Annotated in this window: 99 protein-coding genes, 1 tRNA gene and 1 pseudogene; 32 read left to right on the top strand and 69 right to left on the bottom strand. The window is 72.3% G+C overall.

Features of this window, described 5'->3' with window-relative positions; genetic code table 11:
• Positions 1-138: 138 nt before the first annotated feature.
• Together ACGF0D_RS20600 and ACGF0D_RS20595 are read right to left on the bottom strand one after the other, a co-directional pair.
• Positions 139-507, bottom strand: coding sequence for an NUDIX domain-containing protein (locus tag ACGF0D_RS20600; RefSeq protein ID WP_392918173.1), 369 nt, complete (start codon positions 505-507; stop codon positions 139-141).
• Between the two features lie 115 nt (positions 508-622).
• On the bottom strand, positions 623-1,240 hold the full coding sequence (locus ACGF0D_RS20595) for a hypothetical protein (RefSeq protein ID WP_392918171.1): 618 nt from the start codon (positions 1,238-1,240) through the stop codon (positions 623-625).
• Positions 1,241-1,548: 308 nt separating this feature from the next.
• Between ACGF0D_RS20595 and ACGF0D_RS20590 the strand changes: the two genes are divergently transcribed.
• From ACGF0D_RS20590 to ACGF0D_RS20575, 4 genes are all read left to right on the top strand, one after another.
• Positions 1,549-1,977, top strand: coding sequence for a WXG100 family type VII secretion target (locus tag ACGF0D_RS20590; protein WP_392869193.1), 429 nt, complete (start codon positions 1,549-1,551; stop codon positions 1,975-1,977).
• A gap of 5 nt (positions 1,978-1,982) precedes the next feature.
• Positions 1,983-3,614, top strand: a complete 1,632-nt coding sequence (locus ACGF0D_RS20585; protein WP_392870038.1) for an alpha/beta hydrolase — start codon at positions 1,983-1,985, stop codon at positions 3,612-3,614.
• Positions 3,611-4,129, top strand: coding sequence for a hypothetical protein (locus ACGF0D_RS20580; protein WP_392918168.1), 519 nt, complete (start codon positions 3,611-3,613; stop codon positions 4,127-4,129). Before ACGF0D_RS20585 ends, ACGF0D_RS20580 begins: the two co-directional genes overlap by 4 nt.
• Positions 4,130-4,466: 337 nt before the next feature.
• Positions 4,467-4,922, top strand: coding sequence for a hypothetical protein (locus ACGF0D_RS20575; protein WP_392918166.1), 456 nt, complete (start codon positions 4,467-4,469; stop codon positions 4,920-4,922).
• Between the two features lie 24 nt (positions 4,923-4,946).
• On the opposite strand, the gene polA is transcribed toward ACGF0D_RS20575, so the two are convergent.
• Positions 4,947-7,685, bottom strand: coding sequence for a DNA polymerase I (polA, locus tag ACGF0D_RS20570; protein ID WP_392918192.1), 2,739 nt, complete (start codon positions 7,683-7,685; stop codon positions 4,947-4,949).
• Between the two features lie 278 nt (positions 7,686-7,963).
• Between polA and ACGF0D_RS20565 the strand changes: the two genes are divergently transcribed.
• From ACGF0D_RS20565 to ACGF0D_RS20540, 6 genes are all read left to right on the top strand, one after another.
• A complete protein-coding gene (locus tag ACGF0D_RS20565) occupies positions 7,964-8,428 on the top strand; it encodes a PaaI family thioesterase (RefSeq protein WP_392918163.1) in 465 nt (154 codons plus the stop codon).
• 608 nt (positions 8,429-9,036) lie between these two features.
• Positions 9,037-10,257, top strand: coding sequence for an ABC transporter substrate-binding protein (locus ACGF0D_RS20560; RefSeq protein WP_392918162.1), 1,221 nt, complete (start codon positions 9,037-9,039; stop codon positions 10,255-10,257).
• A 171-nt stretch (positions 10,258-10,428) separates the two neighbouring features.
• Positions 10,429-11,358, top strand: a complete 930-nt coding sequence (locus ACGF0D_RS20555) for a branched-chain amino acid ABC transporter permease (protein WP_359819021.1) — start codon at positions 10,429-10,431, stop codon at positions 11,356-11,358.
• A gap of 5 nt (positions 11,359-11,363) precedes the next feature.
• Entirely contained in the window at positions 11,364-13,295 is a 1,932-nt protein-coding gene (locus tag ACGF0D_RS20550; protein WP_392918189.1) for a branched-chain amino acid ABC transporter permease, read from the top strand.
• A gap of 8 nt (positions 13,296-13,303) precedes the next feature.
• Complete coding sequence (locus ACGF0D_RS20545; protein ID WP_392918186.1) at positions 13,304-14,152, top strand: ABC transporter ATP-binding protein; 849 nt, start codon at positions 13,304-13,306, stop codon at positions 14,150-14,152.
• Positions 14,149-14,865: an ABC transporter ATP-binding protein gene (locus ACGF0D_RS20540; RefSeq protein WP_392869202.1), complete on the top strand. Its 717-nt coding sequence runs from the start codon at positions 14,149-14,151 to the stop codon at positions 14,863-14,865. The genes ACGF0D_RS20545 and ACGF0D_RS20540 overlap by 4 nt, the downstream gene beginning before the upstream one ends.
• A gap of 58 nt (positions 14,866-14,923) precedes the next feature.
• On the opposite strand, the gene ACGF0D_RS20535 is transcribed toward ACGF0D_RS20540, so the two are convergent.
• Positions 14,924-15,610 (bottom strand): ANTAR domain-containing response regulator, encoded by a 687-nt coding sequence (locus tag ACGF0D_RS20535; RefSeq protein ID WP_392918159.1) that lies wholly within the window; start codon positions 15,608-15,610, stop codon positions 14,924-14,926.
• Between the two features lie 70 nt (positions 15,611-15,680).
• Here ACGF0D_RS20535 and ACGF0D_RS20530 point away from each other — a divergent pair.
• Together ACGF0D_RS20530 and ACGF0D_RS20525 are read left to right on the top strand one after the other, a co-directional pair.
• Positions 15,681-15,753 (top strand) — tRNA-Leu (locus ACGF0D_RS20530).
• A 119-nt stretch (positions 15,754-15,872) separates the two neighbouring features.
• On the top strand, positions 15,873-16,646 hold the full coding sequence (locus tag ACGF0D_RS20525; RefSeq protein ID WP_392918184.1) for a transcriptional regulator: 774 nt from the start codon (positions 15,873-15,875) through the stop codon (positions 16,644-16,646).
• Positions 16,647-16,650: 4 nt separating this feature from the next.
• Here ACGF0D_RS20525 and ACGF0D_RS20520 read toward each other — a convergent pair whose 3' ends face one another.
• Positions 16,651-16,794 carry a hypothetical protein gene (locus tag ACGF0D_RS20520; protein WP_392869204.1) on the bottom strand — a complete coding sequence of 48 codons (144 nt, stop codon included), beginning with the start codon at positions 16,792-16,794 and terminating at the stop codon, positions 16,651-16,653.
• Positions 16,795-16,878: 84 nt separating this feature from the next.
• Complete coding sequence (pyk, locus tag ACGF0D_RS20515; RefSeq protein ID WP_392869206.1) at positions 16,879-18,309, bottom strand: pyruvate kinase; 1,431 nt, start codon at positions 18,307-18,309, stop codon at positions 16,879-16,881.
• Between the two features lie 324 nt (positions 18,310-18,633).
• On the opposite strand from pyk, the gene ACGF0D_RS20510 reads away from it, so the two are divergent.
• From ACGF0D_RS20510 to ACGF0D_RS20490, 5 genes are all read left to right on the top strand, one after another.
• On the top strand, positions 18,634-19,725 hold the full coding sequence (locus ACGF0D_RS20510) for a hypothetical protein (protein ID WP_392869208.1): 1,092 nt from the start codon (positions 18,634-18,636) through the stop codon (positions 19,723-19,725).
• A complete protein-coding gene (locus tag ACGF0D_RS20505) occupies positions 19,722-21,380 on the top strand; it encodes a VWA domain-containing protein (protein ID WP_392918156.1) in 1,659 nt (552 codons plus the stop codon). Before ACGF0D_RS20510 ends, ACGF0D_RS20505 begins: the two co-directional genes overlap by 4 nt.
• Complete coding sequence (locus tag ACGF0D_RS20500; protein WP_392869212.1) at positions 21,367-21,939, top strand: hypothetical protein; 573 nt, start codon at positions 21,367-21,369, stop codon at positions 21,937-21,939. The genes ACGF0D_RS20505 and ACGF0D_RS20500 overlap by 14 nt, the downstream gene beginning before the upstream one ends.
• Positions 21,940-22,304: 365 nt before the next feature.
• Positions 22,305-24,137, top strand: a complete 1,833-nt coding sequence (locus ACGF0D_RS20495; protein ID WP_392869214.1) for a bifunctional metallophosphatase/5'-nucleotidase — start codon at positions 22,305-22,307, stop codon at positions 24,135-24,137.
• Between the two features lie 74 nt (positions 24,138-24,211).
• Entirely contained in the window at positions 24,212-24,781 is a 570-nt protein-coding gene (locus ACGF0D_RS20490; protein WP_392869216.1) for a Uma2 family endonuclease, read from the top strand.
• Positions 24,782-24,848: 67 nt separating this feature from the next.
• On the opposite strand, the gene ACGF0D_RS20485 is transcribed toward ACGF0D_RS20490, so the two are convergent.
• The 20 genes from ACGF0D_RS20485 to ACGF0D_RS20390 all read right to left on the bottom strand — a co-directional run bounded on the left by ACGF0D_RS20485 (position 24,849) and on the right by ACGF0D_RS20390 (position 46,256).
• The gene (locus ACGF0D_RS20485; protein ID WP_392918181.1) at positions 24,849-26,306 is read right to left on the bottom strand and encodes an aldehyde dehydrogenase family protein; all 1,458 of its coding nucleotides are present in this window, start codon (positions 26,304-26,306) and stop codon (positions 24,849-24,851) included.
• 49 nt (positions 26,307-26,355) lie between these two features.
• A complete protein-coding gene (locus tag ACGF0D_RS20480) occupies positions 26,356-27,222 on the bottom strand; it encodes a helix-turn-helix domain-containing protein (protein WP_392918154.1) in 867 nt (288 codons plus the stop codon).
• 336 nt (positions 27,223-27,558) lie between these two features.
• Positions 27,559-29,037 carry a glutamate synthase subunit beta gene (locus tag ACGF0D_RS20475; RefSeq protein WP_392918151.1) on the bottom strand — a complete coding sequence of 493 codons (1,479 nt, stop codon included), beginning with the start codon at positions 29,035-29,037 and terminating at the stop codon, positions 27,559-27,561.
• Positions 29,030-33,631 carry a glutamate synthase large subunit gene (gene gltB / locus ACGF0D_RS20470; RefSeq protein ID WP_392918178.1) on the bottom strand — a complete coding sequence of 1,534 codons (4,602 nt, stop codon included), beginning with the start codon at positions 33,629-33,631 and terminating at the stop codon, positions 29,030-29,032. The genes ACGF0D_RS20475 and gltB overlap by 8 nt, the downstream gene beginning before the upstream one ends.
• 418 nt (positions 33,632-34,049) lie before the next feature.
• On the bottom strand, positions 34,050-34,787 hold the full coding sequence (locus ACGF0D_RS20465) for a VIT1/CCC1 transporter family protein (RefSeq protein ID WP_392869223.1): 738 nt from the start codon (positions 34,785-34,787) through the stop codon (positions 34,050-34,052).
• Positions 34,788-34,935: 148 nt separating this feature from the next.
• Entirely contained in the window at positions 34,936-35,943 is a 1,008-nt protein-coding gene (gene lgt, locus ACGF0D_RS20460; protein ID WP_392918149.1) for a prolipoprotein diacylglyceryl transferase, read from the bottom strand.
• A gap of 119 nt (positions 35,944-36,062) precedes the next feature.
• Positions 36,063-36,926, bottom strand: coding sequence for a DsbA family protein (locus ACGF0D_RS20455; RefSeq protein WP_392869226.1), 864 nt, complete (start codon positions 36,924-36,926; stop codon positions 36,063-36,065).
• 75 nt (positions 36,927-37,001) lie between these two features.
• Complete coding sequence (locus ACGF0D_RS20450; protein WP_392869228.1) at positions 37,002-37,511, bottom strand: MauE/DoxX family redox-associated membrane protein; 510 nt, start codon at positions 37,509-37,511, stop codon at positions 37,002-37,004.
• A 128-nt stretch (positions 37,512-37,639) separates the two neighbouring features.
• A complete protein-coding gene (locus tag ACGF0D_RS20445; protein WP_392869230.1) occupies positions 37,640-37,843 on the bottom strand; it encodes a hypothetical protein in 204 nt (67 codons plus the stop codon).
• A 254-nt stretch (positions 37,844-38,097) separates the two neighbouring features.
• Positions 38,098-38,922 carry a tryptophan synthase subunit alpha gene (gene trpA, locus ACGF0D_RS20440; protein ID WP_392869232.1) on the bottom strand — a complete coding sequence of 275 codons (825 nt, stop codon included), beginning with the start codon at positions 38,920-38,922 and terminating at the stop codon, positions 38,098-38,100.
• Positions 38,923-38,924: 2 nt separating this feature from the next.
• Positions 38,925-40,187, bottom strand: a complete 1,263-nt coding sequence (trpB, locus tag ACGF0D_RS20435; protein ID WP_392869234.1) for a tryptophan synthase subunit beta — start codon at positions 40,185-40,187, stop codon at positions 38,925-38,927.
• 67 nt (positions 40,188-40,254) lie between these two features.
• Entirely contained in the window at positions 40,255-40,404 is a 150-nt protein-coding gene (gene trpM / locus ACGF0D_RS20430; protein WP_188296911.1) for a tryptophan biosynthesis modulator TrpM, read from the bottom strand.
• 9 nt (positions 40,405-40,413) lie between these two features.
• Positions 40,414-41,220, bottom strand: coding sequence for an indole-3-glycerol phosphate synthase TrpC (gene trpC / locus ACGF0D_RS20425; RefSeq protein WP_392918146.1), 807 nt, complete (start codon positions 41,218-41,220; stop codon positions 40,414-40,416).
• A 283-nt stretch (positions 41,221-41,503) separates the two neighbouring features.
• Positions 41,504-41,944, bottom strand: a complete 441-nt coding sequence (locus ACGF0D_RS20420) for a DUF2752 domain-containing protein (RefSeq protein WP_392869237.1) — start codon at positions 41,942-41,944, stop codon at positions 41,504-41,506.
• Positions 41,945-42,046: 102 nt separating this feature from the next.
• Positions 42,047-42,310 carry an HGxxPAAW family protein gene (locus ACGF0D_RS20415; RefSeq protein WP_392869239.1) on the bottom strand — a complete coding sequence of 88 codons (264 nt, stop codon included), beginning with the start codon at positions 42,308-42,310 and terminating at the stop codon, positions 42,047-42,049.
• Between the two features lie 136 nt (positions 42,311-42,446).
• On the bottom strand, positions 42,447-43,034 hold the full coding sequence (locus tag ACGF0D_RS20410; protein ID WP_392918144.1) for a TIGR02234 family membrane protein: 588 nt from the start codon (positions 43,032-43,034) through the stop codon (positions 42,447-42,449).
• Entirely contained in the window at positions 43,031-43,618 is a 588-nt protein-coding gene (locus ACGF0D_RS20405) for a Uma2 family endonuclease (RefSeq protein WP_392918141.1), read from the bottom strand. The genes ACGF0D_RS20410 and ACGF0D_RS20405 overlap by 4 nt, the downstream gene beginning before the upstream one ends.
• A 20-nt stretch (positions 43,619-43,638) precedes the next feature.
• Entirely contained in the window at positions 43,639-45,162 is a 1,524-nt protein-coding gene (locus ACGF0D_RS20400) for an anthranilate synthase component I (RefSeq protein WP_392918138.1), read from the bottom strand.
• 38 nt (positions 45,163-45,200) lie between these two features.
• Positions 45,201-45,572 (bottom strand): phosphoribosyl-AMP cyclohydrolase, encoded by a 372-nt coding sequence (hisI, locus tag ACGF0D_RS20395; protein WP_392869245.1) that lies wholly within the window; start codon positions 45,570-45,572, stop codon positions 45,201-45,203.
• A 105-nt stretch (positions 45,573-45,677) separates the two neighbouring features.
• Complete coding sequence (locus tag ACGF0D_RS20390) at positions 45,678-46,256, bottom strand: hypothetical protein (RefSeq protein ID WP_392918135.1); 579 nt, start codon at positions 46,254-46,256, stop codon at positions 45,678-45,680.
• A gap of 145 nt (positions 46,257-46,401) precedes the next feature.
• Between ACGF0D_RS20390 and ACGF0D_RS20385 the strand changes: the two are divergent.
• Positions 46,402-46,716, top strand: a pseudogene (locus ACGF0D_RS20385) (hypothetical protein); the annotation flags it as partial.
• Here ACGF0D_RS20385 and ACGF0D_RS20380 read toward each other — a convergent pair.
• Positions 46,671-46,817 carry a hypothetical protein gene (locus ACGF0D_RS20380; RefSeq protein ID WP_392918195.1) on the bottom strand — a complete coding sequence of 49 codons (147 nt, stop codon included), beginning with the start codon at positions 46,815-46,817 and terminating at the stop codon, positions 46,671-46,673. The pseudogene ACGF0D_RS20385 and the gene ACGF0D_RS20380 sit on opposite strands and share 46 nt — an antisense overlap.
• 108 nt (positions 46,818-46,925) lie before the next feature.
• On the opposite strand from ACGF0D_RS20380, the gene ACGF0D_RS20375 reads away from it, so the two are divergent.
• Positions 46,926-47,570: a TIGR03085 family metal-binding protein gene (locus ACGF0D_RS20375; RefSeq protein WP_392918133.1), complete on the top strand. Its 645-nt coding sequence runs from the start codon at positions 46,926-46,928 to the stop codon at positions 47,568-47,570.
• A gap of 139 nt (positions 47,571-47,709) precedes the next feature.
• Positions 47,710-48,489 (top strand): VOC family protein, encoded by a 780-nt coding sequence (locus ACGF0D_RS20370; protein WP_392918130.1) that lies wholly within the window; start codon positions 47,710-47,712, stop codon positions 48,487-48,489.
• 87 nt (positions 48,490-48,576) lie between these two features.
• On the opposite strand, the gene hisF is transcribed toward ACGF0D_RS20370, so the two are convergent.
• The 8 genes from hisF to hisD are packed head-to-tail and all read right to left on the bottom strand — an operon-like array spanning position 48,577 to position 54,396.
• Positions 48,577-49,347, bottom strand: coding sequence for an imidazole glycerol phosphate synthase subunit HisF (hisF, locus tag ACGF0D_RS20365; protein WP_392869253.1), 771 nt, complete (start codon positions 49,345-49,347; stop codon positions 48,577-48,579).
• Positions 49,344-49,820 carry a RidA family protein gene (locus ACGF0D_RS20360; RefSeq protein ID WP_392869255.1) on the bottom strand — a complete coding sequence of 159 codons (477 nt, stop codon included), beginning with the start codon at positions 49,818-49,820 and terminating at the stop codon, positions 49,344-49,346. Before ACGF0D_RS20360 ends, hisF begins: the two co-directional genes overlap by 4 nt.
• Positions 49,817-50,539 (bottom strand): bifunctional 1-(5-phosphoribosyl)-5-((5-phosphoribosylamino)methylideneamino)imidazole-4-carboxamide isomerase/phosphoribosylanthranilate isomerase PriA, encoded by a 723-nt coding sequence (gene priA, locus ACGF0D_RS20355; protein ID WP_392869257.1) that lies wholly within the window; start codon positions 50,537-50,539, stop codon positions 49,817-49,819. The genes ACGF0D_RS20360 and priA overlap by 4 nt, the downstream gene beginning before the upstream one ends.
• 22 nt (positions 50,540-50,561) lie before the next feature.
• A complete protein-coding gene (hisH, locus tag ACGF0D_RS20350) occupies positions 50,562-51,197 on the bottom strand; it encodes an imidazole glycerol phosphate synthase subunit HisH (RefSeq protein WP_392869259.1) in 636 nt (211 codons plus the stop codon).
• A gap of 37 nt (positions 51,198-51,234) precedes the next feature.
• A complete protein-coding gene (locus ACGF0D_RS20345; protein ID WP_392870133.1) occupies positions 51,235-51,387 on the bottom strand; it encodes a hypothetical protein in 153 nt (50 codons plus the stop codon).
• Complete coding sequence (hisB, locus tag ACGF0D_RS20340; RefSeq protein ID WP_049650368.1) at positions 51,384-51,977, bottom strand: imidazoleglycerol-phosphate dehydratase HisB; 594 nt, start codon at positions 51,975-51,977, stop codon at positions 51,384-51,386. The genes ACGF0D_RS20345 and hisB overlap by 4 nt, the downstream gene beginning before the upstream one ends.
• A 5-nt stretch (positions 51,978-51,982) precedes the next feature.
• Positions 51,983-53,083, bottom strand: a complete 1,101-nt coding sequence (locus ACGF0D_RS20335) for a histidinol-phosphate transaminase (protein WP_392869261.1) — start codon at positions 53,081-53,083, stop codon at positions 51,983-51,985.
• Between the two features lie 5 nt (positions 53,084-53,088).
• Entirely contained in the window at positions 53,089-54,396 is a 1,308-nt protein-coding gene (gene hisD / locus ACGF0D_RS20330; RefSeq protein ID WP_392918127.1) for a histidinol dehydrogenase, read from the bottom strand.
• Positions 54,397-54,486: 90 nt separating this feature from the next.
• Between hisD and ACGF0D_RS20325 the strand changes: the two genes are divergently transcribed.
• From ACGF0D_RS20325 to ybaK, 3 genes are all read left to right on the top strand, one after another.
• On the top strand, positions 54,487-56,067 hold the full coding sequence (locus ACGF0D_RS20325; protein ID WP_392869265.1) for an oxidoreductase: 1,581 nt from the start codon (positions 54,487-54,489) through the stop codon (positions 56,065-56,067).
• Positions 56,068-56,151: 84 nt separating this feature from the next.
• On the top strand, positions 56,152-56,880 hold the full coding sequence (locus ACGF0D_RS20320) for an LON peptidase substrate-binding domain-containing protein (protein ID WP_392869267.1): 729 nt from the start codon (positions 56,152-56,154) through the stop codon (positions 56,878-56,880).
• Positions 56,881-56,902: 22 nt separating this feature from the next.
• A complete protein-coding gene (gene ybaK / locus ACGF0D_RS20315; protein ID WP_392918124.1) occupies positions 56,903-57,397 on the top strand; it encodes a Cys-tRNA(Pro) deacylase in 495 nt (164 codons plus the stop codon).
• A gap of 30 nt (positions 57,398-57,427) precedes the next feature.
• Here ybaK and ACGF0D_RS20310 read toward each other — a convergent pair whose 3' ends face one another.
• The 6 genes from ACGF0D_RS20310 to ACGF0D_RS20285 all read right to left on the bottom strand — a co-directional run bounded on the left by ACGF0D_RS20310 (position 57,428) and on the right by ACGF0D_RS20285 (position 63,770).
• Positions 57,428-58,192: a hypothetical protein gene (locus ACGF0D_RS20310; RefSeq protein WP_392918121.1), complete on the bottom strand. Its 765-nt coding sequence runs from the start codon at positions 58,190-58,192 to the stop codon at positions 57,428-57,430.
• A gap of 82 nt (positions 58,193-58,274) precedes the next feature.
• Positions 58,275-59,084: an ABC transporter permease gene (locus ACGF0D_RS20305; protein WP_392869273.1), complete on the bottom strand. Its 810-nt coding sequence runs from the start codon at positions 59,082-59,084 to the stop codon at positions 58,275-58,277.
• Positions 59,081-60,079 (bottom strand): ABC transporter ATP-binding protein, encoded by a 999-nt coding sequence (locus tag ACGF0D_RS20300; protein ID WP_392869275.1) that lies wholly within the window; start codon positions 60,077-60,079, stop codon positions 59,081-59,083. The genes ACGF0D_RS20305 and ACGF0D_RS20300 overlap by 4 nt, the downstream gene beginning before the upstream one ends.
• 66 nt (positions 60,080-60,145) lie before the next feature.
• Positions 60,146-61,429 (bottom strand): NYN domain-containing protein, encoded by a 1,284-nt coding sequence (locus ACGF0D_RS20295; protein ID WP_392918118.1) that lies wholly within the window; start codon positions 61,427-61,429, stop codon positions 60,146-60,148.
• Between the two features lie 310 nt (positions 61,430-61,739).
• The gene (locus ACGF0D_RS20290) at positions 61,740-62,768 is read right to left on the bottom strand and encodes an aspartate-semialdehyde dehydrogenase (RefSeq protein WP_392918115.1); all 1,029 of its coding nucleotides are present in this window, start codon (positions 62,766-62,768) and stop codon (positions 61,740-61,742) included.
• A gap of 114 nt (positions 62,769-62,882) precedes the next feature.
• Positions 62,883-63,770, bottom strand: a complete 888-nt coding sequence (locus ACGF0D_RS20285) for a dihydrodipicolinate synthase family protein (RefSeq protein WP_392918112.1) — start codon at positions 63,768-63,770, stop codon at positions 62,883-62,885.
• Positions 63,771-63,886: 116 nt separating this feature from the next.
• Between ACGF0D_RS20285 and ACGF0D_RS20280 the strand changes: the two genes are divergently transcribed.
• Positions 63,887-64,774 carry a LysR family transcriptional regulator gene (locus ACGF0D_RS20280; RefSeq protein ID WP_392869282.1) on the top strand — a complete coding sequence of 296 codons (888 nt, stop codon included), beginning with the start codon at positions 63,887-63,889 and terminating at the stop codon, positions 64,772-64,774.
• Positions 64,775-64,986: 212 nt separating this feature from the next.
• Here ACGF0D_RS20280 and dnaE read toward each other — a convergent pair whose 3' ends face one another.
• Both dnaE and ACGF0D_RS20270 read right to left on the bottom strand, forming a co-directional pair.
• Positions 64,987-68,520, bottom strand: a complete 3,534-nt coding sequence (gene dnaE, locus ACGF0D_RS20275; protein WP_392918109.1) for a DNA polymerase III subunit alpha — start codon at positions 68,518-68,520, stop codon at positions 64,987-64,989.
• Between the two features lie 124 nt (positions 68,521-68,644).
• Positions 68,645-69,490, bottom strand: coding sequence for a hypothetical protein (locus tag ACGF0D_RS20270; protein ID WP_392918106.1), 846 nt, complete (start codon positions 69,488-69,490; stop codon positions 68,645-68,647).
• Positions 69,491-69,684: 194 nt separating this feature from the next.
• Between ACGF0D_RS20270 and ACGF0D_RS20265 the strand changes: the two genes are divergently transcribed.
• Both ACGF0D_RS20265 and ACGF0D_RS20260 read left to right on the top strand, forming a co-directional pair.
• Complete coding sequence (locus tag ACGF0D_RS20265) at positions 69,685-70,104, top strand: I66 family serine proteinase inhibitor (RefSeq protein ID WP_392869287.1); 420 nt, start codon at positions 69,685-69,687, stop codon at positions 70,102-70,104.
• Positions 70,105-70,303: 199 nt separating this feature from the next.
• The gene (locus ACGF0D_RS20260; protein WP_392869289.1) at positions 70,304-71,089 is read left to right on the top strand and encodes a VOC family protein; all 786 of its coding nucleotides are present in this window, start codon (positions 70,304-70,306) and stop codon (positions 71,087-71,089) included.
• Positions 71,090-71,120: 31 nt separating this feature from the next.
• Here ACGF0D_RS20260 and ACGF0D_RS20255 read toward each other — a convergent pair whose 3' ends face one another.
• The 6 genes from ACGF0D_RS20255 to ACGF0D_RS20230 form a co-directional block, all read right to left on the bottom strand.
• Complete coding sequence (locus ACGF0D_RS20255) at positions 71,121-72,248, bottom strand: MFS transporter (protein ID WP_392918103.1); 1,128 nt, start codon at positions 72,246-72,248, stop codon at positions 71,121-71,123.
• 100 nt (positions 72,249-72,348) lie between these two features.
• A complete protein-coding gene (locus ACGF0D_RS20250) occupies positions 72,349-73,074 on the bottom strand; it encodes an HAD family hydrolase (protein WP_392918101.1) in 726 nt (241 codons plus the stop codon).
• A gap of 145 nt (positions 73,075-73,219) precedes the next feature.
• On the bottom strand, positions 73,220-74,947 hold the full coding sequence (locus tag ACGF0D_RS20245; RefSeq protein ID WP_392918098.1) for a carbamoyltransferase: 1,728 nt from the start codon (positions 74,945-74,947) through the stop codon (positions 73,220-73,222).
• A 460-nt stretch (positions 74,948-75,407) separates the two neighbouring features.
• Positions 75,408-75,986: a dienelactone hydrolase family protein gene (locus ACGF0D_RS20240; RefSeq protein ID WP_392869297.1), complete on the bottom strand. Its 579-nt coding sequence runs from the start codon at positions 75,984-75,986 to the stop codon at positions 75,408-75,410.
• A 99-nt stretch (positions 75,987-76,085) separates the two neighbouring features.
• Positions 76,086-76,943 (bottom strand): ABC transporter permease, encoded by an 858-nt coding sequence (locus ACGF0D_RS20235; protein WP_392870060.1) that lies wholly within the window; start codon positions 76,941-76,943, stop codon positions 76,086-76,088.
• Positions 76,944-76,990: 47 nt separating this feature from the next.
• Positions 76,991-79,768 carry an alpha/beta fold hydrolase gene (locus tag ACGF0D_RS20230; RefSeq protein WP_392918095.1) on the bottom strand — a complete coding sequence of 926 codons (2,778 nt, stop codon included), beginning with the start codon at positions 79,766-79,768 and terminating at the stop codon, positions 76,991-76,993.
• Between the two features lie 97 nt (positions 79,769-79,865).
• On the opposite strand from ACGF0D_RS20230, the gene ACGF0D_RS20225 reads away from it, so the two are divergent.
• Positions 79,866-80,885, top strand: coding sequence for a mechanosensitive ion channel family protein (locus ACGF0D_RS20225; RefSeq protein ID WP_392918092.1), 1,020 nt, complete (start codon positions 79,866-79,868; stop codon positions 80,883-80,885).
• 156 nt (positions 80,886-81,041) lie between these two features.
• Here ACGF0D_RS20225 and ACGF0D_RS20220 read toward each other — a convergent pair whose 3' ends face one another.
• The 4 genes from ACGF0D_RS20220 to ACGF0D_RS20205 all read right to left on the bottom strand — a co-directional run bounded on the left by ACGF0D_RS20220 (position 81,042) and on the right by ACGF0D_RS20205 (position 83,792).
• On the bottom strand, positions 81,042-81,506 hold the full coding sequence (locus ACGF0D_RS20220) for a GNAT family N-acetyltransferase (RefSeq protein WP_392918089.1): 465 nt from the start codon (positions 81,504-81,506) through the stop codon (positions 81,042-81,044).
• A gap of 1 nt (position 81,507) precedes the next feature.
• On the bottom strand, positions 81,508-82,446 hold the full coding sequence (locus tag ACGF0D_RS20215) for an RluA family pseudouridine synthase (protein WP_392869305.1): 939 nt from the start codon (positions 82,444-82,446) through the stop codon (positions 81,508-81,510).
• 64 nt (positions 82,447-82,510) lie between these two features.
• Positions 82,511-83,086 carry a signal peptidase II gene (gene lspA, locus ACGF0D_RS20210; RefSeq protein ID WP_392869307.1) on the bottom strand — a complete coding sequence of 192 codons (576 nt, stop codon included), beginning with the start codon at positions 83,084-83,086 and terminating at the stop codon, positions 82,511-82,513.
• 241 nt (positions 83,087-83,327) lie between these two features.
• Positions 83,328-83,792: a TraR/DksA family transcriptional regulator gene (locus tag ACGF0D_RS20205; RefSeq protein WP_392869309.1), complete on the bottom strand. Its 465-nt coding sequence runs from the start codon at positions 83,790-83,792 to the stop codon at positions 83,328-83,330.
• 685 nt (positions 83,793-84,477) lie between these two features.
• Here ACGF0D_RS20205 and ileS point away from each other — a divergent pair.
• Positions 84,478-87,606, top strand: a complete 3,129-nt coding sequence (ileS, locus tag ACGF0D_RS20200) for an isoleucine--tRNA ligase (protein ID WP_392918087.1) — start codon at positions 84,478-84,480, stop codon at positions 87,604-87,606.
• Positions 87,607-87,816: 210 nt separating this feature from the next.
• On the opposite strand, the gene ACGF0D_RS20195 is transcribed toward ileS, so the two are convergent.
• From ACGF0D_RS20195 to rsmH, 16 genes are all read right to left on the bottom strand, one after another.
• Entirely contained in the window at positions 87,817-89,175 is a 1,359-nt protein-coding gene (locus tag ACGF0D_RS20195) for a DivIVA domain-containing protein (protein WP_392869313.1), read from the bottom strand.
• A gap of 59 nt (positions 89,176-89,234) precedes the next feature.
• Positions 89,235-89,516 (bottom strand): YggT family protein, encoded by a 282-nt coding sequence (locus tag ACGF0D_RS20190; protein ID WP_030060143.1) that lies wholly within the window; start codon positions 89,514-89,516, stop codon positions 89,235-89,237.
• A 99-nt stretch (positions 89,517-89,615) separates the two neighbouring features.
• Positions 89,616-90,233: a cell division protein SepF gene (locus ACGF0D_RS20185; RefSeq protein ID WP_224276937.1), complete on the bottom strand. Its 618-nt coding sequence runs from the start codon at positions 90,231-90,233 to the stop codon at positions 89,616-89,618.
• Positions 90,234-90,543: 310 nt separating this feature from the next.
• Entirely contained in the window at positions 90,544-91,278 is a 735-nt protein-coding gene (locus ACGF0D_RS20180) for a YggS family pyridoxal phosphate-dependent enzyme (protein ID WP_392918175.1), read from the bottom strand.
• A gap of 53 nt (positions 91,279-91,331) precedes the next feature.
• Positions 91,332-92,063 (bottom strand): peptidoglycan editing factor PgeF, encoded by a 732-nt coding sequence (gene pgeF / locus ACGF0D_RS20175; RefSeq protein WP_392869317.1) that lies wholly within the window; start codon positions 92,061-92,063, stop codon positions 91,332-91,334.
• Positions 92,060-93,292 (bottom strand): cell division protein FtsZ, encoded by a 1,233-nt coding sequence (gene ftsZ / locus ACGF0D_RS20170; RefSeq protein ID WP_392918085.1) that lies wholly within the window; start codon positions 93,290-93,292, stop codon positions 92,060-92,062. The genes pgeF and ftsZ overlap by 4 nt, the downstream gene beginning before the upstream one ends.
• A 364-nt stretch (positions 93,293-93,656) precedes the next feature.
• On the bottom strand, positions 93,657-94,433 hold the full coding sequence (locus tag ACGF0D_RS20165; RefSeq protein ID WP_392869321.1) for a cell division protein FtsQ/DivIB: 777 nt from the start codon (positions 94,431-94,433) through the stop codon (positions 93,657-93,659).
• Entirely contained in the window at positions 94,426-95,532 is a 1,107-nt protein-coding gene (gene murG, locus ACGF0D_RS20160) for an undecaprenyldiphospho-muramoylpentapeptide beta-N-acetylglucosaminyltransferase (RefSeq protein WP_392869323.1), read from the bottom strand. The genes ACGF0D_RS20165 and murG overlap by 8 nt, the downstream gene beginning before the upstream one ends.
• 6 nt (positions 95,533-95,538) lie before the next feature.
• Entirely contained in the window at positions 95,539-96,852 is a 1,314-nt protein-coding gene (ftsW, locus tag ACGF0D_RS20155; RefSeq protein WP_392869325.1) for a putative lipid II flippase FtsW, read from the bottom strand.
• 102 nt (positions 96,853-96,954) lie between these two features.
• The gene (murD, locus tag ACGF0D_RS20150; protein WP_392869327.1) at positions 96,955-98,388 is read right to left on the bottom strand and encodes a UDP-N-acetylmuramoyl-L-alanine--D-glutamate ligase; all 1,434 of its coding nucleotides are present in this window, start codon (positions 98,386-98,388) and stop codon (positions 96,955-96,957) included.
• The gene (mraY, locus tag ACGF0D_RS20145) at positions 98,385-99,446 is read right to left on the bottom strand and encodes a phospho-N-acetylmuramoyl-pentapeptide-transferase (protein WP_359827635.1); all 1,062 of its coding nucleotides are present in this window, start codon (positions 99,444-99,446) and stop codon (positions 98,385-98,387) included. The genes murD and mraY overlap by 4 nt, the downstream gene beginning before the upstream one ends.
• Positions 99,446-100,849, bottom strand: coding sequence for a UDP-N-acetylmuramoyl-tripeptide--D-alanyl-D-alanine ligase (gene murF / locus ACGF0D_RS20140; protein WP_392869329.1), 1,404 nt, complete (start codon positions 100,847-100,849; stop codon positions 99,446-99,448). The genes mraY and murF overlap by 1 nt, the downstream gene beginning before the upstream one ends.
• The gene (locus ACGF0D_RS20135) at positions 100,846-102,411 is read right to left on the bottom strand and encodes a UDP-N-acetylmuramoyl-L-alanyl-D-glutamate--2,6-diaminopimelate ligase (protein ID WP_392918082.1); all 1,566 of its coding nucleotides are present in this window, start codon (positions 102,409-102,411) and stop codon (positions 100,846-100,848) included. Before ACGF0D_RS20135 ends, murF begins: the two co-directional genes overlap by 4 nt.
• Positions 102,412-102,505: 94 nt before the next feature.
• Positions 102,506-104,725: a penicillin-binding transpeptidase domain-containing protein gene (locus ACGF0D_RS20130; RefSeq protein WP_392918079.1), complete on the bottom strand. Its 2,220-nt coding sequence runs from the start codon at positions 104,723-104,725 to the stop codon at positions 102,506-102,508.
• Positions 104,722-105,243 (bottom strand): hypothetical protein, encoded by a 522-nt coding sequence (locus ACGF0D_RS20125; protein ID WP_392918076.1) that lies wholly within the window; start codon positions 105,241-105,243, stop codon positions 104,722-104,724. The genes ACGF0D_RS20130 and ACGF0D_RS20125 overlap by 4 nt, the downstream gene beginning before the upstream one ends.
• Before the next feature lie 157 nt (positions 105,244-105,400).
• Positions 105,401-106,375: a 16S rRNA (cytosine(1402)-N(4))-methyltransferase RsmH gene (rsmH, locus tag ACGF0D_RS20120; protein ID WP_392869337.1), complete on the bottom strand. Its 975-nt coding sequence runs from the start codon at positions 106,373-106,375 to the stop codon at positions 105,401-105,403.
• Positions 106,376-106,913: 538 nt separating this feature from the next.
• Between rsmH and ACGF0D_RS20115 the strand changes: the two genes are divergently transcribed.
• The 4 genes from ACGF0D_RS20115 (at position 106,914) to ACGF0D_RS20100 (ending at position 112,519) form a co-directional block, all read left to right on the top strand.
• Complete coding sequence (locus tag ACGF0D_RS20115) at positions 106,914-107,456, top strand: beta-class carbonic anhydrase (RefSeq protein ID WP_392869339.1); 543 nt, start codon at positions 106,914-106,916, stop codon at positions 107,454-107,456.
• Positions 107,457-107,854: 398 nt separating this feature from the next.
• Complete coding sequence (locus ACGF0D_RS20110; RefSeq protein WP_392870063.1) at positions 107,855-108,769, top strand: AAA family ATPase; 915 nt, start codon at positions 107,855-107,857, stop codon at positions 108,767-108,769.
• A 1-nt stretch (position 108,770) separates the two neighbouring features.
• Positions 108,771-110,093, top strand: coding sequence for a DUF58 domain-containing protein (locus ACGF0D_RS20105; protein ID WP_392918073.1), 1,323 nt, complete (start codon positions 108,771-108,773; stop codon positions 110,091-110,093).
• A complete protein-coding gene (locus ACGF0D_RS20100; RefSeq protein ID WP_392918070.1) occupies positions 110,090-112,519 on the top strand; it encodes a DUF3488 and DUF4129 domain-containing transglutaminase family protein in 2,430 nt (809 codons plus the stop codon). Before ACGF0D_RS20105 ends, ACGF0D_RS20100 begins: the two co-directional genes overlap by 4 nt.
• Positions 112,520-112,683: the final 164 nt, after the last annotated feature.

The raw sequence follows: 112,683 nt of genomic DNA, 5'->3' as shown, positions 1-112,683 counted from the left end.
AGACCGCCACCCCACCCGCATCCACACACTCTGCACCCAACACGCCATCGCAGCAGCGGCCTGACCCAGATCAAATACTTCGCCAGCAGAGTCGCCCCTCCGACTTCCTGCGCGACGCGCCCCCGGCCTGACGTCAACTCAGCACCGCACCGCATGCAGGTGGTCGAAGATGATCCGGTCGACGGGGGACGTACGATGCCGGTCGCCGTACGTGAGCCGGACCGCCTCCTCGATCTCGCCACTCGCCTCCGGGCGCCCCTCGAACTCCGCGGTGTAACAGGTCATCCGGACGACGACGAAGCCGTCCGGGTGACCGTGGGCCTGGGCCTCGAACACGCCCAGGAGGGTCCCCGACTCCGGTGCGATGGCGGCCCTGAGCTCCTCGCCGATCTCCCGTACCAGGGTGTCGATGCCGCTCTCCCCGAGCTCCCGCTTGCCACCCGGCAGGTAGCAGGTGCCCTTGCCTCGCGACCGCGCACTCAGCGCCCTCCCGCCCTCGGTGTGCATCCAGGCCACTTTGTCGATGACGGCTGCCACGCCTCTGCCGCACTCTCCGACTGGTCCGCCTGGGCTCAACCCCGGGAACACGCTACGGACTTCGCACGCCCGGGTCGCACCCGCGTCAGTGGGTGTGGTCGGGCCAGCCGGGTGTGGGGGTGGAGAGCGTCTGGCCCGGGCGCGGGATCGGGGTGCCGATCTGAACGGGGCTGCAGGTGAGGATCCGGCCGGCCGCGTCGTGGATGCACGTGTGCTGCGGGTCGGGTTCCTGCGGGTTGGTGTGGCAGTCGGCGCAGGCCGTCGGCGGCAGGTTGTGCGGGTCCTCCGCCGCCGGGGCCTTGGGCTTCCCGGTGGACGCGCCTTGAGGCTTGGCGGCAGGGGTGGGCTCGGCCTTCCCGGTTGGCTTCCGGGCGACGGACGGGGCGCCGCTCCCGGGCTCATCAGCGTCGAACTCGGGCTCGCGCTCGGGCTCGGGCTCGACAGAAGCGGAGGCGGAGGCCGGGGCGGGCTCCGGCACCGCGGACGGGCTCGGCGAGGGCTGCGCCTGCGCTGCCGCCGGCGGCGTCACCGACGGCTCGGCGGTCGCCGTCGCACCCGAGCCGGCCGAAGCCGTCGACCCGCCGCCGCCGGACACTGCCCAGACCGACCCGCCCACCAGCACCAGCGCCGCCAGTGCGGCCGGGATCACCAGCCGGGGCCGCAGGAGTCTCCGCTGCCTGGCCGCGCCCTCGTCCGTTTCCACCGTCGCCGCTCCCCCAATCCGCACCGCGCCCACTGCGCGGCGGACCGGCAGGATCGTAGCGACGGGCCCGGACTCCACGCAGCCGGGCCCACTCGAAGATCACCACGCCAGTACGGGGCAGCGGCCTCCCGGTTCCCCTTTTCGCGGCGGCGACCGGTGCAGGCGCCCGAAGGGCGACGCCTTCCCCGCAGGGTGGCACCGAGGCCGACCGGCACGATGTCACTCTCCGTGTCTGCAATGAAATTATCTGACGATAGCTCTTATGCTGACGAGCGCCAAGGACCGCACTTCGAGACACGGGGGGAACCGTGCCGAGTCCCTATTCGTCATCCGCTGTCGCCGTCAACCCGTCGGTGCTGGAGGGCTGCGGACAAACCGCCCAGCACCTGGGCGGCCAGATCCCACCCGAGACGGCGAAGATCGCCGAGCCCAACGACCAAGCCGCATCGACTCTCCAGGGCTGGCTGACCGGGCCCGCGATCCACAACTGTGCCGCCAACTGGAAGACACTGCTGGACAAGCTCGCCGGCGACATGGGCAGCGCCGGCGCCAAGCTCACGACCACTGCCACCGCCTACCGGCAGAACGAGCAGAACGTGTCGGTGTCCATGAGTGGGAACACCGACAACGGCACCCATCGGCCTTCGGTGAAGGACCCGTTCAACACCGTCCTCACCAGCGACCTGTCCCCGGCCGCCGAAGCCCGCCGAGCTGCCGGCGCAGGAAAGGCCCAGTGACACCGATGGACATCGCCACCCTCAAGAACGCCAACATCAACAACATCACCACGGCGAAGAACTCCTACGACATCCTCATCACCGCGTTCGGACAGCACGCCGAGTCCTGGCAGCACGAGGTCGTCGACCGGCTCGGCTCCTCCCAGTGGACCGGAACCAGCGCCGACAACGCCACGGCCGAGATCAAGTCGCTCGCCACCAAGCTCCAGAACGCCAAGCAGGAACTCTCCTTCGTCAGCCGTGCCCTCGCCGAAGCCGCCGAAGGCTTCGCCGCCGCCCAGGCGCACCTGATCGGTGCCCTGGACGACGCCAAGGCGGGGAAGTTCACGGTCGCCGCGGACGGCGCCCTCACCTGGGACAACGAGCCCACCTCGGCGAACTACGCCGGCGACAAGGCCGAGGCGACCGCCAAGGAACTCAGTCGACGGATCACGGCCGCCCTCAACGAGGCAGCCCACGCCGACTCGGAGATCGAACAGCGGCTCAGCCATCTCGCCTACAACGCGAGCAGCGGCACCGGGCTGGACGCGGCCACCGTCAAGAAGGACCAGGAGGCGGTCGCCGCCCGCGACGTGGTACCCCCGGCCGGAACCGACACCGATACCGTCAAGCGCTGGTGGGACAGCCTCACCGAAGCCCAGCAGCAGCGCTTCATCCTCAACCACCCCGACCAGGTCGGAAACCTCGACGGCATCCCGGTCGTGGCCCGCGACCAGGCCAACCGGATCAACCTGGCGCGGAGCAAGCAGGACCTCCAACTCCAGCTCGACCACCTGGGCCCCGAGCCCAAGCAGTTCAGCGGATGGGTCAGGGGAGAGCCGATCCCGAACCCCGACTACGACGAATGGCACCGCAAGCAGAAGGACCTGCGGGAAAAACTCGCGTCGATCAACGACATCGAAAGCCGGCTGACGGGCGACAAGCTGAAGTCGCGCGGTGCGCCTGCCTTCCTGATGGGCTTCGACACAAAGGGCAAGGGCCGGGCGATCATCTCCGTCAACAACCCCGACACCGCCGACAACGTCGTGACCTTCGTCCCCGGCACCACCTCCCGGTTCGGTGTGGCCAGCGGCGACGTGGACAAGGCGGACGAGATGGTGAGGGCTGCCAAGGACTCGGACCCGGGCAGCCCCAAAACAACGGCCGCCATCGCCTGGGTCGGCTACGACGCTCCGCAGAACCTCGCCGAGGCCTCGACGAACTCGTACGCCGACAACGCCGAGAAGGACCTGGCACGGTTCCAGACCGGCCTGCGCACGACCCACGAGGGCAATCCCTCGCACAACACCCTCATGGGCCACAGTTACGGAACCGTCGTCGTCGGCTTCACCATGCGCGACCACACACTTCCCGTGGACGACGTGATCCTGGTCGGCAGTCCCGGCGTCGGCGTCGACCACGCCAAGGATCTGAACATCGACCCGTCCCACGTCTACGTCGCCCGGGGCAGTGAAGACACGATGATCAAACATGTAGCGGGCACCAGTCTGCTCTTCGGGCTGGACCCAGTGGACAACGGCTTCGGGGCCCAGCACCTGCCGGCCGGTAGTACCGACCACTCGCACTACTGGCAGCCGGGCAGTACGTCCGTCAAGGCGTTCGGTGCCGTGATCGCGGGCAACGGGATCGGCCGGTGAGGCGACACCGGGCGATCACGGCAGCGGTGGCCGCCGGACTGCTGTTGACGGTGGCAGCGTGCAGCAAGGAGTCCGATACCCCGACCATGACGCAGGCGCAGGCGAAGCAGCAGACCGTGGACTACATGGGTCAGGCCCTCGCCGAGCTGCCCCAGCCGGTCACCACGGCCAGCGAGCGGGAGGACGGCACCAACTGCTTCAAGAACGACGCCCCCTCCGAGTACGACGGCCGGGTCGTGGAGGTCACGGAGAAGCGACTCTCCGGCATCCCGGTGGACCGTCAGGCCGAATACGTCGAACACCTCCGGAGCCGGATCGAGTCCATGGGATTCCAGCGGGACGACTCCGGCGCCCTGCGAACCTCCGCCCACTTCACGAACCCGACCAACAAGTTCGCCGGCTCCATCGACGGGATCGGCAGCTCGTACGGGACGCTCGTGATCGGCTTCTTCTCCCCCTGCGTGTGGCCCAACGGCACCAAGCCTCCACAGCCGGCCGCTTCTGAGCGGCGATGAACTCCGCGGTGTCTTGTCGATGCCGGCTGCCACGCCTCTGCCCCGCTCTCCGACCGATCGCCGGCGGACGGCTCCAGACCCGACCAGGCTTCGAATCCAACTCCGTTCCGATGCACGGCTGTTGCCGTTCGTGAACGCTACCCGGCCGCCGCGATGGGAAGAACGAGGGAAACGGCACGGGGGGAGAGGCACGGTGGGACGAAGAGCGTGGGCGGCAGCGGCAGCGGCAGCGGTACTGGTGCTGGGGACCGCGGCCTGCACGGAGCGGTGGGGTGGTGACGGCGGGGCGATCCAGCCCGTCGTCACCGCGAGACCGGCATCGGCCGGGAGCGGGTACGTGCTGTCCCAGGCGGCTCCGGCGTCGGCGCAGTGGATCGTGGATGCTCTGACCAGTCCGGGCGCGAGCCTGGACATGTGTCCGGCGCTCTCCCGGCAGAACATGATCGTGCTCGACGCCGGAGGCGTATTCGGCCCCGCGGTCGTGGCATGGCCGGGCGACGACAAGGTGATCTGCCTGGGTGGGCTCATGAGGGATCGCCAGCCCGGCATGGCCGTCCTCGCCAGCCCTTCGATCGACTACCTGGCGGACCAGGCCAGGCCGATGGCCTTCGGGAACGGGAGGTTCCTCGCCTGGTTCGCCGTCTTCCCCGGCGCCGTGTGGAAGGTTGCGATCAGGGACGACGCCCACGCGTTCGGGCCGCTGCACCAGCGAACGGTGGACTTCGGCGCTGGCCGGGAGTTCACGATCGTCGAGTACATCGACCTCAAGCTGGGCTCGGGCTCCGCCCCTTAGCGCCCCGAGCCCAGCCGAGGAACGTCAGTGCGCCGCGGCCTCCCAGTTGGGGCCGACGCCGACGGAGACGTCCAGCGGGGCGCGCAGCGGGTAGGCGCCCGCCATCTGCTCGCGGACGACGGCCTCGACCTGCTCGCGCTCGCCGGGGGCCAGCTCCAGCACGATTTCGTCGTGCACCTGGAGCAGCATCCGGGAGGTGAGGCCGGCGGCGCGCAGCGCCTCGTCCACCCGGAGCATGGCGATCTTGACGATGTCGGCGGCCGAGCCCTGGATCGGGGCGTTGAGGGCCATCCGCTCGGCCATCTCGCGGCGCTGGCGGTTGTCGCTGTTGAGGTCGGGCAGGTAACGGCGGCGGCCGAGCAGGGTCTCGGTGTAGCCGGTGGCCCGGGCCTCGTCGACGACCCGGCGCAGGTAGTCCCGCACGCCGCCGAAGCGCTCGAAGTAGGTGTCCATCAGGCCCTGGGCCTCGGCCGGCTTGATGCCGAGCTGCTGGGAGAGCCCGTACGCGGACAGCCCGTACGCCAGGCCGTAGGACATCGCCTTGATCTTGCGGCGCATCTCGGCGTCCACCGCAGCGCGCGGCACCTCGAAGACCTGGGAGGCGACGGTGTTGTGGAGGTCCTCGCCGGAGGCGAAGGCCTCGATCAGCGCCTCGTCCTCGGACAGGTGCGCCATGATCCGCAGTTCGATCTGCGAGTAGTCGGCGGTGAGCAGCGACTCGTAGCCCTGGCCGACGACGAAGGCGCGGCGGATCGCCCGGCCCTCCTCGGTGCGGACGGGGATGTTCTGCAGGTTCGGGTCCTGCGAGGAGAGTCGGCCGGTGGCGGCAACCATCTGGTTGAAGGTGGTGTGGATCCGGCCCTTGGGCGAGACGGTCTTGAGCAGGCCCTCGACGGTGGTGCGCAGCTTGGCCTGGTCGCGGTGGCGCAGCAGGATGACCGGCAGCTCGTTGTCGGTCTGGGTGGCCAGCCAGGTGAGCGCGTCGGCGTCGGTGGTGTAGCCGGTCTTGATCTTCTTGGTCTTGGGGAGCGCGAGCTCGCCGAAGAGGATCTCCTGGAGCTGCTTGGGCGAGCCGAGGTTGAACTCGCGCCCGGCGGCGGCGTGCGCCTCCTCCACCACGCGCTGGATCTCGGCGGCGAACTGGGCCTCCAGGCCGGTGAGCCACTCGCGGTCGGCGGCGATGCCGTAGCGCTCCATGCGGGCGAGCAGGGCGGCGATGGGCAGTTCCATGTCGTGCATCAGCCCGGCGGCGCCGACCTCGGCGAGGCGGGTGTCGAAGAGCGCGGCGAGGTCGAGCACGGCGCGGGCCTGGAGCATCAGCGACTGGGCGTGCGCGGTCGGGTCCTCCTCCGGTGCGTCGAAGGCGAGTTGGCCGCTCTCGGTGGCGGGCGCCGGGGTGAGCGAGCGGGCCAGGTACTCCTCGGCGAGCACCTCCAGGGTGAAGGTGCGGCGGCCGGGCTTCTCCAGGTAGGCGGCGAGCGCGGTGTCGGCGACGACGCCCTCGATCGTCCAGCCGCGCTCGGCGAAGGCGCGCATGACCTGCTTGGCGATGTGCAGGGCCTTGGGGGCGGTGGCGTCGGCGAGCCAGGCGGCGAAGGCCCGCTCGTCCTCCTCGGCGAGCAGCGCCGGGTCGAACCAGGCGGCCGACTCGCCCTCCCGTCGCCCACCACCGCCCTTGTCCGAGGCGCTTTGCGCCGCCCCTACTGTTGCGAGGGCGACTTCGGTGACCTCGCCGGCGCCGAGCGCCCACTGGTAGACGGCGGTGAGCGCGACGGTGGTCTTGCCGTCGGCGGCGTGCTCGGCGAGCCAGGCGGCGAGGGTGCCCGGGTCGGTGAGGAGTTCGCCGTCGACCTCGACGCCGGGGGCGAGTTCGGCTTCCGCCGAGTCCTCGCCGGCGGACGGGTCGATGCCGTAGACGCGGTCGCGGAAGTTGGCGTTGCGGAACTCCAGCGACTCCATCAGGGTGCCGACGGCGTCCCGGTCGAACGGCTTGCGGTCCAGCTCGGCGACGCCGAGCTGGAGTTCGACGTCGCGGACCAGCTCGGTGAGCACCCGGTTGCGCTTGACCGAGTCGAGGTGGTCGCGCAGCTTCTCGCCGATCTTGCCCTTCACCTCGTCGGCGCGGGTGACGAGTTCGTCGAAGGAGCCGAACTGGTTGACCCACTTGGCGGCGGTCTTCTCGCCGACGCCGGGGATGCCGGGCAGGTTGTCGGACGGGTCTCCGCGCAGCGCGGCGAGGTCCGGGTACTGGCGCGGGGTGACGCCGTACTTCTCGGTGACCTTCTCCGGGGTGAAGCGGGTGAGCTCGGAGACGCCCTTGGTCGGGTAGAGCACGGTGACGTGGTCGGTGACCAGCTGCAGCGAGTCGCGGTCGCCGGTGACGATGTCGACGTCGAAGCCGGCCGCCTCGGCGGCGGTGGCCAGGGTGGCGATGATGTCGTCGGCCTCGAAGCCCTCGGCCGTCAGCCGGGGGATGTTCATGGCGTCGAGCAGTTCGCCGATCAGGCCGACCTGGCTGCGGAACTCGTCCGGCGTCTTGGCGCGGTTGGCCTTGTAGTCGGGGAACTCGACGGAGCGGAAGGTCTGCCGGGAGACGTCGAAGGCGACGGCGAGGTGGGTGGGCTGTTCGTCGCGGACGGTGTTGGCGAGCATCGAGGCGAAGCCGTAGACCGCGTTGGTGGGCTGGCCGGTGGAGGTGTTGAAGTTCTCCACGGGCAGGGCGTAGAAGGCCCGGTAGGCCATCGAGTGCCCGTCGAGCAGCATCAGCCGGGGCCGCGGGCCGGCCCCGCCGCCACCCGTCGCGCCCTTGTCCGTACTCTGCGTAGCCACGTCAACGTCCGTTCCTGCCGATTCCACTACCGGCCACCGATCCTATGGCCCGGCACCGACAAAAAGGGCGCCGCGCCGGCCCGGCCGCAGCTGTTACCTACGAGTAGGACGGTCGTACGATCACAGGCAGCACACCCCCGAACAACCCCCCGAGCAACCCCCGAACATCGCCCGAGCGACACCCGGCGTCCCCCAGCGGCAGGAGCACCCCCATGACCGACGCGGCCCCCGACACCGAGCCCGTCCTGAACGTCCCGCAGGACGTGCTGGACCACTTCGCCAAGCTCGGCGTGAGCCCGCAGACCTTCTCCGGCGGCCACCTCGGCGAGAAGATGGGCATCCGGATCGTCGAGGCCTCCGCCGACCGCGTGGTCGGCACCATGCCGGTGGAGGGCAACCAGCAGCCGTACGGGCTGCTGCACGGCGGCGCGTCGGCGGCGCTGGCCGAGACGCTGGGCTCGATCGGGGCGATGCTGCACGCCGGCCCCGGCCGGTACGCGGTCGGCGTGGACCTCAACGCCACCCACCACCGCTCGGCCACCTCCGGACTGGTGACCGGGGTGGCGACCGCCGTGTTCAAGGGCCGCACCGCCGCCACGTACGAGATCGCGATCACCGACGACACCGGCCGGCGGATCACCAGCTGCCGGCTGACCTGCATGCTGCGCGACCTCTGACCGGCCGCACCCCGAAAGCTCCCGACAACGTCCCTACGGCGTCGGTGAGTTCACTCCGGACAACATCAAGTCCCTTTTCCGCCCCCTTGTTTGACCATCCGCCGGCCTGGGCAGGCGTTGATCTGGACAAGGGGGCGTTCGCATGTCCGGGCGCGGCGGGCACGAATCCCGCGCTTGTAACGCTGCGTAACAAGTAGGAAATCCGATCAATTGCCGGTTCCGAGGCCTTCAGGCGCCCCGGAGCGACTCGGCCGCGCCCTCCCTGTCCGCAATACGGACGCTCACGGCCGGAACCAGGGCATCGGACACAGGTGTCCGATAATCGACGCTGCCAGCTGCAACCCCCATTTCTGGGCCTTACATCGCCCTACCAGCGCGTAAACGCCCGTCATCGCGGGATCGATCGAGCCGGAACGACCACATCGTGAGACATATACTCCGTGTGCTCATAACAAGAGAATCACAGCCTGCTCGCAGCACTGCCCGAGTCGCCCAACGGCATCTAGAGTCACGGCCAGTCACCGCGCCATTCGATTGGGCCAGGCCCTCCGCGCACTCCGGCTCCCGCCACTCCGGCGCGGGCGCCTCCCGAACCGAAGGGGACCCTCGTGCGTCATCGTTCAGCAGTTGTCGTGAGCATTGCCGTGATCGGCGCCCTCAGCCTCAGCGCCTGCGGCTCCCGCGGAGAGAAGAACAGCGGCAACGGCGGCGGCGACTCCGCCTCCACCACCGTCGTCATCGGGGTCGACGCCCCGCTCACCGGCGACCTCTCCGCCCTCGGCCTCGGCATCCGCAACTCCGTCGACCTCGCGATCAAGAAGGCCAACGAGACCAACGAGGTCCCCGGCGTCAAGTTCGAGATCAAGGCGCTGGACGACACCGGCAAGCCCGCCCCCGGCCAGCAGAACGCCACCCAGCTGGTCGGCGACTCCAAGGTCCTCGGCGTCGTCGGCCCGCTCAACTCCAGTGTGGCGCAGTCGATGCAGCAGATCTTCGACGACAAGAACCTGGTCGAGGTCTCCCCCGCCAACACCGGCGTCGCCCTCAGCCAGGGCGAGAAGTGGGCCAGCGGCGAGAAGAAGCGCCCCTTCAAGTCCTACTTCCGCACCGCCACCACCGACGCCGTCCAGGGCCCGTTCGCCGCCCAGTTCCTCTACAACGACGCCAAGAAGACCAAGGTCTTCCTCATCGACGACCAGAAGACCTACGGTGCCGGCCTGGCCGGCACCTTCAAGGGCGAGTTCACCAAGCTCGGCGGCACCCTCGTCGGCGAGGAGCACGTCAACCCCGACGACCGCGACTTCGCCGCCATCGCCACCAAGGTCAAGAGCTCCGGCGCCGAAGCCGTCTACTACGGCGGCGAGTACCCCGCGGCCGGCCCGCTCTCCCTCCAGCTCAAGGAGGCCGGCGCCACCATCCCGCTGATGGGCGGCGACGGCATCCAGAGCGGCGACTTCATCAAGCTCAACCCCAAGAGCCAGGGCGACTACGCCACCGCCGTCGGCCTGCCCGTCGAAAGCCTCGACACCGCCAAGAAGTTCATCGCCGACTACAAGACCGCCGGCTACAAGGACGCCTACGAGACCTACGGCGGCTACTCCTACGACAGCGCCTGGGCCGTCATCCAGGGCGTCAAGGCCGTGAAGGCCAGCGGCAAGCCCCTCACCCGCGAGGCCGTCCGCGACGCCGTCCAGAACGTCTCCTTCGACGGCGTCACCGGCAAGGTCTCCTTCGACGAGTTCGGCGACACCACCAACAAGCAGCTCACCGTCTACACCGTCAAGGACGGCAAGTGGGCCGTGGAGAAGTCCGGCACCTTCAAGGGCTGACACGGGCCCACGCGGGCCGCGCAGGCCCAAGCAGCCTGACGCCCTGTCACCACCCGCACCACCAGCGCCACTTCACCACCACCGCGCGCGGGGGCTCCACCAGTGCCCCCGCGCGCACCCACATCCACCACCCACGCGGACAACCCCCGAACGCACTACGGAGGCCCAGCGGTGCACGACCTACCGCAGCAGCTGGCCAACGGCCTGATCCTCGGCGCCCTCTACGGGCTCGTCGCGATCGGCTACACGATGGTCTACGGCATCGTCCAGCTCATCAACTTCGCCCACGGCGAGATCGTCATGGTCGGCGGCTTCGGCGCCCTGACCGCCTACCTCGCCCTCCCCGGCGGCACCACCCTGTGGCTGGCCCTGCCGCTCATGCTGATCGCCGGCATCCTGGTCTCCACCCTCACCGCCGTCGCCGCCGAGCGCTTCGCCTACCGCCCCCTGCGCAACGCCCCCCGGCTCGCCCCGCTGATCACCGCGATCGGGCTGTCCATCTTCCTCCAGCAACTCGTCTTCTCCTTCTACCCGGACGCCAAGAAGGCCCGCGTCTTCCCCAAGCTCCCCGGCGACCCCTTCAGCCTCGGCTCCGTCACCATCCAGCGCAGCGACCTCTTCCTGATCATCGCCGCCCCGCTGTGCATGCTCGCCCTCGGCTGGTTCGTCACCCGCACCCGCTCCGGACGCGCCATGCAGGCCACCAGCCAGGACCCGGACACCGCCAAGCTGATGGGCATCGACACCGACCGCATCATCGTCATGGCCTTCGCCATCGGCGCCGCGTTCGCCGCCGTCGCCGCCGTCGCCTACGGACTGCGCAGCGGCCAGGTCGACTTCCGGATGGGCTTCATCCTCGGCCTCAAGGCCTTCACCGCCGCCGTCCTCGGCGGCATCGGCAACATCTACGGCGCCATGCTCGGCGGCCTCGCCCTCGGCCTCGCCGAAGCCCTCGCCACCGGCTACATCCAGCACCTGCCCGGCATGCACCTCTTCGGAGGCGGCGCCTGGAAGGACGTCTGGGCGTTCGTTCTCCTCATCCTCGTGCTCCTGATCCGGCCCCAAGGCCTGCTCGGCGAGCGCGTCGCGGACAGGGCGTGACCACCATGACCACCACCCACACCGAAACCACCCCGGTCATCCCGCTGCCCGCCCGCGCCGCCGCGGCCACCACCGGACTCGGCGCCCTCGCCACCACGGCCTCCGCCGCCATGTCCTGGACCTGGACCCCCGACTTCCCCGGCGACCTCACCTACTACGGCTCCCCCGCCGGACTCCAGTGGCTCGCCCTCGCCGCCGGCCTGCTCACCCTCGTCCTGCTGCTCGCCTGCCAGGGCCTCCCCGGCCTGCGCTGGGCCGCCCCCACCCGCAGCAACAACGCCGTCCTGTACGCCGCCACCGGCGCCCTCGCCATCGCCGTCTACGCGGTGTCCGCCATCTCCGCCGAACTCGGCGGCCTCGCCAACCTCGAACCCGGCGGCTGGGTACTCGCCGCGGGCGGCCTGATCGGCGTCCTCGGCGCCCTCGGCCTGCCCCTCGACCGCCGCACCGCCGTCCCGCTGCGGATCCTCGACAAGCGCCTCTTCCTGCTCGTCCCGATCGCCCCCGCCGCCTGGTTCGGCGCCCACGCAGTCCCCACGGACCAGCCCGTCGCCCCCGTCCTCACCGCCCTGGCCGGCGGCCTCGCCATCGCGGCCGGCGTCGTCCTGCTGCTCCAGCTCGGCCACCTCGCCAACAGCGGACTGCGCCTCGGCCGGGCCGACCGCCCCCTGGCCGCGCCGCGCGCCCTCCCCTCCTGGATCGAGGTGCTGCTGATCGTCCTCGCCTTCGGGCTCGGACTGTTCGCCATCACCTTCGGCATCGACACCGAGTACGGCGAACTCTTCACCGGCTACCTGCTGTTCGTCGCCCTCGCCGTCCCCGCCCTCACCAGGTCCGGCCTGATCGCCCGGCTGCGCGCGCTGACCGTCAAGCACCGCCCCGTCACCACCGGCGCCGCCTTCGCCGCCGCCGCCAGCTTCCCGTTCACCCAGACCAGCGACCAGTACACCTCCGTCGCCACCAACATCCTGATCTTCGCCACCGTCGCCCTCGGCCTCAACATCGTCGTCGGCCTGGCCGGCCTGCTCGACCTCGGGTACGTCGCCTTCCTCGGCGTCGGCGCCTACGCCGCCGCCCTGGTCTCCGGCTCCCCCGCCTCGCCCATCCACGTCCAGTTCCCGTTCTGGGCCGCGATGCTCACCGGCGCCGTCGTCTCCATGGTCTTCGGCGTCCTCATCGGCGCCCCCACCCTGCGACTGCGCGGCGACTACCTCGCCATCGTCACCCTCGGGTTCGGCGAGATCTTCCGCATCACCATGCTCAACCTCAACGGCACCACCGGCCCCAAGATCACCAACGGCTCCAACGGCATCCCCCGCATCCCGGACCTGGAGATCCTCGGCTTCGACCTCGGCAAACCGCACACCGTCGCCGGCATCGAACTCGGCCGCTTCTCCAACTACTACCTGCTGATGCTGCTGGTCACCGCCCTCGTCGTGCTGGTCTTCGCCCGCGTCGGCAACTCCCGCATCGGCCGCGCCTGGGTCGCCATCCGCGAGGACGAGACCGCCGCCGAGGCCATGGGCATCAACGGCTTCCGCCTCAAACTGCTCGCCTTCGCCCTCGGCGCCCTGCTCGCCGGCCTGGCCGGCACCGTCCAGGCCCACGTCAGCTACACCGTCACCCCCGACCAGTACACCTTCGCCGAAGCCCTCCCCCCGAACTCCGCCTTCCTGCTCGCCGCCGTCATCCTCGGCGGCATGGGCACCATCAGCGGCCCGCTGGCCGGCGCCACCCTGCTCTTCCTCATCCCGAAGAAGCTCGAATTCCTCGCCGACTACCAGCTCCTCGCCTTCGGCGCCGCCCTCATCGTCCTGATGCGGGTCCGCCCCGAAGGCCTCATCCCCAACCGGCGCCGCCAGCTGGAGTTCCACGAGACCGCCCTCCCGGCCCAGACCGCCGGCGAACCGACCGCACTCACCAAGGCAGGGGCGTGACCGACCCGATGACCACCACCGCCGCACCCCTGCTCGAAGTCACCGGCGTCACCATGCGCTTCGGCGGCCTCACCGCGGTCAACGACGTCTCCCTCACCGTCGGCGAAGGCGAGATCATCGGTCTCATCGGCCCCAACGGCGCCGGCAAGACCACCTTCTTCAACTGCCTCACCGGCCTCTACGTCCCCACCGAGGGCGCCGTCCGCTTCCGCGACACCCTGCTGCCGCCCAAGCCCCACCTGGTCACCCAGGCCGGCATCGCCCGCACCTTCCAGAACATCCGGCTCTTCGCCAACATGACCGTCCTGGAGAACGTCCTGGTCGGCCGGCACACCCGCACCAGGGAAGGCATCTTCTCCGCCATCCTGCGCGGCCCCGGCTACCACCGCGCCGAGGCCGAGAGCCGCGCGAAGGCCATGGAACTGCTGCAGTTCACCGGCCTCGCCGAGAAGGCCGACCACCTCGCCCGCAACCTCCCGTACGGCGAGCAGCGCAAACTGGAGATCGCCCGCGCCCTCGCCTCCGAACCCGGCCTGCTGCTCCTCGACGAACCCACCGCCGGCATGAACCCCCAGGAGACCCGGGCCGCCGAGGAACTCGTCTTCGCGATCCGCGACAAGGGGATCTCCATCCTCGTCATCGAGCACGACATGCGGTTCATCTTCAACCTCTGCGACCGCACCGCGGTGCTCGTCCAGGGCCAGAAGATCGTCGAGGGCGACCGCGAGACCGTCCAGAGCGACGAACGCGTCATCACCGCCTACCTGGGCGCCCCGCTCGAAGGCACCGCCCCGGCCGCCCCGGCCGCCCCGGCCGCCCCGGCTGCCCCGGAGAACGTTACGGAGTCCGACCAGTGACCGCACTTCTCGAGGTCCAGGACCTCCGCGTCGCCTACGGCAAGATCGAAGCCGTCAAGGGCATCAGCTTCACCGTCGAGCAGGGCGAGGTCACCACCCTCATCGGCACCAACGGCGCCGGCAAGACCACCACCCTGCGCACCCTGTCCGGCCTGCTCAAGCCCACCGCCGGACGGATCACCTTCGACGGCCAGGACCTCTCGACCGTCCCCGCCCACCGCATCGTCGCCCTCGGTCTCGCCCACTCCCCCGAGGGCCGGCACATCTTCCCCCGGATGACCATCGAGGAGAACCTCCTCCTCGGCGCCTTCCTGCGCACCGACGCGGCCGGCATCGCCGCGGACGTCGAGCGGGCCTACGGCCTGTTCCCGATCCTCGGCGAACGGCGCCGCCAGGCCGCCGGGACGCTCTCCGGCGGCGAGCAGCAGATGCTCGCGATGGGGCGGGCGCTGATGTCCCAGCCCAAGCTGCTCATGCTGGACGAGCCCTCGATGGGGCTCTCCCCGCTGATGATGCAGAAGATCATGTCCACCATCGTGGAACTGAAGTCGTCCGGTACGACCATCCTCCTGGTCGAGCAGAACGCCCAGGCGGCCCTCTCCCTCTCCGACCGCGGCTACGTCATGGAGACCGGCCGCATCGTCCTCTCCGGCACGGGCGCCGACCTCCTGCACGACGAGTCCGTGCGGAAGGCCTACCTCGGCGAGGACTGAGCCCTCCGCGGACGCGAAAGGCCCGGCAGAAACGTTCTGCCGGGCCTTCGTACGCGCGTTACTCGGACTGGCCCTCTTCCGCCTTCTTGCGGTCCTGGGCCTCGCCCTCCTCGATGACCGCCTCGGCCACCGCCGCCATCGTCATCCGACGGTCCATCGACGTCTTCTGGATCCACCGGAAGGCGGCCGGCTCGTTCAGCCCGAACTTGGTCTGCAGCACACCCTTCGCCCGGTCCACCAGCTTCCGCGTCTCCAGCCGCTGGCTGAGATCCCCGATCTCCTTCTCCAGCGCCCGCATCTCCGCGTACCGGGACACCGCCATCTCGATCGCCGGCACCAGGTCCGACTTCGAGAACGGCTTGACGATGTACGCCATCGCCCCGGCGTCCCGCGCCCGGTCCACCAGCTCCCGCTGCGAGAACGCCGTCAGCATCAGCACCGGCGCCAGGTGCTTCTCGTGGATCTGCTCAGCGGCCGAGAGCCCGTCGAGGATCGGCATCTTCACGTCGAAGATCGCCAGGTCCGGCTTCAGCTCCTCCACGAGCCGCACCGCCGTCTCCCCGTCGCCGGCCTCACCGACGACGGTGTACCCCTCCTCCTCGAGCATCTCCTTGAGGTCGAGACGGATCAGCGCCTCGTCCTCGGCGATCACAATCCGCGTGATCTGGGGCGTATCGGTCTCAAGCGGCTGCGCCTGCTCGTCGGCGGTGCTCACGGGGCTCCTAGTTCCGGCGGGGTACTGCATGCACGAGGGTACCCAGACACGGTATGTTTGAGACCAGCGGGTCCGAAGTTCAACCTTCGAATCCATGGGCGCCCCGGTAGCCCAGCGGGAGAGGCGATGGTCTCAAACACCATACAGCGTGGGTTCGAATCCCACTCGGGGCACTTATCCTTCGATTCGCAAGCCACTTAGGTCAGCCTAACCGTTGGCGATCTTCATCAATCCGGATGAAAATCGCCGCATTCACCAGATCCACCGGTGCGATTCGCACACGCTCGGCCGTATGTACGACATGGCCGCACGCCAGCGAGCACTCGATCTGCACGCCTCCGGGCTGACATTCAGCCAGGTGAGTCGTGCGACCGGGATCTCCCGCTTCTCGATCCGTCAGTGGGCATCCGGCGCAGTGCCCGGTCCACGCATGACCGCCGAATGCCCGGTCCGCAGCGGTCGGCTCGATCCCTCAAGGCCACGCCCCCCGTACTCCTACCTGCTCGGCCTCTACCTGGGCGACGGCTGCATCAGCGAGGGCCGCCGCCATGTCCACGCCCTCCGTATCGCATGCTGCGACACCTGGCCGGGCCTCATCCTCGAGTGCGAGCGGGCCGTCGCCGCCGTCATGCCGCACAACAAGGTCAACCGGGTCCAGGCGCCCGGCTGTACCAGCGTCATCAGCACCAGCAAGCACTGGCCCTGCCTCTTCCCCCAGCACGGCCCCGGCCCGAAGCACCTGCGGCCGATCGTCCTCACACCGTGGCAGCAGGAGATCGTCGATGCCCACCCCTGGGAGTTCCTGCGTGGCCTGATCCACTCCGACGGCTGCCGCATCACCAACTGGACGACCCGCACCGTGCGCGGTGTCACGAAGCGCTACGAGTACCCGCGTTACTTCTTCACCAACACCTCGGCCGACATCATCGGCCTCTTCACCGCCACCCTCAACGCCGTCGGCGTCCACTGGAAGGCCGCTTCACGCCTCACTGGCGCCACGAACGTTTCCATCGCCCGCAAGGACTCCGTCGCCCTCATGGACGCCCACATCGGGCCCAAGTACTGACGGTTCAGGTGTCCTCGGACTTCTCCGCCCGCTGCTGCTCCTCGCACTCGAAGCGAGCCTTGGCGGCCTCATAGGCCGATCCGGCGCCGGGGCGGTTGAGGACCTCTTCGCGAAGCTCGCGCCAGAACGTGTGGCTGTGATCGCTCATCTCGCCGATTCTCTCCCGAACCAGCACGCGGGCGGCATCCCTCACACGAGGGATGCCGCCCGCGGAAGACCGAGAGAATCCCGCTCAGGCGTCCAACGTCCCCACGTGGTGGACGCGGACGAGGTTGGTGGAGCCGGCCAGGCCGGGGGGTGAGCCGGCGGTGATGACGACGATGTCGCCCTTCTGGCAGCGGCCGAGCGAGAGCAGGGCCGCGTCGACCTGTTCGACCATCTGGTCCGTCGTCGGGGCGAACGGGCCGAGGAAGGTCTCCACGCCCCAGGTGAGGGCGAGTTGGGAGCGGACGGCGGGCTCGTAGGTGAAGGCGAGCACCGGGATGGGCGAGCGGTAGCGGGTGAGCCTGCGCGCGGTGTCGCCGGACTGGGTGAAGGCGATGAGGTACTTGGCGTGCAGGAAGTCGCCGATCTCGGCGGCCGCGCGGGCGACGGCGCCGCCCTGGGTCCGCGGCTTGCTGCCGGTGGTCAGGGGCGGCAGCCCGGCCGCGAGGATGTCGTTCTCGGCGGCCTCGACGATCCGGGCCATGGTCTTGACCGTCTCGACCGGGTACTTGCCGACCGCGGTCTCGCCGGAGAGCATCACGGCGTCGGTGCCGTCCAGCACGGCGTTGGCGACGTCGGAGGCCTCCGCGCGGGTGGGCCGGGAGGTGTTGATCATCGAGTCGAGCATCTGGGTCGCGACGATGACCGGCTTGGCGTTGCGGCGGGCGAGCTTGATGGCGCGCTTCTGGACCAGCGGGACCTGTTCGAGGGGCATCTCCACGCCCAGGTCGCCGCGGGCCACCATGATCCCGTCGAAGGCGTCGACGACGGATTCCAGGTTCTCCACCGCCTGCGGCTTCTCGATCTTGGCGATGACCGGGACGCGGCGCCCCTCCTCCGCCATGATCCGGTGGACGTCCTCGACGTCCCGCCCGCTGCGGACGAAGGAGAGCGCGACGAGGTCGGCCCCGGTCCGCAGTGCCCACCGCAGGTCGGCGACGTCCTTGTCGCTGAGCGCGGGGACGGAGACGGCGACGCCGGGGAGGTTGAGGCCCTTGTGGTCGGAGACCAGCCCGCCCTCGATGACGAGGCACCGCACGTGCGGACCGTCGACGGCGACGACCTCCAGGGCGACCCGGCCGTCGTCGACCAGGATGCGCTCGCCGCGGCTGACGTCGGCGGCGAGCCCGGAGTAGGTGGTTCCGCAGCGGTCCTTGTCCCCCACGACGCCCTTGTCGGTGGAGATGGTGAACTCGTCGCCGCGTTCGAGGAGTACGGGTCCGTGGGCGAAGGTGTCGAGCCGGATCTTCGGGCCTTGAAGGTCGACGAGGATGCCGACGCTGCGGCCGGTCTCGTCGGCGGCCTTGCGGACGCGGCGGTAGCGTTCCTCGTGCTCGGCGTGCGAGCCGTGGCTGAGGTTCAGTCGGGCGATGTCCATCCCGGCGTCGACCAGGGACTTGATCTGGTCGTACGAGTCGGTGGCGGGCCCGAGGGTGCAGACGATTTTTGCTCGGCGCATAGTGCTGAGACTAGGCATTACCGGTGCGTAACCGCGACGCGGGTCCGGACTGCGGGATGACCGTTTCTGTAAGGCGAGTTGAACAATCTGACACATCCTCGGACCGAAGTGCGAACGCCCTTCGCCGCGCGCCCTCCGCACGCCCTGCGCGCCCCCGTCACAGCGCCCGTCGATGCGATTCCGTGAAGGGGTGTTCACCCCTGGTTCACCGCCGCTTCCGCCCCCGCTCCCCGCCCGGCGGGACGCTCGTCACCCCCGGGTGGCTACCCGGGCGCCCCGGGTCACCACCCGGACGAAGTAGCGGACGAGGGGGAGGCGTTCGGTATGCGACGCGCACTGGGGGTGGTTGCGGCCCTGGCGCTGCTGGGCGGGGTCGCCTTCGCGCTGATCCCCGACGACGACCCGAAGAAGGACACCAAGACGGTCACCGTCACCGGCCTGATCGGCTCGGAGAAGCGCGCCTTCTTCGAGAACGACGAGGTCAAGGCCGAGTTGGCGAAGCAGGGCCTGGTGGTCCGGGCGGACTCGACCGGCTCCTGGACGATGAGCGACCAGGCGGACAAGACCCCGGGGCTCGACTTCGCCTTCCCGGCGAGCGCGGCACCGGCCCAGGAGATCCAGCGCATCTGGAAGTTGAAGGACTCCCCGCCGGTGCCGTTCTACTCGCCGCTGGTGATCGTGGCCCACGGGCCGGTGGCCGACGTCCTGAAGCAGAACAAGCTGGCCGACAAGGACTCCACCGGCGTCTGGACGTTCCGGATGGACGAGTACGTCAACGCGCTGCGGAGCAACCGCAGATGGGAGGACCTGGCGGGCGCCCGCGAGCACCCGGAGCTGTCCGGCCAGCTCTTCGTGACCACCACCGACCCGGAGAGCTCGTCCTCCGGGGCGATGTACCTCGCGCTGCTCTCGTACATCGCGAACAACCACCAGGTGGTGTCGGACGACGCCGGCGTCGCCGCCGTCAAGGACGTCCTGCACACCGCGAACGCGCTGCAGGGCATCCAGAAGAGCAGCAGCGACGAGCCGTTCCGGGACTTCGGCGCGGGGATCGGCAGCCCGCTGATCTTCGCGTACGAGTCGCAGGCCGCCGCCCTGTCGCTGCAGGGCAAGCCCACCGGCGACATGGTCGTGCTGTACCCGGACACCACGGTCTACTCGGACCACACCGTCGTGGCCCACACCGACGACGGCCGCAGGCTCGCCGAAGTCCTCCAGAACGACGAGGTGCTGCGCGGCCTGGAGGCCAGGTTCGGCCTGCGGCCGCAGGCCAAGCCGGAGGCCTTCGCGAACCTGATGCGGGACAGGAAACCGACCTTCGCCCCCGATCTGAACGCCGCCAGGATCAAGCAGGCGACCCTGCCCTCGCTGGACAACCTGATCAAGCTGACCGCCGCGGCGAAGGGGACCAAGTGACCATCCCGAAGAAGCGGCGCGGCCGGCTCGTGGCCGCGCTGGCCGCCGTGCTCGTCGCGGCGACCGCCTGCACCTCCGGCGGCTCCGGTTCCGGGCCGGGCCCCGACCCGAGCGGCCCGCCCGCCGAGACGGCCCGCCCCGGGGTGCTGCGCGTCCTGGCGGGCAGTGAACTCCAGGACCTGGCACCGGTCCTGGAGGAGGCCCGCAAGGCCACCGGGGTGACCGTGCAGTTCTCCTGGACGGGCACCCTGGACGGCGCGGACACCGTCGCCTCGGGCCGGGCCGACGGCAAGTACGACGCCGTGTGGTTCCCGTCCGACCAGTACCTGCGGCTCGATCCGGCCGGCCGGTCCAAGGTGGTCTCCGAGATCCCGGTGATGGTCTCGCCGGTGGCGATCGGGGTGCGTTCCTCGACGCTCGGCGAACTCGGCTGGGGCGACGGCTCGAAGGTCACCTGGGCGCAGGTCGGGGACGCGGCCGCGGCCGGCAGGCTGGCGTACGGGATGGCCGACCCGTCCCGTTCCAACTCGGGCTTCTCCACTCTCGTCGCGGTGGCCTCGGCCTTCTCCGGCGCGGGCGCGGCGCTGACCGACGCGGACGTGCAGAAGGCCTCGCCGCAGCTGAAGCAGTTCTTCAAGGGCCAGAAGCTGACCTCCGGTTCCTCCGGCTGGCTGGCGCAGGCGTACACCCGGGCCGAGTCGGGCACGGTGGGCGCGCTGGTGAACTACGAGTCGGTGCTGCTGTCGCTGAACCGGACGCTGCCGCCGCAGCAGCAGCTGACCGTGGTGCGGCCGCTGGACGGCGTGGTGTCGGCGGACTACCCGCTCGGGCTGATGTCCTCGGCCGCGCCGGAGCAGCGCGACTCCTTCCAGCGGCTGACGGCGTACCTGCTCAAGGAGGACGTGCAGAAACGCATCTCCGAGGCGACGCTGCGCCGCCCGGTGACGGCGGGCGTGACCCCGGCGGCCGGGCTGCCCGCGGACCGCCGCAAGGAGCTGCCGTTCCCGGGCACCAGGGCGGTCGCGGACGGCCTGCTGGCCGCGTACCAGAACGAGCTGCGCCGCCCGTCCCGGACGGTGTACGTGCTGGACACCTCGGGCTCGATGGAGGGCTCGCGGATCGCGGCGCTGAAGACCGCGCTGGGCCGGCTGACCGGGGCGGACGACACCCGCGGGGTGCGCCGCTTCCGGGACCGCGAGGAGATCACGCTGCTCTCCTTCGCCTCCGAGGTGAAGTGGACCAAGACCCACGTGGTGCCGGCCACCGGGAGCCAGCCGGGCCCGCAGGCGGAGTTGGCGTCGATCCAGGCGGACGTGCAGTCGCTGGCGGCCGCGGGCGGGACGGCGGTGTACTCCTCGCTGGAGGAGGCGTACCGGGTGATCGAACGTCAGCAGGCGGCGGCCGGTGACGACCGGTTCACCTCGATCGTGCTGATGACCGACGGGGAGAGCAACGCCGGTGCGACGGACGGCGACTTCAAGCGCTTCCACGACGCGCTGCCGGCCGGGGAGAGGTCGATCCCGGTGTTCCCGATCAAGTTCGGGGAGGCGGCGGTGGGCCAGCTCCAGGGGATCGCGGACCTGAGCGGCGGCAAGCTGTTCGACGGGACGGGTTCGCTGGACGGGGTGTTCGAGGAGATCCGTGGCTACCAGTGACGGGTTCGGCCCCCGGGTGCTGCGCTACCTGGAGTCGGCCAGGAACCTGGTCGGCTGCGCGGGTGGCGCGGTCGGCCTGGGGCTGCACTTCGCGGGGCTGGGCGGGGTCTGGTGGCCGGGGGTCGTGGCGGGGCTGTACGGGGTGGGCGCGCTGCTGACGCCCGGCCCGGGGCCCCGCCAGGGCCCGGGGCCGGATCCCGGTGACCCCGAGCTGCCCGGCGCGCGGGTGCCGGGGCGCGAGGAGCCGCGGCCTCCGGCGCCCAAACCCAAGCCGGAGCCCGAGCCGGCCCCCGTGCCCGATCCGGAGCTGGTGGCGCTGGCCGCCTACCTGGACACGGTGCCGCTGCCGCCCTCGGCCGGGGTGGACGGCCTGCTGGCGGCACTGCGCGCGGCCGGTCCGGGGCCGGTGGCGGAGCGGATCGTCCGGCACCGGCTGCCGGTGGCGGTGGCCGGCTACCTGCGGGCGCGGACCTGGCAGCCCTGGGCGGGGCCGGGTGATCCGGATCCGGCGGTCCAGCTGGGCCACGAGGTCGACCGGCTCACGGCCGAACTGTCCTGACCGGCCGTCCGCCCCGGGACGGGCGGCGGCCTCCCGCCCGTCCGTCCCGGGGCCGCCCCTCGGAGGCCCGACGTTCGCCGCCCGTCCCGGGGTCGCCCCTCGGGAGCCCGACATTCGCCCCCGTCCCGGGGTCGGTCTCCGGAAGTCCGCCCTCCGCCCTACCACCCGGTACCTCCCCCGTCCCGTCACGAACGAGTCGTTAAGATCTCACCTCCTGGACAGGTCTGGGGGCTATCCAGCGCCCCGACCTGCACGGCACACTTCTACGCGCGTCCTTCTACGCGCGTCGACGCGTACACGCACACCTGCCAACGAATGCCAGTTGACGGTCCATCCGCCGTCGGTCCCACTCGGGAGAGTCGTCCATGCCCCTGAACCGCCGTGACTTCGTCACCCGGTCCGCCGCCACCGCCGCCGGCGCCGCCCTGGCCGGCGGTGCCACCCTGGCCGCCGCCCCCTCCGCCGCGGCCGCCCAGCCGGACACGGCGGCCGCCAAGGGCCGGCCCCAGCCGCACAAGCAGGCCTTCACCGTGATGGGCACCACCGACCTGCACGGCCGGGTGCTCAACTGGGACTACTTCACCGACGCCGAGTACACCGACAAGGGCCACAACGCGGTCGGCCTCGCCAAGATCTCCACCCTGGCCAACCAGGTGCGCGAGGAGAAGGGCTGGGACCGCTGCCTCCTGATCGACTCCGGTGACACCATCCAGGGCACCCAGCTGTCCTACTACTACGCCCGGATCGAGTCGATCGACACCGAGGCGAACACCGTGCCGGACCACCCGATGGCCGTCGCCATGAACCTCATGGAGTACGACGCCGCCGCACTCGGCAACCACGAGTTCAACTACGGCATCCCGCTCCTGAAGGCCTACCAGGACCAGCTGGAGTTCCCGCTGCTGGGCGCCAACGCGCTGAACGCCAAGAACGAGAAGCCGGCCTTCAAGCCGTACGTGATCAAGGAGCTGCGCCTGGGCGGCGGCCGTCCGGTGCGGGTCGGCATCCTCGGCCTCACCAACCCGGGCATCGCGATCTGGGACAAGGCCAACGTCAGCGGCAAGCTGGTCTTCCCGGGCATCGTCGAGACCGCCGCCACCTGGGTGCCGAAGATGAAGGCCGCGGGCGCGGACGTCATCGTGGTCTCCGCGCACTCCGGCTGCGACGAGGCGACCACCTGGGGCGACCAGCTGCCCTGGGCCGAGAACGTCTCGGTGGCCCTGGCGGAGACCGTCCCCGACATCGACGCGGTGCTGGTGGGCCACGCCCACAAGGAGATCGCGCAGCGCCTGGTCGTCAACAAGAAGACCGGCCGGACGGTCGTGCTCTCCGAGCCGCTCTGCTACGGCCAGCGGCTGACCTGCTTCGACTTCGAGGTCGAGTTCGCGGCCGGTGTCTGGAAGGTCACCTCGGTCTCCTCCCGGCTGCTGAACTCCAACACGGTGCCGGAGAACCCGGAGATCACCAACGCGATCGCCGAGCAGCACAAGAAGGTCGTCGCGTACGTCAACCAGAACATCGGCACCAGCAAGATCGCGCTCTCGATCGCCGAGGCGCCCTTCAAGGCCACCCCGATCATCGACCTGATCGGCCGGGTCCAGGCCGACGCCGTCAAGGCCGCGCTGGCGGGCGGACAGTACGCCAACCTCCCGGTGCTCGCCCAGGCCGCCCCGTTCAACCGCACCGCCCTGATCCCGTCCGGTCAGGTCAAGCTGCGCGACGCCGCGGGCCTCTACATCTACGAGAACACCCTGGAGGCCCGCATCATGACGGGCGCCCAGCTCAAGGACTACCTCGAGTACTCGGTCAAGTACTACAACCAGCTCGCCCCGGGCGCCCCGGTCGACAAGGACAAGCTGACCGGCGCCGAAGCCACCCCGGACTACAACTACGACTCGCTCTACGGCCTGAGCTACGACATCGACATCGCCCAGCCGAAGGGCCAGCGGATCGTCAACCTGTCCTTCCAGGGCAAGCCGATCGACCCGGCCGCCGAGTTCGTCCTCGCCGTCAACAACTACCGTGCCAACGGCGGCGGCAACTTCCCGCACGTCGCCAAGGCCAAGATGGTCTGGTCGAACTCCGACGAGATCCGCAACACCATGATCGCCTGGGTGAAGGCCAAGGGCACCATCGACCCCGCGGACTTCTTCACCGACTCCTGGCGCCTGGTCCGCGCCGGCCAGCCGGTCTTCTGACCCGCACGACCCACCGGAAGGCCGTCGCCCCGCAGGCGACGGCCTTCCGGCCCGTTCAGTGGAAGAATGGCGCCATGAGCGAGTCCCGGATCCCGGAGCGCCACGCGCGGCTGCTGGCCTACGCGCAGAGCCTCACGCCTCCAAACGGTTGGAAGATCGAGATCTCCGGCGACGAGATCATCATGACGGCCGGGCCGTCGGTGATCCACCAACGCAACCTGCTGCTCGTACGCGAGCAGTTCGACGCCCACCGCCCCACCGACACGATGCCCAGCGAGAACACCGACCTCGCCTCCCCGAACGTCGGCAAGCTGCGCAACCCCGACCTGACCTACATCCCCCTCTCGGCGCTCGAGGAGGGCGGCAACCAGGTCCCCGCCGAACAGGCGGCCATCGCCGTGGAGATCGTCTCCCCGTCGAACCCGGAGAACGACCTGGTCGGCAAGGTCCGCGACTACCCGCTCATGGCCATCCCGCTCTACCTGGTGATCGATCCGCGCGAGGGCGATCTGACGCTCCACTCCGAGCCATCCGGCAGCGGCTACCACCGGCAGTGGAACGGCAAGTTCGGCGACCCGGTCCCGATCCCGGCCCCCTTCGGCTTCGATCTCGCCACCGACGGCCTGCTCCGCTACCAGGTCTGAACGGTCAAGCGGCAAGGGCCTCCTGGCGGCTGCCGCCAGGAGGCCCTCACCGTTCGGCGGCCCGTGGTCAGAACGGGAAGACCGCGCGCTCGTGCTGGACGGAGATCCACTTCACGGTGGTGAAGGCGTCCACCGTGGACTCGCCGTTGAGGCGGCCGACGCCGGAGTTCTTCTCGCCGCCGAAGGGCACGCCCGGCTCGTCGGCGATGGTGCCGCCGTTGACGTGGATCATGCCGGTCTCGATCCGCTGGGCGAGCCGCACGCCGCGCTCGACGTTCGCGGTGTGCACCGCGCCGCTGAGCCCGAACGGGGTGTCGTTGGCGAGCCGCACGGCCTCGTCCTCGCCGTCGAAGGGCACCAGCAGCACGACCGGGCCGAAGAGTTCGTTGCGCAGGATCGGCGCGTCCTGCGCCAGGCCGGTGAGCACCGTCGGCGACATCAGGCTGCCGACCGTGCCGCCGCGCAGCAGCGCGGTGGCGCCGGCCGCGACCGCCTGGTCGACCTGGGCGAGGAGGTTGTCGGCCTGGACGGGGTTGATCAGCGGGCCGATGTGGGTGGCCGGGTCCTTGGGGTCGCCGACGGTGAGCGAGGCGACCTTGGCGACGAACTTCTCGGTGAACTCGGCCTCGACGCTCCGGTCCACCAGCACCCGGTTGGCGGCCATGCAGACCTGCCCCTGGTGGACGAAGCGGCTGAACACGGCGGCGTCCACGGCGTGGTCCACGTCGGCGTCGTCCAGCACGATCAGCGCGCTGTTGCCGCCGAGCTCCAGGACCGTCCGCTTGAAGTGCGCGGCGGCGACGGTGGCGACGTGCCGGCCGACCTTGTCGGAGCCGGTGAAGGAGATCACCTTGGGCACCGGGTGCTCCAGGAAGCTGTCGCCGATCTCGGCGATGTCGGTGACCACCACGTTCAGCAGGCCGGGCGGCAGCCCCGCGTCCTCGAAGAGCTTGGCGATCAGCCCGCCGCCGACCACCGGGGTCTCCTGGTGCGGCTTGAGGACGACGCCGTTGCCGAGCGCGAGCGCCGGGGCGACGGCCTTGAGCGCCAGGAACAGCGGGAAGTTGAACGGGCTGATCACGCCGACGACGCCGACCGGCAGCCGGTAGAGCCGGTTCTCCCGGCCCTGGGCGGGCGAGGCCAGCAGCCGGCCCTCGGCGGCCACCGACAGGTGCAGGCACTCCCGCAGCACGTCCTTGACCAGCGACAGCTCGAAGCCCGCCTTCAGCGCGGTGCCGCCGAGTTCGAGCATGATCGCCTGGACGATCTCCGGCTCGCGCTCCTCCAGCAGTCGCAGCGCGCGCTCGAAGACCAGCCGCCGCTGGTACGGGTTGGCGGCGGCCCACGCCTTCTGGGCGCGCTCGGCGGCGCGGTAGGCCTGGTCGACCTCGGCGACGGTGGCGACGGTGATGGTGGCGAGCTTGTCACCGGTGTAGGGATCGACGTCGACGATGTCCCAGGAGCCGCTGCCGCTGCGCCACTCGCCATCGATGTACTGCAGCGCCAACTCGGAGAAGTACGACATCTGTTCCCTCTCATGCACCGACCTGATGGGAAATCATCGTACTGACGGATCAGAGCTCTTGGCGCACCGCGTGCAGCAGGTCGCGGGTCCGCTCCGGGCTCAGGCTGTCGGCGAGCAGGTCGTCCATGGCCTTGCGGTACTCGGCCACCTCGGCGGGCTTGTCGAGGTAGAGCGCGGTGGTGAACTGTTCCAGGTACACCACGTCCGCCAACTCGGCCTCGGAGAAGCCCAGGACGGTGAAGGCGCCGCTCTCCGCGCTCAGTCCGGCGTTGCCCAGCGGCAGCACCTGGATCCGGACGTTGGGCAGTTCGCCGGCCTCCAGCAGCCGGTCCAGCTGGCCGCGCATCAGCTCCGGTCCGCCCCAGGGGCGGCGCAGCGCGGCCTCGTCCAGGACGGCGACCAGGTGCGGTGCCCGCTCGCCGGTCAGGACCGCCTGCCGCTTGAGCCGTACGTCGACGCGGCGCTCGATCTCCTCCGGCCCGTTGGCGTGGCAGCCGGCGGTGACCACGGCGCGGGCGTAGTCGGCGGTCTGGAGCAGCCCGTGGACGAACTGGACCTCGTAGCTGCGGATCTCGGCCGCGGCCTCCTCCAGGCCCAGGTAGTTCTGGAACCAGCCGGGCAGCACGTCTCCGTACTCGTGCCACCAGGAGCTGGCGTTGGCGTCGCGCAGCAGGCCGAGGACGGTGGCGCGTTCCTGTTCGGCCTCGACTCCGTAGAGGGTCAGCAGGTCGGCGACGTCCCGTTCCTTGAAGCCGACCCGGCCGAGTTCCATCCGGCTGATCTTGGATTCGGAGGCCCGGATCGAGTATCCGGCTTCCTCCCTGCTGACGCCTCTGGCCTCGCGGAGCTTGCGCAGCTGGGTGCCGAGCTGCAGACGCCGTACGGTGGCGCCCCCGCCTGCCTGAGTCGTGCCCATCGAAGTCGTCCTCCGCACTCGCCCAGCCCCCCGGCCGTCGGCCGCAGTCTGCCACCTGGCACCGACGAACAACAGCCCGCTGCCTTGCGAACCGTGGGGGTTGCGGTCGGCTCCGGCCGGGTTCCGGGAGACGTGCCCCGGGTGTCCGGTGGGTTGTCGCGGTTGCGGGGTCCTGGCCCCGGGAAACGCGACGGCGCCCGCCCTCCAACTGGTCGGGGAAGAGGGCAGGCGCCAGGAGACCGCGTTGGCCCGGCGACGCTGGCGGGGGCAGCGGGTTGAGCTCCCGGCGATGCGGCGCCGGGGGTTCGGTGGGGGCCGGTCGGAGACCGTCCGCCGTCAGACCACCAGGGGGCGGTCGGTGGGCCGGATCGGGGCGGGAAGCGGGGTCTTGCCGCCCAGGTACCTGTCCACCGCGGCTGCGGCCGAACGGCCTTCCGCGATGGCCCAGACGATCAGCGACTGGCCACGGCCGGCGTCTCCGCAGACGTACACGCCATCGACATTGGTGGCGAACCGGCCATCACGGGCAATGTTACCGCGCGCGTCGAGGTCCGCTCCCAGCTGCTCGACCAGTCCGTTGCGCACGTCCGTCCCGGTGAAGCCCATGGCCAGGGTGACGAGCTGCGCGGGGATGGCCCGCTCGGTGCCGGGCACCGGCTCGAACCGGCCGTCCTTGAACTGCACCTCGACGAGGTGCAGTTCCTGGACGTTGCCGACCGCCTGTCCCTCTTCGGGGGCGGAGCCGGTGAAGCGGGTGGTGTTGACGGAGTAGACCCGTTCGCCGCCCTCCTCGTGGGCGGAGGTGACCTTGTAGGTCATCGGCATGGTCGGCCACGGCTGGTGCCCGGGCCGTTCCTCGCCGGGCCGGGGCATGATCTCCAGCTGGGTGACGGAGGCCGCCCCCTGCCGGTGCGCGGTGCCGACGCAGTCCGCGCCGGTGTCGCCGCCGCCGATCACGACGACGTGCTTGCCCTTGGCGCTGATCGGCGACTCCACGAAGTCGCCTTCCTGCACCTTGTTGGCCAGCGGCAGGTACTCCATGGCCTGGTGGACGCCCTTGAGCTCGCGTCCGGGCACCGGCAGGTCGCGGGCGGTGGTGGCGCCGGCCGCGACGACCACGGCGTCGAAGCGCTCGCGCAGCTGCTGTCCGGTGATGTCCTCGCCGACGTGGACGCCGGTGCGGAACCGGGTGCCCTCGGCTCGCATCTGCTCGATGCGGCGGTTGATGTGGCGCTTCTCCATCTTGAACTCGGGGATGCCGTAGCGCAGCAGCCCGCCGATCCGGTCGGCGCGCTCGTACACCACGACGGTGTGCCCGGCGCGGGTGAGCTGCTGGGCGGCGGCGAGGCCGGCCGGTCCCGAGCCCACGACGGCGACGGTCTTGCCGGAGAGCCGCTCGGGCACCTGCGGGGTGACCCCGCCGCGGTCCCAGGCCTTGTCGATGATGGTGACCTCGACGTTCTTGATGGTCACCGCGTCCTGGTTGATGCCGAGGACGCACGCGGACTCGCACGGGGCCGGGCAGAGGCGGCCGGTGAACTCCGGGAAGTTGTTGGTGGCGTGGAGCCGCTCGATGGCGCCGACGAAGTCGTCCCGGTAGGCGAGGTCGTTCCACTCGGGGATGAGGTTGCCGAGCGGGCAGCCGTTGTGGCAGAAGGGGATGCCGCAGTCCATGCAGCGGCCGGCCTGCTTGGTGATGATCGGCAGGAGGCTGCGTTCGACGTAGGCCTCGTTCCAGTCCTTGATCCGGACGTCGACCGGGCGGCGCTCCGCCAGCTGCTTGGGCGTGGTCAGGAAGCCCTTGGGGTCAGCCATTAGCCGCCTCCATCATCTTCGCGGTGGTCTCGGCCTCGGAGAGGCCGTCGCGCTCAGCGGCGTCCTTGGCGGCGAGCACTGCCTTGTAGTCGGTCGGCATGATCTTGGAGAAGCGGGAGACCCCGCTGCCCCAGTCCGCCAGGAGCTCGGCGGCGACGGTGGAGCCGGTCTCCTCGTAGTGCTGCTGCACGGTCTCGCGCAGCCAGTCGCGGTCGGCGGCGGTGGGGGCCTCGATGGCCACCATGCCGTCGTTGACGTTGGCGGGGCGCAGGTCCAGGACGTACGCGATGCCGCCGGACATGCCCGCCGCGAGGTTGCGTCCGGTCTCGCCGAGGACGACGACCCGGCCGCCGGTCATGTACTCCAGGCCGTGGTCGCCCACGCCCTCGACGACGAGGGTGGCCCCGGAGTTACGGACGGCGAAGCGCTCGCCGGCCTTGCCGCGCAGGTGGACGCGGCCGGAGGTGGCGCCGTAGCCGATGGTGTTGCCGGCGATGACGTGGTTCTGCGCGTCGTTGCCGATGGCGGCAGCCTCGCGGGCCGGGCGGACGATGACGACGCCGCCGGAGAGGCCCTTGCCGACGTAGTCGTTGGCGTCGCCCTCCAGTCGCAGGGTCACGCCGCGCGGCAGGAACGCGCCGAAGGACTGCCCGGCGGAGCCGGTGAAGGTGACGTCGATGGTCCCCTCCGGCAGGCCCTCGCCGCGGTACCGCTTGGTGACCTCGTGGCCGAGCATGGTGCCGACGGTGCGGTTGACGTTGCGTATCGGCAGCTCGATGCGGACGGTCTCGCCGCGCTCCAGGGCGTCCTGGGCGAGCTCGACGAGCTGGTTGTCCAGCGCCTTGTCGAGCGCGTGGTCCTGGGCGGTGGTGCGGTGGCGGGCGGCCCCTTCGGGCAGCTCCGGCACGTGGAACAGCGGGGCGAGGTCGAGCCCGGCGGCCTTCCAGTGGTCGATCGCGGCCCGGGCGTCGATGTGCTCGGCGTGGCCGACGGCCTCCTCGATCGAGCGCAGGCCCAGCGAGGCCAGGATCTCCCGGACCTCCTCGGCGATGAACTCGAAGAAGTTGACGACGAACTCGGGCTTGCCGGAGAACCGTTCGCGCAGCACAGGGTTCTGGGTGGCGACGCCGACCGGGCAGGTGTCCAGGTGGCAGACGCGCATCATGATGCAGCCGGAGACGACCAGCGGGGCGGTCGCGAAGCCGAACTCCTCGGCGCCGAGCAGCGCGGCGATCACGACGTCGCGGCCGGTCTTCAGCTGGCCGTCGGTCTGGACGACGATGCGGTCGCGCAGCCCGTTGAGCAGCAGGGTCTGCTGGGTCTCGGCGAGTCCGAGTTCCCAGGGGCCGCCGGCGTGCTTGAGCGAGGTGAGCGGCGAGGCGCCGGTGCCGCCGTCGTGTCCGGAGACCAGGACCACGTCGGCGTGGGCCTTGGAGACGCCCGCCGCGACCGTGCCGACGCCGACTTCGGAGACCAGCTTCACGTGGATGCGGGCCGCCGGGTTGGCGTTCTTGAGGTCGTGGATCAGCTGGGCGAGGTCCTCGATCGAGTAGATGTCGTGGTGCGGGGGCGGGGAGATCAGGCCGACGCCGGGGGTGGAGTGCCTGGTCCTGGCGACCCACGGGTAGACCTTGTGGCCGGGCAGCTGGCCGCCCTCGCCGGGCTTGGCGCCCTGGGCCATCTTGATCTGGATGTCGTCGGCGTTGACCAGGTACTCGGAGGTGACGCCGAAGCGGCCGGAGGCGACCTGCTTGATCGCGGAGCGGCGCTCCGGGTCGTACAGGCGGTCCGGGTCCTCGCCGCCCTCGCCGGTGTTGGACTTGCCGCCGAGGCGGTTCATCGCGATGGCCAGGGTCTCGTGGGCCTCGCGCGAGATCGAGCCGTAGGACATGGCGCCGGTGGAGAAGCGCTTGACGATCTCGGAGACGGGCTCGACCTCCGCGACCGGGATCGGCTCCCGGTCGAGGCCGTCCAGTCGGAACAGGCCGCGCAGGGTCATCAGCCGCTCGGACTGCTCGTTCACCCGGTCCGTGTACTGCTTGAAGATGTCGTACCGGCGGTTGCGGGTGGCGTGCTGGAGGCGGAAGACGGTGTCCGGGTCGAACAGGTGCGGTTCGCCCTCGCGGCGCCACTGGTACTCGCCGCCGATCTCCAGGGCGCGGTGCGCGGCCGGGATGCCGGAGGCCGGGTACGCCTTGGCGTGCCGGGCGGCGGTCTCGCGGGCGATCTCCTCCAGGCCGATGCCGCCGAGCTTGGTGGTGGTGCCGGCGAAGTAGCCGTCGACGAGGTCCTGGGCGAGGCCGATGGCCTCGAACACCTGGGCGCCGCGGTAGGAGGCGACGGTCGAGATGCCCATCTTGGACATGACCTTGAGGACGCCCTTGCCGAGTGCCTTGATCAGGTTCCTGATGGCCTTCTCGGCTTCGAGGCCCTGGATGAAGACGCCCTGGGCGACGAGGTCCTCGACGGTCTCCATCGCCAGGTACGGGTTGACCGCGCCGGCGCCGTAGCCGATCAGCAGGGCGACGTGGTGCACCTCGCGGACGTCGCCGGCCTCGACGAGCAGTGACACCTGGGTGCGCTGCTTGGTGCGGATCAGGTGGTGGTGGACGGCCGAGGTGAGCAGCAGGGAGGGGATCGGGGCGTGCTCGGCGTCGGAGTGCCGGTCGGAGAGCACGATGATCCGGGCGCCGTCGGCGATCGCCGCGTCGGCCTCGGCGGCGATCTCGGCGAGGCGGGAGGCGAGGCCCTCGCCGCCGGAGGCGACCCTGTAGAGGCCGGAGAGCGTGACGGCCTTGAGGCCGGGCTGGTCGCCGTCGGCGTTGATGTGGACGAGCTTGGCCAGTTCGTCGTTGTCGATCACCGGGAAGGTGATGCCGACCGAGCGGCAGGACGCGGCCTCGGCGGTCAGCAGGTTGCCCTCGGGGCCGAGGTTGGAGAGCAGCGAGGTGACGAGTTCCTCGCGGATGGCGTCCAGCGGCGGGTTGGTGACCTGTGCGAAGAGCTGCACGAAGTAGTCGAACAGCAGGCGGGGCTTCTCGCTCAGCGCGGCGATGGGCGAGTCGGTGCCCATCGAGCCGAGCGCCTCGGCGCCGGTGCGCGCCATCGGGGCGAGGATGACGCGCAGTTCCTCCTCGGTGTAGCCGAAGGTCTGCTGGCGGCGGGTGACGGAGGCGTGGGTGTGGGCGATGTGCTCGCGCTCGGGGAGCTTGGCGAGCTGGATCTGTCCGCCTTCGACCCACTCCTCGTAGGGGTGCTCGGCGGCGAGGGCGGACTTGATCTCGTCGTCCTCGACGATGCGGCCCTCGGTGGTGTCCACCAGGAACATCCGGCCGGGCTGGAGGCGGCCCTTCTTGGCGACCTTCTCCTGGTCGATGTCGAGCACGCCGACCTCGGAGGAGAGGACGACCAGGCCGTCCTCGGTGATCCAGTAGCGGGCGGGGCGCAGGCCGTTGCGGTCGAGCACGGCGCCGATCCGGGTGCCGTCGGTGAAGGTGACGCAGGCCGGGCCGTCCCAGGGCTCCATCAGGTTGGAGTGGTACTGGTAGAAGGCGCGGCGGTCGGGGCTCATGGTGGCGTGGTTCTCCCACGCCTCCGGGATCATCATCAGCACCGCGTGCGGCAGCGAGCGGCCGCCGAGGTGGAGCAGTTCCAGGACCTCGTCGAAGGAGGCGGAGTCGGAGTGCTCGGGGGTGCAGATCGGGAAGATCCGGCTGAGACCCTGCCCGTTCCTGTTGGCCGGGATGAGGTCGGTGGCGAGCTGCGACTCCCGGGCCCGCATCCAGTTGCGGTTGCCCTTGACGGTGTTGATCTCGCCGTTGTGCGCGACGAAGCGGTACGGGTGGGCGAGCGGCCAGCTCGGGAAGGTGTTGGTGGAGAACCGGGAGTGCACCAGGCCGATCGCGGAGGCGTAGGTGCGGTCCGACAGGTCGGGGAAGAAGGGTTCGAGCTGGCCGGTGGTCAGCATGCCCTTGTAGACGATGGTGCGCGCGGACAGCGACGGGAAGTACAGCCCGGCTTCGCGCTCGGCGCGCTTGCGGACCACGAAGGCGATCCGGTCCAGCTCGATGCCGGCCAGGCCGTCCTTCGCCAGGAAGAGCTGCCGGAAACGCGGCATCACGCCGCGTGCGGTGGCGCCGAGCAGGTCGGGGGTGACGGGGACGTCGCGCCAGCCGAGGACGGTCAGGTCCTCCTCGGCCGCGATGGCCTCGACCTGCGCGACGGCGGCGGCGTCGGCGGTGTCCTCGTCCGGCAGGAAGGCGATGCCGACGGCGTAGGCGCCGGCGGCCGGGAGTTCGAAGTCGACCTTCCCGCGCAGGAAGGCGTCCGGGACCTGGGTCAGGATGCCCGCACCGTCGCCGGAGTCGGGCTCGGCGCCGGTGGCGCCGCGGTGCTCCAGGTTGCGCAGGACGTTCAGCGCCTGCTCGACGATGGTGTGGTCGGCGATGCCGGTCAGCGTGGCGACGAAACCGACGCCACAGGCGTCGTGCTCGTTCCGCGGGTCGTACAGGCCCTGAGCAGCAGGTCGCGCATCCGGCACGAGCGCGTAGGGCCGGCGGGCGGTGCCGGCCTGGGGCTCGTTGGCGGAGTGCATGGATGCAGACAGCATCGGCTCTCCCGTCGTCGTCTTTCGGCAAGTTGGTGCAAGTAGGGACGACGTTGGCCCTGATGCGATGGTGCGGTGTCGTGCAAGTTACATGATGCCCGTGATCCCGAGAAGCGGAAATATCCCGTCCAGATGGCGGGACGACGCGCAGGCCAGGGGGTGTGTGAGAGGACGCGCCACAGTGCACGTCCCGACGATTGTGCCCAACCGTCCACGGCCTGAAACAGGGGCGAAACCGCCTCGCCACGGAAGCCGATCATGGATGCCTGGGATTCCATTCCGGGAGCCCGTCCGCGGGTACGAATCCGCGGCTCGGGGGCCCGAATGATGAGACACTGCCAGGCGCCGCCCGGCGCTCATGTGTGAAACGTCACGCACTAGTCAGCATAGTCATGCACTGCCGCACTCAGCCCACGTGGCCGCCGATCAGCCACCCGAGCAGGTAGGTCACCCCGGCGGCCGCGCCGCCCAGCACCAGCTGCCGCAGCCCGCTGAACCACCAGCTGCGGGCCGTCACCCGGGCCACCACCGCGCCGCACAGGAACAGTCCGGCCCCCGCCAGCAGCAGGGCGGGCAGCAGCGCGGTCGCCCCCAGCAGGTACGGCAGCAGCGGCAGCAGCGCGCCGAGCGCGAAGCACAGGAACGACGAGCCGGCCGCCACCAGCGGCGAGGGCAGGTCGGTCGGGTCGACGCCCAGCTCCTCGCGGGCGTGCACCTCCAGGGCCAGCTCCGGGTCCGCGGACAGCTGCCGGGCCACCTCGTGGGCCAGTTCCGGGTCCACCCCGCGCGAGACGTACAGCTGGGCCAGCTCGGCCAGCTCGCCGTGCGGGTTGCGGCTCAGTTCCAGCCGCTCGACCTCGATCTCGGCCTGCACCAGCTCCCGCTGCGAGGCCACCGAGGTGTACTCCCCCGCCGCCATCGAGCAGGCGCCGGCCGCCAGGCCCGCCAGTCCGGTCAGGATCACCGTCCCGTTGGACGCCGCACCGCCGACCACCCCGGTCATCAGCGCGAAGTTGGACACCAGTCCGTCCACCGCGCCGAACACGGCCGGCCGCAGCCAGCCGCCGTTGACGTCCCGGTGGTGGTCGGCCGCGGGTATCCGCGGCTGGTGCCCGGCGTCGGCCTCCACAGCGGTCGCACTCATCGTTCTTCCCCTCCGTCGTCGTTCCTCGGCCCTGACCGTAGCCCGCCTGACCTGGGCATTTCCAGCAAAGTAAGGCTGTCCGAACACCACTGAGGCCACCCTTCGCGGCGTTCGCGAAGGGTGGCCTCAGTCGGGGGAAAACCCCTGGTCAGATCGGGTTCTTGGCGTCCTTGCCGGCCGTCCCGGCGGCCGGTTCCGCGTCCACGGGCCCGGCCGGCTCGCGCAGCACCGGCTTCCCGTCGGCCTTGTCCACGGCCTTCCCGTCGGCCTTCTCCCCGGCGCCCTTCCCGCCCTTGTCGGCGGGCTCGGCGTCCTCCGCCAGGTGCGCGGCCGGGTCGATGCTCGCCGGGTCCTCCCGCCCGGGCCGCATCCGGCCCACGATCACGAAGTACGCCACCGCGCCCGCGAACACCGCGATGGACACCCAGTCGTTCAGCCGCAGGCCGAAGTAGACGTGGGCGTCGTCGATCCGCAGCCACTCGATCCAGAACCGGCCCACCGTGTACGCGGCCACGTACAGCGCGAACGCCCGGCCGTGGCCCAGCGTGAAGCGGCGGTCCGCCCAGATCACCAGCAGCGCGACACCGACGCACCACAGCGACTCGTACAGGAAGGTCGGGTGGTAGACACCCTTCACGACCTCGCCGTTCGCCAGCGTCTTGTCGATCTCCAGGCCCCACGGCAGGGTGGTCGACCGGCCGTACAGCTCCTGGTTGAAGTAGTTGCCCCAGCGGCCCAGCGCCTGCGCGAGCGCGATGCCCGGCGCGATGGCGTCGGCGTACGCGGGCAGCGGCACGCCCCGGCGGCGGGCACCGATCCAGGCGCCGACCGCGCCCAGCGCGACCGCGCCCCAGATGCCGAGGCCGCCCTCCCAGATCTTGAGGGCGTCCCAGGGGTTCTTCCCCTCGGCGAAGTACAGTCGGCCGCCGTCGGTGATCACGTGGTAGAGGCGGCCGCCGACCAGGCCGAACGGCACGGCCCACACGGCGATGTCGCCGACGGTGTGCTTGGCACCGCCCCGGGCGACCCAGCGCTTGCTGCCGAGCCAGACGGCGACGACGACACCGAGGATGATGCAGAAGGCGTAGGCGCGCAGCGGGATCGGTCCGAGGTACAGGACGCCCCGCGACGGGCTGGGAATGTAGGCGATATCCATGGCAGTTCCGACGCTACAGGGTCCGGCGGCCCGCTCGGACACCCCTGGGGTCACAGAAACCGAACAACGGACGGCGCCGCCCCCTCCGGACGGGGAGGGGGCGGCACGGTGGAACGGGCTCAGCCGGCCGTCGGCGACGGGTTGTTGGCCTCCGAGGCGGCGCTGGTCGGCGCCGGGCTCTGCCCGTGCGAACCCGGCGTGCCCAGCTGCTTGCCCTGGTTCGCGGCGTCCACCCACTTCGCCAGGTTGGCGGGGGTGATCTCCTCGCTGCCGTTCTTCGGGTAGATCGGTTGGCCGTTGAGCAGCACCGTCGGGGTGGACTTGAAGCTGGACTTGTCGAAGTCCTGCTGCACCGCGGACACCCACCCGCCGAACTTGTTGTCGTTGACGCAGGCCTGGAACTCGGGCGTGTCCAGGCCGTTGACCTGCTTGGCGAGGCCGAGCAGCACGTTCTTGTCGCCGAAGGCGTCGTTGGTCTCGTCCGGCTGGTTGCGGTACAGCACGTCGTGGAAGTCCCGGAAGTGCCCGGCGTCCTGGGCGCAGCCGAGCGCGTTGGCGGCGGTCCTGGAGCCCTTGCCGCCCACGGCCCGGTCGATGAACGACACGATGTGGTAGTTCGTGTAGATCTTCCCGGCGTCCTCCATCTGGTCGATGGTGGACGAGAACTCGCGCTCGAAGGTGCCGCAGGCGGGGCAGCGCGGGTCCTCGTAGACCGTGAGGACGGAGGGCGCGTCGGCGGCGCCGACGGGGATGACCAGGCTCTTGTCGCCGATCGTCCCGGCCGGGGCGGCGGTGGGCGTCTCCGGCTTGGAGCGCTGGTTCTGCACCACGACGCCGGCGATCACCGCGGCGGCGATCACCGCGAGCACGGAACCGCCGACGATCAGCTTCTTCCTGCGCTTGGAGGTGGCCTCCTCGGCCGCCCGCTGCTCCAGCATCCGCTCGCGGGCGGTGCGCTTGCCTTCTCGGTTCTTCTCGCTCATTGCGTTGACGTCCACGGTCGGGGGCCTTCGTCGGGGTGCGGGATGTGGGGGCGGGGTCGTGGGGGGCGGGTGGGGTCAGCTCGCCAGCCAGCCGTCCACCGACAGCCGGGTGCGGGGCCGCCAGAGCAGCCATCCGGCCATCAGCAGGAACCCGGTGTCGCGCAGGATCTCCTGGAGGTACTTCGTCTGGGACTCGTCGACGTGCCCGCCGCCGCCGAAGCAGCCGCAGTCGATCGAGATGCCGCGCGCCCAGGCGGAGGCGATCCCGGCGATGAAGACCAGCAGCAGCACGGCGGAGATCCCGGCCACCAGCCGGACGCCGAGGCCCACCAGCAGCAGCACGGCCAGTGCCAGCTCCAGGAACGGCAGGCCGTAGCCGATCGGCTTGACCAGGCCTTCGGGGAGGATCTCGTAGGCGCGGACGGCCTGCGCGGCCTCCGCCGGGTCGGAGACCTTCGCCAGCCCGGCCCACCCCCAGACCACCGCGAGGCCGAGCCGGACGACCGTGCCGAGCCACTCGCTCCAGGCCGGCACCGGCCGGCGCGCCGTCGGCGCGGGCGCGGAGCCCTCGGGCTGCGCGGTCATCAGGGAAACCCCCTCGGGAAGCTCGTTCACTCCCTGATGAACCGTGGGGGATGAAGAGTGGTTCCTCCGCATTCAGGAATTAAGCCGGACGAGTGACGTTCTGTCCGGATGTGACGAACATCCGTGCGTCAGCGACATCCGGCCAACCACCCCGCCTCGAACAGCTCGGGGTGCCGGGCCGCCTGCGCGCACGCCACCGCCTCCCGCTCCGCCCGCTCGGCCCCCCGTCTGGCCAGCGCGTGCCCCACCTGGACGTGCACGCCGACGGCGGCGCCGAGCACCAACACGGCCGTCGCCGCCCGCAGCAGGACGGCCCGCTGGAGACTCCGCACCGGCTCACCCCTTCCGCTCGACCGCGAAACCGTTCGTGCACTCGTCCCTCCTCTCAACGTCCGTCAACCCCGGCTGATGCGTGTCCCCACCCCTTGTTCACCCGTTCGGGTCCGCGAGCCCGGCCGGGAGCGCGGAGCGGAGCCGCACGCCCGTGCCCGCGCCCCGCAGCGGACCGGCGACGCCGGGTGGAACGCCGACGGCCCCCCACTCCCGCTGGAGTGGGGGGCCGTCGGCCGGATGTCCCTGCCGCGCGTCAGTGCCGGCGCACGCCCTCGGCCAGTTCCCCGGCCAGGGCCCGCACCGCGTCCAGCGCGGCCGTCTCGTCCTCGCCCGCGGCCAGGATCCGCTTGACGAACGCCGACCCGACGATCACCCCGTCCGCGAACCGGGCGACCTCCGCCGCCTGCACCGCGTCCGAGACCCCGAGCCCGACGCAGACCGGCAGGTCCGTCGTCGCCCTGGTCCGGGCGACCAGGTCCTCGGCCATCGACCCGACGGCGGACCGCGTCCCGGTCACGCCCATCACCGCGGCCGCGTACACGAAGCCGCTGCCGGCCGCCGTGACCTCCGCCAGCCGGGCGTCCTTGCTGCTGGGGGCGACCACGAACACGGTGTCAAGACCGTGCTCGTCCGCCGCCTTGCGCCACTCCTCGGACTCCTCCACCGGCAGGTCCGGCAGGATGCACCCGGCCCCGCCCGCGGCCGCCAGGTCGGCCGCGAAGCGCGCCACGCCGTAGCGGTCGACCGGGTTCCAGTACGTCATCACGAGCACCGCGGCCTCGGGGTGCGCCGCGGCGACCTCCCGGACGGTCCGCAGCACGTCCTTGATCCGCACGCCGCCCCGCAGGGCGATGTCGTCGGCGGTCTGGATGACCGCGCCATCCAGCACCGGGTCGGAGTGCGGCAGCCCGACCTCGACCACGTCGCAGCCGCCCTCGATGAGCGCGTTGATCGCCCGGATGCCGCCGTCCACGGTCGGGAAGCCGGCCGGCAGGTACCCGATCAGCGCGGCCCGGTCCTCGGCCTTGGCGGCCGCCAGCCGGCCGCTCAGCTTGCTGGTGCTCAGCTTGGAAGTCATGGTCACTTACCCCCCTCGGCGGAGGCGTCGCCCGAGCCGCCGGCCTGCTCGTCGTACAGTCCGAAGTACTGGGCCGCGGTGTGCATGTCCTTGTCCCCGCGTCCCGACAGCGAGACCAGGATGGTCGCCTCCGGCCCGAGCTCGCGCCCCAGCTCCAGCGCCCCGGCGAGCGCGTGGGCGCTCTCGATGGCCGGGATGATCCCCTCGGTGCGGGACAGCAGCCGCAGCGCCTGCATCGCGGCGTCGTCGGTGACCGGCCGGTACTCGGCCCGCCCGGTGTCCTTCAGCCAGGCGTGCTCCGGGCCGACGCCCGGGTAGTCCAGGCCCGCCGAGATCGAGTGCGACTCGATGGTCTGCCCGTCCTCGTCCTGCAGAACGTACGTCCGGGAGCCGTGCAGCACCCCCGGGTCGCCCTTGGTGAGGGTGGCCGCGTGCCGGGGCGTCTCGGCGCCCTCGCCCGCCGCCTCGAAGCCGACCAGCCGCACCCCGGCGTCCGGGATGAACTCGTGGAAGATCCCCATCGCGTTGGAGCCGCCGCCGACGCAGGCCACGACCGCGTCGGGCAGCCGGCCGGTCCGGTCGAGCACCTGCTGCCGCGCCTCGACCCCGATGATCCGGTGGAAGTCCCGGACCATCATCGGGAACGGGTGCGGCCCGGCGACGGTGCCGAACAGGTAGTGGGTGGAGTCGACGTTGGCGACCCAGTCCCGGAACGCCTCGTTGATGGCGTCCTTGAGCGTCCGGCTGCCGGACTTGACGGCCACCACCTCGGCGCCGAGCATCCGCATCCGGGCGACGTTGAGCGCCTGGCGCTCGGTGTCGACCTCGCCCATGTAGATGGTGCAGTCGAAGCCGAACAGCGCGCAGGCGGTCGCGGTGGCCACGCCGTGCTGGCCGGCGCCGGTCTCGGCGATGATCCGGGTCTTGCCCATCCGCTTGGTGAGCAGCGCCTGGCCCAGCACGTTGTTGATCTTGTGCGAGCCGGTGTGGTTGAGGTCCTCGCGCTTGAGCAGGATGCGCGCGCCGCCCGCCTCGGCGGAGAAGCGGTGCACGTCGGTCAGCGGGCTCGGGCGCCCGGTGTAGTCCTTGAGCAGCGCGTCGAGCTCGGCGGCGAAGGCCGGGTCGGCCTTGGCCTTCTCGTACTCCTCGGCGACCTGCTCGACCGCGGCGACCAGCGCCTCGGGGATGAAACGGCCGCCGTACGCGCCGAAGTAGCCGCGTGCGTCCGGCACCTGGGCACCGGGCAGGTAGTCCTTCTCGGACATGGTGGTTTCCCTTGAACGGAGATGAACGACGATGACGTCTTCTCGGCCGCTCCGGCTGGTGGGCCGGTCAGCCGGACGTCACGCGCCATCGCCGTCCCGGTACCTGCCCGGGCTCGCACCCGATGACGTACCGCACCCGACGCCCCAGCACCCGGCGCGCGGGTGCGCGGCAGCCGCGCGGGCGGCAACCGGGGGCGAGTCGGGCGGCGATCTTCATCGGGTGGCGTCAGTCCTTGTGCCGGACGGCGGGGTGGGCCCCGGCGGCGACCAGGTCGGCGACCGCGGCACGCGGGTCCTTGCCGGTCACCAGGGTCTCGCCGACCAGCACCGCGTCGGCGCCCAGGTTGGCGTAGTTGATCACGTCCAGCGGGCCGCGCACGCCGGACTCGGCGACCTTGACGATGCCGTCCGGGATGGCGTGGACGACGTTCTCGAAGGTGTTGCGGTCCACTTCGAGCGTCTTGAGGTTGCGGGCGTTGACGCCGATGATCCGGGCGCCGGCGTCCACCGCGCGCTTGATCTCCTCCTCGTCGTGCACCTCCACCAGCGGGGTGAGGCCGATCGACTCGGCGCGCTCGATCAGCGACACCAGGGCCGGCTGGTCGAGGGCGGCGACGATCAGCAGCGCGAGGTCGGCGCCGTGCGCGCGGGCCTCCCACAGCTGGTAGGCGGTGACCATGAAGTCCTTGCGCAGGACCGGGGTGTCCACCGCGGCGCGGACGGCGTCGAGGTCGGCCAGCGAGCCGCCGAAGCGGCGCCGCTCGGTCAGCACGCTGATCGCGGCCGCACCGCCGGCCGCGTAGTCGACCGCCAGGGCGGCCGGGTCGGCGATCGAGGCCAGGGCGCCCTTGGACGGGCTGGAGCGCTTCACCTCGCAGATCACCCGGACCCCGTCGCCCCTGAGGGCGGCGACGCCGTCCTTGGCCTCCGGGGCCCTGGCGGCGAGCTCCTTGAGCTCGTCCAGGGAGACCCGGGCCTGCCGCTCGGCGAGGTCCTCGCGGACCCCTTCGATGATCGAGTCGAGCACACTCACTCAGGAGCCCCCATCTTTTCTGCCAGTTGGTCGGCGCGAGTCGGCGGGCGACAGCCCACCGGCTCTTCGATGGTATCGGCACCCGGCGGCGGGGGGCGCATCGGTTCGAGCCGCGTCTCGCGGACCGGACGTCCGCGCGGACGGCCCCCAGCTGCGGCTTCACCGGCCCCGCACCGGTTTTCGGCCGGTCTTCGCACTGGTTTTCGGCCGGTCTTCGAGCCCGGCGACGGCGGCCCGGGAGGGCGGCGGTCCGGTGGCCGGAAGGGGCGCCCGGGTGGCCGGATCAGACCAGCGGCGGTGCCAGCCCGGCACCGATCCCCGAGTTCCGCACCACGGTGAACACCAGCACCAGCAGGGCGATCAGCGCCCAGCGCCGGGCCCCGACGGTGATCCTGGGCGGCGGACCGCCGGTCAGCGCGGCCCAGCCCCAGCGCAGCCAGAGCACCGCCAGCACCCCGACCAGCAGGACCAGGACGGCGTTGTCGTGCAGGGCTCCGGTGAGGTCCCCGTGGGTCAGCGCGTGGACGCAGCGCAGCCCCCCGCAGCCCGGGCACCACCAGCCGGTGGCGGTCAGGAACGGGCAGTCGGGGTAGTGCCCGGGGGTGTTCGGGTCCACCACGGCGACGTACGCGGCGGGGACGGCCACCGCCGCCAGCGCGGTCAGCGGCGGGCTCAGCCGGCGCAGCACGGGCGGCGGGGCGGAGGCGGTGGGGGCGGAGGTCACGCCCCGATTCTGCCCGGGTCGGGCCCGGACACGACGAAACGGCGGGCGTGGCGCGCCCGCCGTTCCGATGTACGACAAACGTGTGGTGCGACGAGCCGTTCGTCAGGCGGCGACGACGGCGCGGGCCTCACGGGCCGCGATCTGCTCCTCGGCCGACTTGTACACGTTGGTGCTGGCCTGCTGGCCCATGCCCGCGAGGGACATGGCCTTGCCGACCACGCCGCCGGCCAGGACGACCGCCAGGCCGACCCAGACGAGCAGCACCGACGGCAGGATCATCGCGACGCCCGCGACGCCGAAACCGACGAAGGAGATGACGACGCCGGTCCAGGCGGCGGGGGTGTGGCCGTGTGCTGCTGCTGCCATCTGAGTGGTGCTCCTTGGCTCTCGGGGCCCGGCCGGGCCTGCGGGGCCGCCGGCGGGTTGACGGGTTCCATTGTGCCGGGCCACACATCGGTGACCCAAAGCGGGTGGCGGGTCTATCGCGTCACATGCCCGCGGCTCACACCGCGGTCGGGTCCTCGCCCCGGTCCAGCGCCTTCCACAGGTCGCCCGGCGTGTCGGACTTCACCGGGGCCTTGCGGGTCGGCGCCTCGTAGCGGCTGCCCATGGCCGGCCAGCCCCGGCCGTACCGCAGGGTGAGCACGCCGGCCAGGGCCAGCAGCAGCCCGCCGACCAGCGCGACCCACGGCCAGGCGGTGTGCGCGACCTCGGTGGCCGCCGATCCGGTCAGCGCCAGCTTGCGGGCGGCCTCGGCGTCCAGCGCGGCGGTGTCGCCCGCCCCGGCCACCGAGGCGGCGGCCGCGCCGAGCCCGGCCAGCAGGGTCAGCGCGCCGACCGCCAGCCGTCCGACGCCGCGCACCGCGAACACCGCGACGGCCGCGGCGAGGCCCACCAGGGCCAGCCCGCCGGGCAGTTCGGAGATCTTGCCGCCGGTGACGGACACGTCCAGGGTGCCGGCCCGGCCCTCGGCCCAGGTCCGCCCGGCCGCGGTCAGCACCAGGACGGCGCTCAGCACCGTCAGCAGCAGCGTCACGCCGAGGGTGCGGCGGCTGGGAGCGGCGGGGGCGGGGGTCTGCTCTGCGGTCACCCGTCCACTATCCCCCGGCCGACGCCCGGGTCCGTACCCGGGGTGGGGAACGGCGCCGGGTCCGGAGCGTCGGGCGGCGCGGCGGACGGAGCGGGTGACGGCGTCGGGAACTCGTCCGTCCGCAGCACCACCGTGCGGCCGCCGAGCGCCAGGAACAGGTCGTTGCCGAAGGGCACCCGCTCGGCCTCCCGGTACACGCCCTCGGGGGACGGCGCGGTGTGCAGGGTGCAGGCCGCCGCCGCCGGATCGACCACCAGGTACAGCGGCACGCCGCTGCGCGCGTACGCCCTCGCCGCCTCCGCCAGACCGGGCCGGGCCACCTCCAGCACCGCCTCGACCCCGGCCGCGCCGAACCGGCCCCGCCCGCCGCGCACCGCGTCCCGGGCGAGCACGGCCAGGTCCGGGGCGAGCACCACCCGGTCCGGCCGGTCGGGCCCGTACGGCCCCGGGCCGCCGGGCGCCGCCGGGAAGTCGATCGCCACCCCCGACAGCACCCGCCCGTGACCGGCCGGCTGCTCGCCGAGCTGTCCGGCGGCGCCGAGCACGACCGCCCAGCGCAGCTCGTCGTACGGCACCTCGGGCATCCCGGCCGCCTCCTCGCGCCTCAGGACAGTTCCGGCCTCCGCAGCGTATTGGCGGTGGCGACGGCCCGCAGCACGGCGGCCGCCTTGTTGCGGCACTCGGTGTCCTCGCCGTGCGGGTCGGAGTCGGCGACCACGCCCGCGCCGGCCTGCACGTACGCGGTGCCCTCGCGCAGTACCGCGGTGCGGATCGCGATCGCGGTGTCCGAGTCCCCGGCGAAGTCCAGGTAGCCGACGCAGCCGCCGTACAGGCCGCGGCGGGTGGGCTCCAGCTCCTCGATGATCCGCATCGCCCGCGGCTTGGGCGCGCCGGACAGGGTGCCGGCCGGGAAGCAGGCGGTCAGCACGTCGAAGGCGGTGCGCCCGGGCGCCACCTTGCCGGTGACGGTCGACACGATGTGCATCACGTGGCTGTAGCGCTCGATCTGCATGAAGTCGACCACCTCGACGCTGCCCGGCTCGCAGACCCGGCCGAGGTCGTTGCGGCCGAGGTCCACCAGCATCAGGTGCTCGGCCCGCTCCTTGGGGTCGGCGAGCAGCTCGGCGGCCAGCTCCGCGTCCTCGTGCGGGGTGGCCCCGCGGTGCCGGGTGCCGGCGATCGGGTGCACCATCGCCTCGCCCTCGGTGACCTTCACCAGCGCCTCCGGGCTGGAGCCGACCACGTCGAAGCCGCCCTCGGCGGCGCCGTCCGGCCCGGGGAAGCGGAACAGGTACATGTACGGGCTGGGGTTGGTGGTGCGCAGCACCCGGTAGACGTCCAGCGCGGAGGCCGGGCAGGGCGCCTCGAAGCGCTGCGAGGGCACCACCTGGAAGGCCTCGCCGGCCCGGATCCGCTCCTTGACCTCCTCCACCGCGGCCCGGTACGGCTCGCCGCCGAACGGCGAGTGCACCTCGCCGGGGCCGGCCGGGGTGAAGGTGGCCAGGCCCGGGTCGACCGGCTTGGACAGCTCGGCCTCCATGGCGTCCAGCCGGGCCACCGCGTCCGCCCAGGCCTCGTCGGCGCCGCTGGCCAGGTCGTTGTGGTTGACGGCGTTGGCGATCAGCAGCACCGTGCCGTCGACGTGGTCGAGCACGGCGAGGTCGGTGGCGAGCAGCATCGTCAGCTCGGGCAGGCCGAGGTCGTCCGGGTTGAGGTCGGGGAGCTTCTCCAGCCGGCGGACGATGTCGTAGCCGAGGTAGCCGACCAGGCCGCCGGTGAGCGGCGGCAGGCCGTCGTCCGTCATGCGCGGGGTGTGCAGCGCCTGGAGGGCGGCGCGCAGCACCTCCAGCGGGTCGCCGTCGGTGGGGATGCCGACCGGCGGGGTGCCGAGCCAGCGGGCCCCGCCGTCCGGGCCGACGGTGAGCACGGCGGCGCTGCGCACCCCGACGAAGGAGTAGCGCGACCAGCTGCGGCCCTGCTCGGCGGACTCCAGCAGGAAGGTGCCGGGCCGCTCCTCGGCGAGGCTGCGGTAGAGGCCGATCGGGGTGAGGCCGTCCGCGAGGAGCCTGCGGGTGACCGGGATGACCCGGGTGTCGACGGCGAGCTTGCGGAAGGCTTCGAGATCCATGACGGGCGGCACCTTCTGGAGTTGTGGACGGGGTGGGGTCAGGACAGCGGGAGCACGTCGGCGTCGAAGCAGGTGCGGTCGCCGGTGTGGCAGGCCGCGCCGCTCTGGTCGACCCTGACCAGCAGGGTGTCGCCGTCGCAGTCCAGGGCCACCGACTTGACCGCCTGGACGTGGCCGGAGGTGTCGCCCTTCACCCAGTACTCACGGCGGCTGCGGCTCCAGTAGGTGCAGCGGCCCGTGGTGAGGGTGCGGTGCAGCGCCTCGTCGTCCATCCAGCCGAGCATCAGCACCTCGCCGGTGTCGTACTGCTGGGCGATGGCCGGGATCAGCCCGTCCTCGGTGCGCTTGAGCCGCGCGGCGATCTCGGGGGCGAGGGCGGTGCTGCCGGGAGTGGCGGGTGTGGTGGACATGAGCCCCATTGTGTCAGCCCGCCCCACCGCCCCGGCGTGCCCCGCCCCGCTCCCCCGCGGGGGCACGGATCGCCCGCGGGGGAACCGCTGGGAATCGGGGAACCGCTAGGAATGCAGTTGCCCGGTGAGCTTGGGGCCGCCCTGCTTGTTGCTGACGGCCAGGGTGCAGGTGTAGTCGCGCCAGCCCTGCTGGTAGTTGGCCATCGCCGGGCCGAACTGGCGGCCGTAGTAGGTCCTTCCGTCGGTCTGGTGGGCCCTGGCGGCGGCTTCGACGTCCTTGCACCCCTCCCGCATGGCGAGGGCGACCTGGATCTCACCGGTCAGGCCGTCGGCGAGCCTGAGGTCGGCGATCACCTCGCCGTCGTGCTCGCCGGCGCAGGGCCGCTCCTCGGGCTTGGTGATCACCGGGCTCAGCTGCGGGTGGTCGAAGCAGGCGCCGACCGGGAAGAAGGCGTACGGCGGCTGCGGCTTGGCCGGCGTCGGCGTCGGGGTGGGTGTCGGCGTCGGGGTCTCCGTGGCCGTGGGGGTGGGCGGGGGCGGCGCGGCGGCCGGCTTCCTGTCGTCCGGCCACAGCACCGCGGTGGCCACCACCGCGAGCAGGACGACCAGCACGGCGGCGACGGTGAGGACCAGGCCCCGGGACGGACGGGAGCCGGCTGCGGGCGACGGCTGCTCGGAGGTCATGGCCAAGAGGATGGCCCACCCGCCCCGTCCCCGGCAGGCGGTTCGCCGAACTCACCCCGTCCGGGCGGCGGCGCCGGGGGTCGAACGGTCGCGCTCGGGGGCGGACGGGGGTTCGGGTGACGCGCCTTCGGCCGGGTGAACGGGGGTGGCCGCGGCGGCCCGGCTGCGAGGGTGGCGCCGGGCCCGGCCGCGGACGCCGCCGCCGGACTGGCCGACGGAACGGGTGCGGACGGCGCCGGCCGTCCGGCCGCCGTCGAGTTCGAGGCCCGTTGCGGCCGTCGTCGGGCGGGCCGCCGTCGCGGCCGCGGCCCGTACCCTCGTCGACGACTACGACCGCCGCGGCGTCCAGCGCCGGCGCTGGCTCGGCATGGTCGACGTCGAGTCCGGCGACGAGGACGAACTGCGGGTCAGCGGCTACGCGTTGGTGCCGGGGATCCCGCGCGGCAACACGCCGACGACCCGGTCCAGCAGCACCTGCGACGACGTCCCGGTGCGGCGGGACGGCGTCTGGCTGGTGAGGGCCGCCGGATCAAGCGCGACGACCTGCCGAGGTAGCCCCACCCGTCGGCCACCGGTGCTCCCGGACGCCACCGGGGCGGGGCCGTCTCCGCTCCCCCGAGCAGGAACGGCCCCGCCCCGGCGCGGATCCGCAGGCCCTAGGCTGACGCCATGTCGAACCACGCCCTCGCCGAACGCCACCGCCTCGCCCGGCTGCTCACCGCCGCCGGCCCGGACGCCCCCACCCTCTGCGCCGGCTGGACCACCCGGGACCTGGCCGCCCACCTGGTGATCCGCGAGCGCCGCCCCGACGCGGCGGCCGGCATCCGGGTCGGTGCCCTCGCCGGGTGGACGCGGCGGGTGCAGGACGAGTACGCCGAGCGGCCGTACGAGGAGCTGGTGCGGCTGTTCCGGGCCGGCCCGCCGGTCTACTCCCCGTTCGCGCTGCCCGGCGCCGACGAGGCCGCGAACACCATCGAGTACTACGTCCACGCCGAGGACGTCCTGCGCGCGGCCGAGGACTGGACCCCGCAGCCCGTCCCGCCGGGCCGCGCCGAGGCCCTCTGGCGCCGTCTGCCCCTCATCGCCCGCATGGAGGCGGGCCGCCGGTCCCCGGTCCGCCTGGCCCTCACCCACCCCGACGGCCGCTCCCTCACCGTCGGCCCCGCGGGCTCCCCCACCGTCCGCCTCGCCGGCGAACCCGCCGAGCTCGTCCTCTTCACCTACGGCCGCGGCGCCCGGACCACCCTCACCGTCGACGGCGCCCCGGACGCCGTCGAGGCCCTGCGCCACGTGCTGCCGCTGCCGCCGCGGTAGCGGCCCGGGCCGTCCGGCGCGGACGGCCTCCGGCTGCGGATGTCCGGGCCCGGGTGCAGACTCGCAGGTGGCCGGGGTGGCGCGTGGGCGCGCCCGATGGAACCGTCCCGGTCCCTCCGCGTCGAAGGAGCACCCCGCAATGCTCACCACCGACTTCCCCATCGGCTCGCCCTGCTGGATCGACCTGGGCAGCCCGGACATCCCCGCCACCGCCGCGTTCTACGGCAAGGTGTTCGGCTGGACCTTCCAGGAGATCCCCGAGGCCGGCGGCTACGGGTTCCTCCACTTGGACGGCAGGACTGTCGGAGCCCTCGGCAACCTCGACCCGGGCGCGCGGCCCGCCTGGACGACGTACTTCCGCACCGGGGACGCGGACGCCACCGTGGAGGCCGCCGAACAGGCCGGCGCGACCGTCCGGGTGCCGCCGATGGACGTCATGCAGGAGGGCCGGTTCGCCGCCCTCACCGACCCCCAGGGCGCCGAGTTCGCCCTCTGGCAGTCCGGCGGCACCACCGGGCTGGGCGCCGTCTCCGAGGAGGGCGCCCTGGTCTGGGCCGAGCTGCACACCTCCGGCCCGGACGCCGCCCTCGCCTTCTACGAGAAGCTCTTCGGCTGGCGGATGCAGAAGTTCGAGCCGTCGCCGGGCATGACCTACCGGGTGCTCTCCACCGCCGAGGGCGACCAGGAGGACACCAGCTTCGGCGGCATCGCCCCGACCATGTCCCCGGAGCAGCCCTCCGCCTGGACGCCGTACTTCGCCGCCGAGGACGTGGACGCGCGGGTGGCCGCCGCGACGGCGGTCGGCGGCTCGGTGCTGATGGCGGCCTCGGACGTGGAGAACGTCGGCCGGATCGCCTGGCTGGCGGACCCGAACGGCGCCCCGTTCGCGCTGATCCACGGCGAGCCGCAGGAGTCCTGAGCACGCGGGACTCCCGGGTACACGGAGGTCCCGAGCACACGGCGAGGGCCCGCGGTTCCCGGGCGGGCCCTCGTCACGCACGCAGCGTCACCGCACCGGGTGCCCGGCCTCCCGCAGCGCGCCCTTGACCTCGCCGATCCGCAGGTCCCCGAAGTGGAACACGCTGGCGGCCAGCACCGCGTCCGCGCCCGCGTCGACGGCCGGCGCGAAGTCCGCGAGCTTGCCGGCCCCGCCGGAGGCGATCACCGGCACCGAGACGGCCTTGCGCACGGCCCGGATCATCTCCAGGTCGTAGCCGTCCTTGGTGCCGTCCGCGTCCATCGAGTTGAGCAGGATCTCGCCCGCGCCCAACTCGGCGGCGCGGCCCGCCCATTCGACGGCGTCCAGGCCGGTGCCCTGCCGCCCGCCGTGGGTGGTGACCTCGAAGCCGGACGGCGTCTCGGTGCCCTCGGGGCAGCGCCGGGCGTCCACCGAGAGCACCAGGACCTGCCGCCCGAACCGCTGGGCGATCTCGCGGACCAGCTCCGGCCGGGCGATGGCCGCGGTGTTGACGCCGACCTTGTCGGCACCGGCCCGCAGCAGCTTGTCGACGTCCTCGACGGCGCGGATGCCGCCGCCGACCGTCAGCGGGATGAAGACCTGCTCGGCGGTGCGGCGGACCACGTCGTAGGTGGTCTCCCGGTCGCCGGAGGAGGCGGTGATGTCGAGGAAGGTCAGCTCGTCGGCGCCCTCGGCGTCGTAGAGCTTGGCCATCTCGACCGGGTCGCCCGCGTCGCGCAGGTTCTGGAAGTTGACGCCCTTGACCACCCGCCCGGCGTCGACGTCCAGGCAGGGGATGACACGTACTGCGAGGGTCACGGCTGTTTGCCTTCCAGGGGTTCCGGGGATTCCAGGGGCTTCGGGGGCTCCTGGGTTTCCAGGATCCTTGCCAGCCCGGATCGATACGCGTCGAGTTCGACCTCGACCAGCATCCGGGAGTCGATCAGTCCCTCGACGACCACCATGGTGGCCGCCGGGCGGGCGGCGTCGAAGAGTTCGCGGTGGGCCCGGCCCACGTCCTCGGCGTCGCGGACGTGGGTGATGTACATCCGGGTGCGCACCACGTCCTGCGCGGTCAGACCGTACGCGGCCAGGGCGTGGAGCCCGACGCCGAACGCGGCGAGGGTCTGCCGGTACGGGTCCCCCTCGTGCTCGATCCGGCCGTCCACCCAGGCGGTGGAGCCGGCCACGTGCACGTGGTCACCCGCGGCGACCGCCCGGGCGTAGCCGAACTCGTCCTCCCAGGGGGAGAATCCAGCGACCCTGCCGCGTACGATCCGACCGTCCGTCATCCGGAAACCGCCTCCAAGGCCTCTTCGAGGGTGAACTTCTGCTCGTAGAGTGCCTTGCCCACGATGGCGCCCTCGACACCCTCGGCGACGAGCGAGGCGATCGCCCTCAGGTCGTCGAGCGAGGAGACGCCGCCGGAGGCGACGACGGGCTTGTCGGTCGCGGCGCAGACGTCGCGCAGCAGCTGGAGGTTGGGGCCGGTCAGGGTGCCGTCGCGGTTGACGTCGGTGACGACGTAGCGGGCGCAGCCCTCCCGGTCGAGGCGCTCCAGCACCTCGAAGAGCTGGCCGCCGTCGCGGGTCCAGCCGCGGCCGCGCAGGGTGGTGCCGACCACGTCCAGGCCGACGGCGATCTTGTCGCCGTGCTCGGCGATGGCCTTGGCGACCCACTCCGGGGCCTCCAGGGCGGCGGTGCCGAGGTTGACCCGGGTGCAGCCGGTGGCGAGCGCGCGGGCGAGCGACTCGTCGTCGCGGATGCCGCCGGACAGCTCGACCTTGACGTCCAGCTGTGCGGTGACCTCGCGCAGCAGCTCGTAGTTCGAGCCGGTGCCGAAGGCGGCGTCCAGGTCGACCAGGTGCAGCCACTCGGCGCCGGCGTTCTGCCAGGCGAGGGCGGCGGCGAGCGGCTCGCCGAAGGAGGTCTCGGTGCCGGAGGCGCCCTTGACCAGGCGGACGGCCTGGCCGTCGCGGACGTCGACGGCGGGCAGCAGTTCGAGGCTCATCAGAGATCCAACTCTCAGAAAGTCAGAGGGTGTTGACCCAGTTGGTCAGCAGGGCGGCGCCGGCGTCGCCGGACTTCTCGGGGTGGAACTGGGTGGCCCAGAGCGGGCCGTTCTCGACGGCCGCGACGAACGGCTGCCCGTGGGTGGCCCAGGTGACCAGCGGCGCGTTGATCCGCGCGCTGTGGGCTTCCAGTTCCCAGTGCCGCACCCCGTAGGAGTGCACGAAGTAGAAGCGGGTCTCGGGGTCGAGGCCGGCGAACATCCGGCTGCCCTCGGGGGCGTCCACGGTGTTCCAGCCCATGTGCGGGACGACGGGGGCCTCCAGCGGCTCCACGGTGCCCGGCCACTCGTCGCAGCCGGCCGTCTCCACGCCGTGCTCGACCCCCTTCTCGAAGAGGATCTGCATGCCGACGCAGATGCCCATGACCGGTCGACCCCCGGCGAGCCGGCGGCCGATGATCCAGTCCCCGCGGACGGACCTGAGTCCGCGCATGCAGGCCTCGAAGGCCCCCACGCCGGGGACGAGCAGGCCGTCCGCGGCCATCGCGGTGTCGTAGTCGGCGCTGACGGTGACGTCCGCTCCGGTCCGCTCCAGGGCGCGCTGCGCGGAGCGGAGGTTGCCGGAGCCGTAGTCGAGGACGACGACGTTCTTGCCCATGTTCAGGTGTCCAGTCTCTCTGCGGCGGGCGGCGGGTCTACAGGCGCATGAGGCCGGAGGCCAGGCACATCACGGAGCCGAAGGCGAGCACCAGGATGACGCCCTTCGACTGCTTCTGCTTCCAGAAGGAGATGACTCCGCCGGCCAGGAAGAGGCCGACGAAGACGAGGATCATCGCGGTGTTGCTCACAGCGCACCCTTGGTCGACGGGAGGATTCCGGCCGCGCGCGGGTCGCGCTCGGCGGCGTAGCGCAGCGCCCGGGCCAGCGCCTTGAACTGGCACTCCACGATGTGGTGCGCGTTGCGCCCGTACGGCACGTGGACGTGCAGCGCGATCTGCGCCTGGGCCACGAAGGACTCCAGGATGTGCCGGGTCATGGTGGTGTCGTACGAGCCGATCATCGGCGCGATGCCCTCGGGCTCGGTGTGCACCAGGTACGGCCGGCCGGAGAGGTCCACGGTGACCTGGGCGAGCGACTCGTCCAGCGGCACCGTGCAGTTGCCGAAGCGGTAGATGCCCACCTTGTCGCCGAGCGCCTGCTTGAAGGCGGCGCCGAGCGCGAGGGCGGTGTCCTCGATGGTGTGGTGGGTGTCGATGTGCAGGTCACCGTCGGTCTTGACGGTGAGGTCGAACAGGCCGTGCCGGCCGAGCTGGTCGAGCATGTGGTCGTAGAAGCCGACGCCCGTGGAGATGTCGGTCCTCCCGGTGCCGTCGAGGTCTATCTCGACCAGGACCGAGGTCTCCTTGGTGGTGCGCTCGACGCGTCCGATGCGGGACATGGGGGTTACAGCTCCTTGATCACAGTGCGGACGGCGTCCAGGAAGGCGTCGTTCTCGGCGGGCGTGCCGGCGGTGACGCGCAGCCACCCGGGGACGCCGTTGTCGCGGACCAGGACGCCCTGGTCGAGGATCGCCTGCCACACCGCGTGGGTGTCGGCGAAGCGGCCGAACTGGACGAAGTTGGCGTCCGAGTCGGTGACCTCCAGGCCCATCCCGCGCAGCGCGTCGACCAGCCGGTCGCGCTCCTCCTTGAGCCGCCCGACGTACCCGAGCAGGGTGTCGGTGTGCTCCAGGCAGGCCAGCGCGGTGGCCTGGGTGACAGCCGACAGGTGGTACGGCAGGCGCACCAGCTGCACCGCGTCCACCACGGCCGGGTCGGCGGCCAGGTAGCCCAGGCGCAGCCCGGCCGCGCCGAAGGCCTTGGACATGGTGCGGCTGACCACCAGGTTGGGCCGGCCCTCGATCAGCGGCAGCAGCGAGGCGCGGTGCGAGAACTCGACGTACGCCTCGTCCACCACGACCAGGCTGGGCCGGGCGGCCTGCGCGGCCTCGTACAGCCGCAGCACGGTGTCGGCGTCCACGGCGGTGCCGGTCGGGTTGTTGGGCGAGCAGATGAACACCACGTTGGGCCGGTGCTCCGCGATGGCGGCGACGGCGGCGTCCACGTCGATGGTGAAGTCGTCGTTGCGCGGCCCGGAGATCCAGGCGGTGCCGGTGCCCCGGGAGATCAGCGCGTGCATGGAGTACGAGGGCTCGAAGCCGAGCGCGCTGCGGCCGGGGCCGCCGAAGGTCTGCAGCAGCTGCTGGAGCACCTCGTTGGAGCCGTTGGCGGCCCACACCTGCGCCCGGCCGACCGGGAAGCCGGTGGTCTCGGCGAGGTACGCGGCGAGGCCCTCGCGCAGCTCGACCGCGTCCCGGTCGGGGTAGCGGTTCAGCCCGCGGGCGGCCTCGGCGACGCGCTCGGCGATCCGGGCCACCAGTTCCTCGGGCAGCGGGTACGGGTTCTCGTTGGTGTTCAGCTGGACGGGCACGTCCAGCTGCGGCGCGCCGTACGGGGACTGGCCGCGCAGCTCGTCCCGGACGGGGAGGTCGTCGATGCGAGTCATGTGAGTCACGAGCCGGGCACCGTCCAGTCGAAGCGGGCCTTGATCGCGTCCCCGTGCCCCGGCAGGTCCTCGGCGTTCGCCAGGTTGACCACGTGCGCGGCGACGTCCGCCAGCGCGTCCCGGTCGTACTCGACGACCTGGACACCGCGCAGGAAGGTCTGCACCGACAGCCCGGAGGAGTGGCAGGCGCAGCCGCCGGTCGGCAGCACGTGGTTGGAGCCGGCCGCGTAGTCGCCCAGCGAGACCGGGGTCCAGCGGCCGATGAAGATCGCGCCGGCGTTGACCACCCGGGCCGCCACCGCGTGCGCGTCCCGGGTCTGGATCTCCAGGTGCTCGGCCGCGTACGCGTTGACCACGGCGAGGCCCTGCTCCAGGTCGTCGACCAGGATGATGCCGGACTGCTTGCCGCCCAGCGCCTCGGCCACCCGCTCGGCGTGCTTGGTCCGCGCGACCTGCGCGGCCAGCTCGGCCTCGACGGCGTCGGCGAGCGCCGGGGAGTCGGTGACCAGCACCGAGCCGGAGGTCGGCCCGTGCTCGGCCTGGCTGATCAGGTCGGCGGCGACGTCGGACGCCAGCGCGCTGTCGTCGGCGAGGACGGCGATCTCGGTCGGGCCGGCCTCGGAGTCGATGCCGATCCGGCCGGCGAAGTAGCGCTTGGCGGCGGCCACGTAGATGTTGCCCGGACCGGTCACCACGTTGACCGGCGCGCACTCCTCGGTGCCGAGGGCGAACATCGCGACCGCCTGGGCGCCGCCGACGGAGTAGACCTCGTCCACGCCGAGCAGCGCGCAGGCCGCCAGGACGGCCGGGTGGACGCGTCCCCCGAACTCCTTCTGCGGCGGGGAGGTGACCGCGATGCCCCGGACGCCCGCCTCCTGGGCCGGCACCACGTTCATCACCACGGAGGACGGGTAGACCGCCAGCCCGCCCGGCACGTACAGGCCGACCCGCTCGACCGGCACCCAGCGCTGGGTGACGGTGCCGCCCGGCACCACCTGGGTGGTGTGCCCGGTGCGGCGCTGGTCCGCGTGCACGGCGCGGGCCCGGCGGATCGACTCCTCCAGCGCGGCCCGCACCTTCGGGTCCAGCGTCTCCAGCGCGGCGGTGAGCTGCTCGGCCGGGACACGGGTCGACTCCAGCCGGACGCCGTCGAAGCGCTCGGTGATCTCGATCAGCGCCGCGACCCCGCGATGGCGTACGTCCTCGGCGATCGGCCGCACCTTCTCCAGGGCGGCCGCGACGTCGAACTCGGCACGGGGCAGCAGGTCACGCGGGTCGTCCAGCGAGCCGCGGAGGTCGATTCGAGAGATCACGCCACCCAGTGTAAGGAGTGGCCGGAACCGCTGGTCCCGCATTTCAGTCCGTGATACGAAAGGCGAGACGACCGGGGGACGGGGGAAACCATGGCGGAGCGTGCTCCGGAGGGCTGGACGGGGGTCGAGCAGCGGCTCTGGGAGGCTTACCGCCAAGGTGTGATCCTGGACCTGCGAACGGGCGACGCGGACGCCGACGACCCCTTCGGCGACGCCGACTGGGGCCCCGAGCGCACCGTCCGCGCCGAGGTGCTCGCCCACCTGCTGCTGGCCGGCCCGCGGCCCGCCCCCGGGCGGGTCGCCTCGCTGCGGTTCAGCGGCGTGCTGGTCACCGGCGCGCTCAACCTGGCCGGCGCCGCCATAGACCGCTACATCGAGCTCCACGAGTGCCGCTTCGAGCACAAGATCCTGCTCTCCGAGGCCTCGGCCCCGACGCTGCGCTTCGTGAACTGCCTGATCCCCCGGCTGGAGGCCTCCCGGATCTCCACCACTGGCGACCTCCACCTGGCCCGCTGCCGGCTCCCCGAGGGCATCCGGCTCACCGACGCCAAGATCGGCACCGACCTGCTGCTCAACCAGACGCACGTCGGCGGCGACCGCTACGGCCGGGCCGTCTCCGCCGACGGGATCACCGTCAACCAGGACTTCGAAGCCGAACGCCTGGAGACCCGGGGCGAGTTGAGCATACGCACGGCCCGGATAGGCGGCCGGCTCTCGCTGCGCGGCGCCCAGCTGCACGCCGACCGCCGGCACAACCAGACCTGCCTCAACGCCGTCCGGGTCACCATCGGCCACACCCTCTACCTGACCGGCTCCGCCGACCTCGGCTGGATCGGCTCCCGGGGCTACTACGGCTCCGGCTACGGCCAGGTCCCGCCGCCCGACGGCCCCGTCACCCCGTTCCGGGCCTTCGGTCGGGTCCGGCTGTCCGACTCCCGCTTCGAGGGCGCCTGCCTGATCTCCGGCGAGTTCCACCTGGAGGACGACGACGAGCTCTCGCTGCGCCGCATCCAGACCCCCGAGCTGCGGTTCTCCTGCGACTTCCGCCCCACCGGCACCGTCTCGCTCTCCCGCGCCCGGGTCGGCAACCTGGTCGACCGGCCGCACGCCTGGCCGCTCGGCAAGCACCTGGGCCTCACCGGCTTCGTCTACGAGAACCTGCGCCCGATCAGCACGTTCACCGTCCAGCAGCGGATCGCCTGGCTGGAGGGCTCCTCGGTGGACTTCCAGCCCGAGTCCTACGAGCAGCTGGCCGCCGCCCTGCGCCGCGACGGCGCCGACGACGACGCCCGCGAGGTGCTCTACGCCAAGCAGCGCCGGCGCCGCCGCACCCTGCCGCTGCCCGCCCGCGCCTGGGGCGCGGTCCAGGACGCCACCGTCGGCTACGGCTACCGGCCGGGCCGGGCGGGCCTGTGGCTGCTGCTCGCCTGGATCCTCGGCAGCCTCTGGTTCGCCACCCACCCGCCGGAGCCGCTCAAGGCCGACGAGCGCCCGCACTGGAACGCGGTGCTGTACACCCTGAACCAGCTGCTGCCGATCGTGGACCTCAACCAGGGCGGCTGGAACCCGGGCGGCCTCTCCCAGTGGATCTCCGCCGGGCTGGTCGTCATCGGCTGGTTGCTCGCCTCCACGGTCGTCGCCGGCGCCACGCGGATGCTCCAGCGTGGCTGAGCCGGGCGGCGGCGGGGGCCGCCGACCGGGTGGCCTCGTCATCCGTGCGACAAGGCCCCCGTCCGGGGAACTACGCTGTCCGCCGTGACAGAACGGCTGCCGCTCTTCCCGCTGAACACCGTGCTCTACCCGGGCCTGGTGCTGCCCCTGAACGTCTTCGAGGAGCGCTACCGCCGTCTCGTCGCCGACCTGCTCGAACACTCCGAGGACACCCCCCGGCGGTTCGGCGTGCTCGCGATCAGGGACGGCCGGGAGGTCGCGCCGGTCAGGCCCGAGGAGGGCCCGGCCGGCCCGTTGGACGGCCTCGGCACCGCCACCGGGGACCCGTTGGAGGCGCTGTTCCACATCGGCTGCGTCGCCGACGTCGCCTCCGTCGAGCACCAGCCGGACGGCCGCTACGAGCTGCTGGTCACCGGCACCACCCGGTTCCGGCTGCGCTCGGCGGACGTCTCCGGCCCGTACCTGACCGGCGAGATCGAGCCGATCGAGGAGCTCCCCGGCGAGGGCTCCGGCGCTCTGGCCTCCGAGGTCGAGCGGGCGTTCCGGGTCTACCAGAAGCGCCTGGCCGGCGCCCGCGAGGCCAGCACCGTCGGCCGCCAGGAGCTCCCGGACGACCCCCAGGTGCTCTCCTACCTGGTCGCCGCCGCCTCGGTGTTCGAGACCCCGGTCAAGCAGCGGCTGCTCGCCTGCCCGGACACCGCCCAGCGGCTGCGCGCCGAGCTCGACCTGCTGCGCCGCGAGACCGCCGTCCTCAGCTGGCTGCCCTCGCTGCCCGCCGCCGACCTCACCCGCCAGCGCTTCAGCCCCAACTGACCGAGGAGCCCGAGGACCCCGCATGGCCAAGAAGAGCAGGAAGGGCGGGCAGGGCACCCCCGCCACCGTCGCCCTGGAAGCCTCCGCCGTCCCGTTCACCGTGCACGCCTACGACCACGACCCGGCCGCCGCCTCCTACGGCGGCGAGGCCGCCGAGGCCCTCGGTGTCACGCCCGAGCGGGTCTTCAAGACCCTCGTCGCCGACGTGGACGGCACCCTCACCGTCGGCGTGGTCCCGGTCGCCGGCCAGCTCGACCTCAAGGCCCTGGCGGCGGCCGTCGGCGGCAAGCGCGCCGCCATGGCCGACCCGGCCGCCGCCGAGCGCAGCAGCGGCTACGTCCGCGGCGGCATCTCCCCGCTGGGCCAGCGCCGCCCGCTGCGCACCGTCGTCGACGCCAGCGCGCTCGGCCACCCCACCGTCTACGTCTCGGCCGGCCGCCGCGGCCTCGAAGTGGAACTCGCCCCCGCCGACCTGGTCGCGCTCACCGGGGCCCACACCGCCGCCATCGCCCGCTGAGCCCGCCGCACCGGGCCCGCGGGCAGCCGGTCAGCGTTCCGGGCCGCTCCCCGTCCCCGGCCCGGCCCACTGCCCCGTCGGCGCGCCCGTCGGAGTCCCCGTCGGCGTGCCCGTCGGCGGCACCCCCAGCTGAGCCTGCGCGACCGGCGCCCAGTACGGCGGCGGATCCTCCTCGCGCTTCCCGAACGCGGCCGAGAGCAGGAGCAGCACCACCATCGCCGTCATCGGCCAGACCAGCAGCGCCCCCAGCGCCCCCAGGTCGATGCTCGCGTCGAAGTGGCCGCCGTCGCCGACCCGCCGGGCCTGGCCGATCAGGTCGCCGCTCGGCCCGAGCCACCGCCCGATCCGCCAGGCCCCGATCGATCCGAGCAGCCCGCCGACGGTCAGCCCCACCGCGACCGCGATGCCGCCGCCGCGCCGCCGGGTCACCAGGAAGGCCCCGAGCGCGGTCAGGATCCCGGCCCCCAGGGCTATGAGCACGAACACCGCGTCGGCCCCGGCCCGCTGCTCGCCCTCGGGGTCGGCGTAGAGGATGCGGTCCCCGTCCACCAGCAGCGGCACCTTCGGCGCCAGCCAGACCCACAGCCCGGCCACCACCAGTGCGGCCACCAGACAGGCGACCACGACACCGGCACCGACCCGCACCTCCGGCAGCAGCCGCTTCCCCAGCGGAGTCGTCCCCTCCCCGAAGGCGGTGGCGCCGTGCGCCGGCGGCGCGAACGGGTCGGGCGCTGCGTCCGGCTCCGCCTGCGCATCGGCGGGGGCGGGATCCGGAGGTGTGTTCGGTACGGTCACAGGCCCCATCGTTTCACGACGGCCACTCGAACGACCCACCACCGTACCCACGGAACCGGGACGGTCCCGCCACGGGACGCCCCTACCGCGAGACCGCCCGCCGGTACGCCCAGGTGGCGACGGCCAGCGACACCACGCCCACCCCCGCGCAGACCGCGAGGTCCCCGAGCACCAGCGCCCAGTCCGGATCCGGCGCGAAGGTCCGTGCGAAGGCGTCCACCCCGTACGTGGACGGCAGCAGGTCCCGCAGCCACTGCACCGGCTGCGGCAGGTGCTCCGCCGGCAGCACGCCCAGCAGCAGGGCGGCCGACATCCCGAGCTGCCCGAGCATCGTCGCGATCTCCTGCCGCGGCGCCAGCAGCCCGCAGGCCGCCCCCAGCCCCGACAGCGCGGCCCCGGCCAGCGGCACGACCGCCAGCAGCACCCACAGCTGCCCGAGCGGCAGCCCGAACGTCACCGCCCCGAACGCCGCCGTGGCGAGCGTCCCGGGCAGGGTGAAGGAGGCGTACGCGGCGGCCGTCCCCAGCACCACCGAGGCGGCCGGCACCGGCAGCGTCGCGTAGTGGTCGAGCCCGCCGGTGGCCCGCAGCTTCCCGAAGTACTGGGCGAGCAGGTTCAGCGCGACGAAGGCCACCACCAGCACGCTCGCGCCGGCGACCACCGACCGCGCCTCCGAGGACTGCCCGGCGTCCACCACGCCCCGCATCATCACCAGGATGCCGACGGACTGGAAGGTGGCCACGAACAGCAGCGGGATGCGCGCCACCCGCGCCCGGGCGAGCTGCGCCCGGTACACGGCCGCGAGCGCCGGCAGCAGCCCGGCCGCGGGGGCGAGCGGAGCGGGGGCGGCCGTGGACCGGCGGGTCTCCGGCGGCACCGAGAGCAGTGTCACTTGGCCAGTCCTCCGTGGCGGCCGCCCAGCTTGAGGTAGGCGTCCTCAAGGCTCGGGGTGGCGAGGGTGAAGTCGTCGAGCGCGGCGAAGGCCGGGCCGGTGGTGACGGCGGCGACCAGTTCGCGGGCCTGCTCGGGGGTGGTGCGGACGGTCCAGCGGCGCCCGGTGCACTCGGCCCGTTCGCGCAGCGCGGCGACGGCGGGCACGCCGACCGGCGCCTCGTCCCGCCAGACCAGGTCCAGCCGGACATCGCCGTCCACCAGTGCCTTGAGCCCGCCGGGCGTGTCGCAGGCGATCACCCGGCCGTCGTCGACCACGGCGACCCGGTCGAGCACCGTCTCCGCCTCGATCACGTTGTGGGTGACCAGCAGCACCGTCGTCCCGTGCTCGGCGCGCCGCCGGTCCACGGCACTCCACACGGCCCGCCGGGCGACGGGGTCCATGCCGGTGGTGGGCTCGTCCAGGACGAGCAGCGGCCGCTCCCCCACCAGGGTGGCGGCGAAGCAGGCGAGCCGCCGCTGTCCGCCGGACAGCTTGGCGAGCGGCCGGGTGGCGATCGGCTCCAGCCCGAGTTCGGCCAGCACGTCCGCGGCCGCGCCGCGGGCCTGCGCCCGGGTGAGTCCGCGCAGCCGTCCGGTGGTCTCGGCGGCAAGCGCCACGGTCAGCTCGTCCAGCGCGGTGGATTCCTGCCCGAGGTAGCCGAGCAGCCGGGCGGCCCGGTCGGGGTGGCGCACGATGTCGTGACCGAGGAGTTCGACGGATCCCGAGTCGGGGCGCAGCAGCCCGGTGAGCTGGCGCACCAGCGTCGACTTCCCGGCCCCGTTCGGCCCGAGCAGCCCGAAGATCTCGCCCTGGCGGACGGTGAGGCTGATGCCGTCGTTGGCCCGGATCTCGGTGGCGGCCGCGCCGCGTCCGCTGCGGTAGGTCCTGACCAGGTCGCGTACGGCCACGCACGGCTGGGGTTCCTCGGGTGCTCGCCCGGCCGTCTCGTTCACGACCGACGACTCTACGCGCTCATACAGGCGAACCGGACAAGGGGGCCTCGGACCGGTCGGGTCGGCTCAGTCCTCGACGACCATCGACCCGCCCGGCACCCGCGCCGCCAGTTCCTTCCAGAACCCGGCCCGGATGGCGTAGCGGTCGTGTTCGTCGATCTGGTCGTCCTTGTGCGCCAGCAGTCCGAAGCGGGCGGCGTAGCGCAGCAGCTCGCCGTCCACCCGGTGCGGGATCCGCGGGTAGTCGGGCCAGAGCACGGTGAGTCTCTCGTTGTCGCCGAGGCGTTCGCTCCAGCGGCGGGCGAAGACCTGCCCGACCTCGTGGGCGTCGCCGCCGATGGAGGTGATGTCCTCCTCGCGGTCGGCCCAGCGCTGCTCGGCGGTGGTGAGCTGGGCGAGGGTGGGCAGGCTGTCGCCGGCGGTGACGGCGGGCTCCGGGGCGGGCCGGTCCACCCAGCCCCGGTCGGAGGACCAGCGCAGCACCGGCCCGCCCTGCGCGGCGGCGGCGTGCCCGTTGGTGGCGTGGCCGTTGGTGGCGCCGGCCACCGGGGTGACCGGGGTGACGGAGGGGGCGCGCCCGGCCAGGTCCTTCGGTGTCGGTACGACCTTGAGCGCGGCCGCGGCCGGCTGCGGCCGTCCGTCGACGGCGGGGGCGGTGCTCTCCGGGGCCGCGGCGGCGGCTGCCTCGGCGGCGGCCGGGCGGACCACCGGCGGCACCACGGTGGGCAGCGTGGCGGGCGGGGCGGCGAGGATCTTGGCGATCTCCTGCCGGGCGCCCGGGGCCGGGAACAGGCTGGAGTGCTCGCGCAGCGAGAAGGACCCCTCGATCCACTCCCGGTCCAGCACCCGCCGCTCGTCCGCCTCGCCGACCAGGTCCTCGGACTGGTTGAAGTCGCCGTCGGCGGCCTGCAGGGCCCACAGGTGGACGGCCACCCCGTGTTCCTTGGCGGTCATCATGCCGGGCAGCAGGTCCCCGTCGCCGGTGATCAGCACGACGTCGGCGCAGGCCCGGTTGCGGGCGAGTTCGGAGAGTTCGGCGTGCATCGCGGCGTCCACGCCCTTCTGCACCCAGCGCCCCTCGGCCCGGGTGAGCGCGCCCAGCCGTACGGTGACCCGGGGCAGCACCCGCAGCCGCCGGTGCTCGGGCATCGGGCGCCGGTCGGGCGCGGCGTCGAACCAGTAGATCCGCAGCAGCGGCAGCCCGGTCTCGGCCTCGGCCCGCTCGCGCAGTGCGGTGATCAGGGCCGTGTGGTTCACGGTGACCCTGGAACGGGACGGATCCCCGGCGAGCAGGCTGGCGGCGGCGCCCAGCAGGTATCCGGCGTCCACCAGGACGACACAGCGGTCCATCGCGCACCTCTTTTCGCTCGCCCTCGGAATCAGTCGGGTGGATCGATTCGGGAACGGGCCGGTCGGCCCGTCGTCCGGACGTGCCGAGGTGAGGGGCCCCCGTCGCCGCCCGATCGTTGGGTCAGCTTTTACCCGCGGTTCGCCCGCCGAACCTCGCCGCTTGTCCCGGTACCGCAACAGCCGCCCCGGCCGGGAGCGGACAGAAGCGAGGGCGGGCCCCGTACAACGACGGGGCCCGCCCTGGGTCACGCGGCGGTGTTCCGGACGGTGGACACCGGTGGTCCGGCCGGTGCGGCTCGGCCGGGGACGCTCAGCCCCTGAGCTCGGCGGCGACCAGCTCGGCCAGCTGGACGGCGTTCAGCGCGGCGCCCTTGCGCAGGTTGTCGTTCGAGACGAACAGCGACAGGCCGTTGTCCACCGTCTCGTCCGCCCGGACGCGGCCGACGTAGCTCGGGTCCCGGCCGGCGGCCTGGAGCGGGGTGGGGATGTCGGACAGCTCGACGCCGGGGGCGCCGCCGAGCAGCTCGACGGCGCGCTCGGGGCTGATCGGGCGCTCGAAGCGGGCGTTGATCTGCAGCGAGTGGCCGGAGAAGACCGGGACGCGCACGCAGGTGCCGGAGACCTTCAGCTCGGGGATGCCGAGGATCTTGCGGCTCTCGTGGCGGAGCTTCTGCTCCTCGTCGGTCTCGTTGGAGCCGTCGTCCACGAGGGAGCCGGCCAGCGGCACCACGTTGAAGGCGATCGGCCGCGCGTAGACCCTGGGCTCGGGGAACTCGACGGCACCGCCGTCGTGGGCGAGCCCGGCGGCGCCCTCCACGACCTTGGCGGCCTGGTCCTGCAGCTCGGCGACGCCGGCCACACCGCTGCCGGAGACGGCCTGGTAGGTGGAGACGACGAGCGCGGCCAGGCCGGCCTCCTCGTGCAGCGGGCGCAGCACGGGCATGGCGGCCATGGTGGTGCAGTTCGGGTTGGCGATGATGCCCTTGGGGCGGTCCGCGACGGCCTCCGGGTTGACCTCGGAGACGACCAGCGGGACCTCGGGGTCGCGGCGCCAGGCGGAGGAGTTGTCGATCACGACGGCACCGGCCGCGGCGACCTTGGGGGCCAGGGCCTTGGAGGTCGAGCCCCCGGCCGAGAAGATCACGATGTCGAGGCCGGTGTAGTCGGCCGTGGCCGCGTCCTCGACGGTGACCTCGGTGCCCTGCCAGGGCAGCGTGCGCCCGGCCGAGCGGGCCGAGGCGAACAGCCGCAGCTGCTCCACCGGAAAGTTGCGCTCCGCCAGGATCTCGCGGACCACGCCGCCGACCTGGCCGGTGGCGCCGACAATGCCGATCTTCATCTCCGACTACTCCTCTGAATGGTGCTGTTCACGGCCGCACTCCGTCCATCATGCCTTGTCACGCGGGTGGGGCTGCCTGGCGTTCCACGGTGTGAGAGGCCGCCCGGACGGACTCTAGTGGTCCAGACCACTGGCGAGGGCCAGTGCGGCGCGGACCTCCGCCTCCCCGGCCGGCAGCAGGGGCAGCCGCACGTCGGGGGTCGGGATGCGGCCCTGGGCGTGCAGCACGCCCTTGGTCACCGTCGGGTTCGGCGCGGTGAAGGCGGACAGCGCCAGGCCGGTCAGCCGGTGCCCGAGCGCCCGAGCCCGCGCCACGTCCCCGGCCTGCCAGGCCTCGACCAGCTCGACGAACCGGCCGGTCGCCAGGTGGGCGGAGGCGAGGATGCCGCCGGCCGCGCCGAGCGCCAGCATCGGCGAGAGGTACGCGTCCTCGCCGGTGAGGAACGCGAACCCCGCGGGGGCGTCGGCGAGCAGTTCGGCGGCCGTCTGGTCCAGCCCGCCGGTCGCGTACTTGACGCCCACCACGCCCTCGATCGCGGCGAGTTCGCGCAGCGCGGCGGTGGAGAGCTGCTGCCCGGTGCGGTACGGGATGTGGTAGACGAGCAGCGGCAGCGGGCTGCTCGCGGCCAGCGCCCGGAAGTGTGCGACCGTCCCGGCCTCGCCGGCCCGGACGAAGGACGGCGTGGTGACCAGCGCCGCGGCCTGCGGCACCCGCGCGCCGAGCGCGGCCAGCGCCTCGCCGACGGCCCGGGTGTCGCCGCCGGAGGCGCCGACGGTCAGCTGCGCCCCGCGCGCGGCGCAGGCGGCCGCGGCGACGTCCACCACCGCGTCCCGCTCCCCGGCGGTCAGCGCGGCCGGCTCGCCGGTGGTGCCGAGGGCGACCAGCCCGGCCGCGCCGGCGTCCAGGAGCTCGTACGAGAGCTTCTCCAGCGCGTCGAGGGCGACGGAGCCGTCGGCGGCGAAGGGGGTGATCAGGGGGACGTGGATGCCCTTGAGTTCCATGCCCACGATCCTGCGGCGCGCCGATCGCCCAGGTCCAGTTCACATTTCCGACGCTACTCGTAAGCTGAGCCGATGCTCGGGCCGTGCTCGGGCCGGTGCCCGACTAGGCTGGACCGATGCTGGACGTCCGACGCCTGCGCCTGCTGCGCGAACTCGCCCACCTCGGCACCATCGCGGCCGTCGCCGAGGCGCTCTCCTTCAGCCCCTCGGCCGTGTCCCAGCAGCTGTCCGTCCTGGAGAAGGAGGCGGGCGTCCCGCTGCTGGAGCGCACCGGGCGGCGGGTCACCCTCACCCCGGCCGGGCGCAACCTGGTCCGGCACGCCGAGGCCGTGCTCGCCCTGCTGGAGCAGGCCGGCGCCGAACTCGCCCACACCAAGCGGGGGTTGGCCGGCCCACTGCGGATCGGCACCTACCCCTCGGCGGCCCGGGCGATCATCCCGGGGGTGCTCGCCGAACTGGCGAGCTGGCACCCGGGGCTGGAGCCGATGGTCACCGAGGTGGACCCGGCGGCCGTCGGCGCGGCGCTGCGGGCGGGCGAGCTGGACGTGGCACTGGTGCACGAGTACGACCTCGTCCCGACCGACCCGGAGCCGGGCCTCGCGGTGACCCGCCCGGTCTTCACCGAGCCCATGTACCTGGCCGCCCGCGTCCCGGGCACCGTCGCCGAGCAGCGCGCCGCGCCGTGGATCATGTCCCCGCCCGACACGCTCTGCCACACCATGGCCGTCCGCGCCTGCGAGGCGGCTGGCTTCGCGCCCCGGATCCGGCACCAGATCGACGACTTCACCACCGTGCTGGCCCTGGTGGCGGCCGGCCAGGGCGTCGCCCTGGTGCCCCACCTGGGCACGGCCGGACTCCCGCCCGGCGTCGTCCTCACCCGCCTGCCGATGTACCGCCGCACCCGCGCCGCCTTCCGCGCCGGCGCCGGCTCCCACCCGGCCATCTCCGCCTTCGTCTCGGCCCTGCACACGGCCGTCCCACCCGGCCTCGGCAGCGGCACCTGACACCCCCACACCCTCCCGACGCCGCCCACCGCCGCTCCCCCAACAGCAGCTCCCCGCGCCCGTTTCCCCTCCGCTTCCCTCCCGCCCCCTGCCTCCTTCCCCTCCCCACAACAGAAGTTCCCCGCGCCCGAAGGGGCGCGGGGAACTGCGCGAAGCGGAAGGCCGCTACCCGCACTCAAGCACCGGCAGCCGCTCCCGGCCGCCGCCCGGTCTCACCCCGCCAGACAGCTCGGCCCGAGCAGCTGCTTCAGGTCCCCGAACAGCGCCGGGTCCGACTTCACCCGGTGCCGGTCCAACCGCAGCACCGTGGTCTTGTTGCGGCCCTCCAGCCGCACCCGCACCTCGGTGGTGCCGCGGTGGCTCCCGAGCACCTCGCCGAGCCGGGCCACCAGCGGCGGGGTGACCTTCCCACTCGGGATGTTGATGGTGATCGGCGCCTCGGCGTGGGCGTTCGACAGGTCGGGGACGGACAGCTCCATCCCCATCAACCGCGGCACGTCCTCCCGCTTGTCCAGCTTGCCGCGCACGAACACCACGGCGTCCTCGACCAGTTGCGAGGAAACCAGCTGGTAGCTCGCCGGGAAGAACATGCAGTCGATGGACCCCGCGAGGTCCTCCACCGTCGCGATCGCCCACGCGTTGCCCTGCTTGGTCATCTTCCGCTGGAGGCCCGAGATGATGCCGCCGATGGTGATGATCGTCCCGTCCGGCCGCTCCGCGAGGTCGGCCACCGCGCAGTCCGCCTTGTCGGCGAGCACATGCTCGATGCCGTGCAGCGGGTGCGAGGAGACGTACAGGCCGAGCATCTCCCGCTCCTGGGTGAGCAGGAAGGACTTCTCCCACTCCTCCTCGGAGAAGACGACGTCCAGTCCGAAGCTCGGCTCGTCCGTGGTGGCGTCGCCGCCGAAGAGGTCGAACTGCCCCTCGGCCTCCTTGCGCTTCACGCCGACGACGTTGTCGATCATCGGCTCGAACTGCGCGCTCAGGCCCTTGCGGGTGTGCCCGAGCGAGTCGAACGCACCGGCCTTGATCAGCGATTCGACGGTCCGCTTGTTGCAGACCACCGACTCCACCTTGTCCAGGAAGTCGGGGAAGGACGCGAACTTCCCCTTCGCCTTCCGGGTCCGGATCATCGAGTCGACCACCGGCCCACCGACGTTGCGGATGGCGGTCAGGCCGAAGCGGACCAGGGTGTCACCGTGCGGGGTGAAGTCCGAGTCCGACTCGTTGACGTCCGGCGGCAGCACCTGGATGCCCATCTTGCGGCACTCGTTGAGGTAGACCGCGGACTTGTCCTTGTCGTCCTTGACGGAGGTGAGCAGACCGGACATGTACTCGGCCGGGTAGTTGGCCTTGAGGTAGGCGGTCCAGTACGAGACCAGCCCGTAGCCGGCGGTGTGCGCTTTGTTGAACGCGTAGCCGGAGAAGGGGACGAGGACGTCCCACACGGCCTGGATGGCCGCGTCGGAGTAGCCGCGCTCGCGGCAGCCCTTCTGGAAGGGGACGAACTCCGCCTCCAGGATCTCCTTCTTCTTCTTGCCCATCGCCCGGCGCAGCAGGTCGGCCTGGCCGAGGGAGTAGCCGGCCAGGATCTGCGCGGCCTTCTGCACCTGCTCCTGGTAGACGATCAGGCCGTACGTCGGCCGGAGCACCTCCTCCAGGGGCTTCTCCAGCTCCGGGTGGATCGGGGTGATCTCCTGCTGCCCGTTCTTGCGCAGCGCGTAGTTCGTATGGGAGTTGACGCCCATCGGGCCCGGGCGGTACAGCGCCAGGACGGCGGAGATGTCCTCGAAGTTGTCGGGCTTCATCAGGCGCAGCAGCGAGCGCATCGGCCCGCCGTCGAGCTGGAAGACGCCGAGCGTGTCGCCGCGGGCGAGGAGTTCGTAGGTCGGCTTGTCGTCCAGGGGCAGATCAAGCAGGTTGATCTTGACGCCCTTGTTCTTCTCGATCGCCTTGACGGCGTCGTCCATGATCGTCAGGTTGCGCAGGCCGAGGAAGTCCATCTTGAGGAGGCCGAGGCCCTCACAAGTGGGGTAGTCGAACTGCGTGATGGTGACGCCGTCGGTGTGCCGGGTCCAGACCGGGATGTGGTCGGTCAGCGGCTCGGCGGACATGATGACGCCCGCGGCGTGCACGCCGGGCTGGCGGATCAGGCCCTCGATGCCGCGCGCGGTGTCGATGACCTTCCGGACGTCCGGGTCGGTCTCGTACAGCCCGCGGATCTCCCCGGCCTCGCTGTAGCGCGGGTGCGAGGAGTCGGTGATGCCGGAGAGCGGGATGCCCTTGCCCATGACGTCCGGCGGCATCGCCTTGGTGATCCGGTCGCCCATCGCGTACGGGTAGCCGAGGACGCGCGAGGAGTCCTTGATGGCGGCCTTCGCCTTGATGGTGCCGTACGTGACGATCATGGCGACCTTGTCGGATCCCCACTTCTCGGTCACGTAGCGGATCACGTCACCGCGCCGGCGCTCGTCGAAGTCGATGTCGACGTCGGGCATGGAGATGCGCTCGGGGTTGAGGAAGCGCTCGAAGATCAGGCCGTGCGGGATCGGGTCGAGGTCGGTGATGCCCATCGCGTACGCGACCAGCGAGCCGGCCGCCGAACCACGGCCGGGGCCCACCGCGATGCCCTGGCTCTTGGCCCACATGATGAAGTCGGCGACCACGAGGAAGTACGCCGGGAACCCCATCTGGATGATGGTGTCCATCTCGTACTCGGCGAGCTTCTTGTGCTCCTCGTCGTACCCGTTCGGGAAGCGCCAGTCCATGCCCTCCCAGACCTTGGACTTGAAGAAGTCCGCCTCGGACTCGAAGCCCTCCGGGATGGGGAAGCGGGGCATCAGGTTCTTGAACTTGAACATGCCCTCGGTGTCGACCCGGGAGGCGACGAGCAGCTGGCTGTTGCGGCAGCCCTCCTGCCAGGCGTCGGAGGAGTCGAGGGCGTACATCTCGGCCGCGGACTTGATGTAGTAGCCGGTGCCGTCGAAGCGGAAGCGGTCCGGGTCCGAGAGGTTCTTGCCGGTCTGGACGCAGAGCAGCAGGTCGTGCGCGCCGGCGTCGGCCTCGGTGGTGTAGTGCGAGTCGTTGGTGACGACCGGGGGGATGTCCAGCTTCCGGCTGATCTCCAGCAACCCGTCGCGGACCCGCTTCTCGATGTCGAGGCCGTGGTCCATCAGCTCCAGGAAGTAGTTCTCCTTGCCGAAGATGTCCCGGTAGTCGGCGGCCGACTTGAGGGCCTCGTCGAACTGGCCGAGGCGCAGCCGGGTCTGCACCTCGCCGGAGGGGCAGCCGGTGGTGGCCATCAGGCCGCCGGAGAGCTCGGAGATCAGCTCCTTGTCCATCCGGGGCCACTTCACCAGCCAGCCCTCGGCGTAGGAGCGCGAGGTCAGCTTGAAGAGGTTGTGCAGGCCCTCCTTGTTGCGGGCCCAGATGGTCTTGTGGGTGTACGCGCCGGACGCGGAGACGTCGTCCCGCTTCTGGTGCGGCTGGCCCCACAGGATGCGCTTGGTGTTGGAGCGGGACTCGGGGGCGACGTACGCCTCGATGCCGATGACGGGGGTGATGCCGGCGTCGGTGGCCTGCCGGTGGAACTCGGCGGCGCCGTACATGTTGCCGTGGTCGGTCATCGCCACGTGGGTCTGACCGAGGCGCTCGACCTCCTTGAACATCTGCTTCAGCCGGGCGGCGCCGTCCAGCATCGAGTACTCGGTGTGGACGTGCAGATGCGCGAACGGCTGGTCGCTCAAGGCGGGGCCTCCGGAGGCTCTGGTGCTGGTCTGGTGGGCCGGCGAACGCGCAGGTCACAGGGGATGCCCTGGAAATGGATGTGGCCCGGAGCGCCTCTCGGGGCCCGGACCACCACTCACACGTTCACGCGTCTACTCTAGCCCCCTCGAACAGCTGACGACCCAGTCCCGAGAGGCGCGCCGCGGCGGCCTCGCGGACCTCCGGCACCTCCAGCGGATCGTCCCGCAGGCGGCCGAGGCGGGCCCGCACGGCGGGCCGGTCGGGGGCGTGGCGGACGGCGCGGAGCCGGGCCCGCGGTTCGCAGTCGTCCAGCGACTCGACGTACACCTCGGGCATGCCCGCGGCCCCCATCGCCGCCAGCGCCTCCAGGTAGGCGGGGCGCTCGGACGAGTGCGGGGTCGAGAGCCAGAAGCGGCGCAGCAGGGAGACGGCGTCGGCGGCCCGCTGGCCGAAGCGGGCGAGGTCGCGGGCGAGGGCGGCGGGGCCGCACCAGGTCCGCGCCACCCAGCACCGCTCCAGCTCGGCGACCAGGGCCGGAATGTCGCGCTCGTCGCCGGGGCCCGCCGGTGGGTACGCGTCGCCGCGGTCCGGGCAGGCCTCCTTCGCGGGGTGGTGCGGGGTCGGGCCGTCCGGCGCCGGGGCGGGGTCCGGCAGTGCCGCCCGGGCCTGCGCCGAGCCGCCGAGCGCGAGCAGTTCCAGGACGCGGGTGGCCCGGTGCCGGGTGCCCTCGTCGCCGGGCAGGAGCTCCACCACCGGCGCGAGCGGCAGCCCCAAGTCCCGGACCAGGCGGGCGAGGTAGCGGTCCCGGTCGTCGGCCGTCGGGTCCCACCGCCAGTCCCAGCGGATGCAGCCGTACACCAGCTCGGCGACCGACGGGCCGTCCTCGGCGGCGATCAGCGCGCCCTGGCCGCGGCCGCGCTGCAGGAGCCCGGGCAGGGTGGTCGTCGGCGCGTAGTGGTCGCTGTGCATGGGGTCCATCGTGCCGCAGCCCCCGGGGCACGGGCGGTGGGGCGGGCGATCGGGCGGCGGTCGGACGGCGGTCGGACGGCGGGCAAGGGGGCGTAGCTCGTTCAGGTGATGACACGCCGAGGCCCGCTCCCCGGCTTCCTCCGAACACGTACAACTGTCCTGCACCTCGCCCACACCGCGAAGGAATGACAGCCATGGCCCAGCTGGAGTCCGGCCTCTACACCATCCAGAACGGCGACGCCAGGATCGGCCGAGCCCGCCACGAGGCCCTGGACCTCGCCCCCAAAGCCGTCTTCGCCAACACCGACGACGAGGACGCGGTCTGGGTCGTCGAGGCCTTCCCCAACAACCACTACCGGCTCTACGCCAAGGGCGCCCCGACCGCCGTGGAGGACCTCAAGCCCGCCGGCCCGCTGGTCTCCCTCCTCCTCGACCAGGGCGACGCCACCGAGTGGGAGCTGATCCCGGTGGCCGGCGCCCCGGACACCTACCGGATCAAGTCCCCGCACGGTTCGTCGTGGACCGTCCTCGAACCCGGCAGGCAGAGCCGGATCGAGGTCATCCCCGTCCTCGAAGGCTCCACCGCCTTCACCTTCGAGAAGATCGACGTGTAACCCCCGCCCCCGAGCCGCGGCCCCTCGCCCAGCCCCCGCGCGGGGCCGCACCCTCCCCGCCGCCGCTGCCGCTGTCGGCGGGCAAGCGGCCCCGCCGCGCCGGTCCGCCCGGGCCCGGCGGGGCGGGTGGCCCGAGTGGCGAACCGCCGGGCGCGAGGAGATGGTGGCCGGGAGAGACCCCTCACCAGAAAGGGCGATCATGCCCGAGGTCACCTCCCCGTACGCGACCGGCACCCCGTGCTGGGTCGATCTGATGGCCAAGGACCAGCAGGCCGCGCTGGACTTCTACCGCGACCTCTTCGGCTGGCAGGGCCAGGTCGGCAAGAAGGAGTTCGGCGGCTACGCCGTCTGCGAGCTCGACGGCAAGGCCGTGGCCGGCATCGGCGCGGCGGTGTCCCCCGACGGGGCCCCGGAGCCGCCGACCGTCTGGACCAGCTACCTGGCCACCACCGACGCCCAGGCCACCCAGGACGCGATCGTCTCCGCGGGCGGCACCCTGCTCGCGCCGGCGATGGACGTCGGCACCCTGGGCCGGATGCTGATCGCTGCCGACCCGCAGGGCGCGGTGTTCGGCGCGTGGCAGCCGGGTGAGTTCTCCGGCGCCAAGGTCGTCAACCAGGCCGGTGCGCTGATCTGGAATGAGCTGCACACCAGTGACATCCCGGCCGCCACCGCCTTCTACGGCGAGGCGTTCGGCATCGAGATCGAGCCGCTGGAGGGCGTGGACTCGTACTGGGAGCTGCGCGTCGGCGGCCGCCCGGTGGGCGGCGCCACCCTGCTCTCCAACGACCCGCCCGGCATCCCGTCGCACTGGCTGACGTACTTCTCGGTCGACGACGTCGACTCCACCGTGGACGCCCTGGTCAGGAGCGGCGGCTCTGTCTTCGTCCCGCCCTTCGACATGATGGCCGGCCGGATGACCGTGGTCGCCGACCCGCAGGGCGCCCCCTTCGCGATGATCAAGCCCAAGCCGCTCCGACCCTGAGGATCTCCCGACCGCCCGGGCCGGCCGGCGCTCACCGCCGTACGGCCCGCAGCCATCCCGCGAGTCCGAGGCAGAGCAGGCACGCCCCCGCCAGCACCACCGGGATCACCACCGGCCCGCCGGACCCGCCGAGCGCCCCCACCACCGCCGGTACGACGGCGTTGCCGAGCATGCAGCAGAGCGTCAGCACCGAGGTCGCCTGCTGCGGCACCTCCGCCACGCCGGAGACCCAGGCGATCAGCGTCGGCAGCACCGGCGCCAGCGCCAGCCCGGCCAGCGGGTAGGCCGCCACCGCGAGGTGCGGCACGGCGGCGAGCGCCAGCGCGCCGAACGCGGCCGCCAGGTAGGCCGGCAGCGCGGTGCGGCCCGGCACCCGCCGGGTCAGCTGCGGGATCACCAGGCGGCCGACGGCCAGCCCGGCCCAGAACCCCGAGGCCGCGGTGGTCGCCGCCTGGGTGCTCCAGCCCTCGCGGACCAGCTGGGTCGACTGCCAGGCGCCGATGCTGGTCTCCAGGCCCGCGTACACCAGGCCGACCAGCAGGAACGGCAGGAACGCCACGACGACCCCGCCGCGCCGTCCGCCGGCCTCGCCGCGGTCCTCGGCCTCGGTCCGGGGCGTCGTGGCGAGCACCGCCCCGGCCCGCCCGACCAGGAAGCACGGCAGCGAGCACACCGCCGCCGCCAGCGCCAGCAGCCGGATGTCGGTTCGGCCCAGGGCCCCGGCGGCCAGCGGGCCCAGCATCGCGCCGATCCCGAACACCGCGTTCAGCCGGTTGACCATCACCACGCTGTTGCCCGCGAAGCCGCGCGCGAACGCCGTGTTGAGGGTGAGCGCCAGTCCGCCGTAGCCGACGCCGGCCACCGCCGCGCAGCCGAGGTAGCCGACCCAGCCGGGGCTGGCCGCCATCCCGGCCGCGCCCGCCGCGAAGACGGCGAGCAGGACGGGCGGCGCCGCCCTGACGTTCAGCCGCCGCCCGAGCAGGCCGATGCCGACGGTCGCGGCGAGCGCGCCGAGGTTGTAGGCGGAGACCACCCGTCCCACCTCGTGCTCGGCGCCGAAACGTTCCCGCAGGAAGGGCAGCGAGGCTCCGAGCGAGGCGGTGAGCACCCCCAGGACGAGGAAGACGCCGAACGCCGAGACGGCCGCCGACCTGGCCATCACCGGCGTGTCCGCCGCCCCGGACGCCACCCCCGCCGGCGCCCCCGACGGCGCCCCTGCCGGCACGTCCGCCGGCACGTCCGCCGCCGCCCGCCCCGGCTCAGCCACCGTGCGGCCCGGCCGTCAGCACCACCGCCACCAGCCCGTCCGGGTCGGTCAGCACGAGCGGCCCCGCGTCACCGGCGTGGTCCACCACCAGCGCGGTGAAGTCCGGCACCGCGACCACCGCGCCCGCCTCCACCAGGGCCGGCCCGCCGATGCCGACGCACACCGCCCCCGCGTCGACCGCCGAGCGGACCCCGCTGACCGAGTCCTCGAAGACCAGCGTGCGCTGCGGCCGGATCCCGAGCCCCCGACAGGCCGCCAGGTACGGGTCCGGGTGCGGCTTTCCCAGCTCGACGTCGTCCCGGGTGACGCGCACCCGGAAGACGTCGAGCAGGCCGAGCCCGCCGAGCGCGTTCTCGATCTTCCGCGGCCAGCTGCTGGTGGCCAGGCCGACCGGCACGCCCGCCCGCCGGAGCCGGGTGGCCAGCCCGTCGGCCCCGGGGATCACCGGGTACGGGGCCTCCTCCTCGACGGTGTCCACCTCGGCCCAGATCGCCTTCCGGTCGGCGTCCGAGTGGTCCGGGAAGATCAGCCGGACCGTCTGGTCGCCGGTCCGCCCGTGGACGTACTCCTCCAGCTCCGGGTCCGTCAGTACCCGGCCGTGGCGCCGAGCCACCGACCGCCACGCCTCCTCGATCACCGGCCTGGAGTCGATCAGGACCCCGTCCATGTCGAAGACGACGGCCTCGACCTCGTACCGCGTTCCGGCTTGCGGCTGCATCGGTCTCCTCACTCGGCGCTCACGCCATACGGTCTGACGATGGTTCACACTCTCCCGGCCGACGGGCCGGACGGTCAATTGGACTAGACCTCGCTCCACGATCCAGGCCCCTCGCCCGCCCGGCCCGCCCCCGGGTCGGGCCCGGTCAGACCGACTGCCGCGCCATGAAGCCCTCGGCGGAGTCCTTCCAGACCAGGTACACGTCGTCCACCAGTAGCAGGTCGACCACCTCGTCGAGCACCGGGTCGAGCGCGTCGCGGTGCGAGCCGACGATCGGCTCCTCGTGCTTGTTGAACGAGGTGTTCACCAGCGCGGCCTGCCCGCTGCGCTCGTACCAGGCCATCAGCAGACCGTGCAGGAACGGGTCGTCCTGGGCCCGGACGATCTGCGGCCGGGCGGTGTTGTCGACGTGCACCACCGCCGGGCAGGCCTTGGCGAAGGTCTCGTGGCAGTCGTAGGTGATCGTCATGAACAGCGCCGAGGGCTGCTCGGGGTCCCAACCCACGTAGCAGTCGGCCGCCAGGTCCTCGGCGGTGATCGGCGCGAAGGGCATGAACTCGGTACGGTTCAGGCGCTTGTTGAGCCAGTCGTTCATCGTCACGTCGGCGGTGCCGTAGATGACGCTGCGCCGCCCGAGCGCGCGCGGGCCGAACTCCATCCGGCCGCGGTAGGTGCCGATGACCTGGTCCGCCTCCAGCGCGGCGAGCAGCACCTCGCGCATGTCCTCGCCGATCCGCCGGTAGCGCAGCTCGGGGTAGTCGTGCAGGATCTCCTCCAGCCGGCCCTCGGAGATCGCCGCGTCCGGCCCGAGCGCCATCGAGGGCACCCGCGGGCGCTCGCCGGTCTCCCGGTGGGCCACCACCACGGCGGCCTGCAGCGGCAGCCCGCCGTCGCCCATCGGCGGCAGCACGTAGATGTTCCGCACGCCCGTGGTCTCGAAGATCCGCTGGTTCAGCTTGACGTTGGCGAAGACCCCGCCGGACAGGCAGACGTTGCCGCTGGGCACCCGGCCGATGTGCCGCGCCACCACCGCGGTCAGCAGGTTCTCCACGTGCCGCTGGGCCGCCGCCGCGACATCGGCCGGCTCGTGGGTCGCGATCTCGCGCAGCAGCTCGTCGGAGTAGCCGTCGTAGGACGGCTGGTACCAGTCGCCGCAGCGGGCGCGGATCGAGCCGTCCTCCTCGACGTCGATCATCCGCCGCATCAGCGGAAGGAGCTTGTCCGGGTCGCCGTTGGCGGCCAGGCCGGTGATCTTGCCCTCGTGACGGTTGGGGCGGAAGCCGAGCAGCTTGGTGATCCGGCCGTAGAAGTAGCCGAGGCTGTCGATCGAGGTCTCGCGCTGGAGCACCTCCTCGCCGCCGGGGTGGCAGTGGGTGACGGTCAGGGACTGGAAGTCCCCGCGGCCGTCACAGGTGACCACGAGCGCCTCGTCGAACGGCGAGCACAGGAAGGCGCCGAGCCCGTGGGACTCGCGGTGGTCGACGTGAACCACCTTGGCGCGCAGCCCGTTGTCCTCTGTGAAGACGTCGAACTCGGCGCGCTTCGCGCGGTCGTTGCGAATTTCGTCGGATATCCGCTTACGGAGGTGCGGAAGCGCCTCGGGACGCCGCAGGGCCTCCTCCGAAATGCGGTCCACATAGAGCAGCAGGTGCTTTTCGGCGTCGAATCCGGCCTGCCATCCGTAGGCCACCCGGTCGACCTCGGAAAGCGTGACCCCGGCCTCCTTCAGAACGTACTCGATGGATTGCTCCGGCCAGGCCCTGTGGTCCTTGACCCGGCTGAACCGCTCCTCACTGACGGCCGCGAGGACGGTCCCGTCCTGAACCAGACAGGCGCCGGCCAGGTCATTGTTGGTAATTCCGAGAACAAGCATGTGCCGCTCCAAGCTGGGCTCGCGGGAAATGGCCCGAGGTAGGACTCGAAGGCATTTCCACGGATTCGTCAGGCAAGTGAGGGTTGGAGTGCACACCGATGCTATGAAGGCAATTCACGGGAGATCAACAACGCCCTGGGAATTCCGGCCGTCCGGACGGGCCCGCCGACCGTTACGCGCGGGCGGCCGCACGGTGAACTATCGTCCACGGTCCGGCCATCAGTGCTGGCCGGGCGGCGCGGGGCGCCCGAGAGGTCTGGACCACTCGGGCCTCGATCACGCTCCGTAGCTGTCCGGAAACAGTCCTTCCGGCCCGGAGCGCGGCCCCACCCGCCACCGCGGCGTCAGCGATCCGGGCCGCGGCGCCGGCCGCCCCGGTCACAGCGCCGCGTTCCGTCTCGACGTCGGCTCCCGGTCACGGCGCCGGATTCCGTCATGGCGCCGGCTCCCGACCGAGGCGTCAGCCGTCCAGCTCCGCCAGGAAGTCCAGCGACGCCGCCCAGGCGCGCTCGGCCGCCTCCTCGTCCCAGTCCGGCAGCTCCGGGTCGGTGAACAGGTGTCCGGCGCCCCGGTAGCGGTGCACCTCCACCTCGGCCCCGGCCCGCCGCATCCGCAGGTACCAGGCGTTCAGCCAGTCCTCCGGCTCGAACGGGTCCGGCTCCGCGATGTGCAGCTGCACCGGGATCTCGGTGGCCGCGTCCTCCCGCAGGTCCGAGGTGCCGTGCAGGAGCAGCAGTCCGCGCGCCTTCTCGTCGGCCAGCGCCAGGTTCTGCGCCACCGCGCCGCCGAGCGAGAAGCCGGCGTACACCAGCCCGCCCTCGGACACCGGCGCGGCCGCCGTCACCGCCCGCCGCAACAGCTCGTCGCGGCCGCCGAGCTCCTCCTGGAACTCCTGCGCCTCCTCGACGGAATCGAAGGTCCGCCCGTCGAACAGGTCCGGCGTGTGCACGGTGTGCCCGGCGGCGCGCAGCCGCTCGGCGGCGGCGTGCACGGCCGGGCGCAGTCCGTAGGCGGAGTGGAAGAGGATGATCTGGGCCACGGTCAGGGTCCTTCACCAGGGAGGTCAGCTACCCACCCATGATCGCGCATCCCCCGCCGGGCCCCGCGAACGCACGTCCGGCCGGGGCCCGGCGGTCGTTCAGGACACCACGTCCTTGCGCGCGAAGCCGCGGAACGCCAGCGCCAGCAGCACCACCGCGTACGAGAGCGACAGCGAGACGCCCTGCACCATGCCACCCCACTCCAGCTGCGGCTGCAGGGCGTCCGCCCAGGAGTACTGCCAGTGCGCCGGCAGCCACTCCCGCAGGTCGCCCAGCGCGGTGACGGCGTCCAGCACCCCGGTGATGATCGAGGCGAACACGGCGCCGCCGACCGCGCCCAGCGGCGCGTCCGTCGCGGTGGAGAGCCAGAACGCGAGCGCGGCGATCACGATCTCGCCGAGGAACACGAAGGCCACCGCGATGGCGATCCGGGGCAGCGCCTGTCCGGCCGGCAGGCTGACCCCGGCGGGCAGCTTGAGGTCTCCCCAGCCGTACGCCGCCGTGCCGACGACCAGTCCGATCGCGGGCAGCATCGCCACCGCCACCGCCGAGAACGCCAGCCCGACCGCGAACTTGCGGGCCAGCAGCCGGGCCCGGGGCACCGGCGCGGCCAGCAGGTAGCGCAGCGAGGACCAGCTGGCCTCGGAGGCGACGGTGTCCCCGCAGAACAGCGCGACCGGGATCACCAGCATGAAACCGGTGCCCACGAACAGCATGGTGACCGCGAAGTTGGCCCCCGAGGCGGTGGCCAGCTCGATGAAGGTGGTGCGGCCCGGACGGCCGGGGGTGCCGCCGATCTGGAACGCGGCCAGGATGACGAACGGCATGGCGGCCAGCACCCCGCCGATCACCATGGTGCGGCGCCGGCGCAGTTGCCGCATCGCCTCCACCCGCAGCGGCAGTGTCCGGCTCGCCCGGTACCCCTCGGCGTGGTCCGTCGACCCTGCGTGGTTCATCGATCCGGCACGGTCCTTCGACTCGGCGCGGTCCTCGGGAACGACGCTCACGCTCCACCTCCGATCAACGACAGGAACGCGTCCTCCAGCCGCCGCTGCGGCCCGGCGCTCTCCACCGGCACCTCCAGCCGCACCAGTTCGGCCAGCAGCGCACTGGCCGCCAGTCCGTCCAGGCGCACCAGCAGTCCGCCCTCGACGGCCTCCACCGAGCCGACCCCGGCCAGCGCGCCCACCTTCTCGACCACCGGCACCGGGTCGTACGGCCCGGCGACGCCGATCATCAGCAGCTCGCCGGCGCCCACGATGTCCGCGACCGGGCCGGCCGTGACCAGCTGTCCGCGGTCCATCACCACCAGGTCCGTACAGCTCTGCTCGACCTCGGACAGCAGGTGGCTGGAGACGATCACGGTCCGCCCGCCGGCCGCGTACCGGATCATCACCTCGCGCATCTCGCGGATCTGCGGCGGGTCCAGCCCGTTGGTCGGCTCGTCCAGGATCAGCAGGTCCGGCATCCCGAGCATCGCCTGGGCGATCGCCAGCCGCTGCCGCATGCCCTGCGAGTACGTGCGCACCGCGCGGTCCAGCGCCTCGCCGAGCCCGGCGATGGCCAGCGCCTCGTCGAAGCGCGCGTCGGCCTCCGGCCGTCCGGTCGCCTGCCAGTAGAGCCGCAGGTTGGCCCGCCCGGTGAGGTGCGGCAGGAAGCCCGCGCCCTCCACGAACGCCCCGACCCGCGACAGCACCGGCGCGCCGGGCCGCACCAGGTGCCCGAAGATCCGGATCTCCCCGGCGTCCGGCCGGATCAGCCCCATCAGCATCCGCAGTGTGGTGGTCTTGCCCGCGCCGTTCGGCCCGAGCAGCCCGAGCACCTGCCCCTGCTCCACCCGGAAGCTCAACTCCCGTACGGCGTAACGGTCCTGGGCGCCCTTGTAGCGCTTGCTCAGCCCGTTGATCCACAGTGGCACCGCGGCCAGCTCCGGGTCGAGGGCGGGGCCGGTGGCGGTCCGCCGGCGCCGCAGCCGCGGCGCCAGTACCAGGGCCGCGGCCACCAGCACGGCGATCACCGGCAGCACCCAGGTGCGCGAGGGCAGCGGCGCCGCCTCGGTGACGAGCTCCTCGACGGTCGGCGCGGTGAGCGCCCCGGCCGGCGCCACCCGGTAGGTGGCCGGCTCGACCGGCGAGGCGTACGCGAGGTCGGTGCTCGCCAGCACCAGCCGCACCCGGTGCCCGGCCGGGAAGGTGTGGTCCACGGTCGGCAGCGCCACCGTGACGGTCTGTCCGGCGTCCGCGCCGGTGACCCGCAGCGGGGCGGCGAGCTGCTGTGGCAGCACCGCCTTGCCGTCCGGCCCGACGTCGTACAGCTTCGCGAACAGCACGGCGTCCGGCCGGTCCGCCGTCACCCGCACCGGGACGGTCGGCTGCCCGGTCAGGTGCAGCGGCGAGTCCAGCGGCGCCGAGTCGAAGGCGGCGTTCTGCCCGGGGAAGTCCAGTGAGAGCCCGGCGCCCAGCGAGGCCGCCTGGCTGAGTGCGCCGACGCCCGGCAGCGTCGAGATCCCGGGCGGCGCGCCGCCGGGCGGGTTGGCGAGGGTCCGCTCGCCGCCCGTCAGCTCGACGGTCCGCGAGCCGGTGCCGCCGAGCCCCGGGTACCGGTCGGCGGTGGCCCCGCGCAGCACGGCCTGGAAGCCGGTCGAGTCGACCCCGCCGGTGCGGGTGACCCGGAACGCGGCGCCGGTGTCGTTGCCGCGTCCCTTCAGATAGTGGTCGAACCAGGCCGTCACCCGGTCGTCGACCCTGGCGCTGGTGTCCGTCCCTCCGTCGTGGCCGCCGGCGAACCAGTCGACCGCCACCGGCGCGCCGTTGGCGGCCACCGCCCGGGCGATGCGGTCCCCCTGGTCCAGCGGGAACAGCGAGTCCTGCTGCCCCTGCACCACCAGCGTGGGCGCCTTGAGCTGCGCCGCCACCGAGGACGGGCTGGAACGCTCCAGCAGCGCGACGGCCTCCGGATCGGCGTGCCCGGCGGTGGCGACCCGGTCGTACATCCGGCAGAGCGACTCCAGGAACCGCCCGCAGCCGACCGGCCCGTCCGTCTTCGGCTCCGCGCCGCCGCTCTCCCGCGGCGCCTCGCCGGAGGGCCCGAGGTCCCCGGCCGCGCCGGTGGTGAAGAAGATCCCGGCCCACAGCTTCTTGAACACGCCGTCCGCCGCGCCCGAGCCCTGCACGCCCTGCGGGAACAGCGCGTCGGCCAGGTTCCACCAGGTGATCTGGGTGGCCACCGCGTCGATCCGGTGGTCGTACGCGGAGGCCAGCAGCGACACCGCCCCGCCGTACGAGGCGCCGGTGATGCCGACCTTCGGGTCGCCGGGCGCGTCCAGCCGCACCTCGGGCCGCTGGGCCAGCCAGTCCACCAAGTGCCTGACGTCCTCGACCTCGCGGTCCGGCGCGTTCAGCCCGATCCGACCGCCCGAGTGCCCGAAGCCGCGCGCCGACCAGGTCAGCACCGCGTACCCCTGCCGCGCCAGCTGCTCGGCGCGCTCGCGCTGGCCCTCCTTGGAGCCACCGAAGCCGTGCGCCAGCAGCACCGCCGGGCGCGGTCCGCCGCCCTCGGTGGTGAAGAACGAGGTGTCCAGCTGGACCTGCTCGGCGCTGCCGGGGGTCTCCGGCATGCCGAGGAAACGGTCCTCCCGATGAACCGCCTGCTCACCGCCGGACGCCACCGTCGCGGTACCCGCCGCGGCCACCGCCACCAGGGCCACCGCCCCGGCCAGCAGCCTGCGTCTGACCGCTGTTCCCCGGGCGCGCCAGCGACGCCATGCCCCACCGAACTCCATGGGCGCTGATCGTATCGGCCATCCGGGTAGGCGTCCGATAAGGCCACCACACCATTTCGCCCGTTTCACCCCGCTGTGCCCGAGTATCGTACGGCCCATGCCCTGGCTGCTGATCTCGCTCCTCGCCACCGTCGCCGCCACCCTGGCGGTCGGCTGGATCGTCGACCAGGCCCTCCAGCGGACCGCCGCCCGCCACCCCTCGGCCCCGGTCTGGCCACTGCTCCGCAGATGCCGGATCCCGCTCCAACTCACCGTGGCGTCAGCCCTGTTGCTCGCCAACAAACCGCTCCAGCGGATCCTCCGCACGGCGGGCGACGACGGCGCGCACCACCTGCTCCTGCTGCTCCTGATCGCCTCGCTGGGCTGGCTCACCGTCCGCGTGGTGGCCGCCGCCCTGGAGGCCCTGCTCAGCCGCTACGAGACCCGCGTCGACGACCCGGCCCGGATCCAGCGGGTGCACACCCAGATCAGCATGCTGCGCCGCGTGGTCAGCGCGCTGATCGTCGTGGTCACGGTGGCCGTGATGCTGCTGACCTTCTCCGCCATGCGCACCGTCGGCGCCAGCCTGCTCGCCTCGGCCGGCCTCATCGGCATCGTGGCCGGCATCGCCGCCCAGAGCACCCTGGGCAACTTCTTCGCCGGCCTCCAGATCGCCTTCAGCGACACCGTCCGGATCGGCGACACCGTGGTGGTGGACGGCCAGCAGGGCACCGTCGAGGAGATCACCCTCACCTACCTGGTGGTCCGGCTCTGGGACTACCGCCGACTGGTCGTCCCGGTCTCGTACTTCGTCAACAAGCCCTTCGAGAACTGGACCCGCCGCGACCCCGGCCTACTGGCCGCCGTCCTGCTCCACCTCGACCACACCACCCCGGTGGACGAGCTGCGCACCACCCTGCGCGCCCGCCTCGACCGGCACCCGCTCTGGGACGGCGCCGAGTGGGCCCTCCAGGTCACCGACACCACGCCCAGCACCATCGTCGTCCGCGCCACCATGACCGCCCGCACCCCCGACGACGCCGCCCAGCTCCGCTTCGACATCCGCGAACAGCTCATCGCCCACCTGCGCGACGAGCACCCCCACGCCCTCCCCCGCCTGCGCACCACCGACACCTGACCCGAAAGACAGAGCTCCCGCGCCTCTCCCCCTGTCTCTCCTCCCCACAAAACAGAGCTCCCCGCGCCCCGTCAGGGGCGCGGGGAGCTGCGCGCAGCGGAAGGCGACCACCGGAAACCCACCCCCGGAGGTCCAGCCCCACCCGCCTCGATCGCCTCAGAGCACCCGCGTCATCGTCCGGTGCGCGATCCCCGCGTCGTCGTACACCGGCCCCTGCGCCACGTACCCCAGCCGCTCGTAGAACCCGAGCGCCTGCACCTGGGCGTGCAGCTCGACCTCCGCACCCCCGTGCTCGGCCCCCGCCGCCTCGACCGCCCGGACGAGCTCCGCGCCCAGCCCCGTCCCCCGGGCCGCCGCGACGACCGCGAGCCGCCCCAGCAGCACCCGCCCGTCGACACCGCCCGTCAGCTTCCGCGCCGGCTCGCCGTGGATCAGCCGCGCCGTCCCCAGCGCGGCCCCGTCGGCCCCGACGGCCAGCAGGTGCACCGAGGTCGCGTCGTACTCGTCGTACTCCAGCTCCTCCGGCACGTTCTGCTCGACGACGAAGACCTCGTGCCGAACGGCGCGCACCAGCTCCAGGTCCGCTTCCCCCTCGGCGACCCGGATCGCGGCGGCCGTCACCTCAGCTCTCCGCCGTGATGATGTCCAGCGCCTTCCGCAGGTCCTCCGGGTACTCGCTGGAGAACTCGACCCACTGCCCGTCCGACGGGTGCTCGAAGCCGAGCGACACCGCGTGCAGCCACTGCCGGGTCAGCCCGAGCCGCTTGGCCAGCGTCGGGTCGGCGCCGTACGTCAGGTCGCCCACGCAGGGGTGGCGCAGCGCGGACATGTGGACGCGGATCTGGTGGGTGCGTCCGGTCTCCAGCTTGATCGCCAGCAGCGACGCGGCCCGGTACGCCTCGATCAGGTCGTAGTGGGTGACGGACGGCTTGCCGTCCTGGGTGACGGCCCACTTCCAGTCCGAGCTGGGGTGCCGCCCGATCGGCGCGTCCACCGTCCCGCTCATCGGGTCCGGGTGGCCCTGCACCAGCGTGTGGTAGCGCTTCTCGGTGATCCGGTCGTGGAACTGCCGCTTGAGGTCGGTGTAGGCGCGCTCGGACTTGGCGACCACCATCAGCCCCGAGGTACCGACGTCCAGCCGGTGCACGATGCCCTGGCGCTCGGCGGCGCCCGAGGTGGAGATCCGGTACCCGGCCGCGGCCAGTCCGCCGATCACGGTGGGGCCGGTCCAGCCCGGGCTGGGGTGCGCGGCGACGCCGACCGGCTTGTCCACCAGCACGATGTCCTCGTCATCGTGGACGATCCGCATGCCCTCGACGTGCTCGGCGACGACCTGCACGGGGGCGGCCGGGGCGGGGATCTCGACCTCCAGCCAGGAACCCGCGGTGACCCGGTCCGACTTGCCGGCCACGGCGCCGTCGAGCGTGACCTTGCCGTCGGCGGCCAGCTCGGCGGCCTTGGTCCGGGAGAAGCCGAACATCCGGGCCAGGGCGGCGTCGAGGCGCTCGCCCTCCAGGCCGTCGGGTACGGGGAGGCTTCGGTTCTGCGCTGCGGTACTCACCCGTACGAGTATGCCGGAAACGCGGCCCGCCCCCGCCCGCCGGTGGCCCGGCCCACTTCTCGGCCTACTTCTCGGCCTGCTCCGTCTTCTCGGCCTTCTCGGTCGGCTGGTGGACGGTCCCGTCCGGGTTGCTGCCCCGGAAGGAGAGCAGGACCACCAGGATCCCGCCGCAGACGATCGCCGAGTCCGCGAGGTTGAAGACCGCGAAGTGCTGGACGGAGATGAAGTCCACCACGTGCCCGCGGAACACGCCGGGCGCGCGGAACAGCCGGTCGGTGAGGTTGCCGAGCGCCCCGCCGAGCAGCAGCCCGAGCGCGATCGCCCAGGGCAGGCTGTACAGCCGGCGGGCGATCCGCCAGATCACCACGATGACGGCGGAGGCGATCATCGTGAAGACGACGGTCAGCGCCTGCCCCATCCCGAAGGCCGCGCCCGAGTTGCGGATCACCTGGAAGGTGACGACGTCCCCGATCACCTTGATCGCCGCGTGGTTCTCCAGCCGGGCGACGACCAGCAGCTTGCTGCCGAGGTCGATCAGGAAGGCGAGTACGGCGACGACCAGCAGCACGCCGACCCGGCGCGGCCCCTTGGGCTTCTCGGCCGTGGCGGCGTCCGCGGACGCCCCGGTCGGCTCGGCCACGGGCACCTCCACGGCATCGGCGGGGGACGGGACTGCGTCGTCCCGGGTCTGGGGGGAACCTTGCGTACTGATGATCCGCTCCGCTGCCGATGGAGCTCCCCCGGTCCGCTGGAGGGGGAGGGTGGTGGGCCCGTGACGGCCTGCCCGCGTTCACGAACGCGTCAGGCGGCGTTATTCAGGCGACGTTACGGGGTCGAGCGTACGGCAAGCCCGACCCCCCGCGTCGCTCCGGTCGCCCGGTTCAGCGGCGTTCCTGCTTGGCCTTGCACTGCACGCAGAGCGTCGCCCTGGGGAAGGCCTGCATCCGGGCCTTGCCGATGGCCTGGCCGCAGGACTCGCAGGTGCCGAAGCCGACGCCCTCCAGCCGCTCCAGCGCGCGCTCGGTCTGGGCCAGGCTGTCCCGCGCGTTGTTGGCGAGCGCCAGCTCGCTCTCCCGCGAGATGTTCTTCGTACCGGCGTCCACCTGGTCGTCGCCGGCCCCGTCGTTGGAGTCGCGCATCAGGCCGGAGATGGCCGTCTCGGCGGCGTCGATCTCGCTCCGGAGCCGGTCCAGCTCGCTGATCAGCTCGTCGTGCAGCTCGTGGACCTCCTCGGTGGTCCACGGGTCCTCGCCGGGCCGGACCGGCAGCGTGGCCGGGTCCACCGACTCGGCGCCGCGCGACGCGGTGACGGTGTCGGTGCTGCTCTTCGGTGCGGTAGTGGTCACGGTCCCCTCCCCTGGGTCGACCGCCACGGCCTTGCGTGCCCGCTTGGTGGCGGTACCCGCGCCGGTTCCCTTCTCAGCCATGGCTTTCGACCCCATCTACGAACGAATCGAGCCGCCGGTTCCCGGCGGCTCCCAGTGCCGGAACGATAATCCCGATCAAAACCGGTCACAACATGACATACCGGCGCCTCATAACGTTCCCACCCAGGCAGCCGCCCCAATCGTCACGCCCCGTGTGCTCAGAGATTTGTGCCCAGATCGACTCCGGCTAACCTCCGTCGCCGCACGCCCTCGCAGTGCTCCGGGAGTGCCCCGGAAGTGCTCCCCGAGCGCCCCGGGGAGCGCTCCCACCCGCCCGCCGGAAACGGTTTGGACAAACCGACTCACCCGGCCGATACACTGGCCGTGCAAGGCGCAGATGGGACGAGTACCGACGTACGCAGCCACCAGCGACCCGGGGACGGTGTGAGCCCGGGGGTGTGCACGGCGGGAAGATCACCCCGGAGCCGCCGGAAGAACGGCCGCCGCGATCACCGCGGTGGCCCACTAGACCCGGCAGCAAGCCCAAACAAGAGGGCCGCGAACGCATCACCGCGGCCAAGGAGGGTGGTACCGCGGGGCGGCAGGTCCGTCTCGTCCCTCCGGAGGATCCAGTCCCAGCATCCGCCGGAGGTAGACGCCCGCGATGAGCTCCTACAACCCCGTTCCCGCGCAGGTGGATCTGCCTGCCCTGGAGCACCAGATCCTGTCCTTCTGGCAGGACAACAAGATCTTCCAGCGCAGCCTGGAGCAGTCCGAGGGCCGCCCCGAGTGGGTGTTCTACGAGGGCCCGCCCACCGCCAACGGCATGCCCGGCGCCCACCACATCGAGGCCCGCGTCTTCAAGGACGTCTTCCCGCGCTACCGGACCATGAAGGGCTACCACGTCGCCCGCAAGGCCGGCTGGGACTGCCACGGCCTGCCGGTCGAGCTCGCCGTCGAGAAGGAGCTGGGCTTCTCCGGCAAGCAGGACATCGAGGCGTACGGCATCGCCGAGTTCAACGCCAGGTGCCGCGAGTCGGTGACCCGCCACACCGACGCCTTCACCGAGCTGACCACCCGCATGGGGTACTGGGTCGACCTCGACGAGGCCTACCGGACGATGGACCCGTCGTACGTCCAGTCCGTCTGGTGGTCGCTCAAGCAGATCTTCGACAAGGGCCTGCTGGTCCAGGACCACCGGGTCGCCCCCTGGTGCCCGCGCTGCGGCACCGGCCTCTCGGACCACGAGCTGGCCCAGGGCTACGAGACCGTGGTCGACCCCTCGGTCTTCGTCCGCTTCCCGCTGACCAGCGGCCCGCTGGCCGGCCAGGCCGCCCTGCTGGTCTGGACCACCACCCCGTGGACCCTGGTCTCCAACACCGCCGCCGCCGTCCACCCTGAGGTCACCTACGTGGTGGCCACTGACGGTACCGAGAAGCTCGTCGTCGCCGAGCCGCTGGTCGCCAAGGCGCTCGGCGAGGGCTGGGAGACCACCGGCGAGTCCTTCACCGGCGCGGAGATGGAGCGCTGGAACTACCGCCGCCCCTTCGACCTGGTCGAGATCGAGAACGCCCACTACGTCCTCACCGCCGACTACGTCACCACCGAGGACGGCACCGGCATCGTCCACCAGTCCCCCGCCTTCGGCGCGGACGACCTCGCGACCTGCCGCCGCTACGGCCTGCCGGTGGTCAACCCGGTGCTCGGCGACGGCACCTTCGCCCCCGAGGTCCCGCTGGTCGGCGGCCAGTTCTTCAAGAAGGCCGACGAGGCCCTGGTCGCGGACCTCAAGGAGCGCGGCCTGCTCTTCCGCCACCTGCCGTACGAGCACAGCTACCCGCACTGCTGGCGCTGCCACACCGCGCTGCTCTACTACGCGCAGCCGTCCTGGTACATCCGGACCACCGCCGTCAAGGACGCGATGATCCGCGAGAACGAGGCCACCAACTGGTTCCCGGAGACGGTCAAGCACGGCCGCTTCGGCGACTGGCTGAACAACAACATCGACTGGGCGCTCAGCCGTAACCGCTACTGGGGCACCCCGCTGCCGATCTGGCGCTGCGAGGAGGGCCACCTCACCTGCGTCGGCTCGCTGGCCGAGCTGTCCGAGCTCACCGGCACCGACCAGAGCGGCCTCGACCCGCACCGCCCGTACATCGACGCGGTGACCTTCGCCTGCCGCGACTGCGGCGGCACCGCCACCCGCGTGCCCGAGGTCATCGACGCCTGGTACGACTCGGGCTCGATGCCCTTCGCCCAGTACGGCTACCCGTACCAGAACAAGGAGCTGTTCGAGAAGCGCTACCCGGCGCAGTTCATCTCCGAGGCGATCGACCAGACCCGTGGCTGGTTCTACACGCTGATGGCCGTCGGCACCCTGGTGTTCGACAAGAGCAGCTACGAGAACGTCGTCTGCCTGGGCCACATCCTGGCCGAGGACGGCCGCAAGATGTCCAAGCACCTGGGCAACATCCTCCAGCCGATCCCGCTGATGGACCAGCACGGCGCCGACGCCGTCCGCTGGTTCATGGCGGCCGGCGGCTCGCCCTGGTCGGCCCGCCGGGTCGGCCACGGCACCATCCAGGAGGTGGTCCGCAAGACCCTCCTCACCTACTGGAACACCGTCGCCTTCCAGGCCCTGTACGCCCGCACCGCGAACTGGGCGCCCTCGGCGAACGACCCGGCCCCGGCCGACCGTCCGCAGCTGGACCGCTGGGTGCTCTCCGAGCTGAACACCCTGGTCCGCGAGGTCGACGCCGCCTTCGAGGCGTACGACACCCAGCGCGCCGGCAAGCTGCTCTCCGGCTTCGTCGACGACCTGTCCAACTGGTACGTCCGCCGCGGCCGCCGCCGCTTCTGGCAGGGCGACGCCGCCGCGCTCGCCACCCTGCACGAGGCCCTGGAGACGGTCACCCGCCTGATGGCCCCGCTCACCCCGTTCATCACCGAGCGGGTCTGGCAGGACCTGATCGCCCCGGTCGCCCCGGACGCCCCGGCCTCGGTGCACCTGGCAAGCTGGCCGACCGCCGACGAGTCGCTGATCGACACCGAGCTCTCCCGGCACATGGCGCTGGTCCGCCGCCTGGTCGAGCTGGGCCGGGCCACCCGCGCCGAGTCCGGCGTGAAGACCCGTCAGCCGCTCTCCCGCGCGCTGGTCGCCGCCCAGGGCTGGGAGGAGCTGCCCGCCGACCTGCGCGCGCAGATCGCCGAGGAGCTCAACGTCTCCACTCTGGAGTCGCTGGCCGAGGTCGGCGGCTCCCTGGTCGACACCAGCGCCAAGGCCAACTTCCGCGCGCTGGGCAAGCGCTTCGGCAAGGGCGTCCAGGACGTCGCCAAGGCGGTCGCCGCCACCGACGCCGCCCGCCTGGCCGCCGAACTGCGCGCCAACGGCGAGACCTCGGTCGAGCTGGACGGCGAGACGGTCACCCTCTCCCCGGACGAGGTGATCATCACCGAGACCCCGCGCGAGGGCTGGGCCGTCGCCAACGAGTCCGGCGCCACCGTCGCGCTCGACCTGGCCATCACCCCGGAGCTCAAGCGCCTCGGCATCGCCCGCGACGCCATCCGCCAGATCCAGGAGGCCCGCAAGAACTCCGGCCTGGACGTCGCCGACCGGATCGTCCTGCGCTGGCGCGCCACCTCGGAGGAGACCGCCGAGGCCGTCGCCGAGCACGGCCCCCTCGTCGCCGAGGAGGTCCTGGCCACGGACTTCGCCGCCGGTGCGGCCGACTGGGAGTCCGAGACCTTCACCGACGAGTCCCTCGGCCTGGCCTTCCAGCTCCGCAAGGCCTGACGCCCCACCACGAAGCCGCCGTCACCCCCGGGGTGACGGCGGCTTCGCCGTACCCACCCACACCCCACGCCCCCAACTCCCGCACGCCCCCTCCGAGTTCCCCACGCCCGCGCCCCGTACCCACGAGCACGCCCCCACGCACGCCAAAGGGCGCCCCCTCCCCGACCGTGGGTCGGAAAGGGGGCGCCCTCAGAAGGCCCTGCTACAACCTCAGTTGTCGCCGTCCTCGTCGATCAGGAAGCCCCGCATCGGCGCCGGAGCCTGCTGCATCGGCTGCGGCGGCTGCGGACGGACGGCCGCCATCGGCTGGGTCATCCCGGCCGGCTGCATCTGCGGAGCACCGCTGTTGCCACCGGTCGACTGCCCGCCGAAGCTCGGCGCGGAGGAGCCGCCACCGAAGGAGCTGTTCCCACCGAAGGACGGCGAGCTGCCCCCGAAGGACGGCTGGTTGCCACCGAAGCTCGGCGCGCCACTGCCCATCGCACCGGCACCGGCCGGAGCCATCGACGAGGCCGCCGGCGGCAGCGACGCGGTGGCGGGGATCCGCGGCGGAGCGAGCGAGTCGTCGGCCTGCGACTCCAGCTGACGCAGCTGGGTCTCCAGGTACGACTTCAGACGCGTGCGGTACTCACGCTCGAACGCCCGCAGGTCCTCGACCTTGCGCTCCAGCGTGGCCCGCGCCGACTCCAGCGAACCCATCGCGACGCGGTGCTTCTCCTGCGCGTCCCGCTCCAGCGCGTCGGCCTTGGCACGGGCGTCGCGCTCCAGGCCCTCGGCCCGGCTGCGCGCCTCGCCGACGATCTTGTTGGCCTCGGAACGGGCCTCCGAGATCGCCTGGTCGGCGGTCTGCTGAGCGAGCGCCAGCACGCGGGCGGCGCTGTCGCCACCGGGGCCCTGCTGCTGCATCGGGGCGCCCATCGGGCCGCCCATCTGCTGCGGGCCGCCCATGGGGCCACCCATCGGCTGCATCTGCTGCTGGCCCATGCCCTGGCCCATGCCCTGGCCCATCGGGTTGCCCATCTGCTGCGGGCCACCGGGGCCGCCCATGGGCTGGAGCATCTGACCGCCCATCGGCTGGACCAGCTGCTGCTGGCCGCCCATGGTCTGGTTCATCTGCTGCTGCGGGCCGCCGGCAGCGGGAAGCTGCGGGGCGGAGCCGGCGGGCAGGCCGAGGGGCTGGTTGCCCATCTGCTGCTGGGGGCCGCCGGGGCCCATCTGCTGCGGACCACCCGGACCCATCTGCTGCGGACCACCGGGGCCCATCTGCTGGGGGCCGCCCGGACCCTGCTGGCCGGGGACCGGCGGGCCGGATATGGCGGCGGGCACCGGAGCGCCACCCTGTCGGGGGGCCTCCTGCTGCGGTTCCTTGCGCAGGTTGGCCTGGTTCTGCGCGGCGGCACGAGTCGCGGCGGCCAGCTTGGCGCGCAGGTCCTCGTTCTCCCGGAGGAGGCGGGTCAGCTCCGCCTCGACCTCGTCGAGGAAGGCATCGACCTCGTCCTCGTCATAGCCTTCACGCAGGCGGACGGTCGTGAACTGCTTGTTCCGAACGTCCTCGGGGGTCAATGGCATCTCTTCACCTCAACGTGATCGTCGGCACACCGGCATCCTGTCGCATCGCTCACCTACGACTAGGGGTGCACAAGCGAGATCAGGACATACACAATGATCATCAGTACGAAGAAGGACAGGTCGAGCGCCACGCCCCCGAAACGCAACGGCGGAATGAGCCGCCGAAGAAGCTTGAGCGGCGGATCCGTGACAGTGTACGTGGCCTCCAGGACCAGGACCATGGCCTTGCCGGGCCGCCACGAACGCGCGAACTGGAAGACCCAGTCCATGACCAGTCGTACGAGCAGGAACACCAGGAAGACGGTCAGGGCGTAGTAGAGCACCGCCCACACGATGTCCATCGCGTTTCCCTCTCCCCGGTCCCGATCCCTCGGGCCTGCCGCTCGTCACCTGTCGCTAACCCACTGTTGATCAGATCCACACGTAAAGTCGTGGCCGGGTCAGCTCTGGTTGAAGAACCCACCCTCGGCGATCCGAGCCTTGTCCTCCGCCGTGACATCGACGTTAGCAGGCGACAGCAGGAACACCTTCTGTGTCACGCGCTCGATACTGCCGTGCAGACCGAAGACGAGTCCAGCGGCGAAGTCTACGAGTCGCTTCGCGTCGGTGTCGTCCATCTCGGTCAGATTCATGATCACGGGAGTCCCGCCGCGGAACTGTTCCCCGATGGTACGGGCCTCGTTGTAGGTTCGGGGGTGCAGCGTGGTGATGCGGTAGGGCTCTCGTTCGTTCACGACCTTGGGCATGATCACCGGTGCGCTCTTCTCCAGGTTGTGGCGACGTTCGGGTGTGATGGACGACACGGGGGCCATCCTCGGAGTCTCCTGCCGGATCGGCACCGCCGCGGGCACCGGCTGCGGGGTGATCGAGGAGACCGGGGCGGGCGCGGCGGCCGCGGGGGCCGGAGCCGGCCGGGGGATGTCCTCGGTCCGCTGGCCCGTCCGGATCGGTTCGGGATCCGCGTCGTAGTCGTCGTCGGGGTCGTACCCCTGGCCGTCGTACGTCTCGTCCTCCACGAGGCCGAGGTAGACCGCCATCTTGCGCATTGCGCCGGCCATGCTCCTGTCTCCTCCGCTCATAGCCGCCTCGCTGACGCTCGGCGGCAGCTTCGCGACGCGCGCACCTTCTGACGGTCGCCCGCTTCGCTCGCTCCGTGCGGACCGGCGCTCCGTCCCGGCAGCCCGGGCTCGTATGACGGCCCCGCCTGCGGATTCCGCGGTCCCTCCACGACGGCGTGTCAGCCCGACGGCCGGTCAGATGCGTGGAGCGGGGGCCGCGGAGCTGCGATCCACGGTTCGCTAGCACTCCGAAGAGCTGCTAGATTCTGTCCTATTTTGTCCTGCTGTCTGATCTACTTACCCGGTGACGTTACCTGAGGGGTGACCTCACTCCGAGTACCGCCGTTCCGACGCGCACATGTGTCGCTCCGGCCGCGATCGCCTGCTCAAGGTCGCCGCTCATCCCTGCGGAGACCATGGTGGCAGCCGGATGGTCCGCCCGTACGGCGGTTGCGATTTCCGCCAGTCGATCGAAGGCGCGGGCCGGATCTCCGGCCAACGGGCCGGCCAGCGGAGCGACGGTCATCACACCGTCCAGTCGCAGCCCGGGCGTGTCGGCGATGGCGTCGGCCAGTCGCGCGACGTCCTCCGGCGCGACCCCGGCCCGGTGCTCGCCCTCCCCGTGCGCCTTGTCCAGCGCCACCTGCACCAGGCAACCCAGCTCCGGGCGCTCCGACTTGAGCACCGCCGCGGAGAGCGACTCGACCAGCCGGAGCCGGTCCACCGAGTGCACGTGGTTCGCGTACCGGACGACCGAGCGGACCTTGTTGGTCTGCAGCTGGCCGACGAAGTGCCAGTCAAGAGGAAGGTTTCTGCACTGCTCCGCCTTGGGAGCGGCGTCCTGGTCGCGGTTCTCGGCGACGTCCGTCACACCGAGTCCGGCCAGCAGCGCGGTGTCCTCGGCGGGGTAGGTCTTGGTGACGACGACCAGGGTGACCTCGTCCCGGGCGCGCCCGGCGGCCGCGCACGCGTCCGCGATCCGGCGCTCGACCACCTCGAGGTTGGTGCCGAGTTCCTCGTACCGGGCCCGCTGGCCCTCCGTCATCGCCGCCACGAACTCGGTGCTTCCCGGGAACGGTCCGTAGATGTCGTTCGTCATCAGTGATCAGAGCCCAACCAGACGTAGCTCGCGAGCCGGCCGGTGCGCTGCTCGCGGCGATAGGAGTAGTGATCGGCGGATTCGAGGGTGCAGACCGGTGACCGCACCAGCTCGTTGACCCCCGCCGCGGCCAGCTGGGCCGCGACTCCCTCCGGAACGTCCAGGGCCGGAGTCCCCCAGGAGGTCTCCGCGAAGGCCTCCGGCACCACCGCCGCGACCTCGTCGCGCAGCCCGGCCGGCACCTCGTAGCAGCGGCCGCAGACCGCGGGTCCGGTGGCGGCGGTGATCCGCGAGGGCTCCGCGCCCAGTTCGACCATCGCCCGGACGGCCGCGGGCACCACCCCGGCCGCCAGCCCGGGCCGGCCCGCGTGGGCCGCGCCCACCACGCCCGCCACCGGATCGGCCAGCAGCACCGGGGTGCAGTCGGCGGTCAGCACCGCCAGCGCGAGTGGCCGGTCGGAGACCACCGCGTCCACCGTCGGGGCCTGCCCGAGCTGCTGGCGCTCGGTCACCACGGCGACCTCGGCGCCGTGCACCTGGTTCATCCACACCACGTCGGCCGGGTCGAGCCCCAGCCGCCGGGCGGCCAGCGCCCGGTTCTCCCGCACGGCCCGCGGGTCGTCCCCCACGGCGCCGCCGAGGTTGAGCTCCCCGTACGGCGAAGTGCTCACCCCGCCCCACCGGGAGGTGAAGGCGAAGTGAGCACCCGCGCGGATCGCGTGATCGATCACTTAAGGAAGTCCGGGACGTCGAGCTCCTCGGCCGGACTCTCCACGAACGGCTGCCGGGCCGGCTGCACCTGCGGCGGCACCGGGGCGGCGGCGGTCGCGGTGACCTGGGTCTCGGCGGTCCGGCTCGACCCGGAGGCCGAGGACTCGCCCTCCGAACGGGACGTCACCGAGCCGATGCTCCCGTACGGGCGGCCGGCCGGGCGCTCCGGGGCGGCCGGCGGAGTGGCCGGGCGCTCCGGGGTGGTGGACTTGACCACCGGGTCGCGGACGATCGCCGGCGGCTGCCCGCCGTCGAAGCCGGCCGCGATGACGGTGACCCGGACCTCGTCGCCGAGCGCGTCGTCGATGACCGCACCGAAGATGATGTTCGCCTCGGGGTGGGCCGCCTCGCTGACCAGCTGGGCCGACTCGTTGATCTCGAACAGACCGAGGTCGGAGCCGCCCGAGATGGACAGCAGCACGCCACGGGCGCCGTCGATCGAGGCCTCCAGCAGCGGCGAGGAGATCGCCATCACGGCGGCGGCCTTGGCGCGGTCCTCGCCGCGGGCCGAGCCGATGCCCATGAGCGCCGAACCGGCTTCCGACATGACGGACTTGACGTCGGCGAAGTCGAGGTTGATCAGACCCGGGGTGGTGATCAGGTCGGTGATGCCCTGGACACCGGAGAGCAGGACCTGGTCGGCCGAGCGGAAAGCGTCGAGCACGCTGACCTGGCGGTCCGAAATGGACAGCAGCCGGTCGTTGGGGATCACGATGAGGGTGTCGACCTCTTCGCGCAGGGCGGCGATGCCGTCCTCGGCCTGGTTGGCCCGGCGGCGGCCCTCGAAGGTGAACGGGCGGGTGACCACGCCGATGGTCAGGGCGCCCAGCGAGCGCGCGATGTTGGCGACGACGGGAGCGCCGCCCGTGCCCGTGCCACCGCCCTCACCGGCGGTCACGAAGACCATGTCGGCCCCCTTGAGGACCTCCTCGATCTCCTCGCGGTGGTCCTCGGCGGCCTTGCGGCCGACCTCGGGGTTGGCGCCGGCGCCGAGGCCCCGGGTGAGTTCACGGCCCACATCGAGCTTGACGTCGGCGTCGCTCATCAGGAGGGCCTGCGCATCGGTGTTGATCGCGATGAACTCGACGCCCTTGAGACCGACCTCGATCATCCGGTTGATGGCGTTGACACCACCGCCGCCGATTCCGACGACCTTGATGACTGCGAGGTAGTTCTGCGGTGCTGCCACGTCGAAGGCCTCTCGCCTCGAATTTCCGGGTCGGCCCGACCCGGGGCGGGGCCGTACCGACGGATGTCGATGGGTAGGGAGCCTGGTTTCTGACTGAATGTCCGAAATGCCGACCGCCGACCCCAACCCTAAACTTGACCTTTAGGGTTAGTTCTGTGTCTCCGTCACATCACCAGGAAACACAGTCTGGTGACACAGGACACTAGGTGGCTCCAGGCACGTGTTTCAACGAACACGCCGAGCTTCCCTTTTTCTTTTGAGCCTATGTGATCATCGGCCGGCTTAGGAAACCGGGGGTGACCACCAAGAGTCGGGCCGACACTTCGAGGCGTCAACCCCACCCTCAGGCAGAGAACCTACCGGATCATCCCGACACCGCCGGCGCCTCCGGCGCCGTCACGTCGAAGTTCGTGCCCTTCTGTTTCATCAGGGCGACCAGGACCCGGGCCTTGCGGTCGATCTGCTCCGGACTCCCCCAGCGCACCGTCGCACCCCCGCTGAGCTGCAACTCGATGTCGTCGTACGAGTGCACCAGCACCGATCCCGCCCGCTTGGCGACCTCCGGCGGCAGCCCGGCGGCCACCGCCACCGCGCCCTGCACCAACTGCGAACGGGAGATCACCCCGTCCGCGTCGTTCGCCTGCTGACTGAGCCGCAGCTCGACCACGGGAAGGCCCTCCGGCGGGGCCGGTTCGGTGGCGAAGCTCACGCCCCCGGCATCCACCTGGGTGAACTGGCCGTCATCCCCCTTGACCGCGGCCACCGCCTTGCGTTCGACGACCTTCACCCGCAGGGTGTGCGGCCAGCCCCGCCACACCTCGGCCGTGGCCACCCGGGGGATCGTCTCCACCCGGTGGCGGACGTCGTCCAGGTCCACGCGCGCCAGCGGGCCGTCGCCGAGCCCGCCGATCGTCGCGCGGACCTGGTCCGCCGTCAGCTTGTCGTCGCTCGTCCCCTGGACGGCGACGTCGCGCACGTCCAGGACCGAGGAGAAGAACACCAGCCAGGCCAGCACGCCGAACACCGCGGCGCCGAGCGCGCCCAGCACCACGATGCCCCGCCGGGAGAGCCGGAGGCGGGGAGCGGACTCCTCCTCCTCCAGCTCCTCCTCCAACGGGTCGGCGAGCCGGCCGTCAGCCACGGCGGCGGCCGCCGCGGTGGGCCTGGATCGCCTCGTAGACCATGCCGACCAGCAGGTCGTCGGCGTCCCGGCGACCGAACTCGGCGGCCGCCCGGCTCATGTCCCACAGTCGCTGCGGGTCGGTGAGCACCGGCAGCACGTTCTGCAGCACCCAGTCCGGGGTCAGCTCGGCGTCGTCCACCAGCAGACCGCCGCCGGCCTTGACCATCGGCTGGGCGTTCAGCCGCTGCTCGCCGTTGCCGATCGGCAGCGGGACGAAGGCGGCGGGCAGGCCGACGGCCGCCAGCTCGGCCACCGTCATGGCACCGGCCCGGCAGAGCATCATGTCGGCGGCCGCGTAGGCCAGGTCCATCCGGTCCAGGTACGGAACCGGGCGGTACGGCGGCATCCCGGGGACGTCCGCCACCTGCGGCAGCTCGTTCTTCGGGCCGACCGCGTGCAGGATCTGCACGCCGTACTGCTGGAGCCGCGGGGCGATCGCGGTGATCGTCTCGTTGAGCCGGCGCGCGCCCTGGGAGCCGCCGGAGACCAGCAGGGTGGGCAGCCGCTGGTCGAGGCCGAAGTACTGGCGGGCCTCGGGGCGGGCGGCGCCGCGGTCCAGGGTGGCGATGGTCCGGCGCAGCGGGATGCCGATGTACCGGGAGTCGCGCAGCTTGCTGTCCGGCGTGGAGACCGCCACGAAGTCGCTGTAGCGGGCGCCGATCTTGTTGGCCAGGCCCGGGCGGGCGTTCGCCTCGTGCACCACGATCGGCACGCCGGCCCGCTTGGCGGCCAGGTAGGCGGGCATCGCGACGTAGCCGCCGAAGCCGACCACGGCGTCCGCGTTGACCCGCTCGATGATCTCCTGGGCGGCCCGGACGGTGCCGCGCAGCCGGCCGGGGACGGTGATCAGCTCCGGGGTGGGCTTGCGGGGCAGCGGGACGGCCGGGATGAGCTCCAGCTGGTAGCCGCGCTCGGGTACCAGCCGGGTCTCCAGTCCGCGCTCGGTGCCCAGGGCGGTGATCCCGACGGACGGGTCGTGCCTGCGGAGGGCATCCGCGAGGGCCATGGCCGGCTCGATGTGACCGGCGGTCCCCCCGCCGGCGAGTACGACATGCACCGAAATTCACCGCTCCCTGCGTGCCGGCCCCGGGGCCGGGCGCGCTGTGGTTCGTCGTCGTGGCAGCACCCGGGCCAGTTGTCTCCTGATCCGGGAGTTCTTGGTCCGGGCGGCCAGGGCCGCCTTCGCGCCGGAGGAACTGCGCGCCAGGCACAGCAGCACTCCGATCGCGGACATGGCCGACAGCATGGCGGAACCGCCGTAGGAGAACAGCGGGAGCGGGACGCCCGCGATGGGCAGCAGTCCCAGTGCCGACCCCAGGTTGATCATGGCCTGCGCCATGATCCAGGTGGTGGCGGCTCCCGCGGCGTACCTGACGAAGGGGTCCTTCGTGCCGATGGCCACACGGATACCCGCGTAGCCTAGTGCCGCGAAGAGGCCGAGGACCGACAGCGTCCCCACCAGACCGAGTTCCTCGCCGGTCGCGGCGAAGATGAAGTCGGTGTGCGCCTCGGGCAGCTGGCCCCATTTCTCCACGCCGGCGCCGAGGCCGGTGCCGAAGCCGCCGCCGTTGGCGAACGCGAAGGCGCCGTGCAGGGCCTGGAAGCAGGCGCCCTCCGGGTCGATCTTGGTGACGCCGATGCAGCTCAGCCGCTCCGCCCGGTGCGGCACGGTGACCACCAGGGCGGTGCAGACCACCACCGCCACCCCGAGGGTGGCCACGAACAGCCGCAACGGCGCGCCGACCATCCAGAGCAGCGCGAACACCATGGCCACCAGGATCATCGAGGTGCCCATGTCGCCGCCGAACATGATCAGCGCGAGCAGCAGCAGGGCTCCCGGCACCAGCGGCACCAGCAGGTGCTTCCAGGAGGTGAGGGTGCCGGCCTTCTGCTTGCGGGCGAGCAGGTCGGCGCCCCAGAGCACCAGCGCGAGCTTGGCGAACTCCGAGGGCTGGAACTGGAAGAAGCCGAAGTCCAGCCAGTTCTGGTTGCCGTTGATCCGCACCCCGATGCCGGGGATGGCGACCAGGGTGAGGGCGCCGATCACCCCGATCATCACCGGGTAGACGATCACCCTCAGCACCGCCAACGGGACGGAGGCGAAGCCGATCAGCAGGACCAGGCCGAGGATGGCCGCGATCAGCTGCTTGAGGAAGTAGTACTGCGCCGTGTGGTGCTGGTTCAGGGCGAGGATCTGCGAGGCCGAGAAGACCATCATCAGGCCGAGCACGACCAGCAGCAGGGTGCTGCCGACGATCAGCAGGTACGGGGTGAGCGGCCGGTCCAGCCAGTACCGCACCCGGGCCCGGAGGGCCTGGACGCGGGCCAGTGGACCGGCCGACTTGTACTTGGTCGTGGTGGCGGAGATCACTCTCATCGGCTCGGCGGCATCCCGCTTCACGACGCCGGAATCCGCTCTGCCCTGCCCCGCCACCGCTCCCCGCTCACTCTCTTCCGTCCGACGCTCCGCGCCGACCCGCTACTCGCCCGCCAGCTCCCGGACGGCCGCCGCGAAGAGGTCGCCGCGCTCGCCGTAGTTGGTGAACATGTCCATCGAGGCGCAGGCCGGTGCCAGCAGCACCGTGTCACCCGATCGGGCGAGCGACGCGGCCGTTCGAACGACCTCGGCCATCGCCACCGCGCCAGTCTGGCCCTCGGCCGCCTCGATCACCGGCACATCCGGAGCGTGTCGCTCCAGTGCCTCGCGGATCACCGCCCGGTCCTGCCCGATCAGCACCACCGCGCGCAGCCGCTCGGCCGCGCCCTGCACCAGGTCGTCGAAGGTCGCGCCCTTGGCCAGGCCCCCGGCGATCCAGACGATCGGCCGGTAGGCGGCCAGCGAGGCGGCCGCCGCGTGGGTGTTGGTGGCCTTGGAGTCGTCGATGTACGTGACCTCGCGGACCGTACCGACCTCGGCGATCCGGTGGGCGTCCGGACGGAAGGCCCGCAGGCCCTCCCGGACGGCCTTCGGCTCGACGCCGTACGCCCGGGCCAGCGCCGCCGCGGCGAGCGCGTTGGCGATGTTGTGGGGCGCCGGCGGGTGCACGTCGGCGACGGCGCCCAGCTCGGCCGCGTTCTTGGCCCGGTCCTCGACGAAGGCGCGGTCCACCAGCAGCCCGTCCACCACGCCGAAGTTCGACGGGCCGGGCGCGCCGAGGCCGAAGCCGATCGCCCGGCAGCCCTCCTCGACGTCGGCCTCGCGGACCAGCGCCTCGGTGGCCGGGTCGGCCAGGTTGTACACGCAGGCGACCACGTTGCCCTCGTAGATCCGGCCCTTGTCGGCGGCGTACGCCTCCATCGAGCCGTGCCAGTCGAGGTGGTCGGGCGCCAGGTTGAGCACCGCCGCCGAGTACGGGCGCAGCGAGGGCGCCCAGTGCAGCTGGTAGCTGGAGAGCTCGACGGCGAGCACGTCGTAGGGCTCCTCGGCGAGCACCGCGTCCAGCACCGAGACCCCGACGTTGCCGACCGCGGCGGTGCGCTTGCCGGCGGCGGTGAGGATCGAGGCGAGCATCTGGACGGTGGTGGTCTTGCCGTTGGTGCCGGTGACGGCCAGCCAGGGGGCGGGCTCGCCGGTGCCGGGCAGCGGCTTGCGCAGCCGCCAGGCCAGCTCGACGTCGCCCCAGACCGGCACCCCGGCCGCCTCGGCGGCGGCGAACAGCGGGCTGTCCGGCGCCCAGCCGGGCGAGGTGACGATCAGCTCGGTGCCCTCGGGCAGGCTCGCGCCGTCGCCGAGCCGCACGGTGACGCCCAGCGCCTCCAGCTCGGCGGCCCGGGCGGCCAGGCCGGGCCCGCTGCCGCCGTCCACCACGGTGACCCGGGAGCCGAGGCCGTGCAGGACGCGCGCGGCACTGATGCCCGAGACGCCGAGCCCGGCCACGACGACCGGCAGGCCCTGGAAGTCGGGGTTGGTCATCCGGTCACCCATCCCGCGTAGAACAGGCCGAGGCCGACCGCGACGCACAGGCCCTGGATGATCCAGAACCGGACGACGATCAGGACCTCGGTCCAGCCCTTGAGTTCGAAGTGGTGCTGCAGTGGCGCCATCTTGAAGACGCGCTTGCCGGTCATCCGGAAGGAGCCGACCTGGATGATCACCGAGAGGGTGATGATCACGTAGAGGCCGCCGAGCAGGGCGAGCAGCAGCTCGGTGCGGGAGCAGATCGCCAGACCGGCCAGGGCGCCGCCGAGGGCGAGCGAGCCGGTGTCACCCATGAAGATCTTGGCGGGCGAGGTGTTCCACCACAGGAAGCCGAAGCAGGAGCCCATCAGGGCGGAGGCCACGACGGCGAGGTCCAGCGGGTCGCGGATGTCGTAGCAGTTGGCGGTCGCGGTGATGGCGTAGGCGCAGCTCTGGGTGTGCTCCCAGATGCCGATGAAGGTGTAGGCGCCGAAGACCATCACCGAGGCACCGGTGGCGAGGCCGTCCAGACCGTCCGTCAGGTTCACGCCGTTCGACATCGCGGCGATCATGAAGTACGCGAAGATGACGAACAGGACGGGGCCGATCGCCCACTTGAAGTCCCGGACGAAGGACAGGCTCTGGGACGCCGGGTTGAGCCCGCGGTCGTCCGGGAACTGCATCGCCAGCACGGCGAACCCGAGGCCGACGATCGACTGGCCGGCCAGCTTCGCCTTGGCCCGCAGGCCCAGCGAGCGGCGCTTGACCACCTTGATGTAGTCGTCCAGGAAGCCGACCAGGCCGAGGCCCGCGGTCAGGAAGAGCACCAGCAGCCCGGAGGCGGTCGGGCTCTCGCCCGTTATCGCCTTCGTGGCGAAGTACGCGATCAGGGTCGCCAGGATGAAGGCGATGCCGCCCATGGTGGGCGTGCCCTTCTTGCTGTGGTGCGCCTTGGGGCCGTCGTCACGGATGTACTGGCCGTAGCCGTGCTTCGCGAGCACCTTGATCAGGGCCGGGGTGCCGAGCAGCGACAGGATGAGACCGATCATCCCGGAGAAAAGGATCTGCTTCATTATTCGGCCACACCGTCCGCCAGGAGGGCCTCGGCCACCTTCTCCAGCCCCACCGAACGGGAAGCCTTCACCAGGACCACATCCCCCGGCCGAAGCTGACTGCGCAGCAGCTCGACCGCCGCGTCCGCGTCGGACACCAGCACCGACTCCTCACCCCACGAACCTTCGTTCCTCGCGCCGAGTTCCATGCAGGCCGCCTCGCGTCCGCCGACCGCCACCAGCTTGGTGACGTCCAGCCGGACGGCGAGCCGCCCGATGGCGTCGTGCTCGGCCAGGCTCTCCTCGCCGAGCTCCCGCATCTCGCCGAGCACCGCCCAGGTGCGGCGGCGCTCCGGGCCCCGGCCCCCCATCGAGACGAGCGCCCGCAGCGCGGCCCGCATCGAGTCGGGGTTCGCGTTGTAGGCGTCGTTCACGATGGTGACACCATCGGCCCGGTCGACGACCTCCATGCGCCAGCGGGACAGCGCACCCGCTTCGCCCAGGGCTGCCGCGGTGTCGTCGACGGACATCCCGAGCTCCACCGCCACCGCGGCGGCGGCGAGGGCGTTCGAGACGTGGTGCTCACCGTACAGGCGCAGCTGCACGGGCGCGGAACCGGCCGGGGTGGTGAGCGTGAACGATGGCCGCCCGGTGGCGTCCAGGCGAACGTCGGTGGCCCGTACGTGGGCGTCCGGGGATTCCCCGAACAGGACCACCTTCGCCCTGGTACGGGAGGCCATCGCGCGCACCAGCCGGTCGTCCGCGTTGAGGATCGCGGCGCCGTCGGCGGGCAGCGACTCGACCAGTTCGCCCTTCGCCTCGGCGATCGCCTCCTGGGAGCCGAACTCGCCGACGTGGGCGGTGCCGACGTTGAGGACCAGGCCGATCCGGGGCGGGGTGATCGAGGTGAGGTACTCGATGTCGCCCTTGTGCCGGGCGCCCATCTCCATGACCAGGTGCCGGGTGCCGGCCTCGACCCGCAGCGCGGTCATCGGGTGGCCGATCTCGTTGTTGAGCGAGCCGGGCGGGAAGACGGTCTGGCCGCGGCGCTGGAGCAGCTGGGCGATCAGGTCCTTGGTGCTGGTCTTGCCGGCCGAGCCGGTCAGCGCGACCACGGCGGTGCCCTCGGCACGGGCGACCACGGTGCGGGCCAGCCTGCCGAGCGCCTCCACCACACTGTCCACCAGGACGGCGGGCACGCCGACCGGGCGGGAGGCCAGCACCGCGACGGCGCCGTCCTCGACCGCCTTGGCCGCGTAGTCGTGGCCGTCCACGTGCTCGCCGACGAAGGCCGCGAACAGGCCGCCCGGGCCCACCTTCCGCGAGTCGACCTCGACCGGGCCGGTGACCAGGGCGTCCGGGTCGGCGCCGTCCAGCGTGCCTCCGACGGCGGCGGCCACCTCGGCGAGGGTCAGTGCGATCACTGCTGCTCTACTCCTCGGTCGCCCCGTGCGGCCGTGGTCCGCGCGATGGATTCGCGCAGCACCTCCCGGTCGTCGAAGGGGCGGATCTCGTCTCGTACGTACTGGCCGAGCTCGTGGCCCTTGCCGGCCACCAGCACGGTGTCCCCCGCCTGGGCGCGGGCGACGGCGAGCCCGATCGCCTCGGCCCGGTCGGGGACGACCAGGACGGCGCCGCGCTCGGCCTCGGGCACCGTGGCGGCGCCGGTCAGCATGCTGGCGAGGATCGCCAGCGGGTCCTCGCTACGCGGGTTGTCGCTGGTCAGCAGGGCGGTGTCGGCGAGACGGGCGGCGATGGCGCCCATCGGGCCGCGCTTGTGCGGGTCGCGGTCGCCGCCGCAGCCGACCACGACGTGCAGCCGGCCCTCGGTGACCTCGCGCAGCGAGGCGAGGACGGCCTTGAGGGCGTCCGGCTTGTGCGCGTAGTCGACGACGGCGACGAACGGCTGTCCGGCGTCCACCCGCTCCAGCCGGCCCGGGACGCCGGGGACGGCGGCGACGCCGGCCACGGCCCGGTCCAGCGGCAGCCCGGCGGCGACCAGCGTGGTGATCGCTGCGAGCGCGTTGGCGACGTTGAACGGGCCGGGCAGCGGGACGGAGGCCTCGGCCTCGGCGCCGTCCGGGCCCAGCACCCGGAAGGTGGAGCCGACCGGCCCCAGCCGGACGTCCACGGCCCGCCAGTCGGCCTCGGCGACGCCGGTGGCCGAGAAGGTGGTCACCGGGATCTTGGCCTCGGCGGCGAGCCGGCGGCCGTACTCGTCGTCCAGGTTGACCACGCCGTGGCGGGACTTGCCGGGCTGGAAGAGCCGGGCCTTCGCCTGGAAGTAGTCCTCCATGTCCGGGTGGAAGTCGAGGTGCTCGGGGGTCAGGTTGTTGAACAGCGCGACGTCGTACGCCACCCCGTCGGTGCGGCCGAAGACCAGGGCGTGGCTGGAGACCTCCATGGTCACCGCGTCGGCGCCGCGCTCGGCCATCACGCCGAGGATCGCGTGCAGGTCGGTGGCCTCGGGGGTGGTGCGCTCGCTCTTGATCCGCTCCTCGCCGACCCGCATCTCGACGGTGCCGATGACGCCCGGGCTGCGCCCGGCGCCGCGCAGACCGCCCTCGACCAGGTAGGAGGTGGTGGTCTTGCCGTTGGTGCCGGTCAGTCCGATCATCAGCAGCCGCCGGGAGGGGCGGCCGTAGACGATCGCGGCCAGCTCGCCCATGACGGCCCGCGGCCGGTCGACGACCAGCAGCGGCAGGCCGGTGGCGGCCGCGATCTCGGCGCCGGCCGGGTCGGTGAGCACCGCCACCGCGCCGGCCTGGGCGGCCTTGGCGGCGAAGGCCGCGCCGTGGTGGTTGGCGCCCGGGAAGGCCACGTACACGTCGCCCGGCCGGACCGCGCGGGAGTCGTGGGTGACGCCGCTGACGGCGCCGCCCTCGACGGGCGCAAGGCCCAGTTCGGCGGCCAGCTCGGCGAGCGGAAGGGCGGTGGTCCCGGTCGGGCGGGGCGGACTCACGGTGGTTTGATCGGGTTTCGGCACGGCGGGAAGGCTATCCGCCGAAGGGTGTCCAGGGCCAAACCGGCCCTCCGCCGCGCCGTGCTCCGGCCCCGTCCGTTCGTTGCTCATCGCTCGCTCACGGCTTCCAGTCGACGGTGAGGTTGGGCGCCTGGCTGCCGCTCGGCGGGACCTGCATGGTCTTCAGGGTGAACTCCATCACCTGCTTGAACACCGGGCCGCAGAGCTGGCCGCCGAAGTGGCCGTTGACCGGGCCCTGGAGGGTGCAGGAGACGGTGTACCGGGGTGCGTCGGCGGGGGCGAAGCCGATGAAGGAGGCGGTGTAGCCGTCGTAGCCGACGCCGTTGGCGGCGCCCCGGTTGGCGGTTCCGGTCTTGCCCGCGACCCGGTAGCCGGGGATGGCGGCCTTGCCGCCGGTGCCCTGCTCGTCGTCGACGACCGACTCCAGCATCGAGGTGAGGGTCTTGGCCGTCTCCGGGCTGACCACCCTCGTCTGCTCCCCCGGCGCGCTCGGCTTGTACGTGCCGTTCGGGTCGGTGACGCCCTGGACGATGCTGGGCGCGACCCGCACCCCGCCGTTGGCGATGGTCGAGTAGACCGAGGTGGCCTGCAGCGCGTTCATCTGCATCGGGCCCTGGCCGAAGGAGATGTTGTACTTCTCCGATGCGACCAGGTCCTCCGGCTTCTTGAGCATCCCGGGGGTCTCCCCGGGGAAGCCCAGGCCGGTCGGCGCGGCCACGCCGAACTTGCGCATGTAACCGTCGAGGGCCTGGTTGGCCTTCAGCTGGTCGCCGTCGCCGAGGGTCTCGACCGCCTCGATGGTGCCGATGTTGGAGGACTTGGCCAGCACCCCGGCCAGGGTCAGGTACCAGGTGTCGTGGTCGACGTCGTCCTTGAACTGCTGCCCGGCGCGGACCAGCCGGTTGGGCACGGTGACCTTGGTGTCCCAGGTGGCCTTGCCGGAGTCCAGCACGGCGGCCATGCTCATCAGCTTGGCGGTGCTGCCCGGCTCGTACGCGTCGCCCAGGGCGGGGTTGCCCAGCTGGGCCTGCTTGGACAGGCTCAGGTCGTTCGGGTTGAAGCCGGGCGCGGAGGCCATCGCGAGGACCTGGCCGGTCTTCACGTCCTGGACGACCACGTAGCCCTTCTCCGCGCCGGAGTTGGCCACCTGGTCGGTGATCGCCCGCTGGGCGGCCCACTGGATGTCCCGGTTGACGGTCAGCTTCACGTCGCTGCCCGACACGGCCGGCTCCATCGAGCCCCCGGCGGTGGGCACCAGCCGCCCGCCCGACTGGGCGTAGCTGCTGTGGCCGTCCTTGCCGGCCAGCAGCTTCTGGTACTGGAGTTCCAGGCCGCCGGCGCCCTCGCCCTCGGCGTTGACGAAGCCGACCAGGTTGGCGGCCAGGCCGTCCGCCGGGTAGATCCGCTTCTGGGTCTCCCGGTTGAACACCCCGGCCAGCGGGTTGGCGCACTCGTTGTCCACCCGGGTGCGCCCGCCCTGGTCGGCGGGCTTGCCGAGCAGCTTCTTCTGGGCCTGGCAGGCCCGCGATCCGGCCTGCTTCTCCAGGCCCGACTTGAGGTCGCTGATCTGCTTCTTGGCGGCCGGGGTCTGCTGGGCCGCGAGGCGCTTGTAGCGGCTCTTGGGGGTGTGCAGGTCGGCGGCGATCTTCTCCTTGGGCACGCCGAGGATCGGCGACAGCAGCGCGGCCGCCTGCTCCGGCGCGTCCGGGATGCCGGTCGCCTCCGGGGTGAACATCGCCGGGTCGGCGGTGATGTCGTACGCGTCCACGGTGGCCGCCAGGGCGACCCCGTCGGAGGACGTTATCGAGCCACGCTCGGCGGTGATCGGGATGTTCAGGTAGCGGTTGGTGTTGGCGTCGGCGGCCAGCGCGTCGGCGTCCACCAGCTGGAGCTGCACCAGGCGGCCCGCGAAGACGGAGAACACCAGCGACAGCACCACGGTGATCACCCGCAGCCGGCGCTTCGGCTCGGCCAGCTTGAGCGCCTTGGGGCGCAGCGGCGGACGGCCCTTGGGGCGCACCGCCGCCTGGCTGCGGGCCGGCGGGCGGCCCTCGGGGCGGCGCTGCTGGGGCGCCCGCGGGGTACGGCCGACGGAGCCCGACTTGGCGGGCTGGGCCTTGGCCGACTGGCTGCGGGCGGGCTGGGCCTTCGCGGGCTGCGGCTTCGCGGGCTGGGCCTTGGCCGACTGACCCCGGGCGGGCTGGCCCTTGGCGGGCTGGCTGCGGCCGGAGGCGGACTGCGCGCTGCCCCGGGGCACCGGACGGCGGCCGTTGCCGCTGCCGGATTCGGAACCGGAGGGCTGACGTGGAGGAGTCATCGGCCGGCACCCCCGCTCGGCTTCGCGGCCGCGGTGGGCTGGACCGGGTTGAGCTGGATCACCGAGTCACCGGCGGAGGCCGCCGGGGTCGGCGCGGGCGGCGCAGGCGGCGGGGCGGCCGGCGACGGGGCCCCGCCCGGCTGCGGCGCGGCCGGCGAGGGCCCGGCGGCGGGCTGGGCCGCACCGGACTGGGCCCTGGTCGGCCACGGCTCGGCCGTGGAGCGCTTGACCGGCGGGCTGTCCTGCGCCGCGCCGGGGGTGCCGACCACCTTGCCGCCGTTCGGGACGTCCAGGAAGGCCATCCCGCCGGCCGGGACCAGGCCCAGCTCGGCGGCGCGCCTGGCCAGCGCGTCCGGGGCCGAGTTCTTGTCGATCTCGTGCTGGAGGCTCTGCTGCTCGTCGGTCGCCGCGGTGGTCTGCTTCTGCAGCCGGGACAGCTCGAAGGAGCCCTCGTTGAGCGCGGTGTTCAACGCGAGCAGGCCGAGCAGCCCGGCCGCCAGCAGCACCACGATGAGCACGGCGAACGGCGTACGCCGCCGTACCGGACGCCTGCCCGGCCGGACCGTGATCCGCGCCCTGCCCTGCCCGGGGAGTCCACCCCGCCCCGCCCGGACCTCACCGGCCACCGGCCCCACTGCTTTCCTCCGCCCTTCGGACCCCGCTGGGGCCGGTTCGTCAGCCCCGCTTGCTTCGGTCCCTGATCCTCTCCGCCACCCGCAGCCGTACGGGCGCGGCGCGCCGGTTCTCCTCGATCTCCTCCTCGGTGGCCAGCTCGGCACCGCGAGTGATCAACTTGAGCCAGGGCTGGTGCTCCTCCGGGATGAACGGCAGCCCCGGCGGGGCGGTGCTGGTCGCACCGGCGGCGAAGTACTGCTTGACCAGCCGGTCCTCCAGCGACTGGTAGGACATCACGGCGATCCGGCCGCCGACCGCGAGGGCGTCCAGCGCGCCGGGGATGGCCCGGTCCAGGACCTCCAGCTCGCCGTTGACCTCGATCCGCAGCGCCTGGAACGTCCGCTTGGCCGGGTTCCCGCCGGTCCGGCGGGTCGCCGCCGGGATGGCGTTGCGCACCAACTCGACCAGACGCGCGCTGTTGGTGAACGGTTCCTTCTCCCGCTCCCGCAGGATCACCGAGGCGATCCTCCCGGCGAACCGCTCCTCGCCGTACACCTTGAGGATCCGGGCCAGGTCGCCGTGGCTGTAGGTGTTCAGCACCTCCGCGGCGCTGATCCCCCGGGTCTGGTCCATCCGCATGTCCAGCGGCGCGTCCTGCGCGTACGCGAAGCCGCGCTCCGCCTCGTCCAGCTGCATCGAGGAGACGCCGAGGTCGAACAGGACGCCGTCCACCCGGTCGATGCCCAGGCGCTCCAGCACCTCGGGGATCTCGTCGTAGACGGCGTGCACCAGGGTGGCCCGGTCGCCGAACGGGGCCAGCCGCTCGCCGGACAGCTTCAGCGCCACCGGGTCGCGGTCCACCGCGACCAGCCGCACGTCGGGGAACTGGGTGAGCAGCGCCTCGCTGTGCCCGCCGAGGCCGAGGGTGGCGTCCACCACGACGGCACCGGGGCGGGAGATCGCCGGGGCCAGCGCGTCCATGCACCGCTGGAGCATCACCGGAACGTGCTTGGGGCCCGGTTCGTTGGTGGTCATGCGCGGTGGCGCCCTTCCTCGGTGCGGAGCAGCCCGACGTCCGGGAGCTGCGACCATTCTCGCCCACCGCGCCCCGGCACGACGAAGCGGCCCGTGGTCCCCGCCCGCTCGAGGGGAAGATCGTGACCGCCCGGCGCCGGGGAAGGTGCGCCAGGTGGGCACGGAGCGGGAGGAGGCCACGGGCCGCGTCGACCGGGCCGCACCGGCCGGGAGGACCCCGTTGACGGGCCCCGGCGGGTGTGCTCCACTGCGCCGCAAACTCTATCGTGCGGGTCCTGCCAGTCAATGGCCCGCTCCGGCGCACCACCCGGGCGGCGGTACGGATCACCGCAGGTCGCAGCCGTCGGGGCGGCCCGACGGCGGTGCGGACTGGGGGCCTTCGGCGGCGGGCGCGCGCCCCCTGTCCGCCACCGCGTGCGGGCACTGTGGGACCAGCCCGGACAAACCCTCCGGTTGTGGCTATGCGCTCGATCACAGCGTCAGGTTCTGTCGCCACTCTCCCCACCGCGCGGGCCCGATCCGCACTAACGTCGCCACCATGACAGTGACACCTGACCGGCCCTCGCCGAACGCCGCTGCCGCCCCTGCCAGACCCACCGTCATCGACCGCTTCGTCACGGCCAACCGCGGCTACGCGGTGACCTTCCAGGACGGCGGCATGGACGCCCGTCCGGTGCAGAAGATCGCCGTGGTCGCCTGCATGGACGCCCGCCTCGACCTGTTCGCGGCGCTCGGCCTCGAACTGGGCGACGCCCACGTCATCCGCAACGCCGGCGGCGTCGTCACCGACGACACCATCCGGTCCCTGACCATCAGCCAGCGCGCCCTCGGCACCCGCTCGATCGCGCTGATCCACCACACCGGCTGCGGCCTGCTCGGACTCACCGAGGACTTCCGCCGCGAGCTGGAACTGGAGGTCGGCCAGCGCCCGCAGTGGGCGGTGGAGGCCTTCGTCGACCTGGACGGCGACGTCCGCCAGTCCATGCAGCGCGTCCGCACCTCTCCCTTCCTGCTCCACACCGACGACGTCCGCGGCTTCGTCTTCGACGTCCACACCGGCCTGCTGCGCGAGATCGACTGACCCGCTCCGCCCGACCCGGCCCGGCCGACGACGTCCGGGCGCTCGGGCATTCGGGCGTCTCCGAATGGTGACTTCCGGCCATCCCGCGGGGGAGAATGCGCCTGCCGGTCGGACCCCGAACCACCTGGGGCGGCCAGGCCGCAGGCCGCCTTCCCGGCGCCGGATCCCTCGTGCGGAACCGCCCCCGGGACGGCCGCGTCAAGCATGGGGTGGGGTCCGGCCTCGGGACGGGGCGGGCACAGGGTGCCAGGGAGCGTAAACGGGTGACGAGCTACAACGACCAGGCCGGTCTCGGCAGTCCTGCGGGGGACGAGAAGCAGAGGGCGAACGGGTACCGGCAGGTCGGGCTCCCCGAGCTCGCCGCGGTCGTCGACCGCGTCCGCGCCAACGTCGAGAGCGTGATCGAGGGCAAGCCGGAGGCCGTCCGGATCGCCCTGACCGTCCTGCTCGCCGAGGGCCACCTGCTGCTGGAGGACGTGCCCGGCGTCGGCAAGACCATGCTGGCCAAGGCGCTCGCCCGCTCGCTCGACTGCACCGTGCGCCGCATCCAGTTCACACCCGACCTGCTGCCGTCGGACGTCACCGGCACCAACATCTACGACCAGCAGCGGCACGACTTCGAGTTCCGCCCGGGCGCGATCTTCGCCCAGGTCGTGGTCGGCGACGAGATCAACCGCGCCTCGCCCAAGACCCAGTCCGCGCTGCTGGAGTCCATGGAGGAGCGCCAGGTCACCATCGACGGCACCAGCTACGAACTGCCCTCGCCGTTCATGGTCGTGGCCACCCAGAACCCGGTCGAGATGGAGGGCACCTACCCGCTGCCGGAGGCCCAGCGCGACCGCTTCATGGCCCGGATCTCGATCGGCTACCCCAGCCCCGAGGCCGAGCTCGCGATGCTGGACGTGCACGCCGGCGCCAGCCCGCTGGAGGACCTCCAGCCGGTCGCGCACGCCTCCGACATCCTCAAGCTGATCGACCTGGTCCGCGGTGTGCACATCGCCGACCCGGTCCGCCGCTACGCCGTCGACCTGGTCGGCGCCACCCGCACCAGCCCCGAGCTGCGCCTGGGCGCCTCGCCCCGCGCCACCCTGCACCTGGTCCGGGCCGCACGCGCCGCCGCCGCGCTGGACGGGCGCGACTACGTCACCCCGGACGACATCCAGCGCCTCGCCGTCCCGGTCCTGGCGCACCGTCTGATGCCGACCGCCGAGACCCAGCTCAGCCGCCGCACCTCCGAGCAGATCGTGGCCGACCTGATCTCCCGGCTGCCGCTGCCGCGCCCGCAGGGCGGCCCGGCCGTCCGGAGGGGCTGAGGTGGCCCAGTCCGACTCGGCATCGGGACTGCGGGCCGGGTTCCGCGGTCTCACCACCCGGGGGCGGTCCTTCCTCGCCGCCGGGGTCACCGCGGTGGTCTGCGCGTACCTGCTCGACCAGGACGCCCTGCTGCGCGTCGGCGTGCTGCTCGCCGCGCTGCCGCTGGCCGCCGTGGTGGTGGTCGCCAACACCCGCTACCGGGTGGCCAGCGGACGCCGGCTCAGCCCGCGCCGGGCGGTCGCCGGCCAGGAGGCCCGGGTCCACCTGCGGGTCGACAACGTCTCCCGGGTGCCCACCGGCGTGCTGCTGCTGGAGGACAAGGTCCCGTACGTGCTCGGGCCGCGCCCGCGCTTCGTGCTGGACCGGGTCGAGCCGCGCGGCCACCGCGAGGTCTCCTACCGGGTCCGCTCCGACCTGCGCGGCCGCTACCCGCTCGGGCCGCTGCAGCTGCGGCTGTCCGACCCGTTCGGGATGTGCGAGGTGACCCGCGCCTTCACCGCCTCCGACGTCCTCACCGTCGTCCCCCAGGTCCAGGCCCTGCCGTCGGTACGGCTCAGCGGCGAGTGGATCGGCCAGGGCGAGAGCCACAGCCGCACCCTGGCGCTGGCCGGCGACGACGACGTGATCCTGCGCGAGTACCGGCCCGGCGACGACCTGCGCCGGGTGCACTGGCGCTCCACCGCCCGGTACGGCGAGCTGATGGTGCGCCGCGAGGAGCAGCCCCAGCAGGCCCGGGCCACCGTCGTGCTGGACACCCGGGAGATCGCCCACCGGGGCAGCGGCCCCGCCTCCTCCTTCGAGTGGGCGATCGGCTGCGCCGCCTCCGTCGCCGTGCACCTGCTGGAGCGCGGCTACCAGACCCGGCTGCTCACCGACACCGGACAGTCCGTGCCCGGGCCGGGCGCGGGCGGAAGCCACAGCACCGCCGACGCCTCCGGGCTGGTCCTGGACGCCCTCGCGGTCGCCGACCTGTCCGACGGCGGCACCCTCTCCCGCGCCGAGGACCCGCTGCGGGCCGGCGGCGAGGGCCTGCTGGTCGCCGTCCTCGGCGAGCTGGACGAGGCCCAGGCCACCCGGCTGGGCCGGCTGCGCAGCCGGGCCGGCGGGGCGATCGCCTTCCTGCTGGACACCGGCACCTGGGCCGGCCTGCGGATGCTCGCCCCACACACCGGCGGCGACGACTTCGAGGCCAGGGTCCGACAGCTGCGGGAGTCCGGCTGGACGGTCCTCCCGGTGCGCGCCGGGGACTCCGTACCGGACCTGTGGCGGGCCGCCGACGGCAGCAGGACGACCGCCCCCTACCGAGAAGAGGCCGGAGCGTGACCACCCGGGCCAAACTGACCGCGTACTCGGCGCTGGCCACCGCCCTCGCCGCGCTGTGCATGATGCCGCTGCTCACCACCCGCGGCTGGCTCACCCACGCCTTCCTGGTGGTCGCCGTGATCGCCGCGGTCGGCGCGGGCCTGCGCCGCGCCCCGCTATACCGCTGGACGGTGCCGCTCGGGCAGCTGCTGGTGCTGTTCCTGCTGATGCTGCTCGGCTTCGCCGGCGCCGGCGGGGTGCTGCCAGGACCGGCCACCCTGCGGGTGCTGGGCCAGGTCTTCAGCGCCGGCCTGGACGACATACAGCAGTACGCCATCCCGGCTCCGCCCAGCGCCGGACTGCGGCTGATCCTGGTCTCGGCGGTCGGTCTGATCGCCGTCGCGGTGGACACCGTCGCGGTGACCTACCGGCGCTCGGCGCTGGCCGGGCTGCCGCTGCTGGCGCTGTACTCGGTCGGCAACGGCCTGGCCGGGGAGCACAGCAGCTGGGTCTGGTTCGCCGCCGCCGCGGCCGGCTACCTGCTGCTGCTGTTCGCCGAGGGCCAGGACCGGGTCTCCCGCTGGGGCCGGGTGTTCTACGGCGGCGCGCGCGGCGCCGCGGAGTCCGGCAAGGTCAACCCGGGCGGCCGCCAGGTCGGCGTGCTGGCCCTGGCGGTGGCGCTGCTGCTGCCCGTCGTCCTGCCGAACTGGAGCTCCGGACTGCTGGACTCCGGCTCCGGCGGATCGAACGGCAAGCGCGCCGGCGGGAGCCTGTCGACCAGCCTCGACCCGCTGGTCAGCCTGGAGGCCGCGATCACCAAGCCGACCGACGCGGAGCTGCTCACCTACACCATGGAAAGCCCGCTGGCCGACCAGATCTACCTGCGGACCGGCTCGCTCGACCAGTTCGACGGCACCAACTGGAAGCTCGGCAGCACCGCGGTCACCGACCTCCCGGCGACCCTGCCCACCCCCGAGGGCCTGCGCAACGCCCAGGTCCCGCGGATCGAGGGCGAGTTCAAGGTCAGCGAGCAGCTGGGGGGCAGCAGCTGGCTGCCGATGCCCTACCCGGCCGCCACCGTCCAGGTCCCCAACCGCGGCGACTGGAAGCTCGACCCGCTGACCCGCACCGTCCTGCCGGCCAACGACAAGGCGATCCGCGGCCTGGAGTACCACGTCAGCGCCCTGGACCTGCGGCCCACCGCCACCGAGCTGCGCCTCGCGGCCTCCGCGCCGTCCGACATCAGGGAGCACTACACCGCCGTCCCGGCCGACCTGCCGCCGGTGGTCGCCGAGAAGGCCAAGTCCGTCACGGCCGGCGCGCGGAACGACTACGACCGGGCGACGGCACTGGTCAACTGGTTCACCGGGCCGGACTTCACATACGACACCTCGGTCAACGGCGGCACCGGCAACAACGCGATCGCCGTCTTCCTGCAGGACCGCCGGGGCTTCTGCGTGCACTTCGCCTCCACCATGGCGGCGATGGCCCGGGTCCTCAAGATCCCGGCCCGGGTGGCCGTGGGCTTCACCCCCGGCGACAGCAAGGGCGGCGACAAATACTCGGTGACCGGCCGGATGTACCACGCCTGGCCGGAGCTGTACTTCGCGGGCTACGGCTGGCTGCGCTTCGAGCCGACCCCGAGCCGCGGCGTCCCGGCCCGCTACACCGACACGTCCGGCGCCCCGACCACCGCGCCGACCCAGCAGGCGACCTCCGCCCCGCAAACCGCGTCGGCCGCCCCGGCGCCGACCTCCAGCTCGGACTGCACCCCCAAGCAGCGCCAGCTGGGCGAGTGCGGCACCAAGGACAAGGCCGTCTCCACGGCCGCCGAGGAGTCCTGGCTGCTCTCCGGCCAGGTGCTCGGCACCCTGGCCGCGGTGCTCGCGCTGATCGCCCTCATGCTCGTCCCGATGCTCTGGCGCACCGCCCTGCGCCGCCGCCGGCTGGGCGGCGGCGGGCGGCGCGGGCCCGGCGGCGGACCGGCGGAGCTGACCGACGCCCAGGTGCTGGCCGCCTGGGACGAACTGATCGACTCCGCCTGGGACCTCGGAATTCCCCCGGACGAGTCACGCACCCCGCGCTCGGCGGCACGCCGGATCACCGAGAAGGCGAAGCTGGACGCGGACTCGGCGGCGGCCACCGGCCGGCTGGCACTGGCCACCGAGCGGGTGCTCTACGCCCCGCCCGGGCAGGCCGCCACGGAGCCGCTGGCCGCCGACGTCCGCACCGTCCGGCGGGGGATGCTGGCGACGGCCGGGCGGGCCGGGCGGACCCGGGCGCTGCTGCTGCCGCCGTCCTCGGCGCAGCTGTGGTGGCGGATCTCCGACGCGGTGCGGGCGGCCCGGACGGCGGTCGGCACCGCGGTCGAGCGGATGGTCGAGACGCTCTCCGCGCCGGCGCGGCGGGTGCGCGCCCGGCGCAAGCGGTCCGCTCCGGAGTCCTGACTCCGGCGTCCGGTCCCGGTACGAGGGTCCGGACACGAAGCCGGGGCGGGCAGTCGATCGACTGCCCGCCCCCCCATGAAAAAGAAAAGCCCGGGGGCGCACAAACCCCCCGTCTTCACAAAACCGCGGCCCGGCCCGCGCAGGGGCACCCCCGGCATAAAACC

Origin of the sequence: Kitasatospora sp. NPDC048298, assembly GCF_043201465.1 — a bacterium.
Classification (GTDB): Bacteria; Actinomycetota; Actinomycetes; order Streptomycetales; family Streptomycetaceae; genus Kitasatospora.
This window is presented reverse-complemented; position numbering and strand designations above follow the sequence as displayed.

Excerpts from the sequence above, each read along its gene's own strand:
- ACGF0D_RS20600 (WP_392918173.1), bottom strand. The coding sequence starts at position 507 with ATGCACACCGAGGGCGGGAGGGCGCTGAGTGCGCGGTCGCGAGGCAAG.
- ACGF0D_RS20585 (WP_392870038.1), top strand. The coding sequence starts at position 1,983 with ATGGACATCGCCACCCTCAAGAACGCCAACATCAACAACATCACCACG.
- polA (WP_392918192.1), bottom strand. The coding sequence starts at position 7,685 with ATGCTGCTCGACGGGCACTCGATGGCCTACCGGGCCTTCTACGCCCTG.
- ACGF0D_RS20565 (WP_392918163.1), top strand. The coding sequence starts at position 7,964 with ATGACCGACGCGGCCCCCGACACCGAGCCCGTCCTGAACGTCCCGCAG.
- ACGF0D_RS20550 (WP_392918189.1), top strand. The coding sequence starts at position 11,364 with ATGACCACCACCCACACCGAAACCACCCCGGTCATCCCGCTGCCCGCC.
- ACGF0D_RS20545 (WP_392918186.1), top strand. The coding sequence starts at position 13,304 with ATGACCACCACCGCCGCACCCCTGCTCGAAGTCACCGGCGTCACCATG.
- ACGF0D_RS20535 (WP_392918159.1), bottom strand. The coding sequence starts at position 15,610 with ATGCAGTACCCCGCCGGAACTAGGAGCCCCGTGAGCACCGCCGACGAG.
- ACGF0D_RS20525 (WP_392918184.1), top strand. The coding sequence starts at position 15,873 with ATGTACGACATGGCCGCACGCCAGCGAGCACTCGATCTGCACGCCTCC.
- ACGF0D_RS20520 (WP_392869204.1), bottom strand. The coding sequence starts at position 16,794 with ATGAGCGATCACAGCCACACGTTCTGGCGCGAGCTTCGCGAAGAGGTC.
- pyk (WP_392869206.1), bottom strand. The coding sequence starts at position 18,309 with ATGCGCCGAGCAAAAATCGTCTGCACCCTCGGGCCCGCCACCGACTCG.
- ACGF0D_RS20510 (WP_392869208.1), top strand. The coding sequence starts at position 18,634 with ATGCGACGCGCACTGGGGGTGGTTGCGGCCCTGGCGCTGCTGGGCGGG.
- ACGF0D_RS20495 (WP_392869214.1), top strand. The coding sequence starts at position 22,305 with ATGCCCCTGAACCGCCGTGACTTCGTCACCCGGTCCGCCGCCACCGCC.
- ACGF0D_RS20490 (WP_392869216.1), top strand. The coding sequence starts at position 24,212 with ATGAGCGAGTCCCGGATCCCGGAGCGCCACGCGCGGCTGCTGGCCTAC.
- ACGF0D_RS20485 (WP_392918181.1), bottom strand. The coding sequence starts at position 26,306 with ATGTCGTACTTCTCCGAGTTGGCGCTGCAGTACATCGATGGCGAGTGG.
- ACGF0D_RS20480 (WP_392918154.1), bottom strand. The coding sequence starts at position 27,222 with ATGGGCACGACTCAGGCAGGCGGGGGCGCCACCGTACGGCGTCTGCAG.
- ACGF0D_RS20475 (WP_392918151.1), bottom strand. The coding sequence starts at position 29,037 with ATGGCTGACCCCAAGGGCTTCCTGACCACGCCCAAGCAGCTGGCGGAG.
- gltB (WP_392918178.1), bottom strand. The coding sequence starts at position 33,631 with ATGCACTCCGCCAACGAGCCCCAGGCCGGCACCGCCCGCCGGCCCTAC.
- ACGF0D_RS20465 (WP_392869223.1), bottom strand. The coding sequence starts at position 34,787 with ATGAGTGCGACCGCTGTGGAGGCCGACGCCGGGCACCAGCCGCGGATA.
- lgt (WP_392918149.1), bottom strand. The coding sequence starts at position 35,943 with ATGGATATCGCCTACATTCCCAGCCCGTCGCGGGGCGTCCTGTACCTC.
- ACGF0D_RS20455 (WP_392869226.1), bottom strand. The coding sequence starts at position 36,926 with ATGAGCGAGAAGAACCGAGAAGGCAAGCGCACCGCCCGCGAGCGGATG.
- ACGF0D_RS20450 (WP_392869228.1), bottom strand. The coding sequence starts at position 37,511 with ATGACCGCGCAGCCCGAGGGCTCCGCGCCCGCGCCGACGGCGCGCCGG.
- trpA (WP_392869232.1), bottom strand. The coding sequence starts at position 38,922 with ATGACTTCCAAGCTGAGCACCAGCAAGCTGAGCGGCCGGCTGGCGGCC.
- trpB (WP_392869234.1), bottom strand. The coding sequence starts at position 40,187 with ATGTCCGAGAAGGACTACCTGCCCGGTGCCCAGGTGCCGGACGCACGC.
- trpM (WP_188296911.1), bottom strand. The coding sequence starts at position 40,404 with ATGAAGATCGCCGCCCGACTCGCCCCCGGTTGCCGCCCGCGCGGCTGC.
- ACGF0D_RS20415 (WP_392869239.1), bottom strand. The coding sequence starts at position 42,310 with ATGGCAGCAGCAGCACACGGCCACACCCCCGCCGCCTGGACCGGCGTC.
- ACGF0D_RS20405 (WP_392918141.1), bottom strand. The coding sequence starts at position 43,618 with ATGCCCGAGGTGCCGTACGACGAGCTGCGCTGGGCGGTCGTGCTCGGC.
- ACGF0D_RS20400 (WP_392918138.1), bottom strand. The coding sequence starts at position 45,162 with ATGGATCTCGAAGCCTTCCGCAAGCTCGCCGTCGACACCCGGGTCATC.
- hisI (WP_392869245.1), bottom strand. The coding sequence starts at position 45,572 with ATGTCCACCACACCCGCCACTCCCGGCAGCACCGCCCTCGCCCCCGAG.
- ACGF0D_RS20390 (WP_392918135.1), bottom strand. The coding sequence starts at position 46,256 with ATGACCTCCGAGCAGCCGTCGCCCGCAGCCGGCTCCCGTCCGTCCCGG.
- ACGF0D_RS20375 (WP_392918133.1), top strand. The coding sequence starts at position 46,926 with ATGTCGAACCACGCCCTCGCCGAACGCCACCGCCTCGCCCGGCTGCTC.
- ACGF0D_RS20370 (WP_392918130.1), top strand. The coding sequence starts at position 47,710 with ATGCTCACCACCGACTTCCCCATCGGCTCGCCCTGCTGGATCGACCTG.
- ACGF0D_RS20360 (WP_392869255.1), bottom strand. The coding sequence starts at position 49,820 with ATGACGGACGGTCGGATCGTACGCGGCAGGGTCGCTGGATTCTCCCCC.
- priA (WP_392869257.1), bottom strand. The coding sequence starts at position 50,539 with ATGAGCCTCGAACTGCTGCCCGCCGTCGACGTCCGCGACGGCCAGGCC.
- hisH (WP_392869259.1), bottom strand. The coding sequence starts at position 51,197 with ATGGGCAAGAACGTCGTCGTCCTCGACTACGGCTCCGGCAACCTCCGC.
- hisB (WP_049650368.1), bottom strand. The coding sequence starts at position 51,977 with ATGTCCCGCATCGGACGCGTCGAGCGCACCACCAAGGAGACCTCGGTC.
- ACGF0D_RS20335 (WP_392869261.1), bottom strand. The coding sequence starts at position 53,083 with ATGACTCGCATCGACGACCTCCCCGTCCGGGACGAGCTGCGCGGCCAG.
- ACGF0D_RS20325 (WP_392869265.1), top strand. The coding sequence starts at position 54,487 with ATGGCGGAGCGTGCTCCGGAGGGCTGGACGGGGGTCGAGCAGCGGCTC.
- ybaK (WP_392918124.1), top strand. The coding sequence starts at position 56,903 with ATGGCCAAGAAGAGCAGGAAGGGCGGGCAGGGCACCCCCGCCACCGTC.
- ACGF0D_RS20295 (WP_392918118.1), bottom strand. The coding sequence starts at position 61,429 with ATGGACCGCTGTGTCGTCCTGGTGGACGCCGGATACCTGCTGGGCGCC.
- ACGF0D_RS20290 (WP_392918115.1), bottom strand. The coding sequence starts at position 62,768 with ATGAAGATCGGCATTGTCGGCGCCACCGGCCAGGTCGGCGGCGTGGTC.
- ACGF0D_RS20285 (WP_392918112.1), bottom strand. The coding sequence starts at position 63,770 with ATGGAACTCAAGGGCATCCACGTCCCCCTGATCACCCCCTTCGCCGCC.
- ACGF0D_RS20280 (WP_392869282.1), top strand. The coding sequence starts at position 63,887 with ATGCTGGACGTCCGACGCCTGCGCCTGCTGCGCGAACTCGCCCACCTC.
- ACGF0D_RS20270 (WP_392918106.1), bottom strand. The coding sequence starts at position 69,490 with ATGCACAGCGACCACTACGCGCCGACGACCACCCTGCCCGGGCTCCTG.
- ACGF0D_RS20265 (WP_392869287.1), top strand. The coding sequence starts at position 69,685 with ATGGCCCAGCTGGAGTCCGGCCTCTACACCATCCAGAACGGCGACGCC.
- ACGF0D_RS20260 (WP_392869289.1), top strand. The coding sequence starts at position 70,304 with ATGCCCGAGGTCACCTCCCCGTACGCGACCGGCACCCCGTGCTGGGTC.
- ACGF0D_RS20255 (WP_392918103.1), bottom strand. The coding sequence starts at position 72,248 with ATGGCCAGGTCGGCGGCCGTCTCGGCGTTCGGCGTCTTCCTCGTCCTG.
- ACGF0D_RS20250 (WP_392918101.1), bottom strand. The coding sequence starts at position 73,074 with ATGCAGCCGCAAGCCGGAACGCGGTACGAGGTCGAGGCCGTCGTCTTC.
- ACGF0D_RS20245 (WP_392918098.1), bottom strand. The coding sequence starts at position 74,947 with ATGCTTGTTCTCGGAATTACCAACAATGACCTGGCCGGCGCCTGTCTG.
- ACGF0D_RS20235 (WP_392870060.1), bottom strand. The coding sequence starts at position 76,943 with ATGAACCACGCAGGGTCGACGGACCACGCCGAGGGGTACCGGGCGAGC.
- ACGF0D_RS20230 (WP_392918095.1), bottom strand. The coding sequence starts at position 79,768 with ATGGAGTTCGGTGGGGCATGGCGTCGCTGGCGCGCCCGGGGAACAGCG.
- ACGF0D_RS20225 (WP_392918092.1), top strand. The coding sequence starts at position 79,866 with ATGCCCTGGCTGCTGATCTCGCTCCTCGCCACCGTCGCCGCCACCCTG.
- ileS (WP_392918087.1), top strand. The coding sequence starts at position 84,478 with ATGAGCTCCTACAACCCCGTTCCCGCGCAGGTGGATCTGCCTGCCCTG.
- ACGF0D_RS20195 (WP_392869313.1), bottom strand. The coding sequence starts at position 89,175 with ATGCCATTGACCCCCGAGGACGTTCGGAACAAGCAGTTCACGACCGTC.
- ACGF0D_RS20190 (WP_030060143.1), bottom strand. The coding sequence starts at position 89,516 with ATGGACATCGTGTGGGCGGTGCTCTACTACGCCCTGACCGTCTTCCTG.
- ACGF0D_RS20185 (WP_224276937.1), bottom strand. The coding sequence starts at position 90,233 with ATGGCCGGCGCAATGCGCAAGATGGCGGTCTACCTCGGCCTCGTGGAG.
- ACGF0D_RS20180 (WP_392918175.1), bottom strand. The coding sequence starts at position 91,278 with ATGACGGAGGGCCAGCGGGCCCGGTACGAGGAACTCGGCACCAACCTC.
- ftsW (WP_392869325.1), bottom strand. The coding sequence starts at position 96,852 with ATGAGAGTGATCTCCGCCACCACGACCAAGTACAAGTCGGCCGGTCCA.
- murD (WP_392869327.1), bottom strand. The coding sequence starts at position 98,388 with ATGACCAACCCCGACTTCCAGGGCCTGCCGGTCGTCGTGGCCGGGCTC.
- mraY (WP_359827635.1), bottom strand. The coding sequence starts at position 99,446 with ATGAAGCAGATCCTTTTCTCCGGGATGATCGGTCTCATCCTGTCGCTG.
- ACGF0D_RS20130 (WP_392918079.1), bottom strand. The coding sequence starts at position 104,725 with ATGACTCCTCCACGTCAGCCCTCCGGTTCCGAATCCGGCAGCGGCAAC.
- rsmH (WP_392869337.1), bottom strand. The coding sequence starts at position 106,375 with ATGACCACCAACGAACCGGGCCCCAAGCACGTTCCGGTGATGCTCCAG.
- ACGF0D_RS20115 (WP_392869339.1), top strand. The coding sequence starts at position 106,914 with ATGACAGTGACACCTGACCGGCCCTCGCCGAACGCCGCTGCCGCCCCT.